Source organism: Pseudarthrobacter scleromae (assembly GCF_014644515.1).
In the GTDB taxonomy this organism is placed as follows: Bacteria; Actinomycetota; Actinomycetes; order Actinomycetales; family Micrococcaceae; genus Arthrobacter; species Arthrobacter scleromae.
Genome location: NZ_BMKV01000003.1, coordinates 170027 through 285369, shown reverse-complemented (window position 1 = coordinate 285369; position 115343 = coordinate 170027). Strand labels below are relative to the sequence as shown.

The following is a 115343-nucleotide window of genomic DNA, read 5'->3' as shown; positions in this document are numbered from 1 at the left end:
CGGAAGGTCCGCCTGCCGGGCCTGCCTCGCCCTGGCCGGAAAGCTGGATCCGTGTTCCGGTGGCTACACCGGCGGGAACCTTGATGGTCAGCGAACGGCGGCTCCGGATGCGTCCCTGGCCGCTGCACTCGTTGCACGGGTCCTTGATGACCGTGCCGAAGCCCTCGCAGGTTCCGCACGGTGCTGCGGTCATGACCTGTCCCAGGATGGAACGGACGGCGCGCTGGACCTGGCCGCTGCCGCCGCAGATGTCGCAGCGCTCAGGATGGCTGCCGGGCTGGCAGCAGGAACCCTCGCAGGTTGGGCACGTGACGGCGGTGTCCACGTCGAGCTTCTTGTTCACACCGAAGACAGCGTCGCGGAGTTCGATCCGGACGCTGATGAGGGCGTCCTGCCCGCGCCGCACGCGGGAGGCCGGGCCGGTAGAACCCCCGGCACCAAAGAAGGTGTCGAAAATATCCTGGAAGGCGAAACCCTGGCCGGCGTATCCGCCGCCGCCGAAGCCGTTGTCCGTCCCGTTTTCGTTGCCCGTGGTGTCGTACACCCGGCGTTTCTGCGGATCCGACAGGACTTCGTAGGCGTGGGTCACTGCCTTGAAGCGGTCCGACGCGTCCTCACCCGGGTTGACGTCCGGGTGCAGGGTGCGTGCCAGCTTGCGGTAGGCCTTCTTGATCTCTTCTCCCGTGGCCTCCGGTGAGACTCCAAGGACGTCGTAGTGGCTGCTCAAAGTTCGTATCTCTTCCTTGTTGTACTGCCTGCAGTTGGACTGCTGGAAATGCTGTGGGTATCCGGTGGCCCGGGCTGGACCTCAGGGGCCCAAAATCCGGGAAAGGTAGCGGGCAACAGCCCTGACGGCGGCCATGGTGGTGGGGTAGTCCATCCGTGTTGGTCCCAGGATGCCGATCTTTGCTGCGCTGTCGGGGCCATAGCCGGTGGCCACAACCGATGCCTCGGCAAGTCCGTCATAGGGAATCTCGCGGCCAATGCTGACAGCCATCCCGCGGTGGTCCTGCGCCATCTCGCTCAGCAGTCGGAGCATGACCACCTGCTCCTCAAGGGCCTCCAGCACCGGGCCGATGCTGAGCGGGAAGTCCACGTTGGACCTCGCCAGGTTGGCGGTGCCCGCCATAACCATGCGTTCCTCGCGGCTGCTCTGCGCCAGGGCTTCCAGGCCGATAGCGAGGGCCTGGGCGGCCTGCCTTTGCCCCGGGGCGGCTGTGGCCACCACGGCGGGCAGGGACTGGGCGAGCTGGCTCAGCGGAGTTCCGGCAAGCGATCCGAGGAACCGGGCCCTGAGGCCCGCCAGGGCGTCGTCCCCCAGGTCCTGGCCGACGTCGATAACGCGCTGCTCCACCTTGCCGCTGTTGGCGATCAAAACCACCAGCACCTTCCGCGGGGCGAGGAGGACGAATTCGATATGCCGAACCAGGGCCCTGCTTAAGTGCGGGTACTGGACCACCGCAACCTGGTTGGTCAGCTGGGACAGTAACCGGACGGTCCGGTCCAGGACATCGTCCAGGTCATCCGATCCTTCCAGGAGGGACTGGATGGCGCGGCGTTCCGCCGGGGAGAGTGGCTTGACGGCTGAGATCTGGTCCACGAAGAGCCGGTATCCCTTGTCCGTGGGGATCCGCCCGGCGCTGGTGTGCGGAGCCGTGATCAGGCCCTCTTCCTCCAGGGCCGCCATGTCATTCCTGATGGTAGCGCTGGACACACCGAGATGATGGCGCTCCACCAGGGCTTTGGACCCCACGGGTTCGCGGGAATGGACGTAGTCCTCCACGATGGCACGGAGTACTTCAAGTTTGCGTGGCTCGCTCACACTCCACCTCCATCCAGGGTTTGGGGCGACCGCGCCGCCCGCGCTGCGCCACCCATCGTTTAGCACTCGACATGCCCAAGTGCTAACAGTCTATTATGCCTCTCCCCGTTGCTAGCATTGGTACCGCTCCGGGCGAAATTCCGGACCTGTGATCGAGCGCTAGGCGGAGTGAATCAATGCAGTACCAGAACTGGGGCCCCCAGGACATGTCCGCTCCGTCAAAGGCTGCACTTCCTGAGGTGCATGTTGAACGGGGAATGGTGCTGGAGGATGTCCAGTCCGGCTGGGTGGGCGCGGTGACCCGCGTGGAGAAGTCCGGCGGCATGCACGTAGTGGCCCTGGAGGACAGGCGCGGCAAATCCAGGTCTTTCCGGCTGGGCTTCGGCTTCCTCCTCGAGGGGCAGGCCATAAAGCTGCTCCCGCCGGCGCCGCGCCAGGCGACAGCCGCTGCCGCCGGCAGGACAGCCTCAGGTTCGGTCCGGGTTGCCGGCCAGCGGGCGCAGGTCGCAAAGGCCAGCCGGATCTGGGTGGAGGGAAAGCACGACGCCGAACTGGTGGAAAAGGTCTGGGGAGACGACCTTAGGGTGGAAGGCATCGTCGTCGAACCCCTTCACGGCATCGACGACCTTGCCGCGGCGGTGGCCGAGTTCAGGCCCGGACCAGGCCGGCGCCTGGGAGTTTTGGTGGACCACCTGGTGCCCGACTCCAAGGAATCCCGCATTGCGGACGCCGTCATGGCCTCCCCGGGGGCGGCCGGGAACGTGCTGATCGTAGGCCACCCCTATGTGGACGTCTGGCAGGCGATCCGTCCGGCTGTCCTGGGCATCGAAAAATGGCCCGTGGTGCCGCGCGGGCAGGACTGGAAGACCGGCATCCTCGCCGCGTTCGGCTGGCCCCATGCCACCAAGGAAGACATCGGGCTTGGGTGGCAGAAGCTGCTGGGTGCGGTCCGCACCTACGCGGACCTGGAAGCCTCCCTGCTGGGGAGGGTGGAGGAAGTCATTGACTTCCTGACAGTGCCCTGACAGGCACCCCGTGCCGCTGTGCCTGTGAGCCCCAGGGCAGCTTCCGCGCCTCCAGCAAGTATTCTTGGTACTGCGGAACCTGCGATATGCGCAGCCCGGCGCAACCGATATGCATTCTTAGCCAGCACCATGGCACTTTCAGAAGGAACAGACTGTGGCAGAAAACGCACGCGATCACAGGGACACCCAGGGCGGCCAGGGCCGTTCGGAATACCATGGCGTTCCGGCGAATGCGCTGCCCCTGACAGCCAGCGAAGACCGGCAGTGGGCCACCATGGCCCACTTCGGCGGAATCCTGGGCTGCGTTCCGGCCCTGCTGATCTACCTGATCTTCCGGGACCGGGGCCCTTTCACGGCGCAGGAGTCAAAGGAGGCGCTGAACTTCAGCCTGCCGCCCACCATCGCCGCTGTGGTGGCGAACATCCTGGTGTTCGTTCCGGTGGTCGGCAACATCTTTGCCGTGATTGCCACCCTCATCTGGATTGCCCTGACCTGCTTCTCCGTGGCAGCCGGCATCCATGTCAACAAGGGTCAGCCGCACCGCTACCAGTACAACCTCCGCTGGATTAAGTAGTCCCCGCCGGCTCCCAGCACTCGCAAGCTCGTGCCGGGGCCCTCGCCAGCGTGGGCCCACCGCCGGCTCCCAGCACTCGCAAGCTCGTGCCGGGGCCCTCGCCAGCGTGGGCCCACCGCCGGGTCCCAGCACTCGCACCCTACGGGGGTGGCCCCTGCACGGGCGCCCTGGGCCCGCAACTGCTAGTTGGGCAGGACCCGGCGGACCACTGCGTCAGCCAGCAGCCTGCCCTTCAGCGTGAGGACCAGCCGGCCCGCGAAAGCGGCGGCAGGGTCCACCAGTCCTTCCGCGATCAGCCCGGCGACCTCGTGCCGTCCTGCGGCGCCGAGGGAGGCGATCTCGAGGCCCGAGTGGAGGCGGACCTCAAGCATCACCCGCTCCATATTCCGGGTTTCCGCATCCAGGGTTTCCCTCCCTGCTGCCGGTGACACTCCCTGCGCCAGGCGTCCTGCGTAGGCAGTGGGGTGTTTGACGTTCCACCAGCGGACCCCGCCCACGTGAGAGTGCGCCCCCGGTCCGATCCCCCACCAGTCGTCGCCCCGCCAGTAGGCGAGGTTGTGGCGGCAGGCCTGTCCGGGCGTGCGGGCCCAGTTACTGACCTCGTACCAGCCCAGGCCTGCCTTGGTGATCAGTTCATCGGCGAGCTCATACTTGTCGGCGTGGTCGTCGTCGTCGATCCCCGGCACTTCACCACGGCGGATCTGGGCGGCGAGCTTGGTCCCGTCCTCGATGATCAGCGCATAGGCGCTGATGTGGTCCGGCTGGTAGGACAGCGCTGTCTCGAGGGAGTACCGCCAATCGTCCAGGGACTCCCCCGGAGTGCCGTAGATGAGGTCGAGGCTGACGGCCAGGCCGGCGTCCCGGGCCCACTGCACCACCTGGGGCACGCGGCTGGGCGTGTGGGTCCGGTCCAGGACCTTGAGGACGTGCGGTACGGCGGACTGCATGCCGAACGAAATCCGGGTGAACCCGGCATCTTTCAGGACGGCAAGGGACTCCGGGGTGACGGAGTCCGGGTTCGCCTCCGTGGTGACCTCGGCGCCCGCCTCGATCCCCCACTGGTCGATGGCGCGCCCCAGGATCAGGGCCAGGTCCTCCGCTGGGAGCAGGGTTGGCGTGCCGCCCCCGAAAAACACCGTGCTGAGCGGCCGCGCGGGGAGGCCGGATTCTGCAAGGACGCTGGCTGCCAGGGACACTTCCGAGGCCGCGGTGGCGGCATAGGCATCCTGGGAGGCGCCGCCGCCGAGCTCCGTGGCGGTATAGGTATTGAAGTCGCAGTAGCCGCAGCGGACGGCGCAGAACGGGATGTGTACATATAGCCCGAATGCCCGGTCCGCCGCACCGTCGGCTGCCTGGCCGGGCAGCAGACCGTCCGACGGCGCCGGGTCGCCAAGGGGAAGAACGCTAGGCACTGCAGGGTCCTCCCGCAGTGCCGGCCGCTGTAACCACTACTTCCTGGCCTTGTCCTTGGATTCGTCGGTGGTAAGCGCAGCGATGAAGGCTTCCTGGGGAACCTCGACGCGGCCCACCATCTTCATGCGCTTTTTGCCTTCCTTCTGCTTTTCCAGCAGTTTGCGCTTACGGGAGATGTCACCGCCGTAGCACTTGGCCAGGACGTCCTTGCGGATGGCGCGGATGCTTTCCCGCGCGATGATCCTGGAGCCGATCGCCGCCTGGATGGGCACCTCGAACTGCTGGCGGGGAATGAGCTCACGCAGCTTTGTGGTCATCATGACGCCGTACGCGTAGGCCTTGTCCCGGTGGGTGATGGCGGAGAAGGCATCCACCTGTTCGCCCTGGAGCATAATGTCCACCTTGACAAGGTCGGCCACCTGGTCGCCGTCGGCCTTCCAGTCCAGGGAACCGTAGCCGCGGGTCTTGGACTTCAGGATGTCGAAGAAGTCGAACACGATCTCGGCCAGCGGCAGGCGGTACCGGATTTCAACCCGGTCCTCAGACAGGTAGTCCATGCCGCCCATCACGCCGCGGCGGCTTTGGCAGAGCTCCATGATGGCTCCGACGAATTCGTTCGGGGCCAGGATGGTGGCGGCCACCATGGGCTCGCGGACCTCGGAGATCTTGCCGGAGGGGTATTCGCTGGGGTTGGTCACGTGGACCACCTTCTTGTCCTCCAGCGTGACCTCGTATTCCACGTTGGGAGCGGTGGAGATCAGGTCCAGGTTGTACTCGCGTTCCAGCCGCTCGCGGGTGATTTCAAGGTGGAGCAGGCCCAGGAAGCCAACGCGGAACCCGAAGCCCAGGGCCGCGGACGTTTCGGGCTCATAGACCAGGGCGGCGTCGTTGAGCATCAGCTTCTCCAGCGCATCGCGCAGCACCGGGTAGTCCGTGCCGTCCAGCGGATACAGGCCGGAGAAGACCATGGGCTTGGCATCCGCGTAGCCGGGGAGGGAGTCAGCGGCAGGCTTGGCAAGGTTGGTGACGGTGTCGCCCACCTTGGACAGGCGGACGTCCTTCACACCGGTGATGAGGTAGCCCACTTCGCCCACACCCAGGCCCTTGGAGGGCGTGGGTTCCGGGGAGCTCACCCCGATCTCGAGGAGTTCGTGGGTGGCCCGGGTGGACATCATCTGGATGCGTTCGCGGGGGTGCAGCATGCCGTCCACCACCCGGACGTAGGTGACCACGCCGCGGTAAGTGTCATACACCGAGTCGAAGATCATGGCGCGCGCAGGGGCATTGGCGTCGCCCTGGGGAGCCGGCAGGTCGCGGACGATCTTGTCCAGCAGCGCCTCGACGCCCATGCCGGTCTTGCCCGAAACGCGCAGGACGTCCTCCGGGTCTCCGCCGATCAGGCTGGCCAGCTCCGCCGCGTACTTCTCCGGCTGCGCTGCCGGGAGGTCGATCTTGTTCAGGACGGGGATGATCGTAAGGTTGTTTTCCATCGCCAGGTAGAGGTTGGCGAGGGTCTGGGCCTCGATGCCCTGGGCAGCGTCCACCAGGAGGATCGCCCCTTCACACGCTGCGAGAGAGCGGGAAACCTCATAGGTGAAGTCAACGTGTCCGGGCGTATCGATCATGTTCAGCGCGTAGCTGGTGCCGTCAAGTTCCCACGGCATACGGACCGCCTGGGACTTGATGGTGATGCCGCGCTCGCGCTCGATGTCCATCCGGTCCAGGTACTGGGCCTTCATGTCACGGGACTGGACCACGCCGGTGAACTGCAGCATCCGGTCGGCCAGGGTGGACTTACCGTGGTCAATGTGCGCGATGATACAGAAATTCCGAATAATGGCCGGATCTGTCGCGGCGGGCACCGGGGCGGTGCGGGCCATGGGAGACACGCAGGGGTCCTTACTCTTGGCATTCACACGGCCATCGACTGGGCGCGCCGTGGGCGGCCCGCGGTCTGGCCGCACATTTTCAACCTCCAGTGTCCCACGTCAGGGCCTGCCACACCGCATCCTCAATGGAGCTGCCGCCGTCGTTCCTCCACGCGGGAGGCAGCTATAGGGTGGCTGGATGGCTTTCAATCTCCATTCACTGCAGGACGCGGTCAGGACAGGCCTGCGAACACTCACAAGGGTGCGAAGGATTACTGGGGCAACCGACCGTCCCTCGCCGGGCCGGCCTGGACCGCCTTCCGGCAACGGCCAGGTTCAGGGCAGGTTAAACGCCGGCGCTGCCTACCCCGGGGACTTCCACGGCGAATTCACCGTCAGGTATGCGGCCAGGCCAGATGGTGAACCGGATCCTGGGGAAGTGGTGTGGGCGTGGGTGCCGTACGAAGAAGACCACAGCCGCGGGAAAGACCGGCCGGTTCTGCTCGTGGGCCGCAACGGCGGGTACCTGCTCGGACTGATGCTGACCAGCAGGGACCGTGTTCCCGACTCTGCAGCATCAGCGGATTACGTGGACATCGGAGTAGGCGGCTGGGACCGTCAGGGCCGCCCCAGCGAGGCCCGGCTGGACCGCGTCATCCAGCTGCGCCCGGACGGCATCCGACGCGAGGGCGCCGTGCTTGACCGCAACCGGTTCGATCAGGTGGCGTCCTCCCTGCGCCGGCGACACGGCTGGGGCTAACCCTCGAAATGGCAAGAGTTGCCGCTGACCTGCTATTCTTTATAGCTGTGTGTCCGTGCAGGTCGACGGCCACTGATGGTTGGCCGCCATAGGTATCCCCACGCCGCTCAGTCAATGGCCAACCTGAAAGCCCTCTAGACCATTTCCGCATTAAAAAGAGAGTTCACACGTGGCGAATATCAAGTCCCAGAAGAAGCGCATCCTCACCAACGAGAAGGCACGCCTGCGCAACAACGCAGTCAAGTCCGAGCTGAAGACGGCCATCCGCGCCGTCAACACTGCCGTTGAGTCCACGGACAAGGATGCAGCTGCTGCTGCCCTGGTTGCTGCCAGCCGCAAGCTGGACAAGGCTGTTAGCAAGGGTGTTCTGCACAAGAACAACGCAGCAAACCGCAAGTCGGCGATCTCCAAGAAGGTCAACGCACTGTAAGGTTTCCCGTTCGTTTGAACTGATGGTTGTGGCCGGTACCCTCGGGTACCGGCCACACATCTTTAAGCCCGGCCCTACGCCTGAATCCTGGGCTTCTGCGCGGACCATGGCCGTTCGGGTCCAGGTGGGCGCACAGGCTGAGGACCTTCGCGGACGGGCACCCAGGGAGGATCCCGCAGGCCGGGTGACCGGTCAGCGGCCCTGGACGGACATGGCAATGACCGTGACCGCGTGCTCCACCGCATAGACAGGGTCGCGGGAAAGGCCTTTGACCTGCGCGTCGGCTTCGGCGGTGGCCTGGATGGACCGGACCAGCCCCTCCGGCGTCCATCTCCTGACATCCCGCTGCGCCTGCTCAACCAGCCAGGGCTGCATGCCGAGCTCCGCGGCTATCTGGGCGGAGGATCCGGATGCGCCGGCAACCCGCGCAACCGTTCGAAGCTTTGCGGCCAGCGCAGCCACCAGCGGTACGGGATCCGCTCCTGTGGCGAGGGCATGGCGGAGCGTGGACAGGGCCAAGGGAGCATTGCCCGCCATGGCAGCATCAGCCACCTTGAACGCTGTGGCCTCGATACGGCCGCCGTAGTAGCGGTCCACAATGTCCGAGGTGACGGTGGTTCCCGCATCGGCGATGAGCTGGCTGCACGCGGCGGCAAGTTCCGAAAGGTTGGCTCCCACCGCGTTGACCAGGGCCTGGACGGCGTCCTGCTCAATACGGCGGCCGCCGGCCTTGAATTCGGCCGCCACAAAGGCCACCTTGTCTGCGTCTTTCTTGAGCGGTTGGCAGTCCACCACGGGCCAGCCGCCCTTCTTTACGGCGTCCAGGAGTTTCTTGCCCCGGACTCCCCCGCCATGCCGGAGGACCAGGACCGCATCGGGTTCCGTGTGTTCCACGTACCGGAGAGCATCAGCGAGGAAAGCGTCGTTCATGGCCTCGACGGCCTCCACCTCAATGAGCTTGCTCTCCCCGAAAAGCGAGGGGCTGACCTGCATCAACAGGGTGCCTGGCTCATAGGCAGCCGCGTTGATGCGGCTGACCTCAACGTCCGGGGCGGCAGCCCGCACCTGCGCGCGGACGCGGTCCATCGCCCTGATGCCCAGATACTCTTCCGGGCCGCTGACCAGCACCACCGCTGCAGGTGTTACGTCCCGCCAGGTGGCTGCATTCGATGCCGGGGAACGGGTTGCTCGCTTCTGCGCAGCGGCCATCGTGGGTTCCTTCCGGAAAGATGTGTGGAGTATCCCAGCCTGCCACGTCCGGCCCCCTGCTCCAAGCCGGGGCCGGGCGGCCACACCGGCGTCCGCTTCGCCCCGGGCTCCGGCCGGAAGGCGTGGCGGCGGAGTGCCCGGACAGACCTCGTCTCCATGACTTCGATAAGCGAAACGAGACGCCCGTGGCAAGACAGGACCAGCCCGCCGGCCTGGCGGGGCCGGGCGATGGCCCACACTGTTCCGTAGGTCAGAACAGACAGGAACAGCATGGTCAGCAGACCGGGAATGCCTTCAGGCCATGGGAGCGATGCCCCTGGGAGCTGCGACGTGAACCTTGCCGTTGCGGCGACGCCGGAGCTGAAAGTTCCGGCCACTGCAATCAGGGCGGTCGCCGGCCACGGCGCCGGGACCACCAGGGGAACAGCTGCCGTCCCCAGCAGCGTCACAGGGGCCACCAGGGGTGAGGCGATGACATTTGCCAGCAGCGAGTAGGTGGAAAACTGGGGCTGCAGGAGCACGATCACGGGACCGCACAGCAGCTGCGCCGACAACGGGACAGCCACCGCCGCAGCCGCCCAGCGCGGAACGAACCCTGGCGTCCAATCGATGATGCGCCGGCCAAGGACAATGATCCCCAGGGTTGCCAGAACGGACAGGAGAAACCCGAAGCTGGAACCTAGTCCAGGATCCATCAGCAGCAGGCCGATCACCGCCAGGCACAGGAAACTGAGGCCGCGTCCGGACCGGCCGCCGGCCAGCGACATGACAGCCACGGCGCCCATGAGGGCTGCCCGCAGGACGCTCGCGTCCGGCCCCACGAGGAGCACGAAGAGCCAGAGGCCGGCGCCGGCCAAGGCAGCAGCGGGAAGCCGTGGCAAGCGCAGGCTCCGGCAGGCCAACAGCAGGGCTCCAAGGACCAGGCTGCAGTTGGCGCCGCTCACGGCCGTCAGGTGCGTCATGCCCACCTCCTTCATGGCAGTCTCCAGGCCCTCGTCCAGCGCCGTCGTATCTCCCGTGACCATGCCCGGCAGCAGGCCGCGGGGATCGGGGGCGAGGAACGAGGACGCGGCCACGAACTGTTCCCGCAGTTCTTTGGCCGATCCCTCCAGGATTGGCACCCCGGTAGCCTGGCCTGGGCCTGAGGAGGCTGCGAGGATCGCAGCCTCCTCAGTTCCTTGCTCAGGCGGCCGGAGCTTTCCCGTTGCGCGGACAAGCTGGCCGGTCACCACAGTGCCCCAGTCGCCGCCGCCCATCACCACGAGCTGAGCCCTGGTCCGGAGCAGGACACCGCCGGTGCTGACATCGCGGGTCCAGACTGGTATCGACCAGCGTTCCGGCGTTCCCGCGTGGCCTGGTGCTGTGAGCGCGCGAGGGTTCCCGGCCACTTCGACGACTGCCACTACTGATTTTCCTGCCGCAACAGCCTCCGCCAGGGGCCCCTCGAACCGCTGGCTGGCTCCCGCGGCCGAGTGGGCGGCCGCGGCCGCGGCCAGGAAGAGTGCTGCCGCGCTGGTGGACAGGAAACTGCGCCGGCCGGAAGTGCGTTCTGTCCCTGGTGCCGTGCCGCGGCGTTGACCAGGTGGGCAGAGCTGACGGCTCCGGCATATCAAGAGCATTCCCGCAGCAGCAGAACCACAACAGAGTGCCCCCAGGACCACCGGTTGCAGCCAAAGCCCGGCGATGCAGGCTGCCCACACTGCCACCGCAGGCACGGCGAGGCGCACGTCAGTGCGGCGGCGTGGCGCCTCGCCGCCGGGGGACGCGCCGTTCCCCAAACTGTCCGTCCCGGCTCCCTGCCAGGCTGAATCCCATACCCCGGACCACTGTTCTTGGACCCGGTGCCGGAAGGTCGCGGCACCGTCGAGGCCCCGCCGTCGTCGTGGCTGTTTTGCGGGGCCCTCAGCCGTCCTGTTCCCGCCGTGCGGTGCGCTGCCTTCGGCGGACGCGGTGCTGCCCGCGGGTCCCGGCACGGCTGCGGGTCCCCTGACGGCAGACTCCACATACCGCTGCCAGGGACTCGTCGTCGGCTTCTCCCTGCGGCTACCCATTAGATACCGCCCTCACGTGGGCACCTCATACCGTCACCAGCGGCAGCAATGCTTCAAGCATCTTGGGCCCGACGCCGTCCACTGCGTCCAGCTCCTCGACGCTCTTGAAAGCCCCATGATCTTTGCGCCAGTCCACGATGCGTTGGGCAAGCACCGGCCCGACTTTCGGCAACGTATCCAGTTCCTCCACACTGGCCGTGTTGAGGTTGATTTTCCCTCCCGCAGGGTTTCCGGTGTTGCCGGCATCGGCCCCACTGCCGCCGGGTTGCGGACCTCCGCCACCAGTACCTGCTGCAGGTAACTCCTCGCCTTCCCGCGGCACGTGGATCTTTTGGCCGTCCTCCACCACGACGGCCAGGTTCAGCCGGTCAAGGTCCGCGCCGGGGACTGCGCCTCCGGCGGCCGTGATGGCCTCGTGCACGCGGCTTCCCGCCGGCAGCCGAACCACTCCGGGGCTGGTCACCGCGCCGGCCACGTGGATCACCACCGCAGCGGCGGTTTCAGCTGCCGCGTCCTCGACGCCCGGCCCGCTGCCGCCGGCCCCTTCGTTTCCCGCGGCGGCTTCGGCTGAAGGGCCAGCGGCAGGGTTTGAGGGGCTGACGCCGCTGAGTGGGAGGATCTCCGGCCGGCCCGCCGCCACCTGCCACCAGAACCACGCCGCGGCAGCAACGGCAAGGATGCCAAGAAGAACCGCCAGGCGGGGGCCCAACCGCCAGCGGAGTGCCGGCCCCAGGGCCGTGGACGCGGTATCCGCGTCCTGTCCGGATCCCCCGGGCAACGCCGTGCCGGAAGTGTCCGGATCGCGGCCGCCTGCACCCTGGTACTCAAAGAGCTGATTCCCGTGGGCGTCCAGCAGCAGGCCGGACGGGGCCTCGCCGAGGGCTGCCTGCAGCCGGCTTCTGGCATGGCGCGCCGAGTGACCTGCTGTTCCAGCGTCCCGGCGTGACATAGCTTCACGCTATGGACCACTGGGCGGGGGCAACAGGGCAGCCACCTGTTATGTGGAAAGGCTGTCAGCCTAGGGACATCGCCCAGCCCAAGAGGTTTCCAGTAGGGTCACGCTGAAGGAGACGCAGCCGGGTTCAGCCCGGGTTAGCGCAATGTACCGGTTGAGATGCTGGACGACGGTGGCAACGTCGTCGTTGTTACGGCACACGAGCTGTCCGCTCACATGGACATCAGTCGCTGACCCCTACGCTCGTATTTCCCGGGCATCCCAATCCAGCCTTCCGGTGTTCAGCGATTCCCACAGCTTCCCTGCCGGATCGGCGGGTGGGCACCGGGCCATCCAGGTCCTGTGCTGGCGGTTCCTGGGCCGGAACTGCCTCCTGGACACAGGACTTGCTCAGTCCTGCGCAGCCCCGGTCAACTTCCCGGATTGGGCAAGTGACCGGCGGATACCCACGATCCTGACGGCCACCCCCGTCAGTACCACGCCAATTCCCAGCGCCATCAAGATCCATACGGGTACCGAAGCGGCATCGATGTTCCGGTAGCACTCCGCCGCCAGCCCCGTAGTCCGCATCTGGATGTCGGCCTCTTCAGCAGCACTGCTCTGCGGAAGCAGCGGGCTGCCGCACAGCGGACCCACTGCCTTCATCCCGACAACAAAACTCAGGATGTGCAGGGCAAACCCGACGGCGATTGTCAGAATCCAGCCGCGCCGCTGGCTAAGCTCCTGGTTGATGTCCACGGTCGAATTTCCCGGCGAGTCCCGAACCTCCATGTTCAGAGCCTAATGGAAGTTCGCCACGGAGACGCCGTAGCGTATTTCCACAGGTCATTTTCGGGAGGCGGTCCGGCATGGACGATTTGGGGTTCGTTGACCACGTGGCCGATCACCTGGCGGCTCTTCCCGGAGTTCTTGCGGTAACTCTCGGGGGGTCCCGGGCGGCCGGCACCGATGAACCGTCCAGCGACTGGGATTTCGCCCTGTACTACCGGGAACATTTTGATCCTGATGACTTGAGGAACATCGGCTGGCAGGGAACGGTTTCCGAGATTGGCGGCTGGGGCGGCGGAGTCTTCAACGGCGGGGCATGGCTGGAAATCGACGGCCGGAGCGTGGATATCCACTACCGGAACCTCGACGTTGTTGAGCATGAGCTGGCCGAGGCGCAGCACGGCAGTTTCCACATTGAGCCGCTTATGTTCCATCTGGCCGGGATTCCCAGCTATCTGGTCGTGGCCGAACTCGGCATCAACCGTGTCCTTCGCGGACATGTGCCGCAGCCGGAGTACCCGCAGGCCCTCCGCAGGACCGCCCCGAGCATCTGGATGAACCGGGCCCACATGACGCTCGGATACGCGCGCCGCGCATATGCCGCCAACGGGCACCTGACGGAACTGGCCGGCGCCCTGGCCATCTCCGCTGCGATGGCAGCACACGCCGTGATCGCCGCCCGGGGCGAGTGGGTCACCAACGAGAAGCGGCTCCTGGAGCGTGCCGGGCTGCGCCACATGGACGAGCTCATCTTTGCGCTGCACCGGGAGCCATCCGCCCTTGGGGAAACTATCGATCGGGCAATCCAGCTCTTCAACGATGCTTTCGCCGAAGCGGTGCCCTGATCCGCTTCGGCTCCGGCTCACACGGCGAAGCCGCCAGGGGCAAGCCTGAGCCAATGCCCGCTACGAGGAAAGCGTTCCCGGAAACTTGCCGGTCTCCCCCGGTTCCTCCCCCACAATGACAGCCAGGACGCCAAGCCCTGCATGGGCAGCAAGTACGGCCGGAAGGGAACTTGCCTGGGCCGGGGGGCACAGCGGCAATGCGCGCGCCAACCGTTCGGCCAGGCTCTTAGCCTCTTCAGGATTCCCAAAGTGGTGGACGGCGAGCCGGACGGCAGGGGCCGGACGGGCACCGGCATCAGCGGCAACCATCTCTTCCAGCCGGGCTACAGCCTTTGCGGCCGACCGGACCTTTTCCAGCGGTACGATCTTGCCGCCCTCCACCGCCAGGATGGGCTTGATGGCCAGCATGGTGCCCAGCAGCGATGCCGCGGCGCCGATGCGGCCCCCGCGCCGCAGCTGCTCCAGGCTGGGAACGTAGAAATACACTTTGGTCCGCGAAGCCTGCTCCGCCGCGGCAGCGGCAACGGCGGCCGCATCACCGCCGTCGGCCGCGGCCCGGACGGCCGCTTGGACCGCCATGCCCTGGGCCATTCCGACGGTCCGCGAATCGACTACCTCCACCGGGATGCCAACCCGGGCCGCTGCCAGACGGGCAGCATCCGCCGTACCGGACAGTTCACCGGAAATGTGGACAGACACCACGGCCTCGAAGCCCCGTTGCTGGGCCGAGCGGTAGGCCTGCTCGAACTGGCCGGGTGACGGCCGCGATGTCTTTACGGACGTTCCGCTCGCCAGGGCCAGGGCGATGGTTTCGGAGATGTCATCCTCGCCCTCGCCGTAGATCTCATCCCCCACCATCACGGGCATGGGTATCACGGCCAGCCGCCCCTCACCGCTGAGACCGGCGATCCAGTCAGCAGGCAGCGCCGCCGCGGAGTCGGTCACCACGGCAGTACGTACGACGGCGGCGGGCTGGCCTTCAGGGGCTTCCTGCCCGCGGCGGCGTGCCAGCAGGCGTGCACGCACCCAGGGCCAGGCGGCGTCACGGTCGGGCAAGGGGGCCTCCTGGGATAACAGCAGGCCGCCGGAGGGCTCCGGCGGCCTGGTCCGGCCTAGGCCGGAACGATGTTGACCAGTTTAGGGGCGCGGACAATGACGGTGCGGATGCCGCGGCCGTCGATGGCGCGCTGGACATTCTCTGAGGCCAGCGCCAGCTCCCGGAGCTCGTCCTCGGTCACGGAGGGGGGAACCTCCAGCCTGTCACGCACCTTGCCCTGAACCTGGACGACGGCGGTGACGGTGTCCTGCACCAGCAGGGACTCGTCGTGCGCCGGCCAGCCCGCATTGGCGACTGAGGCAGGGTGCCCCAGCACGTTCCACATGTCCTCAGCCGTGTAGGGGGCGAACAGGCTCAGGATCACGGCAACCGCCTCGGCCGCCTCGCGGACCGCAGGGTCCGTTCCGGCGCCGGGAGCTGAATTGATCGTCTTGCGGGTGGCGTTGACCAGTTCCATCAGCTTGGCCACCACCACATTGAACTTGTTGGCGTCCAGGAGTTCGGCGGCGTCGGCAATGGTCCGGTGCGTGACGGAGCGCAGGGCGCGGTCGCCGGTGGTGACGTCGACGCCGGGAGCGCTGGCCACATCCTGGGCGAGGCGCCAGGCGCGGGCCAGGAACTTCGCAGAGCCCGACGGCGAGACGTCCGCCCAGTCGACGTCGTCCTCCGGCGGGGAGGCGAAGATCATGGTCAGGCGCACGGCGTCCACGCCGTACTTGTCCAGCTGCTCACCGAGGTCCACGCCATTGCCCAGCGACTTGCTCATCGCTTTGCCGCCGTTGAGGACCTGGCCCTGGTTGAGCAGTGCCGTGAAGGGCTCGTTGGCCTCGATCAGGCCGAGGTCGTTGATGACCTTGGTGAAGAACCGGGCGTACAGCAGGTGGAGGATGGCGTGTTCCACGCCGCCCACGTACTGGCCCACCGGCATCCAGTCGTTGATCTTCTGCGGATCGAAGGGACCATCGGTGTAGTGCGGAGAGACGAAGCGGAGGAAGTACCAGGACGAGTCCACAAAGGTGTCCATGGTGTCCGTATCGCGCTTGGCCGCCCCGTGGCAGGTAGGGCACTCGACGTTGACCCAGGCCTCGGCCGCGGCCAGGGGCGAGGTGCCCTTCGGCGAGAGGTCCTCACCGCGCAGGTCGGACGGCAGGGTGACGGGCAGCTGCTCGTCCGGGACGGGAACCTCGCCGCAGGACGGGCAGTGGATGATCGGGATGGGGGTACCCCAGAACCGCTGGCGGCTCAGCAGCCAGTCCCGCAGCCGGAAGTTGACGAACTTTTCGCCCGTGCCCTGCTGCTCCAGCATGGCGATCGCGGCCGGGATGGCTTCGGACTTGGGCAGGCCGTCGAGGTCGCCGGAGTTGATCAGGGTCCCCTCCCCTGCCGTGGCGGTGCCGGATGCGGCGGGGTCTTCCTCACCGGTATCCAGGACGGCCCGCACGGGCAGGTCGAACTTCCGGGCGAAGTCCAGGTCGCGCTGGTCGTGGGCGGGCACGGCCATGATGGCACCGGTGCCATAGTCAGCCAGGACATAGTCGGCGGCCCACACCGGCAGCTTCTCGCCGTTCAGGGGGTTGACGGCGTACCGGCCGGTGAAGACGCCGGTCTTTTCGCGCTCGGTGGACTGGCGTTCGATTTCGGTGAGCGCCTTGACCTGTTCGCGGTAGTCGTCCAGGGCTGCGGCGTGCTCGTCGGTGACGAGCTCGACGGCGAGCGGCGCGTCTGCGGCCACCACAAAGAACGTTGCGCCGTACAGGGTGTCCGGGCGGGTGGTGAAGACCGTGACCTCCTTGGCGGGCTTGCCGCCGTCGGCCTCGATTACGAAGTTGACGTGCGCGCCCTCAGACCGTCCGATCCAGTTCTTCTGCATGGCCAGCACGCGCTCCGGCCAATGCCCCCGCAGCTGCTCCATGTCATCGAGCAGGCGGTCCGCGTACTCGGTGATCTTGAAATACCACTGGTTGAGGGACTTCTTGGTGACGGTGGTGCCGCACCGCTCGCAGGCCCCGTTGACAACCTGTTCGTTGGCCAGGACGGTCAGGTCCTTGGGGCACCAGTTGACCGGGGAGTTCTTCCGGTAGGCCAGGCCGCGCTCGTAGAACCGCTTGAACAGCCACTGCGTCCAGCGGTAGTACTCGGGGTCCGAGGTGTGCAGCCGCCGGGACCAGTCGGCAGAGATGGCGTAGCGCTTGAAGGACGCCGCCTGGGTGTCGATATTGGCGTAGGTCCACTCGCTGGGGTGGGCATTGCGCTTGATGGCGGCGTTCTCGGCGGGCAGGCCAAAGGAGTCCCAGCCGATCGGGTGGAGGACGTCATAGCCCTTCTGGCGCAGGTAGCGGGCTACGACGTCGCCCATGGCGAACGCTTCCGCGTGGCCCATGTGCAGGTCACCGGACGGGTAGGGGAACATGTCCAGCACGTAGCGGCGCTCGCGTGACCCGTCGTCGACGGGTGTGAAGACCTTGAGGTCTTCCCACACCTGCGGCCATCTGGCCTCCATCGCCGCGAAGCTGTAGGTGCCCTCCTCGGGCACGTCCGCTGACACTGTTGCTGCTGTTCCGGTCTCTGTCTCCGGCTGAACGCCCACTGCTGCCCTCTTCTGTTTCTGTTACGGCATCTGTGCTGCCATAACGGCCTGATCCCCCTGCTGCCACCGGGAAATGCTCCCGGACACACAAAAGCCCCTCGCCATGGAGGGGCTGCCGCACGCTATCCGTCGTTTCGGATACCGGGCGGCTGGCTAAGCAGAAGGATCGCACGCATGCAACCACTTTAGCGCACCCACAAAGTCTCCCGTCGCAAACGAGCGGCTGAGGCGGCAGTTAAACGGGAGAGGGGCCGGTGACTCCCCGCCATGGTGTGGTGGGCACCGCGAAGCGGGCGGGCGGGAGTCACCGGCCCCTCTTGGGGCAGTTCTGGTCTACTTCACGTCCTCGTCGACCCAGTCCATGGATTTGGTGACGGCCTTCTTCCACAGGCGCAGCTGGCGGTCCTGCTCCGCCTGGTCCATCTGCGGCTCCCAGCGCTTGTCCTCGGACCAGTTGGCCGAGCACTCCCCCAGGTCCTTCCAGAAGCCGACCGCCAGGCCGGCCGCGTAAGCCGCACCAAGGGCGGTGGTTTCCACAACCTTCGGCCGGATCACCGGAACGCCCAGGATGTCCGCCTGGAACTGCATCAGCGCATCATTGGCCACCATGCCGCCGTCGACCTTCAGTTCGGTGAGCGGAACGCCCGAGTCCGCGTTCACGGCGTCCAGCACCTCCCGGGTCTGGAAGGCGGTGGCTTCCAGCGCGGCGCGGGCGATGTGGTTCTTGTTCACGAACCGGGTCAGCCCAACGATCGCGCCGCGGGCATCCGAGCGCCAGTACGGTGCGAAGAGGCCGGAGAAGGCGGGAACGATGTACACGCCGCCGTTGTCCTTCACGGACGCGGCGAGGGTTTCCACTTCAGGCGCGCTGCTGATCATTCCCAGGTTGTCCCGCAGCCACTGGATGAGTGAGCCGGTGACGGCGATGGAGCCTTCCAGGGCGTAGTGCGGCGCAGCATCGCCGAGCTTGTAGCCCACAGTCGTCAGCAGCCCGTTCTTGGAATGGACAATCTCTTCGCCGGTGTTGAAGATCAGGAAGCAGCCCGTGCCGTACGTGTTCTTGGCCTCGCCGGCCTCGAAGGCAGCCTGGCCGAACGTGGCCGCCTGCTGGTCGCCGAGGATGCCCGCAACGGGAACTTCCCGCAGGAGCTGGGAGGTGTGCACGGTGCCGTACACCTCCGACGAGGACTTGATCTCCGGCATCATGGTCCGGGGAACACCGAAAATGCCAAGGATCTCGTCGTCCCATTGCAGGGTTTCCAGGTCCATGAACAGTGTGCGGGAGGCGTTGGTGACGTCGGTGACGTGGACTCCGCCGTTGACGCCGCCGGTCAGGTTCCACAGGACCCAGGAGTCGGTGTTGCCGAACACCAGGTCACCGGCTTCGGCCCTGGCGCGGGCGCCCTCCACGTTGTCGAGGATCCATTTGATCTTGGTGCCGGAGAAGTAGGTGGCCAGCGGCAGCCCCACTTTTTGCTTGAAACGGTCCGGCCCGCCGTCCCTGGCAAGCTGGTCCACAATGTCCTGCGTGCGGGTGTCCTGCCAGACGATGGCGTTGTAGACGGCCTCACCGGTGGTCTTGTCCCACACCACGGCAGTTTCGCGCTGGTTGGTAATGCCGACGGCGGCGATATCGTGCCGTGTCAGGTTCGCCTTGGACAGTGCGGAGGCGATGACCTCCCGGGTGTTGTTCCAGATTTCGGCGGGGTTGTGCTCCACCCAGCCGGCCTGCGGGAAAATCTGTTCGTGTTCCATCTGCCCCGAGGACACGATGCTGCCGCTGTGGTCGAAGATGATGGCCCGGCTGCTGGTGGTTCCCTGGTCGATGGCGATTACGTACTGGTTCATGATGGACGTCCTTGTCTATATGGGTGTTTTGGGCAGTGTTTGTTAGTGGGTCAGGCTGCGGCGGTAACGATGATGGGCGCGAGGTTGGCCACGATGCCGGCAAGGGCACCGCCGACCAGCGGGCCCACCACCGGGATCCACGAGTAGCCCCAGTCGCTGGAACCCTTGCCCTTGATGGGCAGCAGGGCGTGGGCAATGCGGGGACCGAGGTCGCGGGCCGGGTTGATGGCGTACCCGGTGGGGCCGCCGAGGGACACGCCGATGCCGACGACGAGCAGTGCGACGGCCAGCGGGCCCAGGCCTGAGGGAGTTCCGCCGAAGGTGAGGATAACGAATACCAGGACGAAGGTGCCGATGATCTCGGTGACCAGGTTCCAGGGGGTGGACCGGATGGCGGGCCCGGTTGAGAAGACGCCGAGCTTGCTGGCAACCTCGGGCTCCGCGTCAAAGTGCTGCTTGTATGCCAGCCAGCACACCACGGCACCGAGGAAGGCGCCCACCAGTTCGCCGCCGAAGTACGTCAGCGTCGAGGCGACGTCCACGGGCACGTCCGGCGCGTATTCGGTTTTTCCGTTGACCAGCAGCCCGAGCGTTACGGCGGGATTCAGGTGGGCACCGGATTTCGCGGCAACGAAGACGCCGGCGAAGACAGCGATGCCCCATCCCCAGGTGACCATCAGGAACCCACCGCTGTTGCCTTTTGTCCCCCGTAGGGCAACGTTGGCGACGACGCCGCAACCCAGGAGGGTGAGCATCGCCGTTCCGAATACTTCGGAAAGGAAAACTATTCCAAGAGACATCTTTGACTCCTTATTTTCTGATGGAGGTCCTTCGCGGGTTGAAGGACCGTGGGCCGGGGCGGGTTGCCGCCCCGGCCGGCAGCCGGGTGCTAGGCGACCAGGCTGTGGGTTTCTACACGGTGGAACCTTTGCAGCACGTCCTGCGCGTGCTTGATCTCTGCCGCCCGGACCGCGGCGTTCCAGCCAAGGGGAACCGCCAGCACATCTGCCACTTCGTTCAGCAGTTCGCCCGTCACCAGGCCCCTGAACGCCAGGGATGTCCGGCGGATGAGGACGTCCACCAGGTGCCCCACCTGCTCATGGGCCGCCATGAACTCAAGTTCACGCACGCTCAGTTCGCGGGTGGAGTGCAGCAGCCTGTCGGGTCCGGCATCGAGGTACTCCATGACATCCTGGGCACGGGTCCCGTACCTGGTCAGGAGTACCGCGGTACGGTCGGCGTCACGGCCGGAGGCCATGTGCTCCTTGATCCACTTCTGCACGCCGGGCTCATCAGCGGGAAAGCCTGCGCCGCCGCCGATGGGGAGCTGTGCGGTGGAGACTTTGCGGCCCATTCCGATCTCGGCCAGCACGTCGTTGGTCATGTGTTCGGCAAGGGCCCGGAAGGTGGTCCACTTGCCGCCTACCAGGCTCAGTACTACGGCGCCCTTTCCGTTCCCGTCCTGGACTGGTTCGCGGCGCTCGATGCGGTAGTCGCGGGAAACAAAGCCCGGCTGGGTGGCATCGTGGCGTGGCAGCGGCCGCACTCCTGAAAAGGTGTAGACGATCTGTTCACGCGTGACAGGTAGGTCCGGGAAGACGTGCCCGATCAACTCGAAGAAATACTCGATTTCCTCATCCGTGCAGACCGCATCCTCTGCCATATCCGCGTCCACATCAGTGGTGCCCACCAGGACCCGGTCCCCCATGGGGTAGATCAGGACGATCCGCCCGTCCGTGTGCTCGAAGAAGATTTCCCGGCCGCGGCAGGCTTCCAGGAGCGCAGGGTTGTCCAGCACAATGTGGGAGCCCTTGGTGCCGCCCATGAAGGTGGAGGCAGTTCCCATTGCTTCGTTGGTAAGGTCCACCCAGGCGCCGGTGGTGTTCACAATGACGTCTGCAGTGAAATCGAATTCCTCGCCCGTGAGTTCGTCCCGCAGCCGGACAGTGCTTCCCCTGCCGGTGCCCGGATTGGGCTTGCCGGTCATGGACTGCAGTGAAACGTAATTGCTGGCACGGGCCGTGTAGCCCTGGGCATTGCCCTCGCCCACGGCCGCCCGGCCGGCCTTCTCCCCATCCTGGAGGACGTCCAGGGTCAGGCGCTCCGGGTTGTGCACGGACGCGTCAAAGTAGGTGGCGGTGTACTTGACGTCCGGGCGGAGGGCGGGCAGTTCCGCGCGGGCCCGCCGGCCGCTGCGGAACTGGTGCCGCGGGACCGTGCCGCCGTCACGGGAGAACGAATCGTAGAGGCTGAGGCCGAGCTTGATAAGGAAGGCGCCACGTTCCTTGGGCTTGCCCTGCTGCTTGTGCGTCAGGAAGCGCAGGGGCGCGGACAGCACGCCGGAGAAGGTGCTGAAGATGGGGATGGTGGTCTGCAGCGGCTTCACGTAGTGCGGAGCGATGCGGAGCAGCCGGTTGCGCTCCACCACTGACTCCTGGACCAGGCGGAATTCGCCGTTTTCGAGGTAGCGGATGCCGCCGTGGATCATGTGGGAGGAGGCGCCGCTGGCTCCCTGGCAGTAGTCGCCGCGTTCCACGAGGGCAACGTCCACGCCCTGCAGCGCGAGGTCACGGAAAGTTCCTACACCGTTGATGCCGCCGCCTACCACCAGCACCTTTGCATGCGGGCGGCGCCGCAGATGGTGGACGGAACTGCGCTCAGCTCCCTGCTTCTCCGCAGGTATTGCAGAAGGTCGGCCGGCTAAATCCTTGGGTCCCAAAACGACTCCCTTGGGCTTTGTGTGGCGCGGGCAACCCAGTGGGCGGGCCCGCCGTTCTCCACTATTGTTTGGACTAATGGAAAATGGAGTCAAGCACTATGCACAAATGTGCACGAGGGAGCGGAAATGGACCCATCAAGGCACTCTGACGCGCTGCGGGCTGCACAAATGTATTACCTGCAGGACCTGACCATGGATGCGATAGCCCGGGAACTCCGGACCTCCAGATCCACCGTGTCCCGGCTCCTGTCCTCGGCACGCGAATCCGGTCTGGTGCAGATCCAGATCCGCAATCCGCTGGACACCGGCCCGGAGCTTGAAGGCAGGATCAGGCAGCGCTATGGCGTGGATGTCCACGTGGTGCCGGTCCTGGAAACACTGAATGAAGCCGAAACGCTGGACCGCGTAGCCATGCAGGCCGCGCGCACCATCGGGCCCGTGGTGGACTCCAACGCAATCATCGGGGTGGCCTGGGGATCCACCCTGAGCGCCGTCAGCCGCCACCTCACCCGCAAGATCACCCACGACAGTGTCATCGTGCAGTTGAACGGCGCGGGCAACATGCACACCACGGGCATTACGTACGCCAGCGACATCATGCGGCGGTTCGGAAGCGCCTACGGGGCCAGGGTGGAACAGTTCCCCGTGCCGGCTTTTTTTGATCATGCCGCCACAAAAACCGCCATGTGGAATGAGCGCAGCGTGCAACGGATCCTGGAACTCCAGGCGAAGATGAGCATCGCCATCTTCGGCGTGGGTTCCGTGGATGCGGACTACCCCAGCCACGTCTACGCCGGGGGGTACCTGGACGAGATGGACCTGAATATCCTGGCCACGTCCGACGTGGTGGGTGACGTTGCCACCGTCTTTTTCCGGGGCGACGGATCCTCCGACGGAATCATCCTCAACGAAAGGTCCACGGGCCCGGCCTTGGCAGAACTGCGTCAGGTCCGGCGGAGGATCTGCGTGGTGTCCGGGGTGTCCAAGATCAAGGGGCTCCGCGGTGCCCTGGCCGCCGGCCTGGCCACCGACCTGATCCTGGATGAGGCCACAGCGCGGCGCCTGGTGGATTACGAGGGCCTCCCGGGGGCTAATGGGTAGAGTCGTGGCTATGAGAACCTCACCGCGGCTCAGCCTGAACAACGGCGTGCTGATCCACCAACTCGGTTTTGGACTGTACAAGGTCCCGGCCGGTGACGCAGAAGGGCTCGTTGCCACCGCGCTCGCCGCCGGCTACCGCCATTTCGACACCGCCGCCATGTACGGCAACGAAACCGGCGTGGCCCGCGGGATCAGTTCCCAGCTGGGCGGGGATGCCGTCAGCGGCGGGTCGGGTGAACTTTTCCCGGCCTTGTCCAGGGAGGACGTGTTCGTCACCACCAAGGTGTGGAACGACCATCACGGCTACGACTCCACGCTGCGGGCCTTTGACGACTCCATGGTCAACCTTGGCCTCGATTACGTGGACATGTACCTGATCCACTGGCCCTGCGCCAGGCGCGGGCTTTTTCCCGATACGTACCGGGCCTTGGAGACCCTGTACCGGGAAGGGAAAGTCCGGGCCATCGGCGTCAGCAACTTCCAGCCCTCACATCTTGACCGGCTGCTCCAAACGGCAGAGGTGGTTCCCGCCGTCAACCAGATCGAGCTGCACCCGTGGCTGCAGCAGGCGGAACTGCGCACGCTGCATGACGGGCTGGGCATCAGGACGGAGGCCTGGAGCCCCCTGGGCCGCGGCCAGGTCCTCGCAGATCCCGTGGTCCACGCCTGCGCCGCTGAACACGGCAAGACCCCTGCCCAGGTGATCCTGCGCTGGCACATGCAACTGGGCAACATCGCCATCCCCAAGGCCAGCACGGAGTCGCGCATCCGGGAAAACCTCAACGTCTTCGACTTCGAGCTCTCGGACCGGGACATGACTGCGCTGGCAGGGCTCGACCGGGGGCACCGCACCGGCTCGCACCCCGACCACGTCAACTAAGGCCGCACAAATGACCACAGCACACCCCGGGCCTGCCTCGCCCGCCTACTTCAGCCACGGACTTGCGGCCCGCACGTCGTCCTCGTCGGTGGAGATCGACGGCGGCAAGGTGGCCTTCTGGACCTACGAACCGCTTCATGCCGGCCCGGAAACGCGGACCATCCTGGTAATCCATGGCTTCCGCGGAGACCATCACGGACTCCTGCGCGTGGCGGACCAGCTTCCCGACATGCGCATCATCATGCCGGACCTGCCCGGATTCGGTAATTCGGAAGCGTTCACGTCCGGCCGGCATGCGGTGGAGCGGTACGGCTCGTTCATCACCGGATTCATGGCAGCCCTCGGCCTGGGCCCGGAAACGGTCCTGCTGGGCCATTCCTTCGGCTCCATCATTGCCGCGCACTTCGTGGCCGGCCATCCGGGAGCCGTCAACCCGCTGATCCTCATCAACCCGATCGCCGCACCGGCCCTCGAGGGTCCGAAGGGTGTGATGACCCGGCTCGCGGTCCTCTACTACCGGCTTGCCGCGCGCCTTCCCCGGCAGCTGGGACTGGCTTTGCTGCGGAGCCCGCTGATTGTCCGGGTCATGAGCGAAACCATGGCCAAGACGGCCGACAGGGACCTGCGCCGTTTCATCCACGATCAGCACAACGCCTACTTCAGCGCTTTTGCCAGCCGTGACAGCCTCCTTGAGTCCTTCACCGCGTCGGTCAGCAGCCACGTGGCCGAGGTGGCCGGCCGGCTCACCCTTCCGGTACTGCTGATCGCCGGTGAAAAGGACGAGATCGCAGTGCTCCCAGACCAGCGCCGGCTGGCTGCGCTGCTGCCGGACGGCGAACTCAAGGTGATTCCCGGCGTCGGACACCTGATCCATTACGAAACCCCCGAACCGGCAGCCTCGTTCATCCGCAGCTTCCTGAAGGACCACCCCGCGTGAAGATTGTCATCGACGCACGTTTTACCCGGACCGACCACCACGACGGCATCAGCCGCTACGGGGCAAGCCTGATCGCAGCCACCGCGAAGATCGCGGACGTTTCGATGCTTGTCTCGGACGTCCGGCAGCTCCCCCTGCTCCCGGATGTTCCCTACACGCTGATCAGCAGCCCGTTGTCGCCCAGGGAACTGTTTGTGGCGCGCACCATTAACAGGCTGGGCGCTGACGTGGTGGTGTGCCCGATGCAGACCATGGGCACCTGGGGCCGCAAGTACGGCCTGGTCCTGACGCTCCACGACCTCATTTATTACGAACACCCCGCCCCGCCGGGATTCCTGCCCGCACCGGTACGGCTCTTGTGGCGGCTGTACCACAAGGCTTTTTGGCCCCAGCGCCTGCTCCTCAACCGGGCCGACACCGTGGCCACCATCAGCCGCACCACTGAAGCGCTGATCGCAAAGTACCGACTGACCCGCCGTCCCGTACGGATCATCAGCAATGCCCCCCAGCCGGAGCAGGAGCACGGGCCCCGGCCCGCTGACGCCGGTGCAGACCGCGCGCTCGTGTACATGGGCTCTTTCATGCCGTACAAAAACGTGGAAACCATGGTGTCGGGTATGGCGGGCCTGCCCGGCTACACGCTCCACCTGCTCAGCCGCATCACACCCCAACGCCGCGCGGAACTGGAACGACTGGTTCCTCCAGGAGCGCACGTGGTGTTCCACAACGGCGTCACGGACGAGGAGTATCACGCGTTCCTGCGCTCGGCTGCGGCGCTGGTCAGCCTGTCCCGGGCTGAAGGCTACGGTCTTCCCCTGGTGGAGGCCATGGCGCTCGGCACCCCGGTTATTGCCAGCGACATTCCCATCTTCCGGGAAGTCGGCGGGGACGCCGCGCTCTACGTTGACCCGGAGTCCCCCGAAGAGTTTGTTCATGCCGTGCACACACTCCAGGACAATGGGCACTGGGAGGAATTGTCGCGGCGCTGCGTTGCGCGTGCACGGGAGTTCACCTGGGATGAGTCGGCCCGCCAGCTGGTGGATGTGGCACACGAGATCATGGTCCGGCGCCAGCGCTAGGGGACCGCCCCTAAAGGACGTCGACGCCGTCCAGCCGGAGCTGGAAGGGTTCGCTGGAGCGTTTCGCGGCGACCGCGGCCCTGGTGACCCTCAGGACGCGGGTGACGGCCGCAGCCTGTCCATAGGGGAAGAAGAGCAGGGTGCGCACATCTTCCGCTGAACGGCGGGTCGACGGCGGACCGCTGAGCACCACGGGTGCGGGTCCGGCGGTCCGCAAGGTGATCCCCCCGGAGGCAAGTTCCGCTGCCACGGCACCGGTGTAATGTTCGACGGCGGCGCGCGGCCCGGTGACGGAGGCGATGCGGACCGCGGGCGGAAGCTGCAGTTCCATCCGCAGGGAAAGTTCCCGCTCCGCATAACCGGCGGGATCCCAGCGGAGCAGTGCACCCACGGCAGCCGTATCCGCGGCCGTGACCACCACCAGGCCGCCGTCCGCGGCTGGACGCACCAGCGCGGCCGCGTTGAACCACCGCCGCACGGTATCCTCGCCGGCGCGCAGTGTCTCCCGACGCAGGAGTGAATCACCGTCCAGGAGCAGTGCAGCTGCGTATCCCCCGTCGGCCACCGGTTCGGCACCCACCGTGGCCACCACCAGCGCCTTGCCCGGACCCACCGCAGCCTTTACCTGGTCTCCCGAGGAAGTAACGACGGTCTTCCCGGGAAAGGCGCGGCCGAGTTCCTCAGCTGTCCTGATGACTCCGGTAGCACCCTTGCGCAGGCGCCTGCCGCCGCAGTGCACGCAGTGCCAGTCCGGCGCCGGGGTGGAGCACCAGCGGCATTGGGGCATGGCGGACGTGCCGCTGGCGCCTGCCACGGCCAGCGGTCCCTGGCAACTGCCGCAGCGCGCCGGCTCGCGGCACATCTCACAGGCCAGCGACGGCGCGTAACCGGCGCGGGCCACCTGGACCAGGACCGGTCCGCGCTCCAGGCCTTCCTTGGCGGCCCGCCACGCGGCGCCGGGCAGGCGGGCAATCCTGGCCAGCGGATCCCGCTCCTGCTCAAAGCTGTCAGCAGTATTGACGATGCGGGGAACAGTCCTCCGGACGTCACGGCGGCCCGCTTCTACCGCACGTGCCCACCCCGCCCCTACCAGCCGCTGGGCTTCCGTGCTGCGGGAGTGGCCGGCAAGGAGGCAGGCGGCGTCCTCCTGTTCGGCCCGCAGGAGCAGCACCTCGCGTGCGTGCGCGTAAGGGGCGCGTTGCTCGATGTGGAGGTCGTCGCCGTCGTCCCAGCAGGCCACCAGGCCGAGGTCCCGGACCGGGGCAAAAGCTGCCGACCTGGTGCCGATGGCAACCCGGGCAGTCCCCGCCAGGAGCCGGAGGAAATTCCGGTAGCGCGGGGTGGGACCGTCGTCTGCGGTCAGCCGGGCAACTGCGTCTTCGGGCAGCAGGCCGTGGAGCGCCTCTTCAAGGCGGTCAAGGTCGCGGTAATCGGGCACCACCACCACCGCGCCGCGCCCTGAAGCGTACGCAGCAGCCACCGCTTCCGCCAGCAACTGGGGCCATCCACCCGGACCAAATCCCTGCAGCGGGTTCAGCACTGCCCTGGGCGAACCGCCACCGGCCAAGTGCTGCAGGAAGGCCTGGCCGTTATGGTAGGCGGCCCAGGCACCCGGCAGGGCGTCCTGCGCGGGGAGCGCCTGCAGGGCCGTGGCCTCGCGCGGTTCTGCCTGGTCCGGGACTGCCTGCCCCTCCGGCTCCGCTGACGCCAACTCCTTTTCCAGCCTGGCCACCCTGGGCGGAACGGCGACGCGGAGGACATCGCTGACCGCCCCGGCGTAGCGTGCGGCGACGGAGGAAACCAGCTCCCGGACGGCAGGCGTCAGCACGGACACCGGGGACACAACCTTCGCCAACGGCACCAGGGTGTGTCCGGCGTCGGATTCCGCCACGCGTTCCATCAGGAACCCGTTGAGGTCCTGGCCGTTGAACTTGACCTTGACCCTGACGCCCGGCCTGGCGGCATGGTCGAGGATGTCCGGAACCCCATAATCGAAGAGCCGGTCCAGGTGCGGCAGGGAGGATTCCACCAGCACCCTGGCCACGGGCAGGTGCCTGGCCAGCTGCGGCCCGGCGGGCCGGGTGGTGGCCGGAAAGCCCTGCAGCAGGGACGGCTGCACGGCATCGGGGAGGTCCAGGGACGCCTGGACAGGCCTGTCAGCAGCGATGGCAGTAACCTCCCTTCGGCTCCCGGATGGACAAGTTCAGCCAATCACAGGGCACTGACATGTTGCCGGAGGCACAATACAGGCAAAGACACAGGCAAAGGTTCAGGCCGGAAGCGGGCTTGCAGCCCCGGGCCTAGGCGTTGAAGAACGCCTTCAGGTCATCTACGCGGTCCAGGCGCTCCCAGGTGAAGTCCGGCTCATCGCGGCCAAAGTGGCCGTGGGCGGCGGTCTTGGCGTAGATGGGCCGTTTCAGGTCCAGTGCGTCGATGATGGCGCGGGGGCGCAGGTCGAAAATCTCCGCGATGGCGGCGCTGATGCGGGCAGGATCAACCGTCTCCGTGCCGAATGTTTCCACGTAGGTGCCCACCGGACGGGCCTGGCCGATGGCGTAGGCGATCTGGATTTCTGCGCGCTTGGCCAGCCCTGCGGCCACCACATTCTTGGCAACCCAGCGCATGGCGTACGCGGCGGAGCGGTCCACCTTGGACGGGTCCTTGCCCGAGAAGGCCCCGCCGCCGTGCCGAGCCATGCCGCCGTAGGTGTCAACGATGATCTTGCGACCGGTCAGGCCGGCGTCGCCCACGGGACCGCCGATGACGAACTCGCCGGCGGGGTTGAGGATGTTGCGCACGCGGGAAAGGTCGAGGTTGGCCCCTGCAAGCACCGGCTTGATGACGACGGCAGCGAGGTCCGCGCGGAGCTGGTCCAGGCTTGCGCCTTCGGCGTGCTGGCTGCTGATGACCACGGTTTCCACGGAGACCGGGACATCCTTGTCGTAGCCGACCGTCACCTGGGTCTTGCCGTCGGGGCGGAGGTAGTCAAGTTCCCCCGATTTGCGGACTTCGGTGAGCCGCTCGGACAGACGGTGCGCAAGCCAGATGGGCACCGGCATGTAGGAGGGAGTTTCGTCGCTGGCGTAGCCGAACATCAGGCCCTGGTCGCCGGCGCCCTGGAGATCGTAGTCGTCCTCCTGCCGCCCTTCGCGGGCTTCCAGCGAGTTGAACACGCCGCCGGCGATGTCGTTGGACTGCTGGCCGATGGACACGGACACGCCACAGCGGGCGCCATCGAAACCGTTGGCCGAGGAATCGTAGCCGATGCCCAGGATGGTCTCGCGCACGATCTGGGGAATCTCGACGTAGGCATCAGTGGTGACCTCGCCTGCAACGTGGACCAGGCCTGTGGTGGCCATGGTTTCCACCGCTACCCGCGATTCCGGGTCCGCAGCCAGCAGCGCATCCAGGATGGCGTCACTGATCTGGTCGCAGATCTTGTCCGGATGGCCCTCGGTAACCGACTCGGAAGTGAAGAGCCGAAGCGCGTTGGGCGTGGCCCCGGACGTGTGGGGAAGGTGCAGCGGTAAAGTCACTCAACTACCTTACTGGTTGGAATACGGACACCCGCCAGGAGACATCAGGAGATGTCTTCGTGCTAAGCAGACGTGGCCTGAAACACTCAGGAGCGTGGCGAAACGGAATTCAGTTCGCCGGAGATCCGGCTGATGATGGCTGCCGAGACGTCCGTTTTGGTCCCGGACGCCTCCTGTGGTTCGGAGCCGGAGCGGGCCAGGATGACCACCGAATTGGTGTCCTGCCCGAAGACCTTGTCCGTTCCCACGTGGTTGACCACAAGGAGGTCGCAGCCCTTGCGCTGCAGCTTCGCCCGGGCATGCGCCAGGACGTCACCGTCGCTGTCCCCGGTCTCGGCCGCGAATCCGACAATCAGCTGCTGCCGCCTGCCCGGGGCAGCGCCGTTCCGGAGTTCCACAAGTTCGTGCAGGATGTCCGGGTTGCGGACCAGCGTGATGACGGGATCGTCCCGGTCGTCGCGCTTCTTGATCTTGGTGTCGGAGACGGCCGCGGGACGGAAATCGGCCACCGCCGCAGACATGATGACGACGTCGGAGTCAGCCGCCGCAGCAAGGGCAGCTTCCCGCAGCTGCAGGGCCGTTTCTACCGGCACAACCTCGACGCCGGCCGGCGGGGGAACGTCCATGTGGGCTGCCAGCAGGCGGACGGTCGCGCCGGCGTTCCGGGCTGCGACTGCCAAGGCGACTCCCTGCTTCCCGGAGGACCTGTTGCCCAGGAAGCGGACCGGATCCAGGGGTTCGCGGGTTCCGCCGGCGCTGATGGTGACGGTGCGTCCGGCCAGCTGCAGCTGGAAATCCGACTGCCCCTGCACCAGGGCCATGGCGGCGTCAAAGATGGCTTCCGGTTCGGGGAGCCTGCCCGGCCCGGAATCGGCGCCCGTAAGCCTGCCGCTGGCGGGTTCGAGGACGGCCGCACCACGGCTGCGCAGGGTTTCGACGTTGGCCCGGGTTGCCGCGTGCTGCCACATTTCAGTGTGCATGGCGGGGGCGAACAGGACAGGGCCGCGGGCCATCAGCAGGGTATTCGTCAGCAGGTCCCCGGCCTGTCCGGTAGCTGCCTTGGCCAGGAGGTCAGCGGTGGCCGGGGCGATGACGATCAGGTCAGCCTCGTGGCCCAGCCGGACGTGGTTGACCTGGTGGACGTCATCGAAGACGCTGTTGCTGACCGGATTTCCGGACAGCGCTTCCCACGTGGCAGTGCCAACGAACCGGGTGGACGCCTCGGTGGGGATCACCGTGACGTTGTGGCCGGCTTCAGTAAAAAGCCGGAGGAGCGATGCCACCTTGTAGGCGGCAATCCCTCCCCCGACTCCGAGGACTATGCGCACGTGACCTCCGTCAACAGCAAGTCAGTTCGGCGGCAGTTTTACTCTGCAGCTTCGATCGGCGTGGAAACCAGCTTGCCTTCGTTGATCTCGCGCAGGGCGATCGACAGCGACTTCTCGTTCAGCTTGGTATCAACCAGCGGGCCGACGTATTCGAAAAGGCCCTCGTGCAGCTGGGCGTAGTAAGCGTTGATCTGACGAGCACGCTTGGCACCGAAAATCACCAGGCCGTACTTGGAATCGGCTGCCTCGAGCAGCGAATCGATCGGCGGGTTGATGATGCCTTCAAGGTTCGTGGACACGAATTCTCCAAAGTTCTAGCGGGCTGACGGTTCCGGCGCTCCATGCGGGTGCGGGGTCAGCCCCATGAGTGAAACAAGCTCGTCCGCTGCCCGGCGAACGTCGTCATTGATGACGGTGTAGTCGAACTCCGGTTCAGCAGCAAGTTCCAGTTTAGCGGTTTCCAGCCGGCGCTGCTGTTCCTCCGGGGTTTCCGTGCCGCGGCCCACCAGCCGGCGGACCATTTCGTCCCAGCTGGGCGGGGCCAGGAAGACAAACTGCGCATCCGGAACGGCGGCTTTCACCTGCCGGGCACCCTGCAGGTCGATTTCCAGGAGCACGGACCGGCCCTCGGCGATGGCCTGGTCCACGGTGCTTTTCAGCGTCCCGTACGTGTTCTGCCCATGGACCACGGCCCATTCCAGGAGCTCGCCGTCAGCGACAAGCTGCTCGAACTCCTCCTTGGACTTGAAGAAGTAGTGGACGCCGTCCTGTTCGCCGGGACGGGGTGCGCGGGTGGTGGCGGACACGGACAGCCACACCTCGGGATAGTTGTCGCGGATGTAAGTGGACACGGTGCCCTTGCCAACAGCCGTCGGACCAGCGAGGACTGTCAGTCCAGGTTTCTTGCTCACGTATTCCTTTGCCGGGGTTTGGGGTGGGCGGGCTTCGGCCCGCCCTAACTCTCGTCTATAAAATCTACCAGCGCGCGGCGCTGGTGGATGCCCAGGCCGCGGACCCTGCGGGACGCCGCTATCCCCAGCTGGTCCATGATGGCCGCGGCCCGCACCTTGCCGATGCCGGGAAGGGCCTCAAGGAGTTCGGAGACCCTCATGCGTGCCAGGGCCTCGTCCTGCAGCGCGGAGCTGATGATGTCCGCGGCAGACCTCTCGCCGTTCTTGAGGCTTTCCTTGGCCGCCGCACGGGTGGCCCTGGCTGCTGCTGCCTTGTTCAGGGCCTCAGCCCGTTCCGATGCGGATAACGGCCGCAGGACCATGGTGCACACCCCCGGATTCGGTGGACGGGTCCAGGGGCGACCGCCCTTGGACCTGTCCTGAAACTACCCTTTGGTGCTGCCCGAATCAATGCATCCGCTGAAACGGACCACTATTCGCCGCGGAGTCCATCCAGGGTCCGTTGCGCCGCGTCCCGCAGGCCGCGCTGCTCCGGCCCGGCGGACAGGATGTCCCTGCTCGAGGTGCCGAGGACCTGCGGGTAGGCGGCGCCGAACGTGGCGCGGAGGTCGGCAGGCGTGGCCCCCTGCGCTCCAAGGCCCGGGGCCAGGAGCGGTCCGCGCACGGCGGCCAGGTCAAGGTCCAGTTCGGACAGGGCCGACCCCACGGTTGCACCCACCACCAGGCCTACGGAGCCGAGGCTCCCCTGGTAGCGGCGGTTCTCCGCCGCAGCCGACTGCGTGATCCTGCGGGCAACGGAGTCCGCTCCCCCGACGTGCTGGACGGAAGCGCCCTCGGGGTTGGACGTGAGCGCGAGGACGAAGACGCCACGGCCGGTCCGGGCTGCCAGGTCCAGCGCGGGGCGCAGTGACTCGAAGCCAAGGTAGGGACTGAGCGTTACCGAGTCCGCCGCGAGGGGTGAATCGTCCCGGAGCCAGGCGTCGGCATAGGCCGCCATGGTGGAGCCGATGTCACCGCGCTTGGCGTCGGCGATGGTGAGGACCTTCTCGTCGCGGGCTTCGGCAAGAAGCTCTTCAAGGACGGCCATCCCGGCGGAGCCATGGCGTTCGTACAGCGCCACCTGGGGCTTGATGGCGGCAGCGAGGGAACCTACGGCCTCCAAAACTGTCAGCGAAAAGCGCCTCAGCCCGGCGGCGTCGTCGTCCAGCCCCCAGTTCTTCAGCAAGGCAGGGTGCGGGTCGATGCCCACGCACAGGGGGCCTCGGGCAGCCATGGCGGCCCCCAGCCGGGAGCCGAAAGACTCCCGGCCGGGTGCTTCAGCGGACGGCACAGCCTGCTCAGGCATGCTGCAGGGCCGCCTTCTGGGATTCAGCCAGGGATGCGGCGTGCTCCTGCAGGCTGGTGACGGACCATTCGTAGGTCCGCATCGCCTCGATGGCCTGCACGGCGGCGTTGAACTCGGCCACCGTGGTGATGCAGGGAATGCCGATGGAGGTGGCCGCTGCCCGCAGTTCGTAGCCGTCGCTGCGGGCCTCCCCGCCGGACGGGGTGTTGAAGACCATGTCGATTTCGCCGGCGATGACGAGGTCTGCGATGGTGCCTTCGCCCTCGGCGCTGCTGCCTTCTGCCACTTTGCGGACAGGGGTGGCCTGGATGCCGTTGCGGCGCAGGACGTCCGCGGTGCCGCCGGTGGACACAATTTCGAAGCCCAGGTCGGAGAGCCGCTTGACGCCCATGATCACGGAGCGCTTGTCGCGGTTGGCCACGGAGACAAAGATCTTGCCCTCGGTGGGCAGCGCGTTGTTCGCGGCTGCCTGGCTCTTGGCGAACGCGGTGTCGAAGTGCTTGTCGATTCCCATGACCTCGCCGGTGGAGCGCATTTCCGGGCCGAGCAGGGAGTCAACCACCTTGCCCTCCAGGGTGCGGAAGCGGCTGAACGGCAGGACGGCCTCCTTGACGGACACCGGCGCATCCAGCGGAAGCGTGGACCCGTCGCCCACCTCGGGCAGCATCTTGTAGGCGCTGCGGAGCTGTCCGATGGTCACGCCGGTGCCGATCAGGGCAGCCGCTTTGGCCATCTGCACACCGGTCGCCTTGGAGACGAACGGCACGGTGCGGGACGCGCGGGGGTTTGCCTCCAGGACGTACAGGACGTCGGAGGCCAGGGCGAACTGGATGTTGATAAGACCGCGGACGCCCACGCCTTCGGCAATGGCGCGCGTCGCCGTCCGTACCCGCTCCAGCACGTTGGTGCCCAGGGTGATGGGCGGCAGGACGCAGGCGGAGTCGCCGGAGTGGATGCCGGCTTCCTCGATGTGCTCCATGATGCCGCCCAGGTACATGTCGGTGCCGTCGAAGAGGGCGTCCACGTCGATTTCGACGGCGTCCTCCAGGAAGCGGTCGATCAGCACCGGGTGGTCCGGGGTGATCTCCGTGGCGTTGGCGATGTAGCGGGACAGGTTGGGCTCGTCGTAGACGATCTCCATGCCGCGGCCGCCCAGCACGTAGGACGGGCGGACCAGGACCGGATAACCGATTTCATCGGCAATCTTCTTGGCGTCCTCGAAGGACACGGCGGTGCCGTTCTTCGGGGAGATCAGGCCCGCCTTGTCCAGGACGCGGGAGAACGCGCCGCGGTGCTCGGCGAGGTCGATGGCCTCCGGGGACGTTCCGAGGATGGGGACACCGGCATCCGCCAGCTGCTGGGCCAGCTTCAGCGGGGTCTGGCCGCCGAGCTGGACGAAGACGCCCATCACGCCGCCGGTGCGTTCCTCCGCCGCGATGACCTCCAGCACGTCCTCGAGCGTCAGGGGCTCGAAGTAGAGGCGGGTGGAGATGTCGTAGTCGGTGGAGACGGTCTCCGGGTTGCAGTTGACCATCACCGTCTCGTACCCGGCCTTGCGCAGCGCCATGGAGGCGTGGACGCAGGAGTAGTCGAACTCGATGCCCTGGCCGATCCGGTTGGGGCCGGAACCGAGGATCAGGATGGACGGCTTGGAGTGCAGCGCAACCTCGTCTTCCTCGTCGTACGCCGAGTAGTGGTACGGCGTGTAGGCGGCGAATTCCGCCGCGCAGGTGTCCACGGTTTTGTAGACCGGACGGATGCCCAGGGCCTGGCGGACACCGCGGACCACGGCTTCGGAGTTGTGCGTGAGGGCACCGATCTGCTCGTCGGAGAAGCCGTGGCGCTTGGCGCGCTTCAGCATGTCAGCCGTCAGCGCACCGGCCTGGCGGATTTCGCGGGAGATCTCATTGAGCAACTGGAGCTGGTCAAGGAACCAGGGATCGATCTTGGTGGCCTCGAAGAGGTCCTCCACGCTGGCGCCGCCCAGGAGTGCGCGCTGGACCTGGTGCAGGCGTTCGGTGGTGGGACGCTTCGCCTTCTCGATGAGGTCCGGCACCTCCCATTCGGGGACGGAGCTGAAGTCCAGCTGCGAGCCCTTCTGCTCCAGGGAGCGCAGGGCCTTCTGCAGGGCTTCGGTGAAGTTGCGGCCCATGGCCATGGCCTCACCCACCGACTTCATGGTGGTGGTCAGCGTGTTGTCAGCAGCCGGGAACTTCTCGAACGCGAACCGCGGAACCTTGACCACAACGTAGTCCAGGGTGGGTTCGAAGGACGCCGGGGTCTTCTGCGTGATGTCGTTGGGGATCTCGTCCAGCGTGTAGCCCAGGGAGAGCTTGGTGGCGATCTTGGCGATGGCAAAGCCGGTGGCCTTGGACGCCAGCGCCGAGGAACGGGAGACGCGGGGGTTCATTTCGATGACCACCACGCGGCCGGTGGCGGGGTCGATGGCGAACTGGATGTTGCAGCCGCCGGTGTCCACGCCCACTTCACGGATGACGGCGATGGAGATGTCGCGCAGGCGCTGGTATTCGCGGTCGGTGAGGGTGAGGGCCGGTGCCACCGTGATGGAGTCGCCGGTGTGGACGCCGACGGGATCGAAGTTCTCGATGGAGCAGACCACCACGACGTTGTCGTTCTTGTCCCGCATCATCTCGAGTTCGTACTCCTTCCAGCCGAGGATGCTCTCTTCGAGCAGCACCTCGCTGGTGGGGCTGTACTGCAGGCCCTGGCCCACGATGCGGCGGAGGTCGTCCTCGTTGTACGCGAGGCCGGAGCCCAGGCCGCCCATGGTGAAGGAGGGCCGGACCACCATGGGGTAACCGAGGTCCTCGGCGGCTTTCAATGCCTCGTCCATGGTGTGGATGATGTGGCTGCGGGCGGACTCGGCGCCGCAGCGCTCCACCACGCCCTTGAACTTTTCGCGGTCCTCCCCGAGCTCAATGGCGGCGATGTTGGCCCCGATGAGTTCCACGTTGTACTTCTCGAGCACACCGTTCTTATCCAGGGCGATGGCGGTGTTCAGCGCGGTCTGTCCGCCCAGGGTAGGCAGGACGGCGTCCGGGCGTTCCTTGGCGATGATCTTCTCCACCACCTCGGGGGTGATGGGTTCGATGTAGGTGGCGTCGGCGAACTCGGGGTCGGTCATGATGGTGGCCGGGTTGGAGTTGACCAGGATGACCCGCAGGCCTTCCTCTTTGAGGACGCGCAGCGCCTGGGTCCCGGAGTAGTCGAACTCGGCGGCCTGGCCGATAACGATCGGGCCGGAACCAATGACGAGGACGCTCTTGAGATCTGTACGTTTCGGCATTACTTCTTGTCCTCAGTCTTGTTGTCGGAATTATTCGGCGTTGCCGCGCCGGCGGGGTGCGCGGCGTCCACGGGCTCCTTGGACAGGTTCGCGGTCCTGCCGTCCCGGGTGCCCTCCATCAGCTCGATGAAGCGGTCGAACAGGTAGGCGGCGTCGTGCGGGCCGGCCGCGGCCTCGGGGTGGTACTGCACGGAGAAAGCGGGGATGTCCAGGCAGGCGAGCCCTTCCACGACGTCGTCGTTCAGGCTGACGTGGCTGACCTCCACGCGACCGTACCGTTCCTCCGGAGCCTGCGTGGCGCCGTCGAGCGGTGCGTCCACGGCAAAGCCGTGGTTCTGGGAGGTGATCTCCACCTTGCCGGTGCGGCGGTCCATGACGGGCTGGTTGATGCCGCGGTGGCCGTAGCGGAGCTTGTAGGTGCCGAAGCCCAGTGCGCGGCCCAGGATCTGGTTGCCGAAGCAGATGCCGAAGTAGGGCAGCTTCTCGTCCAGGACGGAGCGGAGCAGCTTGACCTGGGCGTCTGCCGTGGCGGGGTCGCCGGGGCCGTTGGACATAAAGAAGCCATCGGGGTTGACGGCCTTCACGTCCTCCAGCGTGGCGGTGGCGGGCAGCACGTGGACGCGAACGCCGCGCTCGGCGAAGCGGACCGGAGTCATGGCCTTGATGCCAAGGTCGATCGCCGCGATGGTGAACCGGGGGTCGCCTTCCCAGCCGTGGTCCTTCGGCTCCACCACGTAGGCCTCGTCAACGCTGACTTCCTCGGCCAGCCGGGAGCCCTCCATGGGGGCGCTGGCCAGGACGGCGTCGACCAGTTCCTTGTCCGTGGCCTGGGCGGCCTCCCCGGAGAAGATGCCGGCGCGCATGGTCTTGTGCTCGCGCAGGTGCCGGGTGATCGCCCGGGTATCCACGCCCTGGATCCCGACGATTCCCTGCTCCACCAGTTCGTCGTCCAGTGAGCGCTCGGAGCGCCAGTTGGAGGGTCGGCGGGCAGCGTCGCGGACAATGTATCCCGCGACCCAGATGCGGCGGGACTCGGCGTCCTCGCTGTTCACGCCGGTGTTGCCGATGTGGGGTGCCGTCTGGACCACGAGCTGGCGCGCGTACGAGGGGTCCGTGATGGTTTCCTGGTAGCCGGTCATGCCGGTGGCGAAGACTGCTTCTCCGAGGGCGGTTCCGGTGGCGCCGTAGCTGCTTCCGCGGAAAATGCGGCCGTCCTCGAGCACCAACGCAGCCGGAGCTGCCACTGGAGCGGAAACTGGGGCGTTTACTGCTGTGTTTGTTGTCACTGTCTTACTTTCCACTGTTGGCGTCAGCCGCCGGGGCTGAAGAAATCAATTCCTGAAGTGTTTCGAAGAGCCGGTCCTTGTCCGCCGCACGGCGGGTGCGGAAGCCGGAGTCCAGTTCGTGGCTGCCATGTACCCAGGACAGGACCAGGAGTCCGTCCTTTTCCACGAATTTACCTGCCATGCCGCTGTCCTGCCGGACGCCGGCGAGTGATGCGGCCGGGATGTAGAGGGCGGGAGCGCCGGACCGGTCGAAAAGGACGCCGTGCGGATACACCTCGAGGGTTGAGGTGGTCCTGATCCCCAGGCCGTGCACCGCGATCCGGTCCAGCCAGTCGCCGGCGGTGGTGGTGGCCACGTACTGCCCTTCCGCACCGGCGATCGGCTCGCCAGGTTCGGCGGGCACGGCAGGCAGCTGGTCGACGTCGGACTGGCGGCGGAGCCTGCTGCGCCAGCCGATGGCGAGGAGGACAAACACGACGGCGATGATCGCCAGCATCGCCAGTCCCGGAAGGATTTTCTCCATCAGGCAACGCCTGCGGTTGCGTCGGCGTAGGGGTACGGCGTGTTGAGTTCACCGTCGAGGACAGTGGGGTGCCCCTTGAAGAAGGTGGCCACCACCCTGCCGGGCAGTTCCCTTCCCTTGAACGGCGAATTCCGGCCCATGGTGGCCATGCTGAACGGATCGACAGTCCAGCGGGCAGCCGGATCCACCAGGATGACGTTCGCGGGCTCCCCCGCCTCCAGCGGCCGGCCCTGGTCAGCCAGCCGGCCGATCTTCGCCGCAGCGGTGGAGGTGACGCGGGCGAAGTCCGCCCACGTCATGAGGCCGGTTTCGATCATGGTGTGCTGGACCACGGAGAGGGCGGTTTCCAGCCCCGTCATACCCATGGCCGCCTGCGCCCACTCGCATTCCTTGTGCTCGCTGGGGTGCGGGGCGTGGTCGGTACCCACGACGTCGATGGTGCCGTCCGCCAGGCCGGCGCGCAGCGCCCGGACGTCCGCGTCGGTGCGCAGCGGCGGGTTGACCTTGAAGACGGGGTCGTAGCTGCGGACCAGGTCATCGGTCAGCAGCAGGTGGTGCGGCGTCACCTCAGCCGTGACGTTGATCCCCCGCTCCTTGGCCCAGCGGATGATTTCCACGGAGCCGGCGGTGGAGACGTGGCAGACGTGCAGCCGGGAACCAACGTGCTGCGCCAGCAGGACGTCGCGGGCAATGATGCTTTCCTCCGCCACGGCGGGCCAGCCTGCGAGGCCGAGTACAGCGGACACCTCGCCCTCGTTCATCTGGGCGCCGGCAGTAAGGCGCGGCTCCTGCGCGTGCTGGGCCACCACGCCGTCGAACGCCTTGACGTATTCCAGCGCACGGCGCATCAGCACGGGATCGTGGACGCAGATGCCGTCGTCGGAGAACATCCGGACGCGTGCGCGGGAATCGGCCATGGCCCCGAGTTCGGCCAGCTGCTCGCCCGCCAGGCCCACGGTGACCGCACCGACCGGCCGCACGTCCACCCAGCCGGCTGCCCGGCCGAGGGTGTAGACCTGCTCCACAACGCCCGCAGTGTCTGCCACGGGCGTGCTGTTGGCCATGGCATGCACGGCGGTGTAGCCGCCCAGGGCCGCTGCGCGGGTACCCGTCTCCACGGTTTCGGCGTCCTCGCGCCCGGGCTCGCGGAGGTGCGTGTGCACGTCCACCATGCCGGGCAGCGCCACCAGGCCGGTAGCGTCGATGACGGTGACGTCGTTGGCCCTGCCTTCCGTATTGAGGCCGCTTCCGGTTTCGGCGATGACGCCGTCGCGGATCAGCAGGTCCGCCGGTTCGCCGCCCAGGATCGAGGCGCCGCGGATCAGGTAGGTTCCGGTGTTGGCTGCCATCAGTTGCTCTCCTTGGTGGAATGGGTGCCGGCGTAGGCCAGGGCTGGGGTGGCGGCTGGTTCCCGGGTGTCTCCCGAAAGCAGCAGGTAGAGGGCGGCCATCCGCACCGAGACGCCGTTGCGGACCTGGGCCAGCACGGTGGATCGGGGTGAGTCTGCGGCAGCCGCGGAAATCTCCAGGCCACGGTTCATGGGGCCCGGGTGCATGATGATGGTGTCCTTCATGCCCAGCGTGTCCAGGGCTTTCAGGCGGTTGTCATCGAATCCCCACCGCCGGGAGTACTCACGGGTGCTGGGGAAGAAGGATGCGTTCATGCGTTCGCCCTGGACCCGCAGCATCATCACGGCGTCGACGCCCTGCTCGAGCGTTTCGTCCATGTTGTAGCTGACCTTGCAGGGCCACTTTTCGACGCCGATGGGCAGCAGCGTGGGCGGGGCCACCAGGGTCACCTCCGCCCCGAGCGTACGGAGCAGCCAGACGTTGGAACGGGCAACCCTGGAGTGCAGGACGTCCCCGGCGATGGCAACCCGCATGCCCTTGAGGTCCGCACCTTCGGAACCGGTACCGGCCAGGCGCGCCCAGTGCCTGCGCATGGTGAACGCATCCAGCAGGGCCTGGGTGGGGTGTTCGTGCGTGCCGTCGCCGGCGTTGATCACGGCAGCGTCAATCCAGTCCGTGGCTGCGAGGCGGTGCGGTGCGCCGGAGGCCCAGTGACGGATGACGACGGCGTCCGCTCCCATGGCGGACAGCGTTTGGGCGGTGTCCTTCAGGGACTCACCCTTGGACACCGAGGAGCCTTTGGCCGCGAAGTTGATGACATCCGCACTGAGCCGCTTGGCGGCGGCTTCGAAGGAGATCCGGGTGCGGGTGGAGTCCTCGAAGAAGAGGTTCACCACGGTGCGGCCGCGGAGCGCCGGGAGCTTCTTGACCTCGCGGTCGCCTACCGCTGCCATCTCCTCGGCGGTGTCCAGGATACGGATCGCATTGGCGAGGCTGAGGTTCTCGGTGGAGAGCAGGTGCTTCATGAACGGCCCTCGATAACTACCTCGTTGACCGGCGTGCCGCCGGGGGCTGTGTCGGTCTCAGCCAGCCGGACCCGGACCTTTTCTGCCGACGATGTGGGCAGGTTCTTGCCCACGTGGTCGGCCCGGATGGGGAGTTCGCGGTGGCCGCGGTCGATCAGCACAGCGAGCCGGACGATGCGCGGACGGCCGAGGTCGACGAGCGCGTCAAGGGCGGCGCGGATGGTGCGGCCGGAGTACAGGACGTCGTCAATGAGGACAACCACCTTGTTGTCGATGCCCGTCCGGGGCAGCTTGGTGGGGTACGGCGGCCTTGTCCCCTGGTGGGAGAGGTCATCACGGAACATCGTGACATCCAGCTGGCCAACGATGGCGGCGGCGTCAACGCTGCTGTCCGCGGCGGCGATTTTTTCGGCGAGGCGCAATGCCAGCGGGTATCCGCGGCGCGGGATGCCCAGCAGGACGAGGTCCTGCGAACCCTTATTTGCTTCAAGGATCTCATGGGCGATACGAGTGAGGGCCCGGTCAATGTCCGCCTGGCTGAGGACAACCCTGGCTGGAACCGGTGCGCTGGTGACAGAAGTCAACGCTCGTCTCCCCTTTCCCCGCCTCACAGGACGGAATTAAAAAAGGATCATGTGCGTTTCAAAATTACCACACGGGTTTCCGGGTGCCCGTGCCGGGAGGACGCGGTACTGATCACACTGCAGCGGCCCGGCGCCGCTGTCCTTGGAGGCGCAGCGGCCCGCACCTAGGCTGTCGTTATGCCGACGAATCCGCGACACCCTGCCTCCGGGCCGCCCGACGATCCCAGGCTGCGGGGAACTGCGCCGCTCCCGGGCGAAGCCAACCCGAGCTGGATGGGGCATGTGGAGCCGGGGAACTACCGTCCGGCGCCGGGACACGTGGGCAGGCCCGTGGACACGGTAGTGCCGCCGCAGGTCCAGGGAGCCGTGATGAAGGCCGGCCGGTCGCGCAGCGGCCTGGTGGGGTTGACGGTTGGTGGGAGCACCCTTGCCTTCCTCAGCCTGTTCCTGGTGGTCCCGTTCCTGCTGTCCAACACCGGGCCGGCCGGGTTCCTGGTGGGATTCCTCGCGTCCCTGGTTCCGCTGTCAGTGGTTCTCCTGGCCGTGCACATCATCGACAAGTGGGAACCTGAACCGAAGCGGCTGCTCTTCTTCGCGTTTACCTGGGGCGCTGCGGTATCCATTGCAGTAACCCTGCTGATCCAGCCGTTCTTTGTCCTGGCGTTCCAGTTTTCCGACGGGGCCGACCTCCAGGCCTACATGGCCACGGTGCAGGCCCCCATCGTGGAGGAGTTCGCAAAGTCACTGGGGCTGCTGATACTCCTCCTCATGGCAAGGAAGCACTTTGACGGACCGGTGGATGGCGTGGTGTTTGCGTTCACCATTGCAGGGGGTTTCGCTTTCACGGAGAACATCCTGTACGTCGGCCGTGCTGTTGCGGAGTCCGCGGATCCCGCCGGCGACTTTGCCCAGGTCTTCTTCCTCCGCGGCGTCATGTCGCCTTTTGCGCACGCCATCTTCACCGGCACCACGGGCCTGGTGATGGGGTTCGCGGCCCGGCGCTGGCATGCGGGTGCCTCGGTGGCAGCCTTCTTCGTGGGGCTGCTGCCGGCCATGTTCCTGCACAACCGCTGGAACAGCATGGGGCAGGGCTTCCTGGCGGAGTACCTCATGGTCCAGGTGCCCATCTTTTTCCTCGCCATTGGCGGCATCATCCTGTTGCGGGTGGCGGAGAAACGCCTGACCCGGCAGCGCCTGCTGGAGTACTCAGCCGCCGGCTGGTTCACGCCGGCCGAGGTGGAGCTGATGGCCACCCTGGGCGGCCGGCGCACTGCCCTGAACTGGGCTGGGAACTACGGCAGGAAACGGCAGATGAGGGAATTCCTGAAAGCCGCCACCCGGCTGGCCAACACCCGCCAGCGCATCCTGAGCGGCCGCGACGTCCAGCTGCACCAGGCTGAGGAGCGGCAGCAGCTGCAGCGCATCCTGGCCCTGCGGGCCGCCGTCGCACACTGAACAGGCCGAAAGCCCCGGCATGCGGGCCTTAACGGCAGAAGGACCGGCCTCCACATCCGTGGCGGCCGGTCCTTCTGGTGTTGCTGTAGGTTGGTGATGCTCAGGCGAGCAGCGACGGCTTCAGCTGCTGCAGGCGGCCCAGCAGGCCGTTGATGAACTGCGGTGATTCGTCAGTGGACAGGGTCTTCGCCAGTGCCACAGCTTCGCTGACCGCGACGCCGTCAGGGACGTCGTCGTTGTACAGGAGCTCCCACGTGCCGATGCGCAGGATAATGCGGTCCACGGAGGGCATCCGCTCCAGGCTCCAGCCCTGGGAGTACGTTTCCAGGAACTCGTCGATGGCTGCCTGGTGGGAGACAACGCCCTCAACGATTTCGATGGTGTATGGGTTTACCACCTGGTCAGTCTTTTCGCGCCGCGAACGGATCACGTCAAAAGCCGAAACCGATCGCTGCTCGGCTTCGAAAAGAACATCCAGTGCCCTGTTGCGGGCTTTACCGCGGGCGCTCACTACTCGGTGACCCGGCCCAGGTAGCTGCCATCGCGGGTGTCCACCTTGACCTTGGTGTTGTTCTCGATGAACAGCGGCACCTGGATCTCGTAGCCCGTTTCCAGGGTTGCGGGCTTGGTGCCGGCGGAGGAGCGGTCGCCCTGCAGGCCCGGCTCGGTGTAGGTGATTTCGAGGACAACGCTTGGGGGCAGTTCGATGTAGAGCGGATTGCCCTCGTGGATGGCGATGTTGACCATCTGGTTTTCGAGCATGAAGTTGGTGGCGTCGCCCACGGTAGCGCCGGAGACCGTGATCTGGTCGTAGTCGGAGGTGTCCATGAACACGAAGTCCGCACCGTCCTGGTACAGGTACTGGTAGTCGCGGCGGTCCACGGTGGCGGTCTCGATCTTGAGCCCGGCGTTGAACGTCTTGTCCACGACCTTGCCGGACATCACGTTGCGCATCTTGGTGCGGACGAACGCACCGCCCTTGCCAGGCTTGACGTGCTGGAATTCGATGATGTTCCAGAGCTGGCCCTCAAGCTTAAGGACCGTTCCGTTCTTGATGTCGTTAGTGGTTGCCACTGTTTCCTCTGGTTTCTCTGTCTGGTCGCGTTGTCAGACGTTGTATGCCGGGCAGACAGGCCAAACGGACTGCCAGCGCGTGTTTGTCAAAAATCGGGGAGTTAAAAATTCAAGAACCATTCTACCGGTAAATTCCGGGCACCCTTCGGCCCAGCCCCCTAGCCGCACTCCGGCCGGGCCGCAGGCAGCGTCAGCAGGCGAGCTCCAGCACGTCCCGCGCACGCTGCAGCGCCACTGTGGACGAGTAGATTTGGGCAGCATCAGCGGACTGTGCAACCCGGAGGTCCAGTGCGCGAGCAAAGGATTCGACTGCTGCGGACATCTGCCCGGCGCTGTATTGGGTCTTGCCCAGGAACTGCCACACGAGGGCCTCGCGCGGTGTTCCCTGAACCTCGGCCAGGAGCTGGCGGAACAGCTCGACAGCCCGGTCCAGCCGGTTGGAGACGCGAAGGACTTCAGCTTCGAAGGCACGCAGCCGGAAGGATTCGGGGTCCTTGAAACGTGCTTCGGCGAGCAGTTCGGCGGCCTCGGACGCGTGTCCTTCCACCAGGAGCACGAAGATGTGGTCAGCGGGATCCGTGGATACCGCCAGCGCCTCGCGGCAGGAGTCCTGGTTCACGATTTCCGGCAGCAGCGATTCGGGGTTGATCCGAATCCCCGGGAAACCCGCATCCGGCCAGTCAGCTGTTCCTCCCATGTCGCCCTGCATCAGGAAGCAATCTCCTGGTAGGCCGCAAACAGCAGCGAGGTGTCCGGGACATCGAGGATCCCCGGTTTGGCCACGCCGTCCAGGACGACGAACCGCAGCAGGTCCCCGCGGGACTTCTTGTCCCGGCGCATCCCGTCCAGCAGACCCTGCCAGCGGTCCCGCCGGTATGTCACCGGCAGCCCCAGGCTCTCAAGGATGCTCCGGTGACGGTCGGCGTCGGCATCGCTGAGGCGCCCCACACTGCGGGCAAGTTCGGCGGCGAACATCATGCCCACCGAAACGGCCGCACCGTGGCGCCAGGAGTACCGCTCAACCAGTTCGATGGCGTGGCCCAGGGTGTGCCCGTAGTTCAGGATTTCCCGCAGCCCGGATTCCTTCAGGTCCTCCGAAACCACCTTGGCCTTGACGGCGATGGCACGTTCGATCAGTTCCCGCAGGACGTCGGACTGGGGATCCGCCACCGCCGCAGGGTCCTTTTCCACGAGGTCGAGGATGGCGGGATCAGCGATGAAACCGCACTTGATGACTTCCGCCATGCCAGAGATCATCTCGTTTCGCGGCAGCGTTTCCAGGGTGTCCAGGTCAGCCAGCACCGCGGCCGGAGGGTGGAAGGCGCCCACAAGGTTCTTGCCCTCGGCGGTGTTGATTCCGGTCTTCCCGCCCACGGACGCGTCCACCATGCCGAGCAGGCTGGTGGGCATGTGGATGACCTTGACGCCGCGCAGCCAGGTGGCGGCGACGAAGCCGGCGAGGTCTGTTACCGCGCCTCCCCCGACGGCCACAATGGCGTCGGAGCGGGTGAAGTCGTTCTGCCCAAGGACCTGCCAGCAGAAGGCGGCCACCTGGATGTGCTTGCCTTCTTCGGCGTCCGGAATCTCCGCGGTCAGGGAGGTGAATCCGGCTGCTGCGAGTTCGTCCCGGACCGTGTCACCGGTCAGCCGCAGCGCACGTGGGTGGATGACGAGCACGCGGCGGACGCGTTCCCCCAGCAATCCGGGAAGGTCACCGAGCAGCCCCCGGCCGACGACGACGTCGTAGTTCTCAGCGGCGGAACCGCCGGTGACGCTGATGACTGTTGATTCGGTGCTCACTTTTCAACTTCCTGTTTGGCAGCTGCGTAATCGCGCAGTGCTGCTTCGAGCCGGCCGCCCAGCTCGGAAACCGAGCCGTGGCGCACGTCCAGGGTGATGTCGGCAAGCCGCTCATAGACCGGCCTGCGGGTGGCGAACATGGCCGTCCAGCGGCCCATTGCGTCCCCGGCCAGCAGCGGGCGCCCGGAGTTGCGGGCAATGCGTCCGGCAACCGTTTGTGCGTCGCATTCGAGGTATACAACGGTGCAGCGGCTAATGAGCTGCTGCGTTCCGGAGTCCAGCACCGCACCTCCGCCCAGGGAGATGACGGTGACGGTATCGTCAGCCGCTTCGACGACGGCGGCCACGGTCCGTGCTTCGATCTCACGGAACGCGTGCTCGCCACGGCCGGCAAAAATGTCCGCAATGGATCCGTGCCCTGCAACGATAACAGCGTCCGTGTCCACAAAGGGAACTCCGAGCTGGAGCGCCAGTTGCTGCCCTATAGCCGATTTTCCGACCGCCATCGGCCCGATCAGGACGATGGGACGCCCTGCGGGTCCGGTTTTGCTGCGATGGGGCACTTACTGGCCGATCGAGTCCAGGGACGCCGGAATGTTGTCCAGGTAACCCTTGATGTTGCGTGCGGTTTCGGCCACCGAGTCACCGCCGAACTTCTCGGTGACGGCCTCGGCCAGCACCAGGGCCACCATGGCTTCGGCCACTACGCCGGCAGCGGGGACAGCACACACGTCCGAACGCTGGTGGTGCGCCTTGGCGGGCTCACCCGTGCTGACGTCGATGGTCTTCAAGGCGCGCGGGACGGTGGCGATGGGCTTCATGGCGGCGCGGACACGAAGGACGTCGCCGATGCTCATGCCGCCTTCGATGCCGCCGGCACGGTTGCTGGTCCGGACGATCCGGCCGTCGGCGTCCCTGACGATTTCGTCGTGGGCGGCGGAGCCGCGGCGCGACGCGGTCAGGAATCCGTCGCCGACTTCCACGCCCTTGATGGCCTGGATTCCCATCAGGGCCGCGGCAAGGCGGGAATCCAGCCGCCGGTCCCAGTGGACGTAGCTGCCCAGTCCCGGCGGGAGCCCGTAGGCAAGGACCTCCACCACGCCGCCCAGGGTTTCGCCTTCCTTGTGCGCCGCATCAACCTCCGCCACCATGGCGTCCGAGGTTTCCCGGTCGAAGCAGCGCAGGGGGTCGGCATCAAGCGCAAGGACGTCGGACGGCACGGGCAGCGGACGCCCTTCGGGAACCGTGACGCTGGCGATGCTGACGGTGTGGCTGACCAACTCGATGCCGAGGTGCTTGAGGAACTGCGCAGCCACGGTGCCCATGGCCACCCGTGTTGCTGTTTCGCGTGCGCTGGCGCGCTCCAGGACGGGGCGGGCCTCGTCAAAGCCGTACTTCTGCATGCCGGTGAAGTCGGCGTGGCCGGGCCGGGGACGGGTCAACGGCGCGTTCCGGGCCTGGTCAGCAAGAATTTCCGGATCCACGGGGTCGGCAGACATGATCTGCTCCCACTTGGGCCATTCGGTGTTTCCCACCTGGATGGCCACGGGTCCGCCCTGCGTGAGGCCGTGGCGGACGCCGCCCAGAATGGTCACAACGTCCTGTTCGAACTTCATGCGTGCTCCGCGTCCGTAGCCGAGGCGGCGGCGGGCCAGCGAGTCTGCGATATGCCCGCTGGTGATTTCCACACCGGCGGGGACGCCTTCAATAATTCCCATCAGAGCCGGACCATGGGATTCACCGGCAGTCAACCAACGCAACATAATTTCCATCCTGCCACGTATGGCGGTCACAACGCCCGTCGGGGAAGGCCGACTGCGTCACACATCACATCTATGACAGCTGCGTTAACGTCTTCGTCCCGGCGGGTGAATAGGCGCACCTGCTCCACCGCCTGGTACAGGAGCATTTCCAGTCCGGGCACAACGGTTCCGCCCCCGGCCTGCCACACGGAGGCCAGCAGGCTGGGCCACGGATCATAGGCGACGTCCAGCAGGACTCCGGGCAGGCTGGTCTTGAGGGAAGCCAGTTCAGCCGCCAGTCCGTCCGCTGCACGTGGCGGGAGGGTGGAAATGACGACGTCGGCCGCTGCCGTGGGACGGGCCGCTTCCGCCAGGGTGCGGATCTCCAAGGAGACGCCCAAGCTGTCCGCAGCGGCGCGGACATCGGCGGTCCGGGACGTATCCCGGACAAAGACCTTGGCCTGGCTGGCCCCGAGGTCCTTGAGTGCCGCGACGGCCGAGGCTGCAGTTCCCCCTCCCCCAAGGATCACAGCGGCCGGGGCCGCGCCGGCACCCGCGTGCTGCAGTGCATTGACGATGCCTGCAACGTCGGTGTTGGAGCCAATGGTGCGCCGGGTGCCGCCGTGCTCCTCAAACGAGACGGTGTTGACGACGCCAAGGGTCCTGGCCACGCCGCGGACTTCGTCCACCTGCCCGAGCATCGCCGTCTTCAAGGGCATTGTGACGGAGAGGCCGCGCCAGCCCGGCTGATCGCGGATCTGCCCCATCAGGGACGGCAGCAGCAGCTCCGTGACGTCGATTGCCGTGTAGCTGATCCCGATCCCCAGCTGGCTGTAGGCAGCCAAATGCAGTGCCGGCGACTTCGAGTGGCTTATCGGATGGCCCAGGACGGCAGCCCGAAGGCTCACGTGCAACGTCCGACGTTGGCCGTGCACCAGGCGTTGTACTGCTCCACGTAGGTGTTGTGCTCGGCGAGCGTCCTGGAGAACTTGGTTTCCTTGGTGTCGAGGTTGATGGTCACCCAGTACAGGTAGTCGTTGGTCTTGGGCCTGGCGGCAGCGTCGATCGCAGTCTTTCCCGGGGATCCGATGGGGCCCGGCGGCAGGCCCGGATTCGCATAGGTGTTGTACGGGTTGGACTTGTCCTGGCGCTGTTCGTCAGTGAAGTTGTAGCTCTTGGTGCCCAGGCCGTAGGTCACGGCCGAGTCCACCTGCAGGAAACCTCCGGTCTGGTCGTTGGGCTTGAGCCGGTTGTAGATGGCACCTGCCACGTCCCCGTACTCCGCCTGGCCACCCTCGGCCTGGACGATGCTGGCGACGATCACGGCCTCGTACTGCTTGGCTGGGTCCGTGATGCCCTGCGACACAAGTTCGTCAGTTGTGATCTTGACCAGGGACTGGAGGATGTCCTTTGCCGGAGTGCCAAGGGGGAAGCGGTGCTCCCCCGGGGCCAGGTACCCCTCAAGGTTTTTGGCGTTGGCCGGAAGACCGAACTGGGCCGGCTCGTTGCTGAGGGCCTGCAGGTCCTGGATGGAGATTCCGGACCCCTGCGAGATCGCCTGCAGGGACTCACCGATGCGCAATCCGGCGCTGAGGGCGAAGTAGATGACTTTTTCCTGGTCCTTGCCCAGGAGGACATTCACGGCGTCGGAGTTCTTCATCTCCGACTTGAACGTGTAGTCACCCGGGGAAAGGATGCCGCCGGATGCGCTGAAGCTCTGGAGGAACGTATCGGCATTTGCCACCACACCCTCGTTTTCCAGCTTCGAGGCAATGGAACGGGTGCCTTCACCGTTTTCCACAGTGACAACCACTTCGCCCGAACCAGGCCCCGGAAAGTCGCTGGGCTTGTCGCTGCCAAGCAGCGGCTTGAGGAACTGCGCTCCGACGGCGACAGCCGTGACAAAGACGGCAAGGGTCAGGAACAGCGCCAGGAGGCGCCGGCGCCGGCGCACCTTCTTCGACGGCTTGGCCACTACGGTTGCTGCGGCCGAGGCAGGAAGGAGTTCATGGTGGTGCGCACCGTCGTCGTGCCCCTCTTCGTAGTGGGTCCCGTCGTCGTGCCCGTCCCCATAGTGCGTTCCGTCATAGTGTCCGTCGTGCTGGTGCACGCCGGCCGCATAGCCGTGCCCGTCTGCGTAGCCGGGTTCTTCGTAGTGGGTTTCGTCGCTGTAATGCGCGCCGGCCGCGTGCTGATGCCCTGCAAGGGCTGGTTCGTGGTGATCGTCCTGGATGGACGGCGGGGTGGCGGGAGCAGCCGGAATCAGGGGCTCTTCCACCCGGTCCTGCGGTGCCGGTTCTTCACGCAATGCTTCATCCTGACGCCGGGGGTCTGCTTCTGCGGCCGCGGGGGGTTCCGCGGGCAGCGGTGGAATGTCGTGGCCGGTCTCGTAGGCCTGCTCCGGAACGGCATCGTGGCCTCCGGCGTTGAGGGTCTTTTCCCGTTCGCGGAGTTCCTTGCGGGTCAGCGGCCTTCCTGCCCCCGCGTCCAGAGGGCTGGAAGAGTCGTCAATGTTGGCAGGGCTCACTGGTGCCTTCCATTATCTGAAGATCGGTCCGTATCGCCGGGTGTGGCGGGCATCGTTTCCGGCCCGCTGCCTCCCATGTCCACGGAAGGGGGTGGCGCCGTCACGCGTGAGCCGACGTCCGCTCCCCTGGCTTTCTGCATGTCGATGGCGTGCTGAAGGATACCTGCCGCCGCGACCTGATCAACTACTTTACGGTGGTTCCTGCTGCTCATGCCAGCTTCGTGCAGGCTCCGGTGGGCGCTGACACTGCTCAGCCGTTCATCCACGAGGTTCACCGGCACCGCCAGGTCCCGGGCAGCGAGCTCGCCAACCAGCAGGTGGGCGTAGTCCGTGGCCATCATGGCAGAGGCCCGTTCCTCACCCTTCATGGTGCGTGGCAGGCCCACAAAAACCTGGACGGCACCGAGTTCCCGCACCAGGTTGGCAATGACCCGGACGTCTGAGTTCTTCCTGGCGTTGCGGTCCAGTGTCTTGTAGGGCGTCGCCAGGATGGAATCGCGGTCGCAGATGGCAACCCCCACCCGGACGGTGCCGACGTCCACCCCCAGTTTGATGCCCTGGGGGTAGTCGCCGGCAGCAGCAGGATCGGTCATCGGAGGATTAGCGCCGCGAAATGGCGTCGACGACGGCGGAGAGGGCCTGGCCTACCTGGCCGGCGTCGATTCCGCCGCCCTGGGCGACGTCGTCCTTTCCGCCGCCGCCACCACCGAGGATCCCTGCGGCGAGGCGCACCAGGGCTCCTGCCTTGACCCCCGCTTCCCGGGCGGCCTCGTTGGTGGCCACCAGGATGACGGGACGGTCGTTGGCGACGCCGGCCACGGCCACGGCAGCGGGTGCGGAGCCGAGGCGGTTCCGAAGGTCCAGGGCAAGGCCGCGCAGGTCGTCAGCGCCGCTGACCTGTCCTGCGTCGTGGGCGATGACACTGACTCCGGAGGCATCCTTGGCGCTGCTGACCAGCTGGGCCGCAGCCCCAGCCAGCTGTTCCTTGCGGAGGCGGTCAAGTTCCTTCTCTGTCGCCTTGAGCTTTGCCAGCGTGGCGGCGATCCGGTCTGCAAGCTGGCCGGAGGGAACCTTCAGCATGTCGGTGAGCTCGGTGACCAGGGCGCGCTCGGCCGCCAGGTGGCGGAAAGCGTCCATGCCCACGAAGGCCTCCACACGCCGGTTTCCCGACCCGACGGACTGCTCGCCCAGCAGGGAAAGGCTGCCGATCAGGGACGTGTTGGAAACATGGGTGCCGCCGCAAAGCTCGCGCGACCAGGCGCCGTCGATCTCAACAACCCGGACTTCACTGCCGTAGTTCTCGCCAAAGAGCGCCATGGCGCCCAGTGCCTTGGCCTCAGCCAGGCCCATGACCTTGGTTTCCACCCGGAAGTTGTTCCGGATGGCCAGGTTGGAGACTTCCTCGATCTCGGACCGCGTGGCCGTGCTCAGCCCCTCGCCCCAGGCGAAGTCGAAGCGCAGGTAGCCGGCCTTGTTGTAGGAGCCGCGCTGGGTGGCTTCCGGGCCCAGGATCTGGTGGAGCGCGGCGTGCACAATGTGCGTGCCGGTGTGGGCTTGTTCAGCGGCGTGCCGGCGTTCGCGGTCGACGGCGGCACGGACCAGCGAGTCGGCCCCGATTTCGCCTTCGCGGACAATCGCCTTGTGCACGCTCAGGCCCTTGAGGGGGCGCTGGACGTCGAGCACCTCGACAACGAACCCGTCACCGGTGATCAGGCCGGTATCGGCGGCCTGGCCGCCTGCTTCGGCGTAGAAGGGCGTTTCGGAGAGTACCAGTTCGATTTCATCGCCAGTGGAAGCCTGATGGACCGCACGGCCGCCGGTGAGGATGCCGCGGACGCGGGACTCGCCGTCGAGCTCGGTGTAGCCGGTGAAGACCGTCTCACCCTGGGCCAGGATGTCCTGGAAGGCGCTGAGGTCCGCGTGGCCGCCCTTCTTGCCCTTGGCATCGGCCTGGGCGCGCTGGCGCTGTTCCTGCATGAGGCTGCGGAAGGCGGCCTCGTCCACGTTGAGTCCTGCTTCCTCGGCCATCTCCAGGGTCAGGTCGATGGGGAAACCATAGGTGTCGTGCAGTGCAAAGGCGTCGGCCCCGGACAGCGGCTTGTTGGCGGCCTTGGATTCCTTGACGGCGTCCTCGAGGCGTGCGGTTCCGGAGGCGATGGTCCGCAGGAAGGCCTTCTCTTCGGCGTACGCGATGCGGCTGATCCGGGCGAAGTCCGTGTCCACTACGGGGTAGACGCCCTTCATGGCATCGCGTGAGGCGGGAAGGAGTTCGGGCAGGCAGGCCTGTTCAACACCGAGGAGGCGCATGGAACGGACGGCACGGCGGATGAGCCGGCGCAGGACATAGCCGCGGCCCTCGTTGGAGGGGGTCACGCCGTCGGAGATCAGCATCAGGGCTGACCGGATGTGGTCGGCGACCACACGCATGCGGACGTCGTCCGTGTGGTGGGGGTCTTCGTCGGTCTCGGCGGACGTGTATTCCTTGCCGGAGAGCTCGGCAGCCTTGTCGATGACGGGGCGGACCTGGTCCGTCTCGTACATGTTCTCGACACCCTGCAGGATCATGGCCAGGCGTTCCATGCCCAGGCCGGTGTCGATGTTGCGCTTGGGCAGTTCGCCGACGACGTCGAAGTCTTCCTTCGAGCGGACGTTCTCGATCTGGTACTGCATGAACACAAGGTTCCAGATTTCGATGTAGCGGGTCTCGTCAGCCAGCGGGCCGCCCTCAACACCGTACTGGGGGCCGCGGTCGTAGTAGATCTCGGAGCAGGGACCGGCGGGACCGGGCTGCCCGGTGTGCCAGTAGTTGTCCGACTTGCCCATCTTCTGGATGCGCTCGGCTGGAACACCGGTGTTCTTGAGCCACAGGTCCTTGGCTTCGTCGTCCTCTTCGTAGACCGTCACCCAGAGCCGCTCGGGCGCCAGGCCGTAGCCGCCGTCGTCAACGCCCGTGGTCAGCAGCTCCCAGGCGAACTTGATGGCGTCTTCCTTGAAGTAGTCGCCGAAGGAAAAGTTGCCGCACATCTGGAAGAACGTTCCGTGGCGGGCAGTCTTGCCCACTTCCTCGATGTCACCGGTACGGATGCACTTCTGCACGCTGACGGCGCGCGAGTAGGGTGCTTCCTCCCTGGCGGTCAGGTAGGGAATGAACGGCACCATGCCGGCAACCGTGAACAGCAGCGAGGGGTCGCTGGAGACCAGCGATGCGGACGGAACCGCGGTGTGGCCCTTGCTGACAAAAAAGTCCACCCAGCGCTTTGTGATCTCCTGCGACTTCATGAGCTGTGTACTTACCCTTCTTGCTCCGCGCACTGTGCGTCGCGGAGGTTCATTCGCTGGGCGGTCCCGTTGTGTACGGTGACCGCCGGTATGGTTCTAACGTGTGGTGCCTGCCCGGTTCCGACGTACGGTGCCGGTCAGCAGGGTGGTCAGCGGCGGACCAGGTCTGCCGATTCGACGCCAAGGGCGGAGCGCAGGTCGGTTTCCCGCTCGCGCATTCCGGCGCGGACGGCGTCGGCAAAGTCGTAGACACCGTCGGCAAGGCGGTTCACGGAACGGTTCAGGCCCTCCGGGCCCAACGTCGACTGCATGCTGGCCTGCACCTCGGTCACCTTGCGGAAAGCGATCACTCCGATCGCCACGCCGATTCCCATCCAGATAAATCGTTTCATTCTCTTCTCCCGGAATCTAGCGGCTGCGGCGGCCGGCGGCAGGCTTCTTGCGCCCGGCCAGCGCGGAACGGACACCGTAGCTGAAGGCTGCCACCTTGATCAGCGGCGACCCCACGGTGGCGGCTACAAGGGAGGACAGGGCGGAAAGGTTTGCGGACGCGTCCGCAACGTTGGACGAGATGCCGTCCACTTTCTTCAGCTGCTGGTTGGTGGTGGAGACGGTGGCGGTGACTTCGTCCATAAGCGGCGTGGCGCCGTCGCTCAGGGACCGTATGGAAGTCCGGACCTCGTCCAGGACGCGGCCCAGCTTAAGGATGGGCACGGCGAGCAGCAGTACCAGGACTGCAAACACCCCGGCAGCGATCAGGCCGGCAATATCGCCACCAGACATAGACGTTCATCTCCTCGAAATTCTGTGGTTCGGTTGCATCCCGGCGGGTGCGCGTGAAACGCATTCCGCAGATGTCCCCCAAGTACCTTACATACAAAGAAGCCCGCGGCGCTTGCCACGGGCTTCTTTGGATACGCTGCTGGAATTTAGCGTGCGTAGAATTCGACGACCAGCTGCTCTTCGCAGGTCACGGGGACCTCGGAGCGCTTGGGGCGACGGACCAGGCGGGCCTGGAGGGCTTCCAGCTTGACGTCCAGGTAGGCCGGGACGGCAGGCAGGACGTCGCGGTGGGCGCCGGCTGCTGCAACCTGGAGCGGAACCATGGTTTCGCTGCGGGTGTGGACGTGGACCAGCTGGCCCTCGCCGACGCGGAACGACGGGCGGTCAACGCGGACGCCGTCAACCATGATGTGGCGGTGCACAACCAGCTGGCGGGCCTGGGCGATGGTGCGGGCGAAGCCGGCACGCAGGACCAGGGCGTCAAGGCGCATCTCGAGCAGCTCGATGAGGTTCTCACCGGTCAGGCCCTTGGTGCGGCGGGCTTCTTCGAAGGCACGGGTCATCTGTGCTTCGCGGATGCCGTACTGGGCGCGCAGGCGCTGCTTTTCGCGCAGGCGTACGGCGTAGTCGGAGTCCTGCTTCTTGCGGGCACGGCCATGCTCACCGGGGCCGTACGGGCGGCGCTCCATGTACTTGGCGGCCTTGGGGGTCAGAGCGATGCCGAGGGACCGCGAGAGGCGGGCCTGACGGCGAGCACGAGTGTTGTTAGCCACTTGTGTCCTTCCAATATCTGCGGTGTGTCAGTGTTACTGGCCTCCACGATGGAGAGCATCGGCCAACCGCTGCCTTTTGCTACTGGGCACAGGGCATAACCTTCTCAACATGAAATTGGGGAGATTGTGCGTCCGTGCCTTGCCAGACAAACATCTACCTTACCACGGCAGTCACTTGCCCCGGACGATCCTGCGCAGCCGCTCCAGCCGCGTGGCAATGTCCCGCTCAGCGCCGTTGGCCGTGGGCTGGTAGTAGTCCTTCCCCACCAGGTCATCCGGCGGGTATTGCTGGGCTGCAACGCCGTGCGGGGCGTCGTGGGCGTATTTGTAGCCAAGGCCGTGCCCCAGTTGCTTGGATCCCGGGTAGTGGGCGTCCCTCAGGTGGGCCGGAATGCCATTCCCCAACCCTGCCCGGACATCGGCAATGGCCTTGTTGATGCCCATATAGGCGGCGTTGGACTTGGGGGCCGTGGCCAGGTGCACCACGGCTTCGGCCAGGATGATCCGGCCCTCAGGCATTCCGATCAGCTGCACCGCCTGCGCCGCGGCCACGGCCGTCTGCAGCGCCGTGGGATCCGCCATCCCGACGTCTTCGGCGGCTGAGATCACGATCCGCCGGGCGATGAAGCGCGGGTCCTCCCCCGCCTCCAGCATGCGGGCCAAATAGTGCAGGGCGGCGTCGACGTCGGAGCCGCGGATGGACTTGATGAAGGCGCTGATGACGTCATAGTGCTGGTCACCGGCACGGTCGTACCGGACGGCGGCAACGTCCAGGGCACGCTCGGTGTGTTTCAGTTCGACGGCGACGGGCCCGTCCCCGGCATCGTCGGCATCCCCGAACGCAACGCCGGCGGCTGCCTCCAATGCCGTCAGGGCACGGCGTGCATCGCCTCCGGAAAGCCGTACGAGGTGGTCGAGTGCTTCCTCGCTGAGGCCCACCTTCCCGTTCAGTCCGCGCGGATCGGCAACGGCGCGCTGGATCAGTCCTTCAATATCAGCGTCCGTCAGGGGACGGAGCGTCAGCAGCAGCGAGCGGGAGAGCAGCGGTGACACCACGGAAAACGATGGATTCTCGGTGGTGGCGGCGACCAGCACCACCCAGCGGTTTTCGACGCCGGGCAGCAGGGCGTCCTGTTGGGCCTTGTTGAAGCGGTGGATCTCGTCCAGGAACAGGACGGTGGTGGTCTTGTAGAGGTCGCGGGCCGTCAGGGCCTCGTCCATGACGCGCCGTACGTCCTTGACGCCGGCAGTAATGGCGGAGAGCTCCACGAACTTCCTGCCCCGTCCGCGGGCAATGACGTGGGCGAGGGTCGTTTTGCCGGTTCCCGGGGGGCCCCAAAGGATGAGCGAGGTGGGGCCGGCAGGGCCTGTTGTGTCTGCGCCGGCTCCGGCGGCCAACTGGCGCAGGGGCGAACCCTGTCCCAGGAGGTGCTGCTGGCCTACCACCTCGTCAAGGGTGCGCGGACGCATCCGGACGGCGAGCGGGCCCCGGGGGGAAGCGTTGGCCCCTGGCCCTGCGGTCCGGCCGGGGTCAACGGAGGCGTCGTCGTCATCATCATTGCCGCGGCCGTGCCCGAAGAGATCTTCCACATAGATAGGCTACTTCCAGTTCACTTCCGGATTTTCCCGGGAGTCCGGCAAGCCAGTAAAGGAACGCCCCATGTCCGCACGCACCACCGGCGGAGCCCGGCCGGCCTCCATGCGCACGGCATACATTCCCGGCAGCCGGCTGGCCGGATGGGCGGAAAGGTTTGGCGCGGCGCACGGTGGGTACCAGGTGACGGATGACGACGACGGCCTCCGCCTTCGGGCCGCGGACGGCGCCGAAGCCCTCCTGCAGCCTCCCTGGCCGGCCGACGGGCGGCCCGGCCGGGGCGCGGACGCGCTTGAACGGCTTGCCTCCCTGGCGTCGCAGCCGCGGCGGCTGGGCCTGCTGCTGGCCAGGCGCGGAGGCTACGGGGTGGCGGTGGTCAGTGAGGGGCAAATCCTCGCGTCGAAGGTGGGATCCACGTATGTGCAGTCCCGGACGGCCGCGGGCGGACAGTCGCAGCAGCGGTTCGCCCGGCGGCGGAACAACCAGGCCGACGCCCTGGTGGAGGCTGTTGCGGAACAGGCCGCACGCATCTTCGGCGGTGAACCTTTTGAGTACGTGGTTCCCGGGGGCGACAGGGCCCTGGCGGGCCTTGTCCTCCAGCACCCTGCCCTGAAGGGCTTTGCCGCCATGCCCCGGCTGGCCTACCTTGACGTCCCGGATCCCAAGGCAGCAGTGCTGCGTAAAGCGGCCGCGGATTCGTGTGCCGTGCGGATCCAGGTCACCGACGCCTCCTAGTCAGCAGCCTGTCAGCGCCCGGCGGGGCCGTTCCTGGCGGTAGATATAGCGGCCCGCTTCCTCGAACCCCGCCTGCTGGTAGAGCTGCCGGGCGGCGGAGTTGGCAGCTGTGACCAGCAGCCAGAAACTTTCCACATGGCGCGCGGCCCCTTCGGACTGGAGCGCCTGGAGCACTGCTGTGGCGTAGCCCCGCCTGCGGTGAGCGGGCGACGTGGCCATGCAATAGATTCCTCCCGTGGCGCCCACCAGGGCGAGGCGCCCGACGGCGGCCGGGACGCCGTCGTCGTCCCTGGCGAGGGCATACAGCGCTGGGCACCCCGTTACGATCAAGCGCGCTGTCTCCCGCGCCTGGCCACCGCCCCGGCCGTCCACGCTCCACCAAAGGTGCAGCCACTCCTCGTCAGGCGCATCAAGGATCTCCACCCCGGCGACCGCCGGGCGAACGCCCTGGGAACCGGCAGGCCGGGCCATGATCAGCGTTTCGGACTGCCGCGTGAAGCCCTGGGCGTCCAGGATGCCATTCAGCCCGGAGTTGGCGGCTGTGTCCGCTACCTGGAAGATCAAGGGAAGACGCCGCATCCGGTACCACCGCGCAGCCTCCAGCAAAGCCTCCTGCGGCTTGGGCGCGGGGTCCCGCGGCCACACCGAGTTGGCCCGCTGCGTGACGCCGTCCGCAGCCCGGAGGACCCACTCCCCCAGGTCGTGGCGATCGGGGGCGGGCCAGGCGGCATCCATGAGCGCTTCGTAGGCGCGGGCGAGGTGGCTCGCACGGTTGAGCGCCATGGGGACTCCTTCTTTGCGGACAGACGTGAAGGCCCCCCTTTGCAGGAGGGCCTTCAGGTCAAACGGATACTGCCTACTTGCCCTCTTCCGGCTTCTTGGCCTCAGGCTTGAAGTCAACACCGGCTTCCTTGCGCTGCTGCGGCGTAATGGGAGCCGGGGCCGCGGTCAGGGGGTCGTAGCCGTTGCCGGTCTTGGGGAAGGCGATGACGTCGCGGATAGAATCCACGCCGGACAGCAGCGCCACCACGCGGTCCCAGCCGAAGGCGATGCCGCCGTGCGGAGGCGCACCGAATTTGAAGCCTTCGAGCAGGAAGCCGAACTTCTCCTGCGCGTCCTGGTGGGAGAGGCCCATGACCTCGAAGACCCGTTCCTGGACATCGCCCTGGTGGATACGGATGGAGCCGCCGCCGATTTCGTTGCCATTGCAGACGATGTCGTAGGCGTACGCCAGCGCTGATTCGGGGTCCGTATCGAAGCTGTCCATGTACTCGGGCTTGGGGGACGTGAACGCGTGGTGCACTGCGGTCCACTGGCCGGCGCCAACAGCCACGTCGCCGGAGGCCACAGCTGCGGCGGCCGGCTCGAACATCGGCGCGTCCACCACCCAGCAGAAGGCCCAGTCATCCGGGTTGATCAGGCCGGTGCGGTGGCCGATCTCAACACGGGCAGCACCCAGCAGTGCGCGCGCGGAGGACTTGTCCCCGGCGGCGAAGAAGATGCAGTCGCCCGGCTTTGCCCCCACGGCATCCGCCAGGCCTGCACGTTCTGCCTCGGTGAGGTTCTTGGCCACGGGCCCGGCCAGCTCGCCGTCTTCCTTGAAGAGGACGTAGGCCAATCCCTTGTGCCCGCGCTGCTTGGCGAACTCCTGCCAGCCATCCAGGGTCCGGCGCGGCTGCGAGGCGCCGCCCGGCATCACCACGGCACCGACGTAGGGGGCCTTGAACACACCGAAGTTGGTGTCCTTGAAGAATTCAGTCAGCTCCGTAAGCTCCACGCCGAAACGGAGGTCCGGCTTGTCCGAGCCGAAGCGTGCCATGGCGTCGTGGTACGTGATGCGCTGGATGGGCGTCGGAATCTCGACGTCGATGAGCTTCCACAGTGCCTTGACGATGTTCTCGCCCAGGGCAATGATGTCGTCCTGCTCAACGAAGCTCGCTTCGATGTCCAGCTGGGTGAACTCCGGCTGGCGGTCCGCGCGGAAATCCTCGTCGCGGTAGCAGCGGGCAATCTGGTAGTACTTCTCGAAGCCGCCCACCTGCAGGAGCTGCTTGAACAGCTGGGGTGACTGCGGCAGCGCGTACCAGGAGCCCGGCGCCAGGCGTGCCGGCACAACGAAGTCACGGGCGCCCTCGGGCGTTGACCGCGTCAGCGTCGGGGTCTCAACTTCAACGAAGCCGTCCTGGTGCAGCAGTTCACGGGCCACGCGGTTGGCTTCGGAGCGCAGGCGCAGGTTGCGGGCGGGGCCGGGACGGCGGAGGTCCAGGTAGCGGTGCTTCAGGCGTGCTTCCTCGCCCACCTCAACGTGTTCGTCGATCTGGAACGGGAGGGGGTCGGACGTGTTGAGGATGGTGACCTTTTCGGCCATGACCTCGATCTCGCCGGTGGCCAGGGCGGGGTTCTCGTTGCCCTCGGGCCGCTTGGAAACGGTGCCGATGACCTGCAGGACATACTCGTTGCGCAGCCCGTGGAAGACTTCTTCCTCGCGGACCACCACCTGTGCCACACCGGAAGCATCACGCAGGTCCACGAAGGCCACACCACCGTGATCACGGCGGCGGCCCACCCAGCCGGCCAGGGTTACGGTTTGTCCAATGTGCTCGGAACGAAGGGATCCGAGGTCATGTGTGCGCAGCACAGCACGCCTTTCTGCGGGGTTACGGCGGGAAGTCGATCGGGAAGTTAAATAGGATCGTTACGGGAACAATCCCGTACGAGTTTACCCGCTGCAAAGGGACTGCCACCGCATGAGCGCACACCCGCATCTTGAACGCAGGCTCGGCACGTTTGACGCCACAGCCATCGGACTCGGCTCAATGCTGGGCGCCGGGGTGTTCGTTGTCTTCGCGCCGGCGGCCGCGCTGGCGGGCCAGCTGCTGGCCCTGTCGGTGGTCATCGCGGGGGCGGTTGCCTACTGCAACGCGGTGGCGTCGGCCGCCCTCGCCGCAAAGTACCCCACCAGCGGCGGGACGTACGTCTACGGCCGCAAGCAGCTTGGCGAATGGCCGGGATTCCTTGCCGGCTGGGGATTTGTCACAGGAAAGACTGCATCCTGCGCCGCGATGGCGCTGACGTTCGGCAGCTATGCCTGGCCCGGCTACGCAGTGCCGGCGGCCGTGGCGGCCGTGGTTGTGCTCACCGGCGTCAATTTGCTGGGCATCACCCGCACTGCCCTGCTCACGCGGATCCTGCTGTGCATCGTTTTGGCCACCCTCGCCTTCGTCGCTGTGGCCGCAGCCGTGGGGCCCCACCCCGGCCCCGGCGCGGGCGGGCCCGCGGACGGCTCTTCCCTGGGCGGGGTGCTGCCGGCGGCCGGGCTGATGTTCTTCGCCTTTGCCGGCTACGCCCGGATCGCCACATTGGGCGAGGAGGTCAAGGATCCTGCCCGGGCCATCCCGCGCGCAATCCTCGCCGCCCTGGCCGCTGCGTTCGCCATCTACCTGACCCTCTCGCTGCTCCTGCTGAACCACCTGCCCGGCGGACAGCTCGCGGCCACACGGACGCCGCTGCTGGACGCGGTGCTGGAGTCGCGGTTCCAGGGAGGTGCATTACTGGTGCAGGTGGGAGCCGCCGCTGCCTGCCTGGGAGCCCTGCTGGCACTGATCACGGGTGTTGGCCGCACCACGCTGGCCATGGCACGGGAACGCGACCTGCCGGCGCCCCTGGCGAAGGTGGGGGGAAAGCACACCGTGCCGTATGTGGCGGAACTGGTGGTGGCCGCCGTCGTCATCCTGCTTCTGCTCACCACTGACGTTATGACGGTGGTGGGCTTCTCCAGCTTTGGCGTGCTGATGTACTACGCCGTGGCCAACGCCTCTGCATACACCCTGGCGGCACATCCAGGCTACGCACCCAAGTGGCTGAACGCCGTCGGCTTCGCAGCCTGCCTGCTGCTGGCCTTCACCCTGCCGCCGGCGTCGGTCCTGACGATGGCGGCGGTGCTGGCAGCCGGCGTAGCGGGGCGGTGGCTGGTCCTGCGGCTGCGGCATTAGCGCGTCCCGACCGCGTGGAGCGGGTCCGTCAGGTCCGCCCACACGCCGTGAGCGGACCTATCGACGGCGGGTCTGTGCCAAAGTGCCCCACGACGGCGGCACCTGGCGCCGCCCGGCAGCTAAACGGCTGCTGCAGCCGGCTCTGCCGCCGTGGACACCTGCACTGCCAGATCTTCGGCCGGCGGCGTCCAGGTCTCCGGGGCTGCGACTACCTGCTCGCCGGTCCGGATGTCCTTGACCTGGTGCGTACCGTCGTCGTCGGTGAACCAGACAAACGGGATGCCGCGCCGGTCAGCGAACTTGATCTGCTTGCCGAACTTTTCCGCCTTCGCTGCCACTTCGGTGGGAATGCCGCGGCTGCGCAGCTGGGCGGCAACGTCCTGCGCAGCGTCCCAGCTGTCATCGTGCGTCAGGGCCACAAGCACGGCAGTGGGAACCGACCGTGAGGCCTTGGCCAGGTCCTGGCTCAGGATGCGGGACACCAGCCGGGTGACGCCGATCGAAAGTCCCACGCCCGGGAACTTCCGGTTTCCTTTCGACGCCAGCGCGTCATACCGGCCGCCGGAGCAGATGGAACCCAGCTGTTCGTGGCCGACCAGGACGGTTTCCACCACTGTTCCGGTGTAATAGTCCAGGCCGCGGGCAATGCTGAGGTCAGCCACCACCTTGCCCGGGGCACGCTGGACGGCCGCGTCAATGACCTGTTCAAGCTCGCTGAGGCCCTCGTCCAGCAGATCATTAGTGACACCCAACGCCCGGACCTGGGCCACGAACGAAGAGTCCTCGGTGCGGATTCCGGCCAGCTGCAGGGCTTTCTGTGCCTGGTCGTCGGTGGCACCCAGTTCAGACTTCAACAGTTCCGCTACTTTCGCGGGCCCGATCTTTTCGAGTTTGTCGATGCTCCGCAGCACGCCGGCCGTGTCATCCAGGCCAATGCCGCGGTAGAAGCCCTCGGCGAGCTTCCTGTTGTTGATGCGGAGGCGGAAGTCCGGAATGGGGAGGGCGCTGAGCGCCTCGGCGATCACCAGCGCGATCTCGACGTCGTAGCGGAAGGGCAGGTCGCCGTCGCCCACCACGTCGATGTCAGCCTGGGTGAATTCGCGGGCCCGGCCTTCCTGCGGGCGTTCGCCGCGCCACACCTTCTGGATCTGGTAGCGCCGGAAGGGGAACGCCAGGTAGCCGGCGTTTTCGACGACGTAACGGGCAAAGGGAACAGTCAGGTCGAAGTGCAGGGCAAGTGCGTGCGGGTCGGCTTTGCCCTTCGCCTCGCCCTCGTCCTCCTGGAGGCGGCTGAGCCCGTACACCTCTTTGTCGATCTCCCCTTTGCGCAGCAGCTGGCCGACAGTTTCCACGGCCCGCGTTTCAATGGAGGAGAATCCGTGCAGCTCGAACACCCGGCGCAGCGTATCCAACACATGAAGCTCCACCAGCCGCTCCTCGGGAAGCCACTCGGGGAATCCGGACAGGGAGGCGGTGCGTGCCATGGTGGAGTTTCTCCTCTTGGTGAACGGCGGCAGGGACGTGCGCGGCAATCGGCCCGAAACGGGCGTACGACGGCGGCAGTCCAGCCAGTCATGCATAAACTATGTGCGGCAGTCAGTTTATGTCGTCTTCCGCCGGCATCTCTAATGCGGCGGACCGGCAGGCCCGGCGGCCAACACCTGCGCAGGCGGCCTACGGCCATGCCGTGCAGCAGCCCGACTATGAGGAGGACCCTTGGCGGCCAGTTCACGCAGTGCCCGCGAAACCAAACGGCGCATTCAGCAGATGGAAGCCAAGCGGGCCATGCGGCGGGACCAGGAAGGCCGGCGAAAACGCGACAATCTCATCGCCGCCGGCGCCGGGGCAGCCGCCGTTGTCCTCGCCGTCGTACTCCAACTCACTGCCTTTGCCGGCAATCCCTCCGAGGACGAGTACGCTGCCGCAGAGGCTGGACTGAGCAGCCCGTCCACGCAGGCAACCAACGGCCCCAACATCCCCGCCGCGGACACCGCCGCCGGCCAGACCTTCACCGGCGAGCTCGTCCTGAACGGCAGCCCGCTGGGCGTGGAGCTGAACGGGACGGATGCTCCGCAGGCAACCGCGGTCTTCAAGTCGCTCAGCGACGAGGGCTATTTTGGCGGCAAGACCTGCCACCGCCTGACTACCGGGGACACCTTCGGCGTCCTGCAATGCGGCTCCCCTACAGGTGACGGCCAGGGAGACCCTGACTACACCTGGGGTCCGTTGGAGAACACGCCAGAGGACGGCACCTATCCGGCCGGCACCATCGCAGTGGCCCGTACAGGAAACAACGCGTACGGCAACGGCACCCAGTTCTTCATTGTCTATAAAGACACGGTCATCCCGGCGGACAGCGCCGGCGGCTACACCGTGGTTGGGAAGGTGACATCGGGGCTGGACGTGGTGGCCAACCTGGCTGCCGCCGGAATCACGCCGGGCAGCAGCGACACGGACGGCGCGCCCGTTGAACCAGTCACGATAGACTCGTTTTCTCTGAAGTAGGAAGCCCGGCCGGCACGGCCGCGGTGCAGTACGTGAGTATTTCCCTCCAAGCGAAAGACTTTTAGCGGTGACAGACAGTCAGAAATCCGACGAAACAGCAACAGACCTGACCGAAACGGCGGCCTCCGCCGCCGACGGCGCAGGAACTGAAGCAGCCGGCACCCCAGCAGTGGAAGCTCCTGAAACCGGGGCAGCCGCAGAAGAACCCGCCGCAAGCGAGGCAGATCCTTCCGCTCCCGCGGACGACACTCCCGCTGATGACGATTCCGCACCTGCCCCCGCACCGGCAACTGCACCAGCACCCTCACCGGCTCCTTCCCCCCGGTCAGCAGCTCCGTCCCCGGCCGCGTTCGCTTCCCGCCCGAAACCTGCAGCTGCCGCTCCGGCGGCAGCGGCTGTTCCGGCAGTTCCTGCCACCTCCCTGGCCGAAGCCTCAAAGTGGGGCCGGGTTGAAGGCGACGGGCATGTGTTCCTCACCATTGACGGCAGCGAGCACGCCGTAGGGCAGTACCCGGGCGTGAGCGACGACGAAGCCCTCGCCTACTTTGCGCGCAAATATGACGACGTCGTGGCACAGATTGTGCTGCTCGAACAGCGCGTCAGCTCCAAGGCCCCCAGCACGGACATGCAGAAAACCGTCACCCACCTGCGCGAGCAGCTTGCGGAGCGGAACATGGTGGGCGACCTGCGGGCAGCCGAGGCGCGGCTGGACAAGCTTGCTGAGCAGATCGGCGAGCTGGAGAAAGCCGAAAAAGCCGAGCACGACGCCGTCCGCGCGTCCGAACTGGCAGCGCGCGAGGCAATTGTTGCCGAAGCCGAGCAGATCTCCGGCCAGGACCCCGCACAGACACAGTGGAAGACCTCCAGCGCCCGCATGAACGAACTCTTCGAGAGCTGGAAGACAGCGCAGAAGAGCGGCGTGCGCCTTGGCCGCAGCAACGAAGACGCCCTGTGGAAGAGGTTCCGGGCAGCGCGCACCGTTTTCGACCGCCACCGCCGCGCCTACTTCTCCCAGCTGGACAGCAACAACTCCGCGGCCAAGTCCGCCAAGGAAAAGCTGATCGCCGAGGCTGAAGCACTGTCCACCTCCACCGACTGGGGTTTTGCCGCCGGCGAGTACCGCAGGCTGATGGACCAGTGGAAGGCATCACCGCGTGCCAGCCGCAAGGACGACGACGCACTCTGGGCCCGTTTCCGCGCGGCACAGGATGTGTTCTTCACGAACCGCCAGGCCGCCAACGAAGAGATTGACCAGGAATACGCTGCCAACCTCACCGTCAAGGAGGCCCTCCTGCTGGAGGCAAACGCCATCCTTCCGGTCAAGGACCTGGCCGCGGCCAAGAAGGCACTGCAGTCCGTCCGTGACCGGTGGGAAGAAGCAGGCAAGGTCCCGCGCGGCGACATGGGCCGCATCGAAGCCGGGCTGCGCAAGGTTGAGGATGCAGTCCGGAACGCTGAGGAAGAGCAGTGGCAGCGCTCCAACCCGGAGCGGAAGGCGCGCACCAACAGTGCCCTGTCCCAGCTGGAATCCGCAATCGCAAGCCTTCAGGACGATCTTGCCAAGGCGGAGAAAACCGGTGACCAGCGCAAGATCAAGGCCGCCCAGGAAGCCCTTGAGGCACGCCAAGCTTGGCTCGACCAGATCCAGCGCTCGGCCAGCGAACTCTCATAAGCCAGCACGTTCTCGCTCGTCCGCCTGCCCCACAGGCCGGCGTCTGGGACAGGCCCGGTCCGGTTATCCACATAACCGGACCGGGCCTGTTCCTGTTAAGGGCCTGCGCGGCAGGATGGACGAATGGCGATTCCATCGGCTCCTCCGGGCACTGACCATCCGGCCGCAGCAGAGGCAGCAACACAACGTTTCCCGGAACTGTATGTTCCGGAGATGCCCTTCGCCATGCCCGAACTGCAGGCCCTCGCCGCGGACGGACTCCTGGACAGGCTTCACCACCGCGGCTATACACTGCCCGGAGTCGCCGCGTCCCCGCAGCTGCGTGCACGGGCGGCGGCGGGCGCTGTGCCGCCGTCGGTCAGGCAGAGGGTGGTTGCCGGCCGTATGACAGCAGCCTGGATCTACGGCTGCGCGGCAGAGCCGGACAGGCTTGCGCTGCTGGTGGACGCCAAACGAAGGGTTTCAAGCCTCCGGAACACCCGGGGCTGCACCCTGCACGAGGTGAAGCTTGGCCCGTTCGACGTGGTCAGCCTTGGCGGCCTGATGGTCTCCAGCCCGCTGCGGACCGCCCTGGACATTGCCCTGCACGTGGACGCGGGCAGGGCCATCCCCGCATTGGAAAGCCTGCTGGCGCGCCCGCAAAAGGACGTGCGCCTGCGCCTGCTCGTCCTGGCCATAGAGGCGACGCCGCGCGTGCCCCACAAGCGGGCCGCCCTGGAAAAACTCGCCGCGCTAGCTCCGGCGCTTGTTGCCGGTGGTCCGGTACACGTCGAACACGCCGTCGATCCTGCGGACAGCGCTGAGGACGTGGCTCAGGTACTTGGGGTCACCCATTTCGAAGGCAAACTTTGAGATCGCCACCCGGTCCGTGGAGGTGTGCACGCTGGCTGCCAGGATGTTCACATGGTTCTCGGACAGGACGCGGGTGACGTCGGACAGCAGCGACTTTCGGTCCAGCGCTTCCACCTGGATCTCGACCAGGAAGACGCTGGACTGCGTTGGCGCCCACTCCACGTCGACGATGCGGTCGGGCTGGTCCTTGAGGTCCGAGATGTTGGTGCAGTCTGTCCTGTGCACGGAGACGCCCGAGCCCCTGGTCACAAAACCGAGGATGGGATCGGGGGGCACGGGCGTGCAGCAGCGGGCCAGCTTGACCCAGACGTCGCCGACGCCCCGGACCACCACGCCGGAATCGGAGAAACGGGCTTTGGTGACCTGGGTGGGGATGCTGACTTCGGCGATGTCGTCGTCGGCGCTCTCGTTGCCCCCGAGGCTTTCGACCAGCTTTTCCATGACCGATTGGGCGGACGTATGCCCGTCGCCCACTCCGGCGTAGAGTCCCGAAATGTCAACGTACTTGAACTCTTCTGCTACGGCGGCCAGGGCCTCGTGGGTCATCAGCCGCTGCAGCGGGAGGTTCTGCTTCCGCATTGCACGGGTCAGCAGTTCCTTGCCGCGGTCAATCGCCTCTTCCCGGCGTTCCTTGCTGAACCACTGGCGGATCTTGTTCCGTGCCCGGGCGCTCTTGACGAAGTGCTGCCAGTCCTGGCTGGGCCCGGCGCCTTCGGCCTTGGAAGTGAAGATCTCCACCCAGTCGCCGTGGTTGAGTTCGCTGTTGAGCGGAACCAGTTTTCCGTTGACCCGGGCACCGATGGTCCGGTGGCCGACTTCGGTATGGACTGCGTATGCGAAGTCCACGGGTGTGGAACCTGCGGGCAGCGCCATGACTTCGCCCTTGGGGGTGAAGACGAAAACTTCCCGCGCGTTGATCTCGAAGCGGAGGGAGTCCAGGAACTCACCCGGATCCGAGGTTTCCTGCTGCCAGTCCACCAGGGACCGCAACCAGCCCATGTCGCCGTCGCGGGGGCTTCCGGGACCAACCGCGGTCCGGTTGGGCTGGTCCTTGTACTTCCAGTGCGCAGCCACGCCGTACTCGGCACGGCGGTGCATCTCATGGGTGCGGATCTGGATTTCCACCGGCTTGCCGCCGGGGCCGATGACCGTGGTGTGCAGCGACTGGTACATGTTGAACTTGGGCATCGCGATGTAGTCCTTGAACCTGCCGGGCAGCGGGTTCCAGCGCGAATGCATGGTGCCGAGGGCGGCGTAGCAGTCACGGACGGAGTCCACCAGTACACGGACACCCATGAGGTCGTTGATGTCGTCGAAATCCTTATCGCGGACGATCATCTTCTGGTAGATGGAGTAGTAGTGCTTGGGGCGGCCGGTGATGGTGGCCTTGATCTTGGCGGTACGGAGGTCTTCGGTGATCTGGTCGCGGATGACGCTCAGGCTCTTCTCCCGCTCGGGGGTCCTGTCCCCCACCATCCGGACAATCTCTTCGTAAACCTTCGGGTAGAGCGCAGCGAAGGAGAGATCCTCGAGCTCCCACTTGATGGTGTTCATGCCCAGCCTGTGCGCCAGGGGGGCAAAGATCTCCAGCGTTTCCCGCGCCTTCCGGGCGGACGATTCAGCGGAAACGAACCGCCAGGTCCGGGCGTTGTGCAGCCGGTCCGCCAGCTTGATCATCAGGACACGGATGTCCTTGGCCATGGCAACAACCATTTTGCGGACAGTCTCGGACTGTGCCGCCTCGCCGAAGCTGACCTTGTCCAGCTTGGTCACGCCGTCAACAAGCATGGCAACTTCGGGCCCGAAATCCCGCTTCAAGTCGGCGAGGGTGTAGGGCGTGTCCTCCACAGTGTCGTGCAGCAGGGCCGCGGCCAGCGTGGTTCCGCTCAGCCCAAGTTCAGCGAGGATGGTGGCCACGGCCACGGGATGCGTGATGTACGGGTCGCCGCTCTTGCGCTTCTGCCCGCGGTGGCTTTGTTCCGCAACGTCGAAGGCCCGCTGGATGAGGTCGAAGTCCTCTTTGGGGTTGTTGGCCCGGACGGTCCTCAGCAGGGGTTCAAGGATGGGTGAGTACGTCGCCGTGCTGCGCCCTGTCAGCCGGGCGAGCCTGGACCGGGTGCGCTCCCTGCGGCCGGGAAAGGTGGGCCGGGACCCGGAGTTGTCGACCGGAACCAGCGGGCCGGGGCGCGCGGACGAGGCCACCCCGGCCTGCGTACCGTTGGCAGCACCCTTGTCACCCTGTGCCGCTGGCGCTGACGCCGAACGCTCTTCCAATGAAGTACCCCTCACCACCGTTTTAATTACTTCAGTCTATTCCCCGCGGCGGTGAGAATTATAACCAGCGCCTTAAACACGGACGGGCCGGCCGGCGTCAGTCTCCTGACGCCGGCCGGCCCGTGAGTGCGCGGGTTATGCGGGGGCTGTTTCCACGGCTGAGGAGCCGGACCCGGACCCTGTGCCGGCACCGGCACGCCGGTGCTCAACCCGCTTCGCCTGCCTCACGAGGTCGGGCTCGTTCTGGCGCAGCCAGGCATACATCGGGGCTGCCACGAAGATGGTGGCCGCCGTGCCGATCAGGATCCCGACAAACAGTGCCAGCGAAAGGTCGCGCAGCGTACCTGCCCCCAGCAGCCCGGCACCGATGAACAGAATCGCTCCCACGGGGAGGATCGCCACCATCATGGTGTTGATTGACCTGACGAGCGTCTGGTTCACGGCGAGGTTGACCTCCTCGGCGAACGTGCGGCGGGTGGACGCGTCCAGGTCGGCGGTGTTCTCGCGGATCTTGTCGAAGACCACCACCGTGTCATACAGGGAGTAGCTGAGCACGGTCAGGAACCCGATGATTGCCGACGGAGTGACCTCAAAGTCGCTGAGGGCGTAAACGCCTGCGGTGATGAACATAGTCACCGCCATGCCCGCGATGGCAGAGAGGGACATCTTCCACGTGCGGAAGTAGAGTGCCATCAGCACTGCGGCGAGGAGCACGAACACCACCAGGCCGATCAGGGCCTGCTTGGTGACGTCGGCGCCCCAGGTGGGTCCGACGAACGTCGAGGTCACCTCATTGTCGGTGACGCCGTACGCGCTTGTGAGTCCCTCCTTGATGCGGAGCGTCTCATCGTCGGTCAGTTTGTCCGTCTGGATCCGCATGGTGGTGCCGGCAACGTTCGCCACGCGCGGCACGCTGCCCTGAACCACGTCGGTCACGGCCTTCTCCCCCAGGGCCGCATCCGTGGTCTGCACGTTGGAGACGGTGAATTCGGATCCGCCGCGGAACTCGATGCCGAGGTTGAAGCCGCCCTTGGCCAGCGGAATGATGATGGACAGGACAACAGCCACCGCCGCGATGATGAACCAGAGTTTCTTGGCCCCCACAAAGTTGTAGGAGCGCTTTCCGGTGTAGAGCTCGTTGCCGAAGTTGGCGAAGCCTGACATTACTTGTTCTCCTTCGCTGAGGACTTCGAGGAGCCCGCGAGCTGCTCCTGCTTCTCCGCCAGGCGGCGTTCGGCGATGGTCATCCTGCGTTCCGCTTCGGCGGCCGCACCGGCGTTCTTGGTCCGGACCGCCGCAGGCTTGTCTGCCGGGGTCCGGACGCGGCCTGCACCGCGGTACAGCGGAACGGCTCCGAGCCGTTTCGGATCAAGGCCGGACAGCCGGTGGCCCTCGCCGAAGAACCGCGTGCGCGCCAACATCTGCAGCGTCGGGTGCGTAAACATGAACACCACGATGAGGTCGGCGATAGCGGTCAGGCCCAGCGTGAACGCAAATCCGCGGACGTTGCCCACGGCCACGAAGTAAAGGACCAGCGCGGCCAGCAGGTTGACGGCCTTGGACGCCAGCACGGTCCGCTTGGCCCGCTTCCAGCCGTTTTCGACGGCGGAGACCAGGCCCCGCCCCTCACGGAGCTCGTCCCGGATCCGCTCGAAGTAAACGATGAAGGAGTCCGCCGTCTGGCCGATTGCCACGATGAGGCCCGCGACGCCGGCCAGGGACAGACGGTAGTTTTCCGTCCAGCCCAGGATGGCGATGGCGAGATACGTCAGGAGGCCCGCGACCACCAGTGAGGCGATGGTCACCAAGCCGAGCGCCCGGTACTGGAACAGGGAGTAGACCACCACCAGCAGGAGACCGATGATGCCCGCCAGGAGGCCCATGCGCAGCTGCTCACCGCCGAGGGTGGCCGAAATCTGCTGCTCGCTCTGGATCTCGAAGCTGATGGGCAGGGCACCGAAGCGGAGCTGGTCGGACAGGGCCTTGGCGCTTTGCTCGGTGAACCCGCCGGTGATCTGCGGGCGGCCGTCGGTGATGACGGCAAGGGACCGGGGCGCGGAGATGACCTGGTCATCCAGCACAATGGCGAACTGCGCCTTGGGGTCGTTGCCGGCGTCGCCGCCAGCGGCAACGTAGAACTGGTTCAGGCGTTCGGTAACCTCTTTGAACCTGGCCGTGCCTTCGTCGTCGAACTGGATGTTGACTGCCCAGTCGTTGGTAACGGCACCCTGTGCGCCCTGCTGGAGCTGGAAGGAGGACGTAACGATGTTGCTGCCCTTGACCTCCACGGGACCCAGGATGTACTTGATCGCAGGGTTCGTGTCTGAAGCCGGCTCGCAGGTCACCAACGGCTTGGCCGGATCTGAGCGTTCCCGCTCGTCCTGGGCCGGGTTGTCGCAGTCCAGGGTCTCAAACTCGCGGTAGATCTCCGGAGTGATCCAGTTGATGTCGCTGCTGTTGGCGGGTTCCGCCGTCGGCTTGGGCAGCTGGTCCTCAGGCGCCCGCTGCTCTTCGGGGACGGGAGCCCCGGCACCGGCGAGCAGCACCGGCCGGAAGTTCATGTCCGCGGAGGCCTGGATCAGGTCGCGCGTCTGGCTGGAGGGGGTGCCGGGAAGGCTGACCACCACATTGCGCCCGGACTGGGTGCTGATCTCTGCTTCGGCAACACCTGAACCGTCAACGCGCTGGCGGATGATCGCCACGGCCTGGTTAAGCTGTTCCTCGTTGATGTCCGAACCGCCCTCGACCTTCGGCGCCAGGATCATCTGGGTGCCGCCTTCGAGGTCGAGCGCCAGCTTGGGCGCCCAGCTTGCCTGCCCGGCGAGGGTGCCGCCGGCCAGGACGGCAGTGAGTGTGGCGAGGAGTACACCGAGCCAGACCAGGACCCTGAGGCCTGGTTTATTGGGGCCAGTTCGTGCCATTGTCGATCTTTCTCTTATTCACGGAGGAACCGCCGGTGCCTGCTGATGCTTGCACCGGCGGTGGTCCGCAGCGGTAGAGGTGTTGTGGAAGCAGCGGGGACTAGTTGTCCTTCTTGCCCTCGTCATTGAGGCGCTTCAGGGTTTCTTCCGGGGTCTCGGCTGCAGCGGGGGTGTTTCCGCTTTCCGCGGCGGTCAGGGAGGAGGCATCATCCGGCACCTCAGTCGCAGCGGGTACCCCGGCTGCGGGTTCGATGATCTTGGTGACTGCCTGGCGGTGCACGGTGGCCAGGTTGCCCGGGGAGAGCTCCAGGGTGACCTTGTTTTCTTCGTCGTCGATGTCGACGATGCGGCCGAACAGGCCAAAGCTGGTCATGACCTCAACGCCGGGGGCGAACTGCGACTGAAGCGTTGCCTGCTGCTGCTGGGTCTTCTTGTTGCGGCGGAACATCATGAAGATGAAGATGCCGAGCATCACGAACAGCAGGATCGACATGATGTCGATGCCGCCGCCGGGCTGGGTAGTGGTGGTCTGGGCAGTGATGTGTCCGAACACGGGGAAGTTCCATTCTGTACTTGCATTGAGCTGTACTTGCATTGAGCCGGTTGACAGCGCCGTCCGCTTTGAACGAGTGGCCTGGCGAAGCTGCTTGCCATCCATCCGCGGGCTGCCGGTAGTGCTGCCCGCGGGAACAAAGACCCGAACGTGCCGAGCGTCATACCAGTCTAAAGGGAAAAGCTGAACGGAGCCTGCTATTGGTATTAGGGGCCAGTCAGCCCGGGCTCAGGCGTCCTCTTCAGCCGGCTCAAACAGGTCCAGTTGCTCCTGGGCAAAGACACCCGACGGAATGGCATAGCCAAGGTGGGTCCAGGCAGGAGCCATGGCAATCCGGCCACGCGGGGTGCGGCCCAGCAGTCCCTCCCGGACCAGGAAAGGCTCAGCGACGGTTTCCACGGTTTCGGTCTCTTCACCGACGGCGATGGCCAGCGTGGAGAGCCCCACCGGCCCGCCGCCAAACTTGGTGATCAGGGCTTCGAGGACTGCGCGGTCAAGGCGGTCCAGGCCCTTTTTGTCCACTTCATACATGTCCAGCGCGGCGGACGCCGCCCTGGCATCGATCTGGTCGATTCCGTGGACCAAGGCCCAGTCCCGGACACGCCGCAACAGCCGGTTGGCGATGCGGGGAGTGCCGCGGGAGCGCCCGGCGATTTCGGAGAACCCGGCCGAGTTGACCTTGAGGTCCAGCAGGCCGGCGGAGCGGCGCAGCACAAGTTCCAGCTCCGGCACGGAGTAGAACTCCAGGTGGCCGGTAAAGCCGAACCGGTCCCGGAGGGGTCCCGGCAGCAGGCCCGCGCGGGTGGTGGCGCCCACCAGGGTAAAGGGCGGCAGTTCGAGCGGGATTGCCGTGGCACCGGCGCCCTTGCCCACCACAATGTCTACCCGGAAGTCCTCCATGGCCATGTACAGCATCTCTTCAGCCGGCCTGGACATCCGGTGGATTTCGTCAAGGAACAGGACCTCGCCCTCGGAAAGGGAGGAAAGAATGGCTGCGAGGTCCCCCGCGTGCTGGATGGCCGGGCCGCTGCTGATCCGCAGGGGCGCATTCATTTCGGACGCAACGATCATGGCGAGGGTTGTCTTGCCCAGCCCTGGCGGGCCGGAGAAGAGCACATGGTCCGCGCTGCGCCCGCGCATCCGGGAGGCCTGGAGCACCAGGGACAGCTGTTTCCGCACCCGGTGCTGGCCCACGAAGTCGTCCAGGTTCTTGGGCCGGAGCGCGGCCTCGATGGCCCGCTCTTCAGGCTCCTCCCCCGCGGCCACCAGTGACGGTTCAGCCACGGCTGCCTACGCGGTTGCCGGCCCGGGCACCGTCCTGCCCCAGCCACCGGAGCGTCGTCCGCAGGATCTCCGGCACGTTGCCGCGGAACGAGACCTCGGGATCGTCCGCCAGTGCTTTGTCGATGCTGGAGGAGGCGTCCTTTTCGGACCAGCCCAGGCTCGTCATGGCGGCCACCACCTGCGGTTTCCAGGCGGCCTCGGCCGGAGTGGACGCCGCTGCCGTGCCCGCCGTGCCGTGCGGAACCAGCTTTCCCGCCAGCTCCAGCACAATCCGCCCTGCGACTTTGGGACCGATGCCGGGAACTTTCGTGAACGTCTTGCTGTCCCCGGTGTGCGCGGCCACCCGGATCGCCTCCGGCTCGTGGACCGCCAGGACTGCCAGGGCAAGGCGCGGCCCCACCCCGCTCACACTGAGGAGGACATCGAAAACCTCCCGCTCGTCGTCGGACGCGAAACCAAAGAGCGTGAGCGAATCCTCCCGGACGATCAGGGAGGTGAAAAGCTGGCCTTCCTCGCCGGTGCGCAGCCTGCTGAGGGTCTGGGGCGTGGCGTTGACGCTCATGCCCGCCCCGTTGAGGTCAATCACGGCAGTGGAAAGACCCACATGCGCTACCGTTCCGCGAAGGAAACTGATCAAGGCCTGGCTCCTGGTGTCTTGCCGGGCTCCAGGGAGCAGGACCGGCTATCCGAACATATCTACGAATACCCTAGCAAGCGGGCAGGACATTCACCGGGCGCGGCGCGCCTTTGCTTCGGCTTCCGCCCATGCCCGCTGGGCCGGGGTCAGGGACGAGCTGCCCGGGCCGGTGGTGGCTGCACCCTTGTTGGCAGTGCCGCTGCCTGACCGCCAGGCGTGGGTGATGGCCAGCGCCAGGGCGTCTGCGGCGTCCGCAGGCCGCGGCGGTGTGTCCAGGCGCAGGATCTTGGTGACGAGCTTGGTCACCGCGTCCTTGTTCGAGGACCCGCTGCCGGTGACTGCGGCTTTGACTTCCGACGGCGTGTGCAGCGCCACCGGGATCCCCCGCCGGGCCGCTGCGGCGATGACCACCCCGGACGCCTGGGCCACGCCCATCACTGTACTGACGTTGAGCTGGGAAAAGACCCGTTCGACGGCGAGGACGTGCGGCTCGTGGCGGTCAAGCCATTCGTCGATGGCGAGGGCGATCACCAACAGCCGCTGGTCCAGGCTGTCCTCGGGCGACGTTCCCACCACACCATAGGCAACCATGGTGGCCTGTCTGTTCCGCTCGACGTCAACAACGCCGATCCCGCAACGGGTCAGTCCGGGATCCACGCCCAGGACGCGCAGCGTCACAGGTGTAAACGCCCGGCAGGCAGGCGGAGCGTCACTCAGAGTCCAGGGCGGCCTGGACGTCGTCGCTGAGGTCGGCGTTGCTGTAAACGTTCTGGACGTCGTCGAGGTCCTCCAGGGCGTCAACGAGCTTCATGAACTTCTTTGCGGCTTCCAGGTCCAGCGGCACTTCCATGGACGGAACGAATTCCGCCTCATCGGTGTCGTACTCGATGCCTGCGTCCTTCAGGGCGTCGCGAACGGCCTGGAGGTCCTTGGGGTCCGAGTGGATCTCAAAGGTGTCGCCATTGTCCTTGACTTCCTCGGCACCGGCGTCCAGGACAGCCATCAGGACGTCGTCCTCGGTCAGGTCCTTCTTGGGCAGGGTCACTACGCCCTTGCGGCTGAACAGATAGCTCACCGACCCGGGATCGGCGATGGTTCCGCCGTTGCGGGAGATGGCAAGGCGCACCTCCGAGGCAGCACGGTTCTTGTTGTCCGTAAGGCACTCGATAAGCAGCGCGGAACCCTGCGGTCCGCGGCATTCGTACATGATCTCGGTGTAATCGACCACTTCACCGGTGAGCCCGGCCCCGCGCTTGATGGCACGATCGATGTTGTCTGCCGGAACGGAGGTTTTCTTGGCCTTGGTGACGGCGAGTTCCAGGCCCGGGTTGCCCTGCAGGTCCGGGCCGCCCATGCGCGCAGCAACTTCGATGTTCTTGATCAGCTTGGCAAACGACTTGGCGCGGCGGCTGTCGAGGATGGCCTTCTTGTGCTTCGTCGTTGCCCATTTGGAGTGGCCTGACATGCTTTACGCTTCTCCTCTGATCATGCGGATAAAAAGTTCGTGTACGCGTTTCTCCCCAGTCACTTCCGGGTGGAAGGAGGTGGCCAGCAGGTGGCCGGAACGCACTGCAACAATTCTAGCTGTCCCCGGCAGCGGTACGGCGTGGGAAGCGTGCTCCGGGTCGGCGGGCACCACCTGGGCGAGGATTTCGACGCCGGGACCAACGCGTTCCACCCACGGCCCGCGGATGAAGACGGCATGGACAGGTGCAACACCGGAGGCGGTGGCGCTGAAATCCAGGCCCTTGAAGTCAAGGTCTGTTTCGAAGGACTCGCGCTGCCGGCCGAAGGCGTTGCGGCGGACGGTGATGTCCAGTCCCCCAAACGTCTGCTGCGGAGCCCCGGACAGGTCCGTCGCGGGATCGGCAATGTCGTTGGCAAGGAGGATCATCCCAGCACATGATCCATAGACCGGCAGGCCTTCGGCGATGCGTTCCCGCAGCGGTTCGGCCAGTTCGAAGGCCCGGGCAAGTTTGTCGATGGCGGTGGATTCGCCGCCGGGGATGATGAGCCCGTCCAGGCCGTCGAGTTCCTTGGGCCGGCGGATGCCCACGGCCTCGGCGCCGGCGGCTTCGATGGCCCGCAGGTGCTCGCGGAAGTCGCCCTGGAGCGCCAGCACGCCAATCCGAAGGCCTGAACCCGGGCGCGCGGAAACAGCCGAAAGGGAATTTGTCATCCGTCCAGCATACGGGTTCGCCCTCCGCGGGCACCGGCAGGTGCGGCGCCGACGGCGGTTGCATGCCGTTGCTGGGATATATTCAAAACATGCTCTACTTCAGTGTTCCGCTCGGCAAACTGGTCCGCCGGGTGTCCCGGCTTCGGGGCGGCGGGTCCGCCCTGCCCGGGCTGGTGGTTGAAAAAATCGACCCCGGCTTCATGCGGCGGACACTCAGCACCCTCCCCCACGGCGTGGCGGTGGTCAGCGGCACCAACGGCAAAACCACCACCACCAAAATGGTGGTGGAACTGCTGGAAAGCCAGGGCTTGCGGGTCTTTACCAACCGCACTGGGAGCAACTTCACCCGCGGCGTGGCTGCCGCCCTGCTTGGCGAGGTGGACTGGCGCGGCCGGCTGGATGCGGACGTTGCCGTGCTGGAACTGGACGAAGCCCACGCCGTGCATTTCGTCAACAGTGTCCCGCCGCGCTACTGCCTCCTGCTCAACGTCCTCCGCGACCAGCTGGACCGGTTCGGCGAAATCGACAAGACGGCCCAGCTCCTCCAGCACATCGCGGCGAAGACCACCGGAACGGTGGTGCTGAACCGCGAAGACCCCAGGGTTGCCCGGATTGCCGAATCGCTCACCGGACAGGACGTCAAGTACTTTGGTCTGGACGATTCGCTCCTGAGCACCTTCCCCAACGACGACGACATGCGGACCGCTCCAGGAAGTCCCGCTCCGGCGGGACTGCCGGAGAAGCCTGCCGCCGACGTCGTACTTCGCAAGGTCGGCGCGGACACCGCTGAGTTTGAGTACGACGGCGCCACTGTCACCACGGGGATGAAGCTGCGGGGTGTATACAACATTTTTAATGCGGCAGCTGCGCTGACGCTGGCGCGCAGCATCTGCGGCAGCGGCGCCGCCACGGCCAACCATGACACCCTCCTCGAGGCGCTGTCCCGCGTGGCTCCTGCCTTCGGACGAGGGGAAAGCCTCACCGTGGACGGCCAGCCCCTGGACCTGGTCCTGGTAAAGAATCCCAGCGGCTTCCGGCTGGGCCTGAAGTCGTTCCCTGCAGGCGGCTATGCCACCATGATCGCCATCAATGACAACTATGCGGACGGCCGGGACATGTCCTGGCTGTGGGACGTGGAATTCGAGTCCCTGCGCGAAGGCGGGGTTGACCAGCTCACCGGCTCACGGGCCTACGACATGGCACTGCGGCTGCAATATGACGACGTCCGCATCGGCAACGTGGAGCCGGACATCACTCCGGCGCTGGCGGCCTTCATCAGGGAAGCCCAGGGAAAGCCCAAGCGCATCTTCTGCACATACACGGCCATGCTGGCGATCCGCCGCGAGCTATCCAAAATCACCACTGTGGAGGTTGTCTCTTGAGCCAGGCAGGCACGGATCCCGCAACGGAAAACTCCGCGGGCAAGGGGACCCTCCGGGTGGTGCAGCTGTACCCCCGCGACATGAACATCTACGGCGACTGGGGCAATGCCCTGGTCCTGCAGCGGCGCATCAGCTGGCACGGCTACACCCCGGAGCTGCTCGAGTACAACGTGGGTGATCCGTTCCCTGAAGACGTGGACATCATTGTGGGCGGCGGCGGCCAGGACAGCGGCCAGCTGGTCATCCAGGACGACCTCCAGGCCCGGGCGGGGGTGCTGAAGGACCTTGCCGAGGACGGTGCGCCGATGCTTGTCATCTGCGGGCTTTACCAGCTCTTCGGACATTTCTTCAAGACCCGTACCGGCGCCGTCATCCCGGGCATCGGCATCCTCGATGTCGAGACACACGGCACTGAGGAGCGGCTGATTGGCAACGTCAAGGTTGCCACACCGGAGTTCGGGGAAGTGCTCGGCTACGAGAACCACAGCGGGCAGACAACCCTGGGCAGCGGCGTGCGGCCTTTGGGCTCCACCCCGAAGGGTATGGGCAACAACAGCAGCGACGGCAACGAGGGTGCCCGCTACCGCAATATCGTGGCCAGCTACCTGCACGGCTCGCTCCTGCCCAAGAACCCGGCCATTGCGGACTTCCTGATCCGCACGGCAGCTGAGCGCAAGTACGGCAGATTTGTTCCTGGCCACCCCGATGACAGCTACGCGGAGCTGGCACGGGAACACGCAGCACGCCGTCCGCGCTGACCCAGGCCCGGTCCATGGGTCTGCACCTTCCGGAAGCTGCCGGCCGAACTGCGGCCGCGCCAAAAGATCCGCATTGTTGACCGGACTGCCGGGACCGGTGCCAACCGGAGCAGTCCATCCTGACGCAGCCGCCGGCCCGCCCTGCATAAGGGAATTCCAGGGGGCGGTCCATGGCGTGGCTCACATTGAGAAGCGTGGCCTGCTGTGAAAGGTTCTACTTCATGACCAACCCCCTTATGGCACCCAGTCCCCTGCCCTATGGAATTCCGCCCTTCGCGTCGATCACCACCGCCGATTATGAAGCCGCCGTCCGCGGTGGCCTCCAAGAGCACCTGGCTGAGATCCAGGCGATCGTTGATGACCCTGCCCCTGCCACTTTCGAGAACACGGCAGTGGCGATGGAACGCTCCGGCAGGCTTCTGGACCGCGCCGCTGCGTCCTTCTTCACGCTCGTATCGGCCGATGCATCCCCGGAGATCCGGGACCTGGAAACGGCGCTGTCACCGCTGCTCTCTGCGCATCAGGACGACGTATTCCTCAACCGGGCACTGTACGAACGCTTCGCCGCCATCGACACCGCCGGCTGCGATGCCGAGTCCGGGCGGCTTGTTGAGGAGTACCTGAAGGAATTCCGGCAGTCCGGCATCCAGCTGGAAGGCCCAGCCCGGGAAAGGCTCAAGGAGGTTAACGCCGAGCTCTCCCGACTGGGCACCGAATTCGGACAGCGCGTGAAGGAAGGAATGAAATCCGCTGCCTTGCTGCTGGATCACGCAGGCGAGCTGGCAGGACTGCCGGCCGATGATATTGCCGCCGCCGCGGAGGCTGCCCGCACTGCCGGCCATGACGGCAAGTTCCTGCTGACACTGATCCAGCCGACCAACCAGCCTGCCCTGTCCGCCCTCGAGAACCGCGGGGTCCGCCGTCGGCTGTTTGAAGCGTCCGTGGCGCGGGGCAGCGGGGGCGGCAGCCTCAACGTGCTGGATTTGGCCACATCAATGGCCCGGCTCCGCGCCGAGAAAGCGGCGCTTCTGGGCTTCGCCAACTACGCCGAACTGGTGGTTGACCGGCAGACAGCCCCGGACTTCGGAGCGGTCCAGACCATGCTGAACCGCATGGCACCGGCAGCGGTGCGGAACGCCGACGCCGAAGCCGCGGCACTGGCAGAGGCCGCGGGCCATCCGCTGGAGGCCTGGGACTGGGCCTTCTACTCCGCCAAGGTCCGGCGGGAACGCTACGACGTTGATGAACAGGCCCTCCGTCCCTATTTCGAGCTGGACCGGGTTCTGACCGACGGGGTCTTCTTTGCCGCAACTTCCCTCTTCGGCATCACATTCCACGAGCGGAAGGACCTTGCCGGCTACCACCACGACGTCCGCATCTGGGAGGTCCGCGACGAGGACGGCATGGGGCTCGGGCTGTTCCTGGGTGACTACTACACCCGTGAGTCCAAGCGGGGTGGCGCCTGGATGAACTCCCTCGTTGAACAGTCTGCGCTGCTGGGAACAAAGCCGGTGGTCATCAACAACCTGAACATCTCCAAGCCGCCTGCGGGTGAACCGACGCTCCTGACGCTGGACGAGCTGCGGACCACCTTCCATGAGTTCGGCCACGCCCTGCACGGGCTGCTGTCCAACGTGACCTATCCCCGGTTTTCCGGAACTTCAGTCCCCCGCGACTTCGTCGAATACCCGTCCCAGGTCAACGAAATGTGGATTACGTGGCCCGACGTGCTGCACAACTATGCGCGCCATCATGTGACGGGCGAGCCGCTTCCGCAGGAGGTCGTCTCGAAACTGGACGCCTCGCGGCTGTGGGGTGAAGGCTTTGCCACCACCGAGTATCTGGGAGCAGCGCTGCTGGACCTGGCGTGGCACGTCCTGGACGGCAGCGGGGTTCCGGAGGATGCTGTTGCGTTTGAAGACAAGGCCCTGGCCGCCGCAGGCATCGCCCACGCCTTGATTCCGCCGCGCTACCGGACGGGCTATTTCCAGCATGTATTTGCCGGGGCGGGGTATGCGGCCGGCTACTACTCCTATATTTGGAGCGAGGTCCTGGATGCCGAGACGGTGGACTGGTTCACCGAGAACGGCGGACTCACCCGGGCCAACGGCAACCGTTTCCGCCAGGAGCTCCTCTCCCGGGGTAACAGCCGCGACCCGCTGGAATCATTCCGCATCCTCCGCGGCCGCGAAGCCACGCTGGAACCCCTGCTGAAACGCCGCGGCCTGGAATAGCCGAGCTCCCTACCCCACCCCACTTAAAGAAGTACGACGCCGGTCCCCACCAAGAGAAGGTGAGGAACCGGCGTCGTACTTCTTTAGCCAACGCACCCTGGCGAGGGACGGTGTTATCCGGCAGCGCGCGTAAAAGGGCCCCCGCGCCGGAACCAGCTACTCAGCTGCCAACTACGCGCGGGGAATAGCGCGCCGAGGATGACGCCGTCCGGCGCGCCCATGGCGACCAAAGGCAGAGGACTACCAGCCGCGCTCAGCGAGGCGGTGGGGCTGGGGGATCTCGTCAACGTTGATGCCCACCATGGCCTCGCCCAGGCCGCGGGAGGCCTTGGCGATGACGTCGGGGTCGTCGAAGAAGGTGGTGGCCTTCACGACGGCGGCCGCGCGCTGGGCGGGGTTGCCGGACTTGAAGATGCCGGAACCGACGAACACGCCGTCAGCGCCGAGCTGCATCATCATGGCGGCGTCAGCCGGAGTGGCGATGCCGCCGGCGGTGAACAGCACCACCGGAAGCTTGCCGGCAGCGGCAACTTCCTTGACCAGTTCGTACGGGGCCTGCAGTTCCTTGGCCGCAACGTACAACTCGTCCTCGGGCAGGGCAGCGAGCTTGGCAATCTCGGAGCGGATCTGGCGCATGTGCCCGGTGGCGTTGGAGACATCGCCGGTGCCGGCCTCGCCCTTGGAACGGATCATCGCCGCGCCCTCGTTGATGCGGCGCAGCGCCTCACCCAGGTTGGTGGCACCGCAGACGAAGGGAACCTTGAAGTTCCACTTGTCGATGTGGTTGACGTAGTCGGCCGGGGTCAGGACCTCGGACTCGTCAATGTAGTCCACGCCGAGGGACTGCAGGACCTGCGCCTCGACGAAGTGGCCGATCCGGGCCTTGGCCATAACCGGCACGGAGACGGCGTCGATGATCTTGTCGATCATATCGGGATCGGACATGCGGGACACGCCGCCCTGGGCGCGGATATCGGCCGGAACGCGTTCCAGCGCCATCACAGCAACGGCACCGGCGTCTTCGGCGATGCGGGCCTGCTCGACGTTGACGACGTCCATGATGACGCCGCCCTTGAGCATCTCAGCCATGCCCCGCTTTACGCGGTTGCTGCCCGTGACGCTGTTCGCGGACGTACCGGCCTCGCTGCTTACATCAGGTGTAGACACAAAAACCCCTATGGGTAGATAGATGACCTTCGCCGGTCGTGCAGGGCGGCACGGAGATGCCACGTGTACACACACCGGGTTGCCGGATCCATTGACCGGGCAGTCCTAATACTAGTCTCACCGCGGCCGGCCGGCTTAATTCGCGTTAATCGGCCGGTGACGGTTCCGCGAGGGCTTGGCGGCGTACCGAGACCACACGCTGGACCACCGTGATGAAGCTGGCCACGGCAAGGAGCAAAAGCGTCACCAGCAGGACCACCTCCGGAAGTCCCAGGCCAGTGAAACCGGTGACAACCAGCACCGAAACGAGGCGTTCCGCCCGTTCCGCGATGCCGGTATTGGCGGTGAATCCCAACGACTCCGCCTTGGCGCGGGCATAGGAAACCACCATGCCCAGGACAAGGCACACCACGGCAGACACTGCGATGGGGACGTTGGCCCCGCCGGTGAAGAACCAGACAGCCAGGCCGGCGAACAGCGCGCCGTCGGCAATCCGGTCGAGGGTGGAGTCAAGGAAGTTCCCCCAGCGGCTGCCCACCTCCCGCATCCTGGCCATGATTCCGTCCAGGACGTCGGAGAAGATGAACGCCGTGATGAACAAAGTTCCCCACCACAGCTGGCCGAGCGGGTAGAACACCAGAGCGCCCACCACCACTCCGGCGGTGCCGATGACCGTTACGGCATCCGGCGAAATTCCGATTTTGAGGAGCCAGCGGGCAAGCGGGGTGAACAGCGCGGTGAAGAATCCGCGCGCGTGCCTATTCAGCATCCGTCTCCCCGGGCCAGGCGTCGGCCACCTGCTGGCGGACCTCGTCGAGGGTCTGCGTGATGGCCTTGGTCTGGGCGATGATGGGGAAGAAGTTCCCGTCGCCGCCCCACCGGGGAACAATATGCTGGTGCAGGTGCGCGGCGATGCCGGCACCGCCAACAACCCCCTGGTTCATGCCCAGATTGAATCCGCCCGGATTTGCCACTTTCCGCAGCACCCGCATGGCCGTCTGCGTGAGGTCCGCAAACTCCGCCGTCTCATCTAGTGTCAGGTCGGTGTAGTCCGGGATGTGCCGGTAGGGGCACACCAGGAGGTGCCCGGGGTTGTAGGGAAACAGGTTGAGCACTACGTAGCAGGTCTTTCCGCGGTGGACGATGAGTGCTTCCTCGTCAGTCCGTCCGGGGCCGATGCAGAAGGGGCAGTCATTTTCGTTCTTGAACTGGTGCTGCCCGCCCTTGATGTACGCCATGCGGTGCGGAGTCCACAGGCGCTGGAACGCGTCCGGGACACCGGCGAGGTCAAAGTCGTCGGTAACGCCGGCATCTCCTGGATACCCTGCGCCTGTGTTCTCCTGCACGGTGCTGTTCCGTTCCGCTAGCTGGTCCGGTTTCGGACGGCTTCCGTGATCCGCTTGACGGCCTCTGCCACAGGCACGCCGTTGTCCTGGCTTCCATCGCGGAAGCGGAACGAGACGGCGCCTGCTTCGGCATCGTCACCGCCGGCAATGAGCACGAACGGAATCTTGTCCTTGCTGGCCGTGCGGATCTTCTTGGGGAACCGGTCCGAGGAGGTGTCCACTTCCGCGCGGATGCCTGCTGCCTTCAGCTGGTCCACGACGTCGAACATGTACTCGTTGAAGGTCTCCGCCACCGGAATGCCCACCACCTGGACCGGTGCCAGCCATGCGGGGAAGGCGCCGGCGTAGTGCTCGGTGAGCACGCCCATGAAGCGCTCGATCGATCCGAACAGGGCCCGGTGGATCATCACGGGCCGCTGGCGGCTGCCGTCAGCGGCCTGGAATTCGAGTTCGAACCGTTCGGGCAGGTTGAAGTCCAGCTGGATGGTGGACATCTGCCAGGTGCGGCCAAGGGCGTCCTTCGCCTGCACGGAGATCTTGGGGCCGTAGAAGGCGGCCCCGCCGGGATCAGCGACCAGTTCCAGGCCGGATTCCTCAGCAACCTCGGAGAGGGTACGCGTGGCTTCTTCCCAGGCGGCGTCCTCGCCGACGAACTTCTCCGGGTCCTTGGTGGAGAGCTCAAGGTAGAAGTCGTTCAGGCCGTAATCCTTCAGGAGGTCGAGAACGAACGTCAGAGTTTTGGTGAGTTCGTCCTTCATCTGCTCGCGGGTGCAGTAGATGTGGGCGTCGTCCTGTGTCATGCCGCGGACACGGGTCAGGCCGTGCACCACGCCGGACTTTTCGTAGCGGTAGACAGCGCCGAATTCGAAGAGCCGCAGCGGCAGCTCCCGGTAGGACCGTCCCCGCGAACGGAAGATCAGGTTGTGCATGGGGCAGTTCATCGGCTTCAGGTAGTAGTCCTGGGCAGGCTTCCGGACTGTACCGTCTGCGTTGAGTTCCTCATCCACGCGCATGGCCGGGAACATTCCGTCCTTGTACCAGTCCAGGTGCCCTGAGACCTCGTACAGATGCCCCTTGGTGATGTGCGGGGTGTAGACGAACTCGTAGCCGGCTTCGACGTGGCGCTGCCGGGAGTAGTCCTCCATCTCCTTGCGGATGATGCCGCCCTTGGGGTGGAAGACGGGGAGGCCTGAGCCGAGTTCATCCGGGAAGGAAAAGAGGTCCAGTTCCGAGCCGAGCTTGCGGTGGTCGCGGCGTTCTGCCTCTGCGATGCGTTCCTGGTAGGCCTTGAGGGCGTCCTTGGTGGGCCAGGCCGTGCCGTAGATGCGCTGCAACTGCTGGTTCTTCTGGTTACCCAGCCAGTACGCGGAGGACGAACGGGTGAGGGCAAAGGCGTTGGAGATGAGCTTGGTGTTGGGCAGGTGCGGGCCGCGGCAGAGATCGCACCAGACGGTGGTCCCTTCCTTGCGCTCAACGTTGTCGTAAATAGTGATGTCGCCTGCGCCGACCTCGACGTTCACGCCTTCGCCGGCCTCTGCAGCCTCGTTTTTCTTGCCCAGCAGTTCGAGCTTGTAGGGCTCGTTCTTCATGGCTTCGCGGGCTTCGTCCTCGTTGACGACGCGGCGAACGAACTTCTGGTTCTGGTTGATGATTTTTTGCATCATCTTCTCGAGGGTCTTGAGGTCCTCGGGAGTGAACGGTTCGGCGACATCGAAGTCGAAGTAGAACCCGTCAGCGATGTACGGGCCGATGCCCAGCTTGGCGTCAGGACGCAGCTGCTGGACAGCCTGGGCCATGACGTGGGCGGTGGAGTGGCGGAGGACGTTGAGGCCGTCAGGAGAGTCAATAGTGACGCCTTCGACGTCGGCGCCTTCCGGGAGCTCCTGGTCAAGGTCCTTCAGTTCGCCGTTGACGCGGGCTACAACAACATCACGGCGCTCAAAGAAGAGTTCCGCACCGGTTGTCCCGGTAGTCACCTTGGTCTCTTCGCCATCGACGAGAAGGGTGATCTGCTGGGCATCTGACACGGGTGTCTCCTATTCAAAGTTAAGGCTTCATAGCTTGTGGCATACGGGGACCACAGCCAGCCATCGTCAATGCTATCGGTTCCGCTGGGGCCCGACCAACGCGGCGCACGGAAGGGTCAGCCGCTGAATCCCGTGATGGCGAGGCTCCTGGTGATTCCGTCCAGGGGGTGCCGGACCTCCGGTTCCTGCGGACGGGAATCCGGGAACGGCAGGCTCTCTGTCCTGCCAAGGTCCCAGGCCATGCTGGCGCTCAGGCTGATTCCCCGTGGCCCGGTCCGCCTGGTGGTCCCGCGGATCAGCAGCAGCCTGGTGCCGAAAAGGAGCATTCCTGCTTTTTCCTGGGCTTCGTGGAAAAAGACCGAATCTATGCAGCCGGTGCCGTCGTCGATACTGATGAAGACCACCCGCCTCCCACCCCGCATGGGCGGCGTCTGGGTTGCCACCCGCACCCCGGCCACCAGGACTTCGGTCCCGTTGCGCAGGCCAAGGAGTTTGTCCGCCGTGATGACGCCCAGCCTGTCCAGCATGGGCCGATGGCTGTCCATCAGGTGGCTGCTGACGTCAACTGCCATCAGGTCCAGTTCGGCACGGACGTTTTCCACCAGGGAAGGCGCCGGCAGTCCGGGCTTAACATTGCGAAGCTCAACATCACCCAGGGGAAGGGAAAGCTGCCCCTCAAGGACTTCCACGCCTTTCCGCCCGCTGCCGGAACCCTGGAGCTGCTGCAGGTGGTGGACAAGGTCGGCCCGGTTGGCCGTGCCGCCCGCCTCACGGTGAAGCGAATCAAATGCCCCCAGCTGGGCCAATCTCTTGATGTTGGGCTTGCTGACCCGGGACCGTGCCCTCAGGTCTGCCAGCGAGTCATAGGGCTGGCCCGCAACGATCCGCTTGAGTTCCGTTGCGGACAGCCCGTAGATGCCGTTGAGGCTCAGCCTGATTCCCAGTTTGCCTGCGTCCTTGCCAACTTCAATCCTTTCCACCCGGTATTCGCCTTTGCTGCGGTTAATGTCCAGGGGAAGGATGGGGATGCCAAGCCGCCGGGCTTCCGCGACCAGCAGCCTCTTGGGGTACATGCCAGGATCGTGCTCCCACAGCCCGGCAAGGAATGCTTCAGGATGATGGGCCTTCAGCCAGGCAGACTGGTAGGTGGGCACGGCAAAGGCCGCGCCGTGGGCTTTGCAGAATCCGAAGCTTCCGAAGGCCTTCAGCGTTCCCCAGACGTTGTCCACTACCTCCGGCTGGTACCCCTTCTTCCTGGCCGCTGTGCGGAAGAATTCCTCCACTCCCAGTTCGAGTGCCTCGTTTCCCAGGGCGCGGCGGAATTCGTCGGCCCGGGCCAGGCCGCAGCCGGTCATGACATCAAAGGTCCGCAGTATCTGTTCGTGGAAGACGGTGACGCCATGGGTTTCCGCCAGCACCGGTTTCAGGTCCGGATGCGGATAGACCTCCGGCGCGAAGCCGTGACGGTGTTCCAGGAAGGGCCGGACCATGTCCGACTTCATGGGGCCCGGGCGGAACAGGGAGATATCGATGATGAGGTCGTTGAACTCCCGGGGGGCCATCTTGCCGATCAGTTCCCGCTGGCCGGGTGATTCAATCTGGAAACAGCCCAGGGTGTGGGTGCTTCTGATGAGTTCAAATGTGGCCTTGTCATCTAGGGGAACGGCGTTCAGGTCGATATGGCCATTCTCCGCAATGTAGTCAGGACCGCTTCCGCCCGTACCGGACGGATGACGGCCGGCGGCCACCACCTCCTCCTTGGACGGGTGGATGCGGATGACTTCACGGACGGCAAACGCCATGGCGCTCTGCATGCGCACTCCCAGGACGTCCAGCTTGAGCATGCCCATGGGATCCATGTCGTGCTTATCGAACTGGCTCATGGGCAGGCCCAGCCCGCTGGGCTGCACCGGGGTGCGGTCCAGGAGGGTGGCGTCACCAAGGATGACGCCACACGGATGCATGGAAATATGGCGGGGCAGCCGGTCAAGCCGCTCCGTCAGGTCAACCAGCAGGTCAAGCTGCTGGTTGCCGTCCATTTCCCGTTGTTCCACCCGGCCGGCGAATTCCCGGAGTTCAGGTTTTTCCTGCAGGGCCTCGCGGAATTTCCGGGCAGAAAAACGCCACAGCTGCTTGGCGATCTCCCCCACCTCGTCGCCGTCCATCCCCAGGGCCATACCGGCATCCCGCACGGCACCCCTGGCCCGGTAGCCGTTCTGCATGCTCATCAGGGTGACCCGCTCGGACCCGAAACGCTTGAAAATGCGGTGGTAGACGTTGTGCCTCTCAGCGCTTTCAACGTCAATATCGATGTCCGGAAGGGTGGCCCGGTCCCGCGACAGGAACCGTTCAAAGATGAGGTCGTGCTGCAGTGGGTTCACCTGGCTGACATCAATCAGGTAATTGACCAGGCTGGAGGCGCCTGATCCCCTGGCTGCCGCACGCACCCCCATCTCCTGGATCATGCGTGACACCTCGGCAACTGTCAGGAAATAGGACGAAAAGCCGAGGTTGCGGATGATGCCCAGTTCATGGTCGAGCCGGGAGAGCATTTTCTCTCCGGCAGCACCGGTGATCCCCGGAAAGCGCCGGCTGATACCGGCCTGGCACCGCTGCACCAGTTCAACGTGTGGATCCTGGCTGATCCCAATGACTGAGGCTTCTGGCACAACCGGCTGCTTCCAGCCCATGTCCGTTTCCGGATCTATCCGGCAGCGGTCCGCGAGCGCCTCGGTCTGCGCCATGAGCTGTTTCAGGTCCGCGGCGCCATATCCTGCCGCTGAAATGATCTCCTTGCCCAGCCGGAGCATTTCCGGGGCGGATTTCAGCCACCCCTGCCCGGTTGGCTGCAGCAGCGGTTCATCCGCAAGTTCGGGAAGGGATTTCAGGGTGCGGGCTGAGTCGAGCACATCGGCGGTGGGGGCGCCGTCTGCTGCGCAGTACCTGACGGCGTTGGTCAGGACAGCAGGAATATGATGCTCTTCGGCAAGCTTGAGCATCCGGACGGCGTGGGCGGTACTCAGCGGCTTTCCTGGGGCGCTGAGCTGGGACACGATCTCGGCCACCAGCGTGCCTGGGGGCATTGCATCCAGCCATTGCTTGAAAAGGGTGCGGGGGCGAAGGTAACGTCGCCCTCCCATGGCCCGTCCGACGTCGGAATCAGGCCCCAGCAGGACAGTCAATACCGGTTTGAGGGTTTGCGGATCGAGGGTGCGGGATGCCAGCTCGGCCCGGGTGACGGCTACCGGGACAGTTCCCCCGGCTTTTCCCGTGGTGCGGGCGTGGGCGTCGGAAATCAGCCTGCAGAGGGCGCGGTAGCCTGCCCCGTTGTTGTGGCCCCGGGCCAGTACCACCACCCTGCCCGCCAGCTGCGTGCGGTGGTCGCCGTCGTCGTCGAATACCGCAAGGTCAACGCCAACTATGGGATCGATGCCTGCTGCCATGCATGCCTTGAGGTGTTTGATGGTTCCGTACAGCCCGTCCCTGTCTGTACAGGCGAGCCCGGTTGCGCCGTCAGCGGCGGCAGCCTGCGCCAGTTCCTCGGGCCAGGAAACGCCATAGTGGGCGCTGAATGCGGTGGAAACGTGAAGATGGGTGAAACTCATGCTGTCCTGGGCCGGAGTGCGTCATGGATGCGCAGGAGCCGCCACCGGCCGCTGCGGATATGCCGGGTGAGGTCAAGGGTCAGCGGCTCTTCCGCGGCTTCTGCACCCCGCACCAAGGTGGAGGGAAGCACCTGGACGCGCCAGATCTCATGGTCCACCACTCCGGGTCCGCTGCCCAGCGGTGCGCGTGTTTCTTCAGCCCACCATTGCCGGCGTTCGTACCAGCGCAGCGGTTCCGTGCAGACGGTATAGGACTGTCCAGCCCACAGCAGGCCACGGGGTTCGCCGTCCGCAGTGCAGTCGACGTCCACGGATTCGCTGAACATACCCATGGCGCCTCCCGGAGTGGATGTAGCTGAAAGTATTCGAACACATATTCGAATATTGCCAGTCTACCCCTGCTCCGAACGGGAGCATAGATGGGCTGCGGGAGGTACAAAGAGATTGCACGGGAAGGGTGGACGGACCGATCGGCAGGGAGCAGGATTGTGCCATGAAAACCCAAGACGCACTTCTGAAGCAGGCAAGCATCACAGCCCAGGATTCCACCGTGGTGGCCACGTTCGATATAGACGGCACCATCCCGGATTCGGGCGCCTATGTGGTGGGGCTGATGGGGGCCACCCCCGACTATTCCTCGCAGCGGAGGCTGTGTATTGAGTTCATGAACGGGAAGGCCATTGCCTTCTATTCTTTTAATCGCGAACAGGGAGTCGAGGAGGACTACGACCTGTCCGGGGTAACCCATTCAGAGAACACCATCACCGGCAGCTTTCCCCTTGCCGCCCTGAACGGCCTGGGCAAGGGGCACGTCATGTCAGCCTTCAGCGAGGCGGAGGGCAGGGAGTACCAGCATGGCGTCCCCGTGGAGGAGCACCTGTAACCACGCCCGTGGGCGGGAGGTCAGCTGTTCTCTTTATGGACCTTCAGTTCCAGTTCGATGAACCCGGAGATCATGGCGCGGTACGTGGACTCGACGATGTCCGGGTCAATGTCCTTCTTTTCCGCGGCTGAGCGGACGTGCTCAATGATCCGCTCCACCCGGCCGGGCGCACGGACCTCGGCGTCGTCGCCCTTGAGCGTCCCGGCAATCCGGATCAGCCGTTCGCGGCGGGCGATGAGGGTGACGATCTGTTCATCCACTTCGTCAACAGCAACCCGGACGGCAGCGAGCTGTTCCTTGTCGGCCAAAGCATCTCTATCGTTTCCTTGAATTGTCGCCATCGTCTGACAGTATCGAAGCATGCAGCCAAGAGTCGACTTCATTTCGCTGGGCGTCCGCAGTGTTGCCGCGTCCCGGGCCTTCTACGTTGACGGTCTTGGTTGGCCCGTGCACCGTGAACTTCCCGGCGACGTGGTGTTCATCCAGGTGAACCACGGGCTGGTGCTGTCCCTGTGGGATGTGCGCCAGATGCAGGCAGACGCCGGCGTCACGGCCTCCGGAGCTGTCCCCTGCATCACGCTGAGCCACAACCTTCCCGGAACGGAGGACGTGGACCGCGTCATGGAGGAGGCCGCCGCCGCGGGGGCGGAGATCATCGCCGAGCCCATCACCCAGCCATGGGGAGGCTACAGCGGCTACTTTGCGGACCCGGACGGTTTCCGCTGGGAGGTGGCGTACAACCCCACCTGGGCAGTGGACGACGACGGCGCGGTCACCGTTTAGCACTCCCCACGGTTTCGTCCGGGCTGCTCAAAGGGCCGGCTGCTAGAAGAGTGCTTCAACGGGCCGGATCAGTTCCGGCCCGTTATTCCTGACGTTGCCGACCTCTTTCCCTACGGATTCCACCTGCCAGTCAGCGGCCACGTCCTTGACCCCTGCCCGTACCAGGTCCACGAGTCCGGCCGGATCGTCGGCCTGGGGGTCCAGCCAGGCCTGCATCGTGGCGTTGTCCATGGGTAGGGGCACCCGGTCATGGAGTTCCGTGAGTTTTCCAAACACCGTGGACTCGCTGCCCGGCGGGGGCGTGTCCGTGGTCAGGATGGACGTTGAGAGAAGCCACCCGCCCGGCTCCCCTGCCGGCCAGGTGGGATCCTTCCACCACTCATAGAGACCCGCGAACACCAGGCCATGGCCAGGGCCTGGGTGCACGTAGTAGGGCTGCTTGGACTTTCCGGGCCCCTGCTTCCATTCGTAGTAACCGTCTGCCGGGACTGCGCAGCGGCGTGACTGCATGGCTTTCCGGAAAGCCGGCTTCTCAAGGACGGACTCGCTGCGGGCATTAATCATCCGGGAGCCTATGCCGGGATCCTTGGCCCAGGACGGGACCAGTCCCCAGCGGGCGACGTGGAGCTGGCGGACATGTTTGTTCCCCGACTCGCCATCCACCAGGCGTTCCAGGACGATGGGAACCGCGTCCGTCGGCGCAACATTCCACGACGGCGGGATGCTGACCTCGTCCTCAAGCTCGGCGTCGAAATCGGCAAGGAGGTCCCCCACGGCGCGTGCCATTACGTAACGTCCACACATGGCTCCAGCATGCCATCGGCGGCAGGAGCTGTCATCCACGGAGGCCCGGCGGGCCCGGAAGCGGGGAATACCGGACTGCACGCTACCGTTACAGGAACGAAACCGTTATCAAGCACAGAGGAGAGCTCCGTGGACTTCACTCCCGAATCCGGCACTATCACCATGTTTTCCACCACCTGGTGCGGCTACTGCAACCGGCTGAAGAAGCAGCTTGATGCCCAGGGCATCGGCTACACCGAGATCAACATCGAGGAAGTGGAAGGCACCGCCGAACTCGTGGAGCAGCTGAACGGTGGAAACCAGACCGTCCCGACTGTCCTCTTCCCGGACGGCACCGCCGCCACGAACCCTTCCGCTGCCGAGGTCAAGCAGCGGCTCGCAGCCTAGCTGGCACGCCGCCCCGGCCGGGAACCCCGCAACTGAACGGGGACTCCTGACCTGGGCACCGGACAAACAGAACGGGACCAACATTTCCCAATGTTGGTCCCGTTTTGCTTGCCTGGCAGTCGATGGCGCGGGTTATGCCCCAAGGCTGCTGAACGAAGCGGTTTCGAGGGTGGCATGGTCCGCGTACACGGAAAGAAGGGCCTCCTCCACCGCTGCGACGTCCACACCAGGTACAAGGTCGTCCACCGCCCCTGCCGTGGCAGGGTCCCAGTCCAGCCCCAGGGCGGCGTAGCTGTCGGTCAGCACTTTGCGGATCGGCGCCGAGTTTTCCACCACGATCACCGAACTGAACAGCCAGCCGCCGGCCACCACGCGCTGGGCGGTGCCCACCAGTTTCACCCGGTGTGCGCCGTCAGCCGGGTCCGTGCCGTGCACGCTGAACTCACCGGGGCAGTATTCCCCGGGAATCTCGCCCACGGCCGCCTGCACGCCGACCCGGCGGAGGGCGTCCGCAAAAAGCTCCCCGAAGTACCCGAACCTGGTCTTGGAACCGGCGATGGCATCCGGATCGGGTTCAATGTGGTCCACCACCAGGGTTCCCTGGTGATAGGCGGCCGCCCGGCCTCCTGCCCGGCGGACCAGGGGTTCGAAACCGTTGGCACGGCACGCCTGCGCGGCGGCGTCGAATCCCGGCAGGCGGGTGTCGCGCTGGCCGAACGCGACCGTGGGTGCGGGCCGGTACAGCCGCAGCGTGGGACCGATGTCCCCGCTTTTGGCCCTGGCCAGCAGTTCCAGGCCGAATTCCAGGTCCCGGGCGGCGCCCAGCGTCTTTTCCTGCCGCACCACTGTCAGGGTGCGGGGCCCCGGGCCGCCGTCGTTCATATTGCTAAGCTCCCTTATGGTCATTCTGCAATTCCTCGTTGTCGCCGCCGCCTTCGCAGCGATCGACGCCATCTGGCTCAAGCTGATGAACCCCTTTTACCGCAGCCACATCGGCGAACTGCTGGCGGACAAACCACACCTAGGTTACGCCGTGGCGTTCTACGTCATTTACATCGCCGGAATTGTGTTTTTTGCCCTGCGGCCCGCGCTCGACGGCGGCAGCTGGCTGGCTGCCCTGGGTTACGGTGCGGCGCTGGGCGCCTTCGCCTACGCCACCTATGACCTCACCAACGCAGCCACCCTGAAAGTGTGGCCGCTGCAGCTGATTGTCGTGGACATGCTGTGGGGCGCTGTGCTGACAGGCCTGTCAACACTCGCGGGCTGGCTGGTTTTCCACGCCCGGAGCTGACGCACGCGCCGGCGGCGCCGCAAACGGCTGCCGCCTGGCCACGTCCCTGTCAGAGGCCGCGCCGGCCTGCCCACAGGCCGTGCAACAGCGGGACTACTGAACCGGCCATAAGGATGCCGCCCAGGACGGCTTCGTCAGCCCGCACGATGGCGCCGGCGATGAGCAGGGCGGCGAACACCAGGGCAGAAGCAGAGCGCCGGGTGGAGCGGTCCAGCCGGGCGATGTGCCGTTCAAGACGTGGATTGGCGACGGCGAGGGAGCCTTCCTCGAGCCGTCCGGCCAGCGCATCCAGGCGTTTTGGCAGGCGCAGCGCGGTTGCTGCGGCGTCGAGGGCCTGCTGTGCCACGTCCTCCACGATATTGCCGCGCTCGTCGCGCAGGAGCCGGGCAGCATACGGTTCCACGGAATCCCAGAGGTTGAAGCGCTCATCGAGCGAGGAGCACACCCCCGAGGTCAGCGACATCGCCCGAATGATGAGCAGGAAATTTTCCGGGAGCTGGAACGGCAGCGAGCGGACAACGTCGCCGAATTCCACTGCAAAGTCACGGAACTCCCTCGGATCCACCTCCCGGAGCTCGGCGAATCCCATTCCGCCGAAGCGGGCGAAGAGGTGCGTCATGGCGCGTTCCATCTCCACCGTGTCGGCTGACGGCGCCAGCACACCGACGTCGTTGATCGCCGCCACCAGCCCCCTGCCGTCGCGCGCGGCGGCCGCAATCAGCAACTTCCGGAGTCCGCTGCGGGTGGAGGACGTAATTTCGCCCATCATGCCGAAGTCGATGAACGTCAGCTTCCACGGGCGGTCGCCGGCCGCCGCGGTAACGGGAGTGACGAAGATATTCCCCGGGTGGGGGTCGGCGTGGAAGAAGCCGTTGGTGAACATCTGGTCGAACATGACGGCGGCGAACACCGGAGCCACCTCGGCCGGGTCGATGCCCGCCGCCCGGAGTGCCCCGGCCTCCGTGATTTTGATGGCCGTGACGTCTTCAAGGGTGAGCACGCGGCGGGTGCTCCGCTCCCAAGCTATGCCGGGCACGCAGACCCTTCCGTCGTCGGAAAAATCGGCGGCGAAGCGTTCGGAGTTTGCCGCCTCGTGCAGGTAATCGATCTCCTCGAAACTGGTCTGCGCAAACTCCTCCACCAGGGCCGGCATATTGGCGCGGCTGGATACCAGGCGAATGCGGCTGAGCCAGCCGCCTACCTTGCGCAGGGCTGCAAGGTCGACGTCGACAATCGCGTCAATGCCCGGACGCTGCACCTTGAGCACCACATCGGTGAACCCGGTGTCGGCCGCATCCGTTGCACGAAGGCGTGCCCGGTGCGCCTGCCCCAGCGACGCGGCAGCGATCGGTACCTCCTCCACGAAAGCGAACACCTGGTCCAGCGGAGCGCCCAACTCCTCCTCGGCCAAGGCGCGGATCGAAGGAAACGGAACGGGCGGCACCTCGTCCTGGAGTCCCTCAAGCTCCCTGGTGATCTCCGGCGGCAGAATATCGAGCCTGGAGGAAAGGAACTGTCCCACCTTGATCGTCAAACCGCCCAGCTCCACGGCCAGGCCATGGAAGCGCCGGGCGAAACGCTGCATCCTCCGCGGCCGCGTACGCTCCGCGACCCGGGCAAGTCCTATCCGTGGGAGGAACAGTTCATACCACCACGTCACCGCCAGATTCCAGGCGGCAAAGCGCAGGATCCGGCGGTAGCGGGCACGGGTGTCCCCGGCGCCCGCGGCCGAAGCGGCACGATGCAGGCGGACAGACGCCACCCGGGTCAATCCTGGGCGAGGATCGCGTAGAGCCGGCGCCGTGCGTCGTCGAGCACTGCCACGGCCTGCTGCACCTGGTCCGGCGAGCCCGTGCGGCCCACCTGTGCTGCAGCCTGCGCGAGCTCCACCCCCGCTTTGGGCAGGGATCCAAACCCGCCGGAGTGGGAACCCGGCGAGTCCCAAGGCGTTGCCCCGTGGTCCTGCGCAACTTCCTCCCGGCCGGCCTCGGTCAGCGAATAGATCTTGCGGCCGTTGGACTCCTCGGCGCTGATGGTGCCCTCGTCCGCGAGCAGTTGCAGGGTGGGGTAGACGGAACCGGCACTCGGCTTCCAGCTGCCGCCGCTGCGCTCCTCGATCTCGCGGATGATCTGGTAGCCGTGCATCGGCCGCTCAGCAAGAAGCGCCAGCACTGCAGACCGCACCTCGCCCTTGCCGGCACGGGTTCCAGCGCGTTTTTCGAACCGTGAACGCAGCTCCTCGACGGCCTGCCACATGCCGTCGATGTTGCTCCCGCCGAATCCGGCTGCCGGGTATGAACCACGCATGATGATCTCCTCTGTAAACCGCCAACGATATACAACGATACTCAACGATACATCCATTAGACCCGCAGGAGTTGCCGCTATATGGCGGTGTTCTGGGAACGCTGAGAGGTGCTTCGGATCGGTGACCGGAGTCCGTGTGGGTCCCGTATCCCTAGAGTTTCGAGGCGGAGGTTTCGAGGCACCGAGGGCGCAGGAGTGTGGGGCGCTACAACTACCTGCACGTCGTCTTCGTAGAGAACTTTCCCGGATCATTCGAGTGAAGCACCTGCCAGCCGACGCCATGACGGCCAAGAAGATCCGTGCAGAACTCCACTCCTGCGATTAGATCCGTGGCTGTGCGCTTGAACCAGGATTGCGCTAAAGGTTTGATTGCTCAGTCGTAAATCAGCTTGTCCACCGTTGAAGGGTCGGTGTACGCGGAATCGAACTGATCATTCGCTTTTTATGCCCCCGCTCCTGACCCGTCATGGCCCGCAAACTTCATCATCATTATCGACACCGCAGCGGGCCAGGTCGTCGAGGACCTTCTTGTTGACGAGAGGGGCGTCCCACTCGACGAGAAACGGACGGCCCCTCGACGCCACCGCCGGGTAAGGAGACCTAACAGCGGCCTACCTCAGCAGGGCGTTTTACAGTCAAAAAGCAACTCCGGCAGCCACCGTCGCATTTCCTTAGAGTTTGGGAATGTCCCCCGCAGCCTTCCGGCGTACCAGCATCCCTGACCAGGCCAGGTAGCGCTTCGAGAGGACCGCCACCACTGCCGCGCTCCACACCCGGCGGTACCGTCAGGTCTTTCGCAGTGTGAGGATCTGCTCCGCGCGCCCGAACGGCCCCTGGAGGTCGTGCAGGACGGTGGAGGTCAGGCCTATCCCGTCCCCGCCGAACGAGACCGCATTGTCCAGGCCCAGCCACTCCCCTTCGGGCCGGCGGTACATGTGGATCTGCAGGTCAAGGTTGGGAAACGAGTAACTGTCCTTCCCGGGCGGCACCCTGGCCGCGATGCCGTTGGCCGTGTCCACCATGCCCATGAGCCTGGCCAGGGCACCGCTGTCCGCGCGGTCCGTCAGGGGATGTTCCGTACGGAGCCAGACCTTTCCGGCCCCGGGCCGGTGCCCTTCCGCCACGCGCATTTCCAGCGAGCGGATGAAGCCGCCGGGCCACACGGACGCTCCGTCATACGGCTTGCAGTCTTCCGGACCTGGAATGGGGGTGTCCTCGATGGCAGCCACCGGCGTTGTATCGCTGGTGGCCAGCCGCCAGGCGGTGGCGCGGATGGCGGTCCGGCCGCCCGCCACGAGCTCGGCCTGCAGGAGCTCGATGGTTTTTCCGGGCCGGAGGGTGGTGGCAGCGATCTGGAATTCGCCGCCCGGGATGAGGCCGAGGATCTCGTAGCTGATCCGCGCCATCCGCATGTCCGGCCGCGGGTCATGGCGTTCCAGGCTGTCCGCCAGCAGGCCCGACGCCGGCGCCATGTGCTGCTCGTGGACGTTCCAGGCACCCTGGGCATGGATGGTGGAACGGAAACGCCCACCGCCCAGGTTCAGGTAGTAGAAGTTTCCTTCAGCCAGTTCAGGCAGCTCTGCGGTCAACGTTGGCCCCTTTGGAGTTCCAGTGAATCGGCCTTAACTCTATCCGCGACGGGTACCCCGCCTGCGCCGGACCCGGGCACGGCATTTCGCCCAAAGGGACGCGACGAAATGTTGGCCCCTGGCAGGACCCATCCGACTAGACTCAGGAACTGGTCCTGTCAGCAACCCTCTGAAGAGGTGTTCCATGCGCGTCATCAGCTACAACCTCCGCAAGCACAAGGCGAGCGGCGAACTCCTCGCCCTGGCGCGGAACCATGACATTGATGCGCTCTGCCTCCAGGAGGTGGATTCCAGCGATCTTCCGGAAACCCTGGGCCCGCTGCATCTGGCGGATGCCACCAAGGGCAACCGGCTGGGGCTGGCCATCTACTACCGCACCAGCCGCTTCACCGCCCTGGACACCCAGTCCTTCGCCCTGAAGAAGTCGATGCATGACCGCGTCCTGGCCCCGGCCCATGAGCGGCTGATCGGCACCCGGGTCATGGACAACGAAACGCAGCATGAACTGGTGATCGGCTCGTTCCACGCTGCCCCGCTCACCGCGTCCAACTCGCTCCGGCGCAAGCAGATCCACGCGGCCCATGCGGAGCTGCTGAGTATGGGCAAAGGCCTGATGACCCTGATGGTGGGCGATTTCAACTACCCGTTCTTCACCAAGAACCTGGACCTGCATATGAAAAACTCCGGCTATGCACTCTCCCTGAGCAACCGCCGCACCTACACCCGGTACAAGGTGTTCAAGGGCCACTTCGATTTCGCGACGTCGCTGGGCCTGGATATCGAAAGCGTGGAGACCCTGCCGCGGGGCAACTCAGACCACCTCCCCATCCTGGTCAAGGCGGAGTACGGCCCGGACTACTAGGACTCGAGCCTTGCACGGAGGTCCGGCCAGGACGCTTCGAATCCGGGGTGCAGTTCCATGCCGGCCACCTCGGGTAGCGGCACCCACCGGAGTTCCAGGCTTTCGGGATCGCTGATCACGGGGTCAAACGCCTCCCGCACCAGCACCACAACCGTGGTGTAGCTCCAATACCCCACGTCCAGCAGCGACGTAAAGAGCAGCTCCACATTGTCCGCGGGCACGGCGGCTTCCTCATAGGCTTCCCGGAGCGCGCCGGTGACGGCCTCCTCACCCTCATGGAGTGCGCCGCCGGGCAGCCCCCACGTTCCGCCGTTGTGGCTCCACACAGCCCGGTGCTGCAGCAGCACTCCCTTGACGGGATCGTAGGCCAGCACCCCGGCCGCGCCGAAACGCCCCCAGAACCGCCCGCGGCTCCCCTCGACCCACGCGTCGCCCGGGTCCCTGGGACCGGTACGGACGGGAGGGGCGGAGGACGCGGTGGACGCCGGAAAGTGATCCATCGCTCCAGTCTGACAGGTGGAGCGGGTGGGCTGCACCTGCCGTCCGCTGACCTGGTCAGGCCTGGTTCGCTGTACCGCGCTCGACGGCGAAATCACCGCCGGGGTACATGATGGTCTCGTGTCCGTCATCAAAACGGACACGGTAGGGCGGCGCTCCGCCCTGGCCGCGCACCTCAAGAATCACTCCATGCCGGTCTGCCGCCCCCACAGTCCTGCCGTGCACGATGATGCGGTCGCCCTGCGTTGCCTCCATGGCACTCACCTCCGAGCCCAGAGTACGACTGGCTGCCCGCCGGGAAAAGGGCTTACGGTAACACCCGCCGGGAGGGTCCGCAGGAGAGGGCAAAAGGCCGGTCCTCGGCAAGCCGGCCGGCATGGCAGGATCTTTCCCATGCCGCTGAATCTTGTCCTGGTCGCCGATACCCACATCCCCAAACGCGCGCGTGACCTTCCTGCACAGGTGTGGTCCGCCGTCGAAAGCGCCGACGTGGTCTTTCATGCCGGCGACTGGGTGTCCGCGACCCTCTTGGAAGAGTTCCGGCGGCGGAGCCGCCTGCTGGTGGGCGTCTATGGAAACAATGACGAACCGGAACTGCGCCGGAGCCTTCCGGAAACGGCGGAGATCACGCTGGAAGGCGTCCGCTTTGCCATGGTGCACGAGACCGGCCAGGCCAAGGGGCGTGAAGCCAGGTGCGAGGTCCAGTACCCGGAGGCGGACGTGCTGATTTTCGGCCACAGCCATATCCCGTGGGACACCACCACCCCGCGCGGGCTGCGGCTCCTGAACCCGGGCTCGCCCACTGACCGCCGCCGGCAGCCGGCCTGCACGTTCATGACCGCCACGGTGGATTCCGGAAAGCTGGGGGACGTCCGGCTGCACGAGGTCCTCCGGGATTGACCGGGTTTGGCAAGGGAGGCATCAGGTGCCTAGGCTTGGAAAGGTAAGCATGCTTAGCTTTTGTCATCCGAGCACCAGGAGGACCACATGACAGACCAGTACACCTTCCGCAATCCGGTCACCGCGTACGAAAAGATCTCCCCGCCAAAGCAGCACCAGCCCGAGCCGGGACTGGATGCGGAGCTGGCACCCAAGGCCGACCTTGGCGAGGAGACCTACCGCGGTACCGGCAGGCTGGAAGGGCGCAAGGCGATCGTCACCGGCGCGGACTCAGGCATCGGTGCAGCAACGGCCATTGCCTTCGCCCGGGAGGGGGCCGACGTCGTTCTCTCCTACCTTCCGGAGGAAGAAGAGGATGCCGCCCGCATTGCGGGCCTCATCGAGGCCGCCGGGCGCAAGGCCATCAAGGTCCCCGGTGACCTCAAGGACGCGTCCGTGTGCCGCGACGTGGTGGACACTGCCGTGGCGGTGCTGGGCAGCATCGACATCCTGGTCAACAACGCCGGGAAACAGGTGGCGCAGGAGGACCTCGCCGACATCACGGATGAGCAGTTCGACCACACACTGAAGACCAATGTGTACGCGATGTTCTGGCTGACCAAGGCAGCACTTCCCCATATGCCGGCCGGGTCCACCATTATCAACACCACGTCCATCCAGGCCTACAGCCCGTCCCCGACGCTGGTGGATTACGCCACCACCAAGGCCAGCATCAACAACTTCACGAAGGGCCTGGCGCAGCAGCTGGCGCCCAAGGGCATCCGCGTCAATGCGGTGGCGCCGGGTCCCATCTGGACCCCGCTGCAGGTCAGCAGCGGCCAGCCGAAGGAGGAGCTGCCGGAGTTCGGGCAGTCGACGCCGCTGGGCCGGGCAGGCCAGCCGGCGGAGCTCGCCCCCGCCTACGTCTTCCTCGCCTCACCGGAATCCAGCTATGTTGTGGGCGAAACGCTGAACGTCAACGGCGGCAGCCCCACGCCGTAGCCCCGGGCTGTACCGGAAAGATACCGACGGCGGTGCCCCGCCTGATGCGCGGAGCACCGCCGTCGGCCTCTTATTTCCTGGCCCCTACTTCTCGTCCTGGTCTGCAAGCAGCTCGTCAGTGGCGGCGTCGGGCTGTCCATCGAAGAACTGGGCCAGGACCGTTTTGAATACCGTTTCCCCCGGGGCTGCCCGGAGGAACAACGTCATGGAGGAGTGCAGCTTCCGGGCGTCAATGCTCCCGAAGATGTCCTCCGCCGGGCCGCCTGAGTGATTGGTGACGGCCAGGGCGGACTCGAGCAGCCGTGGGCCGAGCACCGGGTGGGCCAGATACTCCCGTGCTTCAGCCAGGGAGCCGATGGCGTACCGTCGAGACATTTCGCTGTGGCCCAGGCCCGCGAACTGCGGAAAGATGAACCACATCCAGTGGCCGGATTTCCGGCCCAGCTGCAGTTCCGCCAACGCCTGGCCGTATGTGCCGCCGCTGTCCTGGGCGGCGACGAACCGGTCAAGGTTATAGGGATCGTTCATGGGTGTCTCCTTGTGGTGGGGCTTCGGGGGCGGCTTGCTGGTCAATAAAGGCGGCGGCGGTGCGCAGCTGGCTGTCGGAGTCCGTCCGCCACCGGGCCAGGACCACGGCTGCGCGCTGCCGGTCCCGCCCGCCGAGCCCCGCCAGGAACGGCGCCACGACGTCGGACAGCAGCGGCTCCACCAGTTCCCGGGTCCCAGCAGACCGCAGGAAGCCCTCAATACGGGTCAGGTCCGAGTGGCGCAGGAGTGCCCTGGTGGATTGCAGCAGCACAACAGCGGCGAGCCTGCGCTCAAAAACGGCTCGGGAACCGGGCCTGGGCTGGCCCCAGAGGGCGGACGCCAGCTGGACAACGGCGTCGTGGTCGAGGTCCTTGTATTTCCGGAGGGCGTCGCGGACGGTTCCCCGGACTGCGCCCACCGAGGAGCCGTAGGAGGCCAGCTGCCCGCCCAGCCTGTCCTCGACGTCGTCCGCCCGGTACCAGGCGCCCTCATTCTGCAGGGTGCGATCAACGAAGCCTGCAGCAGCGGACACCCGGTCCAGGGTGCTGCTCATTGGCCGCGGCCCGCCGATGCGTGGCGGATACAGAACGGGGTCCACGGCCGTGCCTCCAGCCTGCCTTCGGCGATGGCTTCCCCGCACACAGCACAGGTCCCGTATGTACCGGCGGCAATCCTGGCCAGGGCGGCGTCCACTTGGTCCAGCCCTGCGCTGCTTTGCTTCAGCAGGGCGGACGCCTGGGACAGCTCGAAAGCGATGGTGGAGCCTTCCGGGTCATGTTCGTCGTCCACATTCGAATCCTGGCGCGCCGAGTTGGCGGAGGCGATGTCTGCGCGTAGGGCCGGCAGGAGGGCCACCTTCCGCTCCCGTTCCTCCTCAAGAAGGATCCGGAAGCGTTCATAGTCAGGCATGGGAAAAGCCTACGCGGGGTCAGTACCAGTTCTTTGCCATGGAGTGGTTCCAGGCGGCGCAGGGCGAGCCGTACCGCTCCCGGATGTAGCCCAGCCCCCAGTCGATCTGCGTCCGGTAGCTGGTAAGCCAGTCGGCACCAGCACTGGAGTACTTGCCTGGCGGCAGGGCCTGCGCGATTCCGTAGGCGCCCGAATAGGGGTTGGTGGCGGTGGTCAGCCAGTTCGATTCCTTGGTCCACAGCTGGGCCAGGCAGAGGAACTGGTCCTGGCCCCAGCCGTGGGCGCCCAACCTGGTGGAGGCGTAGCTTTTAGCTCCTGCCGGGTCATTGACCGCGCCGCCGGGGAGGGAAGGCACGACGACGGGCGGCGGGCTTGGCGGCGCAGGGGGCGGGCTGGCCGGGGCAGGGTTTGTCGGAGCCGGGTCCGCCGGAGCCGGATTGACGGGCGCGGGGGCTGGGCCGCCGGGCTGGGGCGCTTCCGGAGCCGCGGGCCCGGCGGCGGGCAGCGGTGCGGGCCGGGCAGCCGCGTCGGCCTGCCGGCGGGACTGTCCTTCAGCCGCGGCGCGTTTGGCCGCCTGGGATGCCTCGTAGGCGGCCAGCGCCGCCTGGCCCTGCCGGTAGGCGTTCTCCACCTCCGCCGTCGTGCCTTTGAGCGACGCCAGCTGCGCCGTTAGCTGCCCGCTGCGTTGCTTTTCCTCCGCCGCCTGGCGGGTCACGGCGTCCTGGGCGGACCGGGCCTCCGTGAGCCTGGCTTCGGCTTCAAGGGACAGCCGCCCGCGCTCATCCTTCGCAGCCTGTTCCTGGGCCGCCAGCGCAGCAGCGATCTTTCCTGCGACCGACGCCTTGTGCACGAGTGCGGCGGTCTTGTCCCCCACGATCTGCACCACGTTGAGCCCGTGCACGGTGTTGCTCTGGACGGCGTCGAGGGCAACAAAGAACCCCATGTTCGTACCGCCGGTTTTGTATGACTGGGCCGCCAGCGCACCGAGCTCTTTCCTGTGCTGGACAAGGTCAAAGTGAGCCTGCTCGGTCTGTGCCGCCAGGACTTCCACCTTGGCAGATGCAGCCTGCAAAGCCGCGTCCGTCACCGCGTACTCCGCTGCTGCCTGCACCGCGGCGGAGCCTGCGGCCTCGGACTGGTCCTGAAGGGCGGACAGTAAGCCACCTATCCTGGCAATTTCCGCGGTCTTTTTGGCCTCGCTCTCCTTCGCGTCCTGCACCTCCTCCCAGGACGGGAAATCGCCGGGCGGGACCTCCGCAGCACCCGCCGGCGTAAGCCATAGGGTTCCCACCAGCGCAAATGAAAGAAGCGCCGCGGCGAGCCGCGCCCTGGGTTTGGTAACGAACCGGCACATAGTCGGGAAGCCTACCGCCTTCACCCTCAGGTTGAAGGCGGACGTTTCTACATCGTTATGGACCGAAGGCAGTTACGTTGACGGAAAGGGCAGAAGTGCCGGCCTCTTACAAATGCTGGCCGAACCAGGCAAGGGTGTCATTCCACGCGGCCGTCGCCTGGGCTTCGTTGTAGCGGTCGCCGGTGTCGTTATGGAAGGCATGGTCCACGCCGGGGTAGACCGTGAGCTGGTGGACAACACCGGAGGCTGCCAGCGCATCCTTGAGCGCAGGCATTGGCCCGGTGATGCGTTGATCGAGTTCAGCGTAGACCCCGAATACGGCCGCCTTGATGTCCGGTACTTTGGCCAGGTCGGGGGCGGGTCCATAGAACGCCGCAGTTGCCTTCAAGCCGTCCAGTTCGGCGGCCGCCTGCCAGGTGATGCCGCCGCCGAAGCAGTAGCCGGTCATGGCGACGCGGCCACCGTCCACGAAGTCCTGGGCCTGGAGGTACTCCAGTGCTGCCGCAAAGTCGGCCACGTGCCGCTGGGCGCCGGCCTGGGTGAGGGCGCCGGGTACGGCGTCGCGGTCCATGCCGGCCGTCCCACCTTCACGGCTGAGCAGGTCAAGCGCCAGGGCGGCATACCCCTCCTTCGCGAAGCGGCGGGCCACGTCTTCGATGTGGGGCGTCAGCCCGCGGTTCTCATGGCAGATCAACACGGCAGGAGCGCGCCCTTCCTGCTCGGGCCTGGCCAGGTAGGCACTGACGGAGGCGCCGCCGGACGGAAACTGGACGGACGCCGTCGTCAATCCTGGCGCACCCTCAGGGACAGAGAGCGGGCTTTTAGCCCCGGGCACCGCTCCCGACCCCGCAGTCCCGGCAGCGGACGTCGGGGACGTCGGGGACGGTTCCGGGGTGGGCATGGGGTCGGTGCTCCGCGGCACCTCGCTGGGGGTACAACCCACCAGCAGCATCGCCGCCGACGCCGCCGCCATGCTGCCGGTAATGAAAGCAACCCGCCGGGTAAAGGTCCGCTGGCTCAGCGCGCCGGACCGGTAGTCGTCAAAGAATTCCTCAATCAGGTACTTCTCATACTTGCCAAGCTGCGTCACAGTGCCTCCTCGGGGTGACGAACATACTCCTCCCCCAGCCACCTCCGGACAAGGTTCAGCGGCGATCTTTGCCCGTCCTTTATCGCTTTGTGATAAACATCATTGCCCTGCAAAATCGGCGCGCCTGCACTTCGCCCCGGGGGCGCTGTGGCACGCGAAATCCAGTCGATAGCCAAACCGAGAGAATCGCCTCGCATGTTATCCAAATGTGACAATGGGTGCTAAGTCGGGTTATGGTCTTCAAGTGTCCCTCCCAGACGGGACATTCCCCGTCAGAATGCCGAGCCCTGCCACTGACCCGGGAACCAACGCTTTCCAGCTGGCAGGGACGGGGGAACCAAGTTTCCGCGGCCTTTGAAGGCCTTGGGGTTAAGTCGATAGCGCGTCCGTTCCATTCGGAGGTGTTACCGGCCGGGTATCTCCAACCCGAACCCGACAGCTCACCCCGCAGGCATGGGAGAGGCGATCAACTGTGTCAAAAAATTCCACCACTGCCCGTCACCGCGCAACGCCGGCCCGCTCCATCGCGATCGAAGGGCTGGCTGTTTCGGCCAAGTCCCTGGGCCGTCCGGCTCTGGCCGTAGCAGCAGCCTCCGGCATTGCCTTCGGCGTCGGCGCCCCGGCCCACGCCGGTGTGAACGGTCCGGACACCACCGAGACCGCTAGCGTCCAGGCTTCGGCCGCCCCTGCGGCAGCAGTCGCAGCCCCCGCCGCAGCAGCCGGCAACGTCCACACGGTTGTATCGGGCGACACCCTTGGTGCCATTGCGTCGATGCACGGTGTCAGCCTGAATGACGTCCTGTCAGCCAACGGGCTTTCCGTCTCCACGATCATCTACCCCGGTGACCAGATCCAGATTCCCGCCGCGGGATCTGCTCCGGCCGCTCCGGCCGCAGCCTACGTTGCACCGGCTGCAGCACCGGCACCGGCTCCGGTCCAGACCGCTGCTGTTACTACCCCGGCGAACACCGGAATGAACATGTCCTACGCATCAGCCCCGGTTGCAGCCACGGGCAGCGGCGCCGGAGCAGCCATCCTGGCCAACGCCTACGGCCAGGTGGGCCAGATCCAGGACTGCACCGCCATGGTGGAGAAAGCCCTGCGCACGGTCGGCAAGTCGGTCGGCGACCTCGCCCCGGGCCAGTTCTACCAGTACGGCACCACCGTGGGCACCCCCGCTCCCGGTGACCTGGTGATCACCGCCGGCCACGTGGGCGTCTACGCCGGCGACGGCCAGGTTGTCAGCGGCGGCGTGAACGGCAACCAGACCGCCGTTCACTCCATCAGCTGGCTCAGCGGCGCTTCCTTCGTCCGCGTGGCATAGTCACCACGGACACAGGCGCAGCTGGCCCGTAAGGGCCAGGCCACTCCAGATAAAGACGGCAGCCGGGTTCTCCCGGCTGCCGCCTTTGTCATGCTTCCACGGTTGTCATTCTTGATCCGTCCGGAGGCCAGCACCGCCCCGGGTCAGGTACCGCAGAAGGTCCGGTAGGTGCCGAAGTCCTCCGGCGGCCCCTCGGTGTAGCGCTCCAGCCCCGGGCGTTCATGGAACGGGGCCCTCACCACTTCCAGGAAACGGTCGAATGGGCCCATATCCCCCTCCGTGGCGGCCGCCAGCGCTTCCTCCACCAGGTGGTTCCGGGGAATGTACACCGGGTTGACGCTGTCCATCAGCCCGGCGTCGGGCTTCAGGCCGGCCCAGCGCCCAGCCCAGGCATCAAACGCGGCGAGATCCAGGACCATGCCCCGCGCCGGCCTGGCATCACCCCTGGCGGCCTGGCCAAGGCTCCGGAAGAACTGTGTGTAATCGACAGGTCCGTCCTTCAGCAGGGCGATCACCCCGTCCACCAGTTCCGATGCCTCGTCCCCCTCCTTGCTTCCGGCCGGCCCGCCGTTGATGCCAAGCTTTGCCTTCATGCCGTTGAACCAGGCATCGCTGTACTGGCTGCGGAACTTCCCCAGCGCCTCCACTGCGGGGGCGACTGCCTGTTCCTGGTCCTCGTGGAAGAGCGGCAGCATGGCCTCCGCCAGCCGCGCCAGGTTCCACTCAGCCACCACCGGCTGGTTGGCGTAGGCGTAGCGGCCGCCGACGTCAATGGAGCTGTACACGGCCCCGGGATTGAAAGCGTCCATGAAGGCGCAGGGGCCGTAGTCGATGGTTTCGCCGGAAATGGTCATGTTGTCCGTGTTCATGACGCCGTGCACAAACCCCACCAGCATCCACCGGGCCACCAGCCCGGCCTGGGCGGCCACCACCGAGGCGAACAGTTCCAGGTAGGGATGTTCAGCTTGGGCTGCGTCCGGGTAGTGCCTGCTGATGGCATGGTCCGCCAGCCGGCGGAGGAGCTCCATGTTGTCCGTGGCCCGGGCATATTGGAAGCTGCCCACCCGGAGATGGCTGCTGGCCACCCGGGCCAGGACGGCGCCGGGCAACATGGTGTCCCGCCGCACCGGGCGTCCTGTGGCCACAACGGCAAGGGCCCGGGTGGTGGGGATGTTCAAGGCGTGCATTGCCTCGCTCACAAGGTATTCCCGCAGCATGGGGCCGACGACGGCGCGGCCGTCGCCAGCCCGGGCGAAGGGTGTGCGGCCGGAGCCTTTGAGATGCACGTCCCGCCGGCGCCCGCCAACGTCCACCAGTTCGCCGAGCAGGAGCGCCCGGCCGTCGCCGAGCAGCGGTGAGTAGCCGCCGAACTGGTGCCCGGCGTATGCCTGGGCAACCGGGATGGCTCCAGCCGGGACGTGGTTTCCCAGGAGCAGCCGCACGCCTTCGGGGGTTTTCAGGTATTCAGGGGCAAGTCCCAGCTCGCCGGCCAGGGCATCGTTGAGAACCAGGAGCCCGGGTTCGGGCGCTTCCTCGGCCTGCCACGGAACGGCGAGTTCCGGGAGTTCACTGGCGAAAAGTCCTTCGAAGGTGACAGTTGATTCTGCTGCTGCAGTCATGAATCAACCCTATCGCCGTCGTTTGTCCTGCGGTTGATCATCCAGGTGATAAGCCACAGGATGACTCCAATGGCCATCAGTCCGCCGGCGATCTGGTACTGGATGATGTTCCTGCCCACCCATGGTCCGGCAAGGAATGCGCACAAGGCGGCGGCAACGAGCGGAAGCTGGCCCGGGGACGTGAAGAACACCTTGCGGTGGGGATCCCGTTTGCGGCGCAGCACCACGCAGGCCACGTTGACCACCGTGAAAACGCACAGCAGCAGGAAGGCGGTGGTGCCCGAAAGGTTCGCCACAATGTTGCTTTCGGGATCACTGGTGACATACAGGATGAGGCCCAGTGCCAGGACAGTGGAGAAGGCAATTCCCGCCCATGGGGTGCGCCGGACGGGAAGGACCTTGCCCAGCTGGCGGGGCAGGACATGCTGGCGGGCCATGCCGTAAATCAGCCGGCTGGCCATCAGCATGTTGATGAGGGCCGTATTGGCGACTGCGAAGACTGCCAGGAAGGGAAAGACCCTGTCGATCGGGAAGTCCGGTGAGCCCTTGTGGACCACTTCCAGCAGGGCCGCGCCCTCAGCTTCCCGGATGCCCTCGAGTTCGGTGGGCGTGAGGACGCTCACCACGGACACCGCCACCAGCATGTAGAGCAGGACTGCTATGCCCAGGCCGGTGAGCATGGTGCGGGGAAAGATTTTCTCGGGGCTCTGGGTCTCTTCCACCATGTTGACCGAGTCCTCGAAGCCCACCATGGCAAAAAACGCGATGGAGGTGGCTGCGGTGACGGCCAGGAAGAGTCCCTTGTCCTGGGAGTCGTTGAAGACAAAGATCTCGCCCGGGTTTCCGGTCCCCTGGGCCATGACAAAGAACCCGACGCCGATCACAATGCACAGTGCGGCCATCTCCACCACCGTGAGCACCACATTGAACTTGACGCTCTCCCCCACCCCGCGCAAGTTGATGGCCGCCAGGAGGATCATGAATCCAAGGGCAACCGCGGTGATCACGCCCTGACCGGGGTTGCCCATCCAGCCGTTGATCTCAAGGCCGCCAAAGAAGTTCTGGGCCAGGACATTCGCAGAGGTGGACGCACTGGTGATTCCGGAGCAGACGACCGCAAAAGCCACCAGGAAGGTGACGAAGTGGATCCCGAACGCCTTATGCGTGTACAGCGCGGCGCCCGCCGCCTGTGGATACTGCGTAACCAGTTCAAGGTAGGAGAAGGCGGTGAGCGTGGCCACCACGAAGGCCAGCAGGAACGGCAGCCAGACGATTCCCCCCACGGTGCCGGCCATGGTTCCGGTCACCGCGTAGACGCCGGCGCCGAGGATGTCCCCCACGATGAACAGCAGGAGGAGCTTGGGTCCCAGCACTCTCTTGAGCGTGGGCTCCTTGCCATGCGCGGTAACGTCTGACACTTCTTCTGAAGCTGCACTCATGAGTGACCTCCCTGGCTGACTGGGCTGAATGAGGGGTTTGGCATCGATGCCGTGACCGGCCCGCGCTGCAGCGCGGCGCCTGGGGACCAGCGCCGCCGCCGCGGGAAGCCGATACGCTGCAGGTCCTCTGCGGCGATGACCGCAGCAGTACCCGCACGGGCGCGCGCCTGGGCCGAGAGCAGTGTGGCGTCGCCGCCGTACCGTGCGGAGAAGTGCGTGAGCACCAAAGTGCGAGCCCCGGCATGTGCCGCCAGCTCGCCCGCCTGCCCTGCTGTGAGGTGGCGGTACTGGCCGGCCAGCCCGGCGTCGTCGTCGGCGAAGGTCGACTCGGCGACGAGGAGGTCGACGCCGTCGGCCAGTTCTTCTGCGCCCCGGCAGGGCGCCGTGTCCATCACGAAGGCGAAACGCTGGCCCGGCCGGGCGGCGCTGACGTCATCAAGCCGCACCCCTGCCAGGCTCCCTTGGCGCTGCAGGCGCCCTGTTTCCGGCCCGGAGATCCCTGCCGCCTGCAGGCGTTCCGGCAGCAGGGTCCGGCCGTCCGGTTCGACCAACCGGTAGCCGTAGGTTTCTATGCGGTGCTTGAGGGGCTGGACTTCCAGGCCGTCACCCACCGGTCCGGCTTCTCCGTGCGGGTGCAGCCTGAGGTCCACACCCGGTGTGCTGACGGACACAAGCGCCCGGACCACGTCCCCGCCGGATGAGGGGAAGTGGAGATGGACCGGGTGGGGCACGGCGTCGAGGGCCATGCGCGAGAGCACCCCCGGCAGCCCGAAGCAATGGTCACCGTGAACGTGTGTGAGGCAGATGCGGGTGATCATGTTCGCGGACACCCCGGCATGGATCATTTGGCGTTGCGTTCCCTCGCCCGGATCGAAAAGCAGGCCCTCGCCGTCCCAGCGCAGGAGGTAGCCGTTGTGGTTCCGGGTCCGGGTGGGGACCTGGGACGCGGTGCCGAGGACGACGAGCTGGCGCATTGTTATTAAGGGCCAAAAAGCAGGTGCCGGAAGATCCGGTACCTGCTTTGTTGGTTGCGGCGGCGGCTTAGCGCCGCCGGAGCATTCCCATGATCCTGCCGGCTACGCCGCCCGGCCTTGCACCTGCGGCACCCGTGGTGCCGGGCGTCCGGCCGGTTGCATTCAGCCCGGTCCCGCGGGCAGTCCCGCCGGTCCCCGTCCTGCCAGCGAATCGTCCAGCGGCATTTTTGATCATGCTTCCCAAGTTCATGTGAAACTCCTTCAGTAGTGATCCTGCCAACCGATATTCATCAGCCTGCTTATGATTTTAGCCTAGTTTGGCCGCAGGTCGAGGGGATTGGCCAAACATCCCCGCCCTTAAATGAAGTCCGCAGCCCGGCCCGGGAGCTGGGGAATAGGGGCGGTCGCCCCTATTCCGGGGGCTGGAGCGGCTGCTAAATTGGCACGCCTCAGGCCATCTCCCCCCGCCAGGTGACCCGTTTTCCGGAAGGTAACCATCATGCTTTCAGACACTTCCCTCCCCGTGATCAAGGCAACACTGCCCGTGGTCGGCGATAATATCCAGGAGATCGCCAAGCGGTTCTACCAGCACATGTTCGAGGCCCGGCCGGACCTGCTGGACGGCCTGTTCAACCGGGGAAACCAGGCCGACGGCCGGCAGCAACAGGCGCTGGCCGGATCCATCGCAGCGTTCGCCCGGTACCTCGTGGAGAAACCAGACCAGCTGCCTGACCACCTGCTGTCCAGGGTTGCCCACAAGCATGTCTCGCTGGGACTAAGCCCCGACCAGTACCAGATCGTTCACGAGCACCTGTTCTGGGCCATTGTTGATGTGCTCGGCGAGGCTGTAACGCCGGACGTGGCCGCTGCATGGGACGAGGTTTACTGGCTGATGGGCAACATGTTGATCAACCAGGAACGGGGCCTGTACAACGCTGTGCACTTGTCGCCGGAGACCATCTGGCGCACCTGGCGGGTGGCTGAGCGTATACAGGAGACGGACGACGTCGTCACTTTCGTTGTGGAGCGCGTCGACGAGAGGGAGGTGAAGCCTTCCCTGCCGGGACAGTACGTGACCATCAAGATGCGGATGAAGGACGGCGTCCACCAGCCGCGGCAGTACAGCCTTACCCGCGCCGATGACGGCAAGCACCGCCACTTCGCCGTCAAGCGGGTGCACGGGCAGGGAAGTCCCGACGGCGAAATGTCCAACCTCCTGCACAACGACGTCAAAGTAGGCGACGAGGTGGTGCTCTCAGCCCCCTTCGGGGATGTAGTGCTGGAGTACACGGACAGGCCGGTGGTCATGGCCAGTGCGGGGATCGGGGTGACGCCGATGGCCGGCATGCTCTCGCACCTGGTGAAAGCCGGGAGCCAGCGCCAGGTAATGCTCCTGCATGCTGACGACAGCCCGGATTCCTTTCCTCTGCGCCGGCAGGTCGCGCAGGACCTGGAACTGCTGTCCGACGGCACCATGCACACCTGGTTCCTCAACCGGGACCAGGACTCCGACGCGTCCAGCTTTACCGGATTCATGGACGTGAACGCCGTCGAACTCCCGCTTGACGCCGAGTACTATCTCTGCGGCCCGCTGCCCTTCCTCCAGTCCGTGCGGAGCAGCCTCATTTCCAAGGGAGTTCCGCCCAAGGACATCCAGTACGAGGTGTTTGGTCCGGACCTCTGGCAGGCCGACTTCCAGTAGGGAAACGGCACCGTTACGCGGGGTGCCTAGGCTCCGCGGGCGCGGCGGAGCGCCGCCAGCCGCGAAGTGTATTCCGTCCCGTCTATGTCGCCGCGGGCGAATCGTTCGGCAAGCAGGTCCTCCGCCGCGCTTCCACCGGGTCCGGTGCTCCCGCGGTGTCCCGGGGACATGGAGCGGGCGAAAAGGACAAGGGCAGCGATGATTGCGCCCCAGAACAGGATGAAGCTCACCAGCATCAGGACGAAACCCCAGGCGCCCATGTTCCCGTCCCAGTACATCACCGCTGCTCCTCCGCCCCGCTGCCGGCCTTTGCTCGACTATCTCCGCAGAGGGCCGTGCGGGGCCAGAGTCTTTCGTCCCCTGGATTCCCCCATCCGGCTTACGTGCTTTCCTGCCCGTCAGCGCTCCAAATCGTCGGGTTCGAATTCGCTGAGCGGTGAGCCGCCGAAGGTTTCCTCATCATCACTGGCCGCGGCTTCGCCAAACTCGGCATCGGCAACAGTTTCATCCTGGATCAGCGGATCCTCCTGCCAGCGGTCCGGATTGTTCTCCGCCGCGCCAGGGTAGCTGTCCGGCTCGCCATGTACAGGGTCTAGTTCAAGGGAGGAAGCCGCGCCGGGGGTCTCATCAAGGAGCACGTCCTCATCCTGGACAACTTCAAGCCCCTCCTCGGGAAGGTTCTGTTCCGTCATGGTGATGCCTTTCTCGTGAACCGCTGGAGTAACAATAGTAAGCATACTGACCACATGGTGTCGTTGCTGACGTCCCCGCAACTGAGCCACCAGGAGCCTGCGCCGGGTTCCTCGGATTGGCACATCACTTGAAAGCGTCCACGCCGGGATTTTGCCGTGACCTTTGGCCCTATATCTGCCGTGGGCGTGGCGCCAGTCTTGTAAGTGACCACGCCCGCGCGAACCAGGAGATCCGGCCATGACAACTCGTAAACCGATCGCGGCAGCCACCAACGACTCACCGCAGAGCCAAGCGGCGGTGCTGTGGGCTGCACGCCGGGCGGAGCGGGCCGGTCTGCCCCTGGTGATCCTTCATGTTGTGGACGACAGGTGGGTGGCGGAGCCGTACCCATGGATCGGCGTCATGGAAGAGGCCGGGGACCGGCTCCTGCAGACGGCGGCCGGACGCGTCCGGGACGCGTTCCCCATCACCATTACCACCCGGCTCCTCACCGGGAGCATAGGACGTTCGCTTGCGAAGTACTCTGCCAAGGCGTCCATGCTGGTCATCGGCTCGGGCACCGGCCACCTGGGCGGTTCGCTGGCCGATCGGGCCCTTCAGGTCGCAGCCTCTTCGAAGGTTCCGGTGGCTGTGGTGGGAACGCAGGACCTGGAGGGCCGCTCCGGCGTGGTAGTGGGTGTTGACGGTTCAAAGGAAGCTACGCAGGCTGTGGCCTTCGCCGCAGCCGAGGCAGACCGGGAAGGTGAGGAGCTGACCGTGGTGTATGCCATCATCGCCCCGGACCGGGTGGAGGATGCCGGCCTGACATCCACCAGCCTCGCCGAGCTGATTGCCGAAGAGGAGCGCCTTGTCCTGGCGGAGACAGTGGCCGGGCTCAAGGAAGACTATCCAGGCCTGCAGGTACACCAGGTCCTGGAAACCGAAAAGGGTCCAGTTGAAGCCCTGGTGGATGCCGCCATGAACGCCAGGATGCTTGTGGTGGGCAACCGCGGCCGGGGCGCAATCCAGCGGCTCCTTCTGGGATCAACGGCCCATGGCGTACTCCGGCACCTGCCATGTCCTACCGTCATTACCCGGATCCAGGCCAGCAAGAACAAGAACTAGGCCGGACCCGGCCTTCCGCTCATTATTATCCCCTCCTCCTACGTTCCGGGTTGGCACCATGAAGAAGACTGCTTCAGTAATAATGCTCATCCTCGGGATCCTCATCTCGATGGTTGGCCTCGCCACTTTAGCCGGAGGTGCGGTGGCCTCGGTGGTGGGATCCGCACAGGGAGACGGATACCTCACGTCAGGCACAGCCCGCCTGGCCGTTGGGTCCCACGCCCTGACCTCACCCCGGCTTGATGCCGTCGGCGAGGGAATCCCGCCGCGCCTGCCTTTCGACGTCGGGACGCTGAGGCTGCGGGCGACGTCCGCGGACCCAGGCAAGGAGATCTTCATAGGCGTTGCCCCGCAGGACGACGTTGAGCGGTACCTTTCGGGCGTGCATCATTCGGAACTGCTTGAAGTGGACAGCCGGCCCTTCCGGGCCGAATACCGTGACATTCCCGGCACCGGCACCCCCGCACCGCCTGCAGAGCAGGCGTTCTGGAGCACGTCCGCCTCCGGCCCCGGCGAGCAGGAGCTCACGTGGGACCTGGCCGCCGGCAGCTGGGCAATAGTCATCATGAACTCCGATGGCAGCCTTGGCGTGGATGCCGAGGTGCAGGCGGGCTTCCGCTCCGATCTGATCATGCCGGCGGCCACAGGGTTGCTGGTGGGAGGGGCCGTTGCGCTGGCCATCGGAATCCCCCTGCTGGTCCTGGGCGCCATAGGGCTCGGCCGGCACGCCCGGCAGCATCCCCGCGGGCCTGCCGCACCGCCGCCCGGGTACGGACGCCCAACAGGTTACGGGCCGGGATATGGCACACAGCCGGGCTACGCCGCTGGGTATAGCCCACCGCCTGGCAACGCGGCCGGGTCTGCCCCAATCCCCGGACAGGAACCGCCGCCCGGGTATGCAGGAGGAGTGCCTGGGGCATCAGCCCCCGGCACCCAAGGAGCGCCGGGCGTGCCGGGAGCCGCGGTCCAGGGAGTTCAGCCGCTGCCCCTCCCCGTCGCCGCAGACCGCGCGGACCGCGCCCCTTATCCCGCCCGCCTCTTTGGTGACCTTGACCCTGCCCTGTCCCGGGCGATGTGGCTGGTCAAGTGGTTCCTGGCCATCCCGCACTTCATCGTGCTGGTCTTCCTGTGGTTTGCGTTCCTCGTGACCACGATTGTGGCAGGCTTCGCCATCCTGTTCACCGGCCGCTACCCCCGGCCCCTGTTCGACTTCAACGTAGGAGTTCTGCGCTGGAACTGGCGGGTGGCGTTCTACGCCTACGCCGCCGCAGGCACGGACCGTTACCCGCCCTTCACCCTGGCACACACCGACTATCCGGCGGACTTCGAAGTGGACTACCCCGAGCGGCTCTCCCGCGGACTGGTCCTGGTGAAGTGGTGGCTCCTGTCCCTCCCGCATCTGCTGATCATCGCAGCACTGTCCGGCGCTACATGGACATGGGAAACGGAAACCACTGATCTGGGCACCACCTACGAGCGAGCAACAGGCCCGTCCCTGCTGGGCCTGCTCGTCCTGGTGGCCGTGGTGGCCTTGCTGTTCACCGGAAGGTACCAGCGGCCGCTGTTCGATTTCATCCTCGGCATCAACCGCTGGATCTACCGCGTGCTGGCCTACACCGCCCTGATGCGCGATGAATACCCGCCGTTCCGGCTTGACCAGGGCCCCGCCGACGTTCCGCCCGCGGTATCGGGACCGGGTCACCAGGACCCGCCACGCCAGGAACCACCCGTGCAGGAGCCACCAGCGACTCTCCCATAAACTGCCGGGAACCCCTGCAGTGACTTTCGGCCCTACCTCCCGCTGTCCTGCCGGGACATCATAACGATGGACCACACGGGTCTCCTGAGGAGCTGAGATGAGTACTGCTGGAGCACCATTTGCCCGGATCCTTGTGGGCGTCGACGGCTCGGAGCCGTCCATCGAGGCTTTGCGGCAGGCCCAGCGCCTGGCAACGCCGCTGGGCGCGAAGGTCATGGCCAACGCTTATTGGGATTACCCGCAGGTTTACGCGGGCTACGTGATGATGGGCATCGAAGGTTTCGAGGAGCGCGCCGGGGAGATCCTCGATGAGGCGGTCAAAACAGCGTTCGGTGACGAAACGCCGTCGAACGTTACTCCCACCCTGGTCCGCGGCCATCCGCGCGAATCGCTGATCGAAGCAAGCCGGGACGCGGACATGGTGGTGGTGGGACGGCGCGGGCACGGCGGTTTCGGCGGGCTGCTGCTGGGCTCGGTCAGCTCAGCCCTGGTGGCCCATGCCCACTGCCCGGTACTGGTGGTCCACACTCCGGATGAAAAGTCCTAGGGCATTCCGGAGGAGGTCCACATGGCCGGGACCACGGCAGGCGCAGACCGTTGACGGAGCCGCTGCAAAGTGACGCACGACGGCGGATGGCGGCAGCCGCCGTCGTGCTCGCCCTGCTTGTCCTCGCCATCGTTCTTGCCGTCTTTCTGCGGGAACCGGCTGGAAGTCCTCCGCAGCCGGCGGCGCCCTCCACCTCTCCGGGCGCGTCCACCAGCCCCAGTCCCGGTCCGGCGGCCTCCAGCGCCTCTCCCTCCACAGCCGAGCCCGGCACAGCCCAGCCCTCTCCATCCCAGCCAGTGGGGGGATCGACGGAAACACCGGAGGCAGGGCAGGATCCTGTCCAGCCACCCGTCACTGTGCCGCCCGTCCCGGTCCCGCCGCCGTCCGTGCCGGTAGCCGGGCCCGGCCCTGCGCCGGATCCTGCGCCGCCGGCGGCGCCGTTCCCTTCAGCGCTCCTGAACCAGGACCTCACGGTCATCCCGAATGCGGGCCGAGTGGTGGCGCTGACTTTTGATGCCGGCGCCAACGCGGCAGGACTGCCAAAAATCCTGTCCACCCTGTCAGCCAAGGGGGTCACGGGCACGTTCTTCCTGACCGGCAACTGGGTGGAGGCCAACCCCGGCGGGGTGGGACAGATTGTCTCCGCGGGGCACCGGGTGGCCAACCACTCCATGACGCATCCGGGTTTCACCGGGCTGGACGGCACGCAGATTGCCCAGCAGGTCCGGGGAGCGGAACAAACCA

107 protein-coding genes and 1 riboswitch (2 of these 108 running past the window's edge) are annotated in these 115343 nt (G+C 66.0%); of the genes, 31 read left to right on the top strand and 76 right to left on the bottom strand.

Going from position 1 to position 115343, the window contains the following annotated elements; all coding sequences use genetic code 11:
- Both dnaJ and hrcA read right to left on the bottom strand, forming a co-directional pair.
- On the bottom strand, positions 1–727 hold the 5' portion of the coding sequence (dnaJ, locus tag IEX33_RS09415; RefSeq protein WP_188729614.1) for a molecular chaperone DnaJ. Its footprint begins 401 nt before the window's first position; 727 of the gene's 1128 nt are visible here — the first part of the coding sequence; it begins with the start codon at positions 725–727; the stop codon falls past the left edge of the window.
- Positions 728–808: 81 nt separating this feature from the next.
- Complete coding sequence (gene hrcA / locus IEX33_RS09410; protein WP_188729612.1) at positions 809–1822, bottom strand: heat-inducible transcriptional repressor HrcA; 1014 nt, start codon at positions 1820–1822, stop codon at positions 809–811.
- A 176-nt stretch (positions 1823–1998) separates the two neighbouring features.
- Between hrcA and IEX33_RS09405 the strand changes: the two genes are divergently transcribed.
- Together IEX33_RS09405 and IEX33_RS09400 are read left to right on the top strand one after the other, a co-directional pair.
- Positions 1999–2847 (top strand): DUF3097 family protein, encoded by an 849-nt coding sequence (locus IEX33_RS09405; protein ID WP_188729610.1) that lies wholly within the window; start codon positions 1999–2001, stop codon positions 2845–2847.
- A 154-nt stretch (positions 2848–3001) separates the two neighbouring features.
- A complete protein-coding gene (locus tag IEX33_RS09400) occupies positions 3002–3421 on the top strand; it encodes a DUF4870 domain-containing protein (protein ID WP_188729608.1) in 420 nt (139 codons plus the stop codon).
- A 182-nt stretch (positions 3422–3603) separates the two neighbouring features.
- On the opposite strand, the gene hemW is transcribed toward IEX33_RS09400, so the two are convergent.
- Both hemW and lepA read right to left on the bottom strand, forming a co-directional pair.
- On the bottom strand, positions 3604–4833 hold the full coding sequence (gene hemW, locus IEX33_RS09395) for a radical SAM family heme chaperone HemW (protein ID WP_188729606.1): 1230 nt from the start codon (positions 4831–4833) through the stop codon (positions 3604–3606).
- 36 nt (positions 4834–4869) lie between these two features.
- The gene (lepA, locus tag IEX33_RS09390; protein WP_174174358.1) at positions 4870–6723 is read right to left on the bottom strand and encodes a translation elongation factor 4; all 1854 of its coding nucleotides are present in this window, start codon (positions 6721–6723) and stop codon (positions 4870–4872) included.
- A 178-nt stretch (positions 6724–6901) separates the two neighbouring features.
- Between lepA and IEX33_RS09385 the strand changes: the two genes are divergently transcribed.
- On the top strand, positions 6902–7462 hold the full coding sequence (locus tag IEX33_RS09385) for a type II toxin-antitoxin system PemK/MazF family toxin (RefSeq protein ID WP_188729604.1): 561 nt from the start codon (positions 6902–6904) through the stop codon (positions 7460–7462).
- A gap of 169 nt (positions 7463–7631) precedes the next feature.
- Entirely contained in the window at positions 7632–7892 is a 261-nt protein-coding gene (rpsT, locus tag IEX33_RS09380) for a 30S ribosomal protein S20 (protein WP_011692086.1), read from the top strand.
- A 192-nt stretch (positions 7893–8084) separates the two neighbouring features.
- On the opposite strand, the gene holA is transcribed toward rpsT, so the two are convergent.
- The 4 genes from holA to IEX33_RS09360 all read right to left on the bottom strand — a co-directional run bounded on the left by holA (position 8085) and on the right by IEX33_RS09360 (position 12878).
- Entirely contained in the window at positions 8085–9101 is a 1017-nt protein-coding gene (holA, locus tag IEX33_RS09375) for a DNA polymerase III subunit delta (RefSeq protein ID WP_188729602.1), read from the bottom strand.
- A complete protein-coding gene (locus tag IEX33_RS09370) occupies positions 9035–11152 on the bottom strand; it encodes a ComEC/Rec2 family competence protein (protein ID WP_188729600.1) in 2118 nt (705 codons plus the stop codon). Before IEX33_RS09370 ends, holA begins: the two co-directional genes overlap by 67 nt.
- Before the next feature lie 25 nt (positions 11153–11177).
- Positions 11178–12101 carry a helix-hairpin-helix domain-containing protein gene (locus IEX33_RS09365; RefSeq protein ID WP_188729598.1) on the bottom strand — a complete coding sequence of 308 codons (924 nt, stop codon included), beginning with the start codon at positions 12099–12101 and terminating at the stop codon, positions 11178–11180.
- Between the two features lie 396 nt (positions 12102–12497).
- Positions 12498–12878: a hypothetical protein gene (locus IEX33_RS09360; protein WP_188729597.1), complete on the bottom strand. Its 381-nt coding sequence runs from the start codon at positions 12876–12878 to the stop codon at positions 12498–12500.
- A 77-nt stretch (positions 12879–12955) separates the two neighbouring features.
- Between IEX33_RS09360 and IEX33_RS09355 the strand changes: the two genes are divergently transcribed.
- Positions 12956–13720, top strand: coding sequence for a nucleotidyltransferase domain-containing protein (locus tag IEX33_RS09355; protein ID WP_188729595.1), 765 nt, complete (start codon positions 12956–12958; stop codon positions 13718–13720).
- 60 nt (positions 13721–13780) lie between these two features.
- On the opposite strand, the gene IEX33_RS09350 is transcribed toward IEX33_RS09355, so the two are convergent.
- The 5 genes from IEX33_RS09350 to IEX33_RS09330 form a co-directional block, all read right to left on the bottom strand.
- Positions 13781–14776, bottom strand: a complete 996-nt coding sequence (locus IEX33_RS09350) for a DegV family protein (RefSeq protein WP_188729593.1) — start codon at positions 14774–14776, stop codon at positions 13781–13783.
- 56 nt (positions 14777–14832) lie between these two features.
- Positions 14833–17364: a leucine--tRNA ligase gene (gene leuS / locus IEX33_RS09345; RefSeq protein WP_188729591.1), complete on the bottom strand. Its 2532-nt coding sequence runs from the start codon at positions 17362–17364 to the stop codon at positions 14833–14835.
- A 333-nt stretch (positions 17365–17697) separates the two neighbouring features.
- Positions 17698–19212, bottom strand: coding sequence for a glycerol kinase GlpK (gene glpK / locus IEX33_RS09340; RefSeq protein ID WP_188729590.1), 1515 nt, complete (start codon positions 19210–19212; stop codon positions 17698–17700).
- A 50-nt stretch (positions 19213–19262) separates the two neighbouring features.
- On the bottom strand, positions 19263–20012 hold the full coding sequence (locus IEX33_RS09335) for an MIP/aquaporin family protein (RefSeq protein WP_188729588.1): 750 nt from the start codon (positions 20010–20012) through the stop codon (positions 19263–19265).
- An 89-nt stretch (positions 20013–20101) separates the two neighbouring features.
- Complete coding sequence (locus IEX33_RS09330; protein WP_188729586.1) at positions 20102–21931, bottom strand: glycerol-3-phosphate dehydrogenase/oxidase; 1830 nt, start codon at positions 21929–21931, stop codon at positions 20102–20104.
- A 126-nt stretch (positions 21932–22057) separates the two neighbouring features.
- Here IEX33_RS09330 and IEX33_RS09325 point away from each other — a divergent pair, with 126 nt between their 5' ends.
- From IEX33_RS09325 to IEX33_RS09310, 4 genes are read left to right on the top strand one after another with little or no spacing between them, the layout of a single operon-like run.
- Entirely contained in the window at positions 22058–23032 is a 975-nt protein-coding gene (locus tag IEX33_RS09325; protein WP_188729583.1) for a sugar-binding transcriptional regulator, read from the top strand.
- A gap of 10 nt (positions 23033–23042) precedes the next feature.
- Positions 23043–23912: an aldo/keto reductase gene (locus IEX33_RS09320; RefSeq protein ID WP_188729581.1), complete on the top strand. Its 870-nt coding sequence runs from the start codon at positions 23043–23045 to the stop codon at positions 23910–23912.
- A gap of 10 nt (positions 23913–23922) precedes the next feature.
- The gene (locus IEX33_RS09315; RefSeq protein ID WP_188729579.1) at positions 23923–24849 is read left to right on the top strand and encodes an alpha/beta fold hydrolase; all 927 of its coding nucleotides are present in this window, start codon (positions 23923–23925) and stop codon (positions 24847–24849) included.
- On the top strand, positions 24846–25928 hold the full coding sequence (locus IEX33_RS09310) for a glycosyltransferase family 4 protein (RefSeq protein ID WP_188729577.1): 1083 nt from the start codon (positions 24846–24848) through the stop codon (positions 25926–25928). Before IEX33_RS09315 ends, IEX33_RS09310 begins: the two co-directional genes overlap by 4 nt.
- Positions 25929–25938: 10 nt before the next feature.
- Here the strand turns inward: IEX33_RS09310 and IEX33_RS09305 are convergent, their stop codons facing one another.
- The 13 genes from IEX33_RS09305 to pyrR form a co-directional block, all read right to left on the bottom strand.
- Positions 25939–28047, bottom strand: coding sequence for a primosomal protein N' (locus IEX33_RS09305; protein WP_229675306.1), 2109 nt, complete (start codon positions 28045–28047; stop codon positions 25939–25941).
- Positions 28048–28228: 181 nt separating this feature from the next.
- Positions 28229–29464, bottom strand: a complete 1236-nt coding sequence (gene metK / locus IEX33_RS09300; protein ID WP_188729575.1) for a methionine adenosyltransferase — start codon at positions 29462–29464, stop codon at positions 28229–28231.
- 86 nt (positions 29465–29550) lie between these two features.
- Positions 29551–30792: a bifunctional phosphopantothenoylcysteine decarboxylase/phosphopantothenate--cysteine ligase CoaBC gene (gene coaBC, locus IEX33_RS09295; RefSeq protein ID WP_188729573.1), complete on the bottom strand. Its 1242-nt coding sequence runs from the start codon at positions 30790–30792 to the stop codon at positions 29551–29553.
- 38 nt (positions 30793–30830) lie between these two features.
- Positions 30831–31091, bottom strand: a complete 261-nt coding sequence (rpoZ, locus tag IEX33_RS09290) for a DNA-directed RNA polymerase subunit omega (RefSeq protein WP_003800778.1) — start codon at positions 31089–31091, stop codon at positions 30831–30833.
- A 15-nt stretch (positions 31092–31106) separates the two neighbouring features.
- Positions 31107–31703: a guanylate kinase gene (gene gmk, locus IEX33_RS09285; RefSeq protein ID WP_104185918.1), complete on the bottom strand. Its 597-nt coding sequence runs from the start codon at positions 31701–31703 to the stop codon at positions 31107–31109.
- A gap of 44 nt (positions 31704–31747) precedes the next feature.
- Entirely contained in the window at positions 31748–32065 is a 318-nt protein-coding gene (mihF, locus tag IEX33_RS09280) for an integration host factor, actinobacterial type (protein WP_174174766.1), read from the bottom strand.
- Positions 32066–32175: 110 nt separating this feature from the next.
- Positions 32176–33048, bottom strand: coding sequence for an orotidine-5'-phosphate decarboxylase (gene pyrF, locus IEX33_RS09275; RefSeq protein WP_188729572.1), 873 nt, complete (start codon positions 33046–33048; stop codon positions 32176–32178).
- Positions 33041–36355: a carbamoyl-phosphate synthase large subunit gene (carB, locus tag IEX33_RS09270; RefSeq protein WP_188729569.1), complete on the bottom strand. Its 3315-nt coding sequence runs from the start codon at positions 36353–36355 to the stop codon at positions 33041–33043. Before carB ends, pyrF begins: the two co-directional genes overlap by 8 nt.
- Positions 36355–37641, bottom strand: a complete 1287-nt coding sequence (carA, locus tag IEX33_RS09265) for a glutamine-hydrolyzing carbamoyl-phosphate synthase small subunit (protein ID WP_188729567.1) — start codon at positions 37639–37641, stop codon at positions 36355–36357. Before carA ends, carB begins: the two co-directional genes overlap by 1 nt.
- Positions 37642–37645: 4 nt before the next feature.
- Positions 37646–38164, bottom strand: a complete 519-nt coding sequence (locus IEX33_RS09260) for a PH-like domain-containing protein (RefSeq protein ID WP_188729566.1) — start codon at positions 38162–38164, stop codon at positions 37646–37648.
- On the bottom strand, positions 38164–39513 hold the full coding sequence (locus tag IEX33_RS09255; protein ID WP_188729564.1) for a dihydroorotase: 1350 nt from the start codon (positions 39511–39513) through the stop codon (positions 38164–38166). The genes IEX33_RS09260 and IEX33_RS09255 overlap by 1 nt, the downstream gene beginning before the upstream one ends.
- Positions 39513–40538 carry an aspartate carbamoyltransferase catalytic subunit gene (locus tag IEX33_RS09250; protein ID WP_188729561.1) on the bottom strand — a complete coding sequence of 342 codons (1026 nt, stop codon included), beginning with the start codon at positions 40536–40538 and terminating at the stop codon, positions 39513–39515. Before IEX33_RS09250 ends, IEX33_RS09255 begins: the two co-directional genes overlap by 1 nt.
- Positions 40535–41122 (bottom strand): bifunctional pyr operon transcriptional regulator/uracil phosphoribosyltransferase PyrR, encoded by a 588-nt coding sequence (gene pyrR, locus IEX33_RS09245; RefSeq protein ID WP_104185926.1) that lies wholly within the window; start codon positions 41120–41122, stop codon positions 40535–40537. The genes IEX33_RS09250 and pyrR overlap by 4 nt, the downstream gene beginning before the upstream one ends.
- A gap of 177 nt (positions 41123–41299) precedes the next feature.
- Between pyrR and IEX33_RS09240 the strand changes: the two genes are divergently transcribed.
- The gene (locus IEX33_RS09240; RefSeq protein WP_188729560.1) at positions 41300–42577 is read left to right on the top strand and encodes a PrsW family intramembrane metalloprotease; all 1278 of its coding nucleotides are present in this window, start codon (positions 41300–41302) and stop codon (positions 42575–42577) included.
- Positions 42578–42677: 100 nt separating this feature from the next.
- Here the strand turns inward: IEX33_RS09240 and nusB are convergent, their stop codons facing one another.
- The 14 genes from nusB to IEX33_RS09170 form a co-directional block, all read right to left on the bottom strand.
- Entirely contained in the window at positions 42678–43088 is a 411-nt protein-coding gene (gene nusB, locus IEX33_RS09235) for a transcription antitermination factor NusB (protein WP_066276198.1), read from the bottom strand.
- A complete protein-coding gene (gene efp, locus IEX33_RS09230; RefSeq protein ID WP_066276200.1) occupies positions 43088–43651 on the bottom strand; it encodes an elongation factor P in 564 nt (187 codons plus the stop codon). The genes nusB and efp overlap by 1 nt, the downstream gene beginning before the upstream one ends.
- Before the next feature lie 190 nt (positions 43652–43841).
- On the bottom strand, positions 43842–44360 hold the full coding sequence (locus tag IEX33_RS09225) for a tetratricopeptide repeat protein (protein WP_104185928.1): 519 nt from the start codon (positions 44358–44360) through the stop codon (positions 43842–43844).
- Complete coding sequence (aroB, locus tag IEX33_RS09220; RefSeq protein ID WP_104185929.1) at positions 44360–45451, bottom strand: 3-dehydroquinate synthase; 1092 nt, start codon at positions 45449–45451, stop codon at positions 44360–44362. Before aroB ends, IEX33_RS09225 begins: the two co-directional genes overlap by 1 nt.
- Entirely contained in the window at positions 45448–46014 is a 567-nt protein-coding gene (locus tag IEX33_RS09215; protein WP_188729558.1) for a shikimate kinase, read from the bottom strand. The genes aroB and IEX33_RS09215 overlap by 4 nt, the downstream gene beginning before the upstream one ends.
- On the bottom strand, positions 46015–47214 hold the full coding sequence (gene aroC / locus IEX33_RS09210; RefSeq protein ID WP_104185931.1) for a chorismate synthase: 1200 nt from the start codon (positions 47212–47214) through the stop codon (positions 46015–46017).
- Positions 47215–47240: 26 nt separating this feature from the next.
- Positions 47241–48101 carry a shikimate dehydrogenase gene (locus IEX33_RS09205; protein WP_188729556.1) on the bottom strand — a complete coding sequence of 287 codons (861 nt, stop codon included), beginning with the start codon at positions 48099–48101 and terminating at the stop codon, positions 47241–47243.
- Positions 48098–49720: an endolytic transglycosylase MltG gene (mltG, locus tag IEX33_RS09200; RefSeq protein ID WP_188729554.1), complete on the bottom strand. Its 1623-nt coding sequence runs from the start codon at positions 49718–49720 to the stop codon at positions 48098–48100. The genes IEX33_RS09205 and mltG overlap by 4 nt, the downstream gene beginning before the upstream one ends.
- Complete coding sequence (gene ruvX / locus IEX33_RS09195) at positions 49717–50313, bottom strand: Holliday junction resolvase RuvX (protein ID WP_188729552.1); 597 nt, start codon at positions 50311–50313, stop codon at positions 49717–49719. The genes mltG and ruvX overlap by 4 nt, the downstream gene beginning before the upstream one ends.
- Positions 50314–50320: 7 nt before the next feature.
- Positions 50321–52999: an alanine--tRNA ligase gene (gene alaS, locus IEX33_RS09190; RefSeq protein ID WP_188729550.1), complete on the bottom strand. Its 2679-nt coding sequence runs from the start codon at positions 52997–52999 to the stop codon at positions 50321–50323.
- A 149-nt stretch (positions 53000–53148) separates the two neighbouring features.
- The gene (locus IEX33_RS09185) at positions 53149–53391 is read right to left on the bottom strand and encodes a hypothetical protein (RefSeq protein ID WP_229666262.1); all 243 of its coding nucleotides are present in this window, start codon (positions 53389–53391) and stop codon (positions 53149–53151) included.
- Between the two features lie 16 nt (positions 53392–53407).
- Positions 53408–53782 carry a DUF948 domain-containing protein gene (locus IEX33_RS09180; RefSeq protein WP_188729548.1) on the bottom strand — a complete coding sequence of 125 codons (375 nt, stop codon included), beginning with the start codon at positions 53780–53782 and terminating at the stop codon, positions 53408–53410.
- Positions 53783–53928: 146 nt separating this feature from the next.
- Positions 53929–54555, bottom strand: coding sequence for a 30S ribosomal protein S4 (gene rpsD / locus IEX33_RS09175; protein WP_104185938.1), 627 nt, complete (start codon positions 54553–54555; stop codon positions 53929–53931).
- A gap of 171 nt (positions 54556–54726) precedes the next feature.
- Entirely contained in the window at positions 54727–56145 is a 1419-nt protein-coding gene (locus IEX33_RS09170; protein ID WP_188729546.1) for a replication-associated recombination protein A, read from the bottom strand.
- A gap of 70 nt (positions 56146–56215) precedes the next feature.
- Here IEX33_RS09170 and IEX33_RS09165 point away from each other — a divergent pair, with 70 nt between their 5' ends.
- Positions 56216–56884 carry an acVLRF1 family peptidyl-tRNA hydrolase gene (locus IEX33_RS09165; RefSeq protein ID WP_188729544.1) on the top strand — a complete coding sequence of 223 codons (669 nt, stop codon included), beginning with the start codon at positions 56216–56218 and terminating at the stop codon, positions 56882–56884.
- Here IEX33_RS09165 and IEX33_RS09160 read toward each other — a convergent pair whose 3' ends face one another.
- Both IEX33_RS09160 and aspS read right to left on the bottom strand, forming a co-directional pair.
- The gene (locus IEX33_RS09160) at positions 56885–57667 is read right to left on the bottom strand and encodes a GNAT family N-acetyltransferase (protein ID WP_188729542.1); all 783 of its coding nucleotides are present in this window, start codon (positions 57665–57667) and stop codon (positions 56885–56887) included.
- 73 nt (positions 57668–57740) lie between these two features.
- A complete protein-coding gene (aspS, locus tag IEX33_RS09155; protein WP_188729539.1) occupies positions 57741–59522 on the bottom strand; it encodes an aspartate--tRNA ligase in 1782 nt (593 codons plus the stop codon).
- Positions 59523–59631: 109 nt separating this feature from the next.
- Here aspS and IEX33_RS09150 point away from each other — a divergent pair, with 109 nt between their 5' ends.
- Positions 59632–60876 carry an APC family permease gene (locus IEX33_RS09150; protein ID WP_188729537.1) on the top strand — a complete coding sequence of 415 codons (1245 nt, stop codon included), beginning with the start codon at positions 59632–59634 and terminating at the stop codon, positions 60874–60876.
- Between the two features lie 119 nt (positions 60877–60995).
- Here the strand turns inward: IEX33_RS09150 and hisS are convergent, their stop codons facing one another.
- Positions 60996–62360: a histidine--tRNA ligase gene (gene hisS / locus IEX33_RS09145; protein WP_188729535.1), complete on the bottom strand. Its 1365-nt coding sequence runs from the start codon at positions 62358–62360 to the stop codon at positions 60996–60998.
- 232 nt (positions 62361–62592) lie between these two features.
- On the opposite strand from hisS, the gene IEX33_RS09140 reads away from it, so the two are divergent.
- From IEX33_RS09140 to IEX33_RS09130, 3 genes are all read left to right on the top strand, one after another.
- Positions 62593–63381, top strand: coding sequence for a peptidylprolyl isomerase (locus IEX33_RS09140; RefSeq protein WP_188729533.1), 789 nt, complete (start codon positions 62593–62595; stop codon positions 63379–63381).
- Between the two features lie 67 nt (positions 63382–63448).
- On the top strand, positions 63449–65053 hold the full coding sequence (locus tag IEX33_RS09135; protein ID WP_188729531.1) for a DUF349 domain-containing protein: 1605 nt from the start codon (positions 63449–63451) through the stop codon (positions 65051–65053).
- 123 nt (positions 65054–65176) lie between these two features.
- Positions 65177–65905 carry a type IV toxin-antitoxin system AbiEi family antitoxin gene (locus IEX33_RS09130; RefSeq protein WP_188729530.1) on the top strand — a complete coding sequence of 243 codons (729 nt, stop codon included), beginning with the start codon at positions 65177–65179 and terminating at the stop codon, positions 65903–65905.
- Here IEX33_RS09130 and IEX33_RS09125 read toward each other — a convergent pair.
- From IEX33_RS09125 to pdxT, 9 genes are all read right to left on the bottom strand, one after another.
- Positions 65786–68179: a RelA/SpoT family protein gene (locus tag IEX33_RS09125; protein WP_174181106.1), complete on the bottom strand. Its 2394-nt coding sequence runs from the start codon at positions 68177–68179 to the stop codon at positions 65786–65788. The two genes, IEX33_RS09130 and IEX33_RS09125, sit on opposite strands and share 120 nt — an antisense overlap.
- A gap of 135 nt (positions 68180–68314) precedes the next feature.
- Entirely contained in the window at positions 68315–69343 is a 1029-nt protein-coding gene (secF, locus tag IEX33_RS09120) for a protein translocase subunit SecF (protein WP_188729529.1), read from the bottom strand.
- A complete protein-coding gene (gene secD / locus IEX33_RS09115; protein WP_104185949.1) occupies positions 69343–71100 on the bottom strand; it encodes a protein translocase subunit SecD in 1758 nt (585 codons plus the stop codon). The genes secF and secD overlap by 1 nt, the downstream gene beginning before the upstream one ends.
- A 100-nt stretch (positions 71101–71200) precedes the next feature.
- The gene (gene yajC / locus IEX33_RS09110) at positions 71201–71593 is read right to left on the bottom strand and encodes a preprotein translocase subunit YajC (protein WP_104186120.1); all 393 of its coding nucleotides are present in this window, start codon (positions 71591–71593) and stop codon (positions 71201–71203) included.
- A gap of 288 nt (positions 71594–71881) precedes the next feature.
- Entirely contained in the window at positions 71882–72937 is a 1056-nt protein-coding gene (ruvB, locus tag IEX33_RS09105) for a Holliday junction branch migration DNA helicase RuvB (RefSeq protein WP_174181112.1), read from the bottom strand.
- Positions 72930–73574, bottom strand: coding sequence for a Holliday junction branch migration protein RuvA (gene ruvA, locus IEX33_RS09100; RefSeq protein WP_174181114.1), 645 nt, complete (start codon positions 73572–73574; stop codon positions 72930–72932). The genes ruvB and ruvA overlap by 8 nt, the downstream gene beginning before the upstream one ends.
- A gap of 90 nt (positions 73575–73664) precedes the next feature.
- Complete coding sequence (ruvC, locus tag IEX33_RS09095) at positions 73665–74252, bottom strand: crossover junction endodeoxyribonuclease RuvC (RefSeq protein ID WP_188729528.1); 588 nt, start codon at positions 74250–74252, stop codon at positions 73665–73667.
- Positions 74253–74283: 31 nt separating this feature from the next.
- Entirely contained in the window at positions 74284–75039 is a 756-nt protein-coding gene (locus IEX33_RS09090; protein ID WP_104185953.1) for a YebC/PmpR family DNA-binding transcriptional regulator, read from the bottom strand.
- A gap of 3 nt (positions 75040–75042) precedes the next feature.
- The gene (pdxT, locus tag IEX33_RS09085) at positions 75043–75753 is read right to left on the bottom strand and encodes a pyridoxal 5'-phosphate synthase glutaminase subunit PdxT (RefSeq protein WP_188729527.1); all 711 of its coding nucleotides are present in this window, start codon (positions 75751–75753) and stop codon (positions 75043–75045) included.
- Positions 75754–75842: 89 nt separating this feature from the next.
- Between pdxT and IEX33_RS09080 the strand changes: the two genes are divergently transcribed.
- The 3 genes from IEX33_RS09080 to IEX33_RS09070 all read left to right on the top strand — a co-directional run bounded on the left by IEX33_RS09080 (position 75843) and on the right by IEX33_RS09070 (position 80127).
- Positions 75843–77135: a Mur ligase family protein gene (locus tag IEX33_RS09080; RefSeq protein ID WP_188729526.1), complete on the top strand. Its 1293-nt coding sequence runs from the start codon at positions 75843–75845 to the stop codon at positions 77133–77135.
- Entirely contained in the window at positions 77132–77893 is a 762-nt protein-coding gene (locus IEX33_RS09075; protein ID WP_188729525.1) for a type 1 glutamine amidotransferase, read from the top strand. The genes IEX33_RS09080 and IEX33_RS09075 overlap by 4 nt, the downstream gene beginning before the upstream one ends.
- 221 nt (positions 77894–78114) lie before the next feature.
- On the top strand, positions 78115–80127 hold the full coding sequence (locus tag IEX33_RS09070) for a M3 family metallopeptidase (RefSeq protein ID WP_188729524.1): 2013 nt from the start codon (positions 78115–78117) through the stop codon (positions 80125–80127).
- Between the two features lie 240 nt (positions 80128–80367).
- Here IEX33_RS09070 and pdxS read toward each other — a convergent pair whose 3' ends face one another.
- From pdxS to IEX33_RS09040, 6 genes are all read right to left on the bottom strand, one after another.
- Complete coding sequence (gene pdxS, locus IEX33_RS09065) at positions 80368–81294, bottom strand: pyridoxal 5'-phosphate synthase lyase subunit PdxS (RefSeq protein ID WP_104185958.1); 927 nt, start codon at positions 81292–81294, stop codon at positions 80368–80370.
- A gap of 145 nt (positions 81295–81439) precedes the next feature.
- Entirely contained in the window at positions 81440–82063 is a 624-nt protein-coding gene (gene pgsA, locus IEX33_RS09060) for a phosphatidylinositol phosphate synthase (protein WP_188729522.1), read from the bottom strand.
- Positions 82053–82640, bottom strand: coding sequence for an HIT family protein (locus tag IEX33_RS09055; protein WP_174181130.1), 588 nt, complete (start codon positions 82638–82640; stop codon positions 82053–82055). The genes pgsA and IEX33_RS09055 overlap by 11 nt, the downstream gene beginning before the upstream one ends.
- 17 nt (positions 82641–82657) lie before the next feature.
- Entirely contained in the window at positions 82658–84667 is a 2010-nt protein-coding gene (gene thrS, locus IEX33_RS09050; protein ID WP_188729520.1) for a threonine--tRNA ligase, read from the bottom strand.
- Positions 84668–84783: 116 nt separating this feature from the next.
- Positions 84784–88272, bottom strand: coding sequence for a DNA polymerase III subunit alpha (locus IEX33_RS09045; RefSeq protein WP_188729518.1), 3489 nt, complete (start codon positions 88270–88272; stop codon positions 84784–84786).
- Entirely contained in the window at positions 88269–88604 is a 336-nt protein-coding gene (locus IEX33_RS09040) for a DUF6504 family protein (RefSeq protein WP_188729516.1), read from the bottom strand. The genes IEX33_RS09045 and IEX33_RS09040 overlap by 4 nt, the downstream gene beginning before the upstream one ends.
- Positions 88605–88765: 161 nt before the next feature.
- Here IEX33_RS09040 and IEX33_RS09035 point away from each other — a divergent pair, with 161 nt between their 5' ends.
- The gene (locus tag IEX33_RS09035) at positions 88766–89155 is read left to right on the top strand and encodes a hypothetical protein (protein WP_188729515.1); all 390 of its coding nucleotides are present in this window, start codon (positions 88766–88768) and stop codon (positions 89153–89155) included.
- A gap of 20 nt (positions 89156–89175) precedes the next feature.
- On the opposite strand, the gene IEX33_RS09030 is transcribed toward IEX33_RS09035, so the two are convergent.
- Positions 89176–89496: a chorismate mutase gene (locus tag IEX33_RS09030; RefSeq protein ID WP_066276294.1), complete on the bottom strand. Its 321-nt coding sequence runs from the start codon at positions 89494–89496 to the stop codon at positions 89176–89178.
- 19 nt (positions 89497–89515) lie between these two features.
- Between IEX33_RS09030 and IEX33_RS09025 the strand changes: the two genes are divergently transcribed.
- Positions 89516–89938: a VOC family protein gene (locus IEX33_RS09025; protein WP_104185965.1), complete on the top strand. Its 423-nt coding sequence runs from the start codon at positions 89516–89518 to the stop codon at positions 89936–89938.
- 42 nt (positions 89939–89980) lie between these two features.
- Here the strand turns inward: IEX33_RS09025 and IEX33_RS09020 are convergent, their stop codons facing one another.
- Positions 89981–90742: an SOS response-associated peptidase gene (locus tag IEX33_RS09020; protein WP_188729513.1), complete on the bottom strand. Its 762-nt coding sequence runs from the start codon at positions 90740–90742 to the stop codon at positions 89981–89983.
- 129 nt (positions 90743–90871) lie between these two features.
- On the opposite strand from IEX33_RS09020, the gene IEX33_RS09015 reads away from it, so the two are divergent.
- On the top strand, positions 90872–91129 hold the full coding sequence (locus IEX33_RS09015) for a mycoredoxin (RefSeq protein WP_066276302.1): 258 nt from the start codon (positions 90872–90874) through the stop codon (positions 91127–91129).
- 132 nt (positions 91130–91261) lie between these two features.
- Here the strand turns inward: IEX33_RS09015 and IEX33_RS09010 are convergent, their stop codons facing one another.
- Positions 91262–92035 (bottom strand): lipoate--protein ligase family protein, encoded by a 774-nt coding sequence (locus tag IEX33_RS09010; RefSeq protein ID WP_377089358.1) that lies wholly within the window; start codon positions 92033–92035, stop codon positions 91262–91264.
- Between IEX33_RS09010 and IEX33_RS09005 the strand changes: the two genes are divergently transcribed.
- Complete coding sequence (locus IEX33_RS09005) at positions 92028–92420, top strand: DUF2177 family protein (RefSeq protein ID WP_188729511.1); 393 nt, start codon at positions 92028–92030, stop codon at positions 92418–92420. The genes IEX33_RS09010 and IEX33_RS09005 overlap by 8 nt on opposite strands.
- 49 nt (positions 92421–92469) lie before the next feature.
- Here IEX33_RS09005 and IEX33_RS09000 read toward each other — a convergent pair whose 3' ends face one another.
- From IEX33_RS09000 to IEX33_RS08990, 3 genes are all read right to left on the bottom strand, one after another.
- Complete coding sequence (locus IEX33_RS09000; RefSeq protein WP_188729510.1) at positions 92470–94182, bottom strand: ABC1 kinase family protein; 1713 nt, start codon at positions 94180–94182, stop codon at positions 92470–92472.
- Between the two features lie 5 nt (positions 94183–94187).
- Entirely contained in the window at positions 94188–94727 is a 540-nt protein-coding gene (locus IEX33_RS08995) for a PadR family transcriptional regulator (RefSeq protein WP_188729508.1), read from the bottom strand.
- A gap of 785 nt (positions 94728–95512) precedes the next feature.
- Complete coding sequence (locus tag IEX33_RS08990; protein WP_188729506.1) at positions 95513–96316, bottom strand: thioesterase family protein; 804 nt, start codon at positions 96314–96316, stop codon at positions 95513–95515.
- Positions 96317–96500: 184 nt separating this feature from the next.
- Here IEX33_RS08990 and IEX33_RS08985 point away from each other — a divergent pair, with 184 nt between their 5' ends.
- Positions 96501–97178: an endonuclease/exonuclease/phosphatase family protein gene (locus tag IEX33_RS08985; RefSeq protein WP_104185974.1), complete on the top strand. Its 678-nt coding sequence runs from the start codon at positions 96501–96503 to the stop codon at positions 97176–97178.
- On the opposite strand, the gene IEX33_RS08980 is transcribed toward IEX33_RS08985, so the two are convergent.
- Positions 97175–97678, bottom strand: a complete 504-nt coding sequence (locus IEX33_RS08980) for an NUDIX domain-containing protein (RefSeq protein WP_188729504.1) — start codon at positions 97676–97678, stop codon at positions 97175–97177. The genes IEX33_RS08985 and IEX33_RS08980 overlap by 4 nt on opposite strands.
- A 55-nt stretch (positions 97679–97733) precedes the next feature.
- Entirely contained in the window at positions 97734–97931 is a 198-nt protein-coding gene (locus IEX33_RS08975; RefSeq protein WP_174181159.1) for a DUF1918 domain-containing protein, read from the bottom strand.
- A 138-nt stretch (positions 97932–98069) separates the two neighbouring features.
- Between IEX33_RS08975 and IEX33_RS08970 the strand changes: the two genes are divergently transcribed.
- Together IEX33_RS08970 and IEX33_RS08965 are read left to right on the top strand one after the other, a co-directional pair.
- Positions 98070–98576 carry a metallophosphoesterase family protein gene (locus tag IEX33_RS08970; RefSeq protein ID WP_188729502.1) on the top strand — a complete coding sequence of 169 codons (507 nt, stop codon included), beginning with the start codon at positions 98070–98072 and terminating at the stop codon, positions 98574–98576.
- 87 nt (positions 98577–98663) lie between these two features.
- On the top strand, positions 98664–99557 hold the full coding sequence (locus IEX33_RS08965; RefSeq protein ID WP_174181163.1) for a glucose 1-dehydrogenase: 894 nt from the start codon (positions 98664–98666) through the stop codon (positions 99555–99557).
- An 84-nt stretch (positions 99558–99641) separates the two neighbouring features.
- Here IEX33_RS08965 and IEX33_RS08960 read toward each other — a convergent pair whose 3' ends face one another.
- The 5 genes from IEX33_RS08960 to IEX33_RS08940 form a co-directional block, all read right to left on the bottom strand.
- Positions 99642–100085: a DUF1810 domain-containing protein gene (locus IEX33_RS08960; RefSeq protein ID WP_188729500.1), complete on the bottom strand. Its 444-nt coding sequence runs from the start codon at positions 100083–100085 to the stop codon at positions 99642–99644.
- Positions 100069–100638 (bottom strand): DNA alkylation repair protein, encoded by a 570-nt coding sequence (locus IEX33_RS08955; protein WP_188729498.1) that lies wholly within the window; start codon positions 100636–100638, stop codon positions 100069–100071. Before IEX33_RS08955 ends, IEX33_RS08960 begins: the two co-directional genes overlap by 17 nt.
- Positions 100635–100994, bottom strand: coding sequence for a TraR/DksA family transcriptional regulator (locus IEX33_RS08950; RefSeq protein WP_104185980.1), 360 nt, complete (start codon positions 100992–100994; stop codon positions 100635–100637). The genes IEX33_RS08955 and IEX33_RS08950 overlap by 4 nt, the downstream gene beginning before the upstream one ends.
- A gap of 19 nt (positions 100995–101013) precedes the next feature.
- Positions 101014–102285 carry an aggregation-promoting factor C-terminal-like domain-containing protein gene (locus IEX33_RS08945; RefSeq protein ID WP_229675304.1) on the bottom strand — a complete coding sequence of 424 codons (1272 nt, stop codon included), beginning with the start codon at positions 102283–102285 and terminating at the stop codon, positions 101014–101016.
- Positions 102286–102454: 169 nt separating this feature from the next.
- Positions 102455–103438 (bottom strand): dienelactone hydrolase family protein, encoded by a 984-nt coding sequence (locus IEX33_RS08940; RefSeq protein WP_188729494.1) that lies wholly within the window; start codon positions 103436–103438, stop codon positions 102455–102457.
- 299 nt (positions 103439–103737) lie between these two features.
- A riboswitch (cyclic di-AMP (ydaO/yuaA leader) is annotated at positions 103738–103907 on the top strand.
- A gap of 3 nt (positions 103908–103910) precedes the next feature.
- Between IEX33_RS08940 and IEX33_RS08935 the strand changes: the two genes are divergently transcribed.
- Entirely contained in the window at positions 103911–104762 is an 852-nt protein-coding gene (locus IEX33_RS08935; protein ID WP_188729493.1) for a C40 family peptidase, read from the top strand.
- 143 nt (positions 104763–104905) lie between these two features.
- Here IEX33_RS08935 and IEX33_RS08930 read toward each other — a convergent pair whose 3' ends face one another.
- The 3 genes from IEX33_RS08930 to IEX33_RS08920 are packed head-to-tail and all read right to left on the bottom strand — an operon-like array spanning position 104906 to position 108794.
- Entirely contained in the window at positions 104906–106381 is a 1476-nt protein-coding gene (locus IEX33_RS08930; protein WP_188729492.1) for a protein adenylyltransferase SelO, read from the bottom strand.
- Positions 106378–107820: an APC family permease gene (locus tag IEX33_RS08925; protein ID WP_188729491.1), complete on the bottom strand. Its 1443-nt coding sequence runs from the start codon at positions 107818–107820 to the stop codon at positions 106378–106380. The genes IEX33_RS08930 and IEX33_RS08925 overlap by 4 nt, the downstream gene beginning before the upstream one ends.
- Positions 107817–108794, bottom strand: coding sequence for a ribonuclease Z (locus IEX33_RS08920; protein ID WP_188729490.1), 978 nt, complete (start codon positions 108792–108794; stop codon positions 107817–107819). The genes IEX33_RS08925 and IEX33_RS08920 overlap by 4 nt, the downstream gene beginning before the upstream one ends.
- Positions 108795–109293: 499 nt before the next feature.
- On the opposite strand from IEX33_RS08920, the gene IEX33_RS08915 reads away from it, so the two are divergent.
- On the top strand, positions 109294–110496 hold the full coding sequence (locus tag IEX33_RS08915; RefSeq protein ID WP_188729489.1) for a globin domain-containing protein: 1203 nt from the start codon (positions 109294–109296) through the stop codon (positions 110494–110496).
- 26 nt (positions 110497–110522) lie between these two features.
- On the opposite strand, the gene IEX33_RS08910 is transcribed toward IEX33_RS08915, so the two are convergent.
- Both IEX33_RS08910 and IEX33_RS08905 read right to left on the bottom strand, forming a co-directional pair.
- The gene (locus IEX33_RS08910; RefSeq protein ID WP_188730114.1) at positions 110523–110774 is read right to left on the bottom strand and encodes an SHOCT domain-containing protein; all 252 of its coding nucleotides are present in this window, start codon (positions 110772–110774) and stop codon (positions 110523–110525) included.
- Between the two features lie 120 nt (positions 110775–110894).
- Positions 110895–111188: a hypothetical protein gene (locus IEX33_RS08905; protein ID WP_188729487.1), complete on the bottom strand. Its 294-nt coding sequence runs from the start codon at positions 111186–111188 to the stop codon at positions 110895–110897.
- Between the two features lie 238 nt (positions 111189–111426).
- On the opposite strand from IEX33_RS08905, the gene IEX33_RS08900 reads away from it, so the two are divergent.
- The 4 genes from IEX33_RS08900 to IEX33_RS08885 form a co-directional block, all read left to right on the top strand.
- Positions 111427–112293, top strand: a complete 867-nt coding sequence (locus IEX33_RS08900) for a universal stress protein (protein WP_188729485.1) — start codon at positions 111427–111429, stop codon at positions 112291–112293.
- Between the two features lie 58 nt (positions 112294–112351).
- On the top strand, positions 112352–114052 hold the full coding sequence (locus IEX33_RS08895; RefSeq protein WP_188729483.1) for a DUF4389 domain-containing protein: 1701 nt from the start codon (positions 112352–112354) through the stop codon (positions 114050–114052).
- A gap of 97 nt (positions 114053–114149) precedes the next feature.
- Positions 114150–114599 (top strand): universal stress protein, encoded by a 450-nt coding sequence (locus tag IEX33_RS08890; RefSeq protein WP_188729481.1) that lies wholly within the window; start codon positions 114150–114152, stop codon positions 114597–114599.
- Between the two features lie 50 nt (positions 114600–114649).
- A protein-coding gene (locus IEX33_RS08885; protein WP_229675303.1) for a polysaccharide deacetylase family protein crosses the window boundary here: on the top strand, positions 114650–115343 show its 5' portion. Its footprint extends 338 nt past the window's final position; 694 of the gene's 1032 nt are visible here — the first part of the coding sequence; it begins with the start codon at positions 114650–114652; its stop codon lies off the right edge, out of view.

Bases quoted from the DNA above. Each gene is read 5' to 3' on its own strand.
- IEX33_RS09405 (WP_188729610.1), top strand. From the start codon at position 1,999: ATGCAGTACCAGAACTGGGGCCCCCAGGACATGTCCGCTCCGTCAAAG.
- IEX33_RS09385 (WP_188729604.1), top strand. From the start codon at position 6,902: ATGGCTTTCAATCTCCATTCACTGCAGGACGCGGTCAGGACAGGCCTG.
- holA (WP_188729602.1), bottom strand. From the start codon at position 9,101: ATGGCCGCTGCGCAGAAGCGAGCAACCCGTTCCCCGGCATCGAATGCA.
- IEX33_RS09370 (WP_188729600.1), bottom strand. From the start codon at position 11,152: ATGGGTAGCCGCAGGGAGAAGCCGACGACGAGTCCCTGGCAGCGGTAT.
- IEX33_RS09365 (WP_188729598.1), bottom strand. From the start codon at position 12,101: ATGTCACGCCGGGACGCTGGAACAGCAGGTCACTCGGCGCGCCATGCC.
- IEX33_RS09360 (WP_188729597.1), bottom strand. From the start codon at position 12,878: ATGGAGGTTCGGGACTCGCCGGGAAATTCGACCGTGGACATCAACCAG.
- IEX33_RS09355 (WP_188729595.1), top strand. From the start codon at position 12,956: ATGGACGATTTGGGGTTCGTTGACCACGTGGCCGATCACCTGGCGGCT.
- glpK (WP_188729590.1), bottom strand. From the start codon at position 19,212: ATGAACCAGTACGTAATCGCCATCGACCAGGGAACCACCAGCAGCCGG.
- IEX33_RS09335 (WP_188729588.1), bottom strand. From the start codon at position 20,012: ATGTCTCTTGGAATAGTTTTCCTTTCCGAAGTATTCGGAACGGCGATG.
- IEX33_RS09325 (WP_188729583.1), top strand. From the start codon at position 22,058: ATGGACCCATCAAGGCACTCTGACGCGCTGCGGGCTGCACAAATGTAT.
- IEX33_RS09320 (WP_188729581.1), top strand. From the start codon at position 23,043: ATGAGAACCTCACCGCGGCTCAGCCTGAACAACGGCGTGCTGATCCAC.
- IEX33_RS09315 (WP_188729579.1), top strand. From the start codon at position 23,923: ATGACCACAGCACACCCCGGGCCTGCCTCGCCCGCCTACTTCAGCCAC.
- mihF (WP_174174766.1), bottom strand. From the start codon at position 32,065: ATGGTCCTGCGGCCGTTATCCGCATCGGAACGGGCTGAGGCCCTGAAC.
- pyrF (WP_188729572.1), bottom strand. From the start codon at position 33,048: ATGCCTGAGCAGGCTGTGCCGTCCGCTGAAGCACCCGGCCGGGAGTCT.
- carB (WP_188729569.1), bottom strand. From the start codon at position 36,355: ATGCCGAAACGTACAGATCTCAAGAGCGTCCTCGTCATTGGTTCCGGC.
- IEX33_RS09260 (WP_188729566.1), bottom strand. From the start codon at position 38,164: ATGGAGAAAATCCTTCCGGGACTGGCGATGCTGGCGATCATCGCCGTC.
- IEX33_RS09255 (WP_188729564.1), bottom strand. From the start codon at position 39,513: ATGGCAGCCAACACCGGAACCTACCTGATCCGCGGCGCCTCGATCCTG.
- IEX33_RS09250 (WP_188729561.1), bottom strand. From the start codon at position 40,538: ATGAAGCACCTGCTCTCCACCGAGAACCTCAGCCTCGCCAATGCGATC.
- IEX33_RS09240 (WP_188729560.1), top strand. From the start codon at position 41,300: ATGCCGACGAATCCGCGACACCCTGCCTCCGGGCCGCCCGACGATCCC.
- IEX33_RS09225 (WP_104185928.1), bottom strand. From the start codon at position 44,360: ATGCAGGGCGACATGGGAGGAACAGCTGACTGGCCGGATGCGGGTTTC.
- aroC (WP_104185931.1), bottom strand. From the start codon at position 47,214: ATGTTGCGTTGGTTGACTGCCGGTGAATCCCATGGTCCGGCTCTGATG.
- ruvX (WP_188729552.1), bottom strand. From the start codon at position 50,313: ATGACCGATCCTGCTGCTGCCGGCGACTACCCCCAGGGCATCAAACTG.
- alaS (WP_188729550.1), bottom strand. From the start codon at position 52,999: ATGAAGTCGCAGGAGATCACAAAGCGCTGGGTGGACTTTTTTGTCAGC.
- IEX33_RS09185 (WP_229666262.1), bottom strand. From the start codon at position 53,391: ATGAAACGATTTATCTGGATGGGAATCGGCGTGGCGATCGGAGTGATC.
- IEX33_RS09180 (WP_188729548.1), bottom strand. From the start codon at position 53,782: ATGTCTGGTGGCGATATTGCCGGCCTGATCGCTGCCGGGGTGTTTGCA.
- IEX33_RS09165 (WP_188729544.1), top strand. From the start codon at position 56,216: ATGTCCGCACGCACCACCGGCGGAGCCCGGCCGGCCTCCATGCGCACG.
- IEX33_RS09160 (WP_188729542.1), bottom strand. From the start codon at position 57,667: ATGGCGCTCAACCGTGCGAGCCACCTCGCCCGCGCCTACGAAGCGCTC.
- IEX33_RS09150 (WP_188729537.1), top strand. From the start codon at position 59,632: ATGAGCGCACACCCGCATCTTGAACGCAGGCTCGGCACGTTTGACGCC.
- hisS (WP_188729535.1), bottom strand. From the start codon at position 62,360: ATGGCACGCACCGCCTCCCTGTCCGGATTCCCCGAGTGGCTTCCCGAG.
- IEX33_RS09130 (WP_188729530.1), top strand. From the start codon at position 65,177: ATGGCGATTCCATCGGCTCCTCCGGGCACTGACCATCCGGCCGCAGCA.
- secF (WP_188729529.1), bottom strand. From the start codon at position 69,343: ATGTCAGGCTTCGCCAACTTCGGCAACGAGCTCTACACCGGAAAGCGC.
- secD (WP_104185949.1), bottom strand. From the start codon at position 71,100: ATGGCACGAACTGGCCCCAATAAACCAGGCCTCAGGGTCCTGGTCTGG.
- yajC (WP_104186120.1), bottom strand. From the start codon at position 71,593: ATGTCGATCCTGCTGTTCGTGATGCTCGGCATCTTCATCTTCATGATG.
- IEX33_RS09090 (WP_104185953.1), bottom strand. From the start codon at position 75,039: ATGTCAGGCCACTCCAAATGGGCAACGACGAAGCACAAGAAGGCCATC.
- pdxT (WP_188729527.1), bottom strand. From the start codon at position 75,753: ATGACAAATTCCCTTTCGGCTGTTTCCGCGCGCCCGGGTTCAGGCCTT.
- IEX33_RS09080 (WP_188729526.1), top strand. From the start codon at position 75,843: ATGCTCTACTTCAGTGTTCCGCTCGGCAAACTGGTCCGCCGGGTGTCC.
- IEX33_RS09070 (WP_188729524.1), top strand. From the start codon at position 78,115: ATGACCAACCCCCTTATGGCACCCAGTCCCCTGCCCTATGGAATTCCG.
- pgsA (WP_188729522.1), bottom strand. From the start codon at position 82,063: ATGCTGAATAGGCACGCGCGCGGATTCTTCACCGCGCTGTTCACCCCG.
- IEX33_RS09045 (WP_188729518.1), bottom strand. From the start codon at position 88,272: ATGAGTTTCACCCATCTTCACGTTTCCACCGCATTCAGCGCCCACTAT.
- IEX33_RS09040 (WP_188729516.1), bottom strand. From the start codon at position 88,604: ATGGGTATGTTCAGCGAATCCGTGGACGTCGACTGCACTGCGGACGGC.
- IEX33_RS09035 (WP_188729515.1), top strand. From the start codon at position 88,766: ATGAAAACCCAAGACGCACTTCTGAAGCAGGCAAGCATCACAGCCCAG.
- IEX33_RS09030 (WP_066276294.1), bottom strand. From the start codon at position 89,496: ATGGCGACAATTCAAGGAAACGATAGAGATGCTTTGGCCGACAAGGAA.
- IEX33_RS09025 (WP_104185965.1), top strand. From the start codon at position 89,516: ATGCAGCCAAGAGTCGACTTCATTTCGCTGGGCGTCCGCAGTGTTGCC.
- IEX33_RS09020 (WP_188729513.1), bottom strand. From the start codon at position 90,742: ATGTGTGGACGTTACGTAATGGCACGCGCCGTGGGGGACCTCCTTGCC.
- IEX33_RS09005 (WP_188729511.1), top strand. From the start codon at position 92,028: ATGGTCATTCTGCAATTCCTCGTTGTCGCCGCCGCCTTCGCAGCGATC.
- IEX33_RS09010 (WP_377089358.1), bottom strand. From the start codon at position 92,035: ATGACCATAAGGGAGCTTAGCAATATGAACGACGGCGGCCCGGGGCCC.
- IEX33_RS08995 (WP_188729508.1), bottom strand. From the start codon at position 94,727: ATGCGTGGTTCATACCCGGCAGCCGGATTCGGCGGGAGCAACATCGAC.
- IEX33_RS08985 (WP_104185974.1), top strand. From the start codon at position 96,501: ATGCGCGTCATCAGCTACAACCTCCGCAAGCACAAGGCGAGCGGCGAA.
- IEX33_RS08980 (WP_188729504.1), bottom strand. From the start codon at position 97,678: ATGGATCACTTTCCGGCGTCCACCGCGTCCTCCGCCCCTCCCGTCCGT.
- IEX33_RS08975 (WP_174181159.1), bottom strand. From the start codon at position 97,931: ATGGAGGCAACGCAGGGCGACCGCATCATCGTGCACGGCAGGACTGTG.
- IEX33_RS08970 (WP_188729502.1), top strand. From the start codon at position 98,070: ATGCCGCTGAATCTTGTCCTGGTCGCCGATACCCACATCCCCAAACGC.
- IEX33_RS08965 (WP_174181163.1), top strand. From the start codon at position 98,664: ATGACAGACCAGTACACCTTCCGCAATCCGGTCACCGCGTACGAAAAG.
- IEX33_RS08960 (WP_188729500.1), bottom strand. From the start codon at position 100,085: ATGAACGATCCCTATAACCTTGACCGGTTCGTCGCCGCCCAGGACAGC.
- IEX33_RS08955 (WP_188729498.1), bottom strand. From the start codon at position 100,638: ATGAGCAGCACCCTGGACCGGGTGTCCGCTGCTGCAGGCTTCGTTGAT.
- IEX33_RS08950 (WP_104185980.1), bottom strand. From the start codon at position 100,994: ATGCCTGACTATGAACGCTTCCGGATCCTTCTTGAGGAGGAACGGGAG.
- IEX33_RS08930 (WP_188729492.1), bottom strand. From the start codon at position 106,381: ATGACTGCAGCAGCAGAATCAACTGTCACCTTCGAAGGACTTTTCGCC.
- IEX33_RS08925 (WP_188729491.1), bottom strand. From the start codon at position 107,820: ATGAGTGCAGCTTCAGAAGAAGTGTCAGACGTTACCGCGCATGGCAAG.
- IEX33_RS08920 (WP_188729490.1), bottom strand. From the start codon at position 108,794: ATGCGCCAGCTCGTCGTCCTCGGCACCGCGTCCCAGGTCCCCACCCGG.
- IEX33_RS08915 (WP_188729489.1), top strand. From the start codon at position 109,294: ATGCTTTCAGACACTTCCCTCCCCGTGATCAAGGCAACACTGCCCGTG.
- IEX33_RS08910 (WP_188730114.1), bottom strand. From the start codon at position 110,774: ATGTACTGGGACGGGAACATGGGCGCCTGGGGTTTCGTCCTGATGCTG.
- IEX33_RS08905 (WP_188729487.1), bottom strand. From the start codon at position 111,188: ATGACGGAACAGAACCTTCCCGAGGAGGGGCTTGAAGTTGTCCAGGAT.
- IEX33_RS08900 (WP_188729485.1), top strand. From the start codon at position 111,427: ATGACAACTCGTAAACCGATCGCGGCAGCCACCAACGACTCACCGCAG.
- IEX33_RS08895 (WP_188729483.1), top strand. From the start codon at position 112,352: ATGAAGAAGACTGCTTCAGTAATAATGCTCATCCTCGGGATCCTCATC.
- IEX33_RS08890 (WP_188729481.1), top strand. From the start codon at position 114,150: ATGAGTACTGCTGGAGCACCATTTGCCCGGATCCTTGTGGGCGTCGAC.